The sequence below is a fragment of the Rathayibacter sp. AY1E3 genome (genome assembly GCF_002932235.1).
Taxonomy (GTDB): Bacteria; Actinomycetota; Actinomycetes; order Actinomycetales; family Microbacteriaceae; genus Rathayibacter.
This window is the reverse complement of record NZ_PSVN01000004.1, coordinates 115,344-227,963: the sequence shown is the minus strand read 5'-3', so window position 1 is coordinate 227,963 and position 112,620 is coordinate 115,344. Positions and strand designations below refer to the sequence as shown.

Here is a 112,620-nt window from a genome sequence, read left to right as displayed (position 1 = left end):
GGAGTCCACCGCGCGGCGACTGCCGAGCGGGGCTCGCCTCCGACGGACGCGCCGCCGCCGGCCTCTCGACACCGAGCGATCAGGCGGGCGACGGAGCGCTGAGACTTCCTCTCACGGGCCTTCAGCGGATTCCCAGGCGCACATCCGCGAGATCGGCTCTGGGAATCCGTTCACCGCGCGACGCATCGATGGACTCGCCCGGTGAAGAGACTCCCGGGGCCGCTGCCGAGGCGCCGTCGGCGGGCGCCCCACGGTCAGCCGGCGTCGACGCGCGAGCGGGAGCCGGAGAACCAGGCGGGCGCCTGGAAGCCGTACTTCAGCACGGGCAGGTCGCGGGTGAGGCGCCAGTAGCCCAGTGCCGCCGCGACGCCGATCCCGCAGACCAGGAGCGGCACGACCGGCCCGATGACGTCGAGCCAGCGCTCTCCGTCGAAGAGCAGCAGGGCGCTCGTGGCGAGCGAGACGAAGAGGACGTGCACCACGTACACCGGGAGCGTGTTGCGGCCGATGAAGGTGATCCAGCCCGCGCCGCGCCGGTTCGAGAGGAAGCGGGCGACCACGAGCCCGGCGAGGACCGCCAGCACGCTCACCAGGACCAGCCCGATCGTCAGCAGCGGGAAGCGGGCGCGGACGGCGAGGATCACGCCGGCGAGCACGAGGAACAGCACGCCGAAGCCGACTCCGCTGAGGATCCCGCGGCGCTCCACGAACGCGATCACCGCGTTCCGCAGGTAGAGGCCGAGCAGGAAGAACATCAGGTAGCGGGCCATGCCGTCCCAGGCGATGTTCCCGGTGCCCTCGGAGGTGCTGGAGCGGACGGCGTACCAGACCACGGCGATCGCGGTCGCGATGCCGATCTGCACCCGCCAGTCGATCCGGCCCTGCGCGAGCTTGGCGGCCACGAAGAAGATCGTGAGCGCGTAGAGGAACCAGAGCCCGTTGTGCGGCATCACCGGCTGGAGGAGCAGCGCGAGCGGGTCGGACTCGTCGGTGCCGCCCGGGTTGGGCACCACCAGGAAGAAGAGGAACCGCACCACGGACCAGAGCAGGAAGGCCCAGACCAGCAGGCTCAGCCGCGAACGCCAGAGCTCCGGCCACGACCGGGTGAGCACGGAGCCGGCGAACAGCCCCGAGGCGAGGAAGAACAGCGGCATCCGGAAGGTGATGAGGAGGAGGTTGATCTCGTTCCACGAGTCGGGGGCGATCCCGGCCGTCGTGGTCCACTGCACGGAGTGGGCCAGGGCGACCAGGATGATCGCGATGCCCTTCGCCGTGTCCACCCAGGTGATGCGTGCGCGTGCCATGAGTCCTCGTCGTGATTGTCCATCGGAAGTCGGCCGGCGGCGACGATGGCGATGGCGATGTGCAAGTGTTGCACGGCTGTGCATCCTCTGTGATGTTCTGCGCGGATCCGATCACGGCGATCCGGTGACGGAGAGACGGCCACCGGGTGCGCGGGTCCTCGGACGGCCTCCTCGTGGACGACGCGCCCCCGCCGATGCCCGAGGATCGAGCCATGACTCGAGCGACGCCCTCCGGCTCCGCCCCCGGCCCCCGCCGCATCCGCCTCCGCCTCCTGGTCGCGCTGCTGGTGCTCGCGCTGGTCCTCGCCGGCGCGGGCATCGCCCTCTCGCTCGCCTCGCGGAGCGGAGGCGCGGGCGCTCCGGCCGCGAGCTCCCCCGACCCCGGCCCGACCTCCTCCGTCGACATGGCCGAGCGCGTCGCCGGTCTCGAGAAGCGCTTCGCCGCCGGGTTCCCGCAGCACAGCATCGTCCTCACGGGCAGCTCCACGATCGGCCGCTGGACGACCTCCAAGGAGGACCTGCGTCCGCTCGAGACCTACAACATCGGGATCGGCGGCACGACCGTCGCCGATCACCTCGCGTGGCTGGACCGCATGGTCGCCCCCTTCGATCCCCGCGCCGTGATCGTGTACGTGGGAGCGAATGACATCAGCGGCGAGGAGGGCTCGCGCACCGGCGCCCAGACCGCCGGCGCCGTCGTCGAGTACCTCCAGCGCGTGGAGGAGGTCGCCCCCGACGCCGAGCTGTTCTACGTCGAGATCGCGGAGACGCCTGCCCGCGCCTCCGTCGGCGCCGAGGTCCGCGCCGCCAACACCGCGGTCAGCGCCTACGCCGAGACGGACGACCGCGTCACCTTCGTCCCCACCGCCGACGCGCTCGTCACCTCCGACGGCTCTGTCGACCCCTCCCTCTTCGTCGACGACGGCCTGCACTTCGACGAGGCCGGCTACGCCCGGTTCTCGGAGGCGGTCCGCGCGGTGGTCCTGCCCGCTCTGGAGTGAACCGGCGGGCCGACGCACTGCAGCCCCGCTCGACGTGAGCGGCCCGGGGACACCGCGCCCGGAGCCCCCAGTGTTGACCCTGAAGGGGGACACGGCCCCTCCGCCGCGCGCGCCTATCCTGGCCCCGCGTCATCGCCGACAGCGCCCTCTGCACCGCCGCAGACCGCCGCTCGCTCAGCAGCGCCGACCGTCTCGGAGTCACCGATGCCCCGCTCGAGGATCCGCCCCCGCGGTCTTGCCCTGCTCACCGTCCTGGCGATCACGGCCGCCGCGCTCGTCGCCGGGCCCGCGGGTCCGGCGTCCGCCGCTCCCGTCGTGCCCGCCGGCTTCACCGACTCCCGGGTGGCGGCCGTCCCCGCGCCGACCGCCCTCGCCTTCACGACCGACGGGCGCACCCTCGTCTCCTCGCAGACCGGAGCGATCCGGGTGATCCGCGGAGGCAGCCTTGTCGCCACTCCGGCCCTCGACCTGCGCTCGAAGGTCTGCGCCAACGGCGAGCGCGGCGTGCTCGGCCTCGCGGTCGACCCGGCACCGGGCTCGCGCACCGTCGTCGTCTACTACACCGCGAAGGGCTCCGACTCCTCCTGCCCGACCAACGCCGGCGGCACGGTGAACCCCGCGGGAGCCCCGCGCAACCGCGTCTCCTCGTTCCAGCTCGGCACCGACGACCGCATCGACCCGGCCTCCGAGCGCGTCCTCCTCGACGGCATCTACTCCCCCGCGAGCAACCACAACGGCGGCGACCTCGCCATCGGCAAGGACGGCCTGCTCTACGTCAGCGTCGGCGACGGCGGCTGCGACTACCGCGGCGGAGTCGGCTCGCCGGGCGGCAGCGGCTGCGGCGGCCGGAACGACGCCGCCCGCGACCCGAACATCCTGAACGGCAAGATCCTCCGGATCACCCTCACCGGGGGCGTCCCGGCCGGCAACCCCTACCTGGGCACCGGGACCGCCTCCTGCCGGCTCGCCCCGGCCGCCGCGGGCGTGCGCTGCCGCGAGACGTTCGCGAGCGGCCTGCGCAATCCGTTCCGGATGGCCTTCGACCCGAACGCGACCGGCACCGTCTTCCGCATCAACGACGTGGGCCAGGACGCCTGGGAGGAGATCGACCAGGGCGTCGCCGGCGCCGACTACGGCTGGAACACCCGTGAGGGCCACTGCGCGAAGACCGGCTCGGCCTCGAACTGCGGAGCCGCGGCGCCCGCCGGGCTCACCGACCCGGTCCACGACTACGCGCACAGCAGCGGCTGCGCCTCGATCACGGGCGGCGCCTACGTCCCCCGCGGCGTCTGGCCGGCCGCCTACGACGGCGCGTACCTCTTCGGCGACTACGTGTGCGGGAAGATCCGGACCCTCGGCCGCACCGGCGCGGCCGGCGACCTCGTGACCGGCCTCGGCGGCAGCAGCGCCGTCGCCATGGCCTTCGGCCCCTCGCGCGGGACCCAGGACCTCTTCTACACCAGCTACGCGAACGGCGGCGAGGTCCGGCGCCTCGCCTACACCGCCGCGGCGAACCGCGCCCCGACCGCGGCCCTCACCGCCGCCCCCTCCTCCGGCGCGGCTCCTCTCGCCGCGCGGCTGAACGGCTCGGGCAGCAGCGACCCGGAGGGCAGTGCCCTGACCTACCTGTGGTCGTTCGGCGACGGCACCCCCGACCGCATCACGACCGGCCCGACCTTCACCCACAGCTACGCCGCCGGCAGCTGGACCGCGTCCCTCCGCGTCCGCGATCCGAAGGGAGCCGTCTCCGCCCCCGCGACGACGAGGATCACCTCGGGCGACAGTGCCCCGACGGTGAGCATCACCGCACCCGCCGACGGAGGGGTGTTCGTCACGGGCCGGAGCTACGGCCTCCGCGCCACGGCGACCGACGCCGAGGACGGCGTCCTTCCCGCCTCGGCGCTCACCTGGACCGTCCAGCGTCGCCACGCTCAGCACACCCATCCCTTCCTCGGGCCGCTGGCGGGGAACGACCTCTCCTTCGTCGCCCCCGGCCCGGAGGACCTCGCCGCCGCCGCGGACAGCGACCTCCTGATCAGCGTCACGGCGACGGACTCGAGCGGAGTGTCGACGACGGCGACGCGGACGTTCTCCCCACAGAAGGTCTCCGTCACCCTGGCCACCGCTCCCGCCGGCCGGACGGTCGTCGTCAACGGCACCGAGGTCGCCGGAGGCACGACCGTCGTCTCGTGGGCGGGCTCGGCCCTCCAGCTGGAGGTCCCGGACCAGACCGACGCGTCGGGCACGGCCTACCGGTTCTCGTCCTGGTCGGACGGCGGCGCCGCCTCGCACAGCGTCGTCACTCCCGGGAGCAGCACCACGCTGACGGCGACCCTCGTCGCCGCCGGGCTCCCCGGCGCGCCGACCGCGGTCACCGCCACGGCGGGCTCGGACGGCACGGCGACGCTCGCGTGGTCGCCCCCCGCGGGGACCGGTGGCTCGGCGGTCACCGGCTACCGGGTGTCGCGCGACGGGTCCGACACGAGCGGAGCCGGAGCCTGGAGCGCCGTGGTCGCCGCGACCAAGCGCTCGCAGACCTTCACGAAGCTGGTCCCGGGCCGCAGCTACACCCTCTCGGTGCAGGCGGTCACGGCGAACGGCACCGGCCCGGCGGCCTCCGCGCTCGTCGCCGTCCCCTGACCGCTCGGCGTCCACCGGCCTCCCGGGCGCAGCCCTGCCGCCGCCCAGCCGTGCGCCCCTACGATCGAGCCATGCCGAGCATCCGGAGCCGCCGTCGGCCCCAGCCCTTGATCGAATCCGCGGCGGGCGGGGGCGCCCGGTGAACGACACCCTCACCGGGATCCTGGACTTCGTCGTCAGCGTCCCCCCGGTCTGGCGGACGCTCCTCGCCGGACTCGCGATCTTCTTCGAGACCACGATCCTGGCGGGCCTCGTCGTCCCCGGCGACACGATCGTGATCGTCAGCGCGACCGGCGTGACCAGCCCGCTGCAGTTCGCGGCGCTGGCCGTCACGGTCGTCATCGGCGCCCTCTGCGGCGAGTCCGTCGGCTTCTACCTCGGCCGCTGGTTCGGGCCGCGGATCCGCGCGTCGCGCCTGGGACGCCGGCTCGGCGAGAAGAACTGGCTGAAGGCCGAGCGCTACCTCGCGCGGCGCGGCGGGTTCGCCGTGTTCCTCTCGCGATTCCTGCCGGTGCTGCACTCGCTGATCCCGCTGACGGTGGGGATGAGCGGGATGCGCTATCGGACCTTCATGGCCTGGACGATCCCGGCGTGCGTGCTCTGGTCGTCCGCCTACGTCGGCGTCGGCGCGGCCGCGGCGGGCAGCTACCGGGAGCTCTCGGAGAGCCTGCACGGCGCCGGCTACGTCTTCGTGGGCGTCATCGTCGTCTTCGCCCTGCTCGTGCTCCTCGGGAAGAAGCTCCTGAACAGAGCGGAGGCGCGTCACCTCGACGAGTGACGCGCCTCCGGGCGTGGATCCGGGGAGGATCAGTCGACGAGACCCGCCGACTTCAGCCACTCGCCCGCGATCGCGGACGCGGACTTCTGCTCGTTGACGCTCTCGGAGTTGAGGGCGACGAGGTCGTCCGCCGTGAGCTTCGCGCTGACCGCGTTCAGCACCTCGGCCGCGTCGTCCGTGATCTTGCTCGAGACGATCGGCACGACGTTGTCGGCCACGAACAGTCCGTCCGGGTCCTCGAGAGCGACGAGGTCGTTCTTCTGGATGTTCGGGTCGGCCGTGTAGACGTTCGCCAGCTGGATCTGGTCGCTGGTGAGCGCGTCGACGGTGGTCGATCCGCCGCTGTCCTCGATCGCCTGGAAGGTGGTCGTGATGCCGTACTTCGACTGCAGGGTGTCGGGCCCGTAGGGGCGCGTCTGCAGCTCGGAGTTGCCGCCGACCACGATCGGGTCGGTGACGTTCTTGAGCGACGCGATGTCGGTCAGGTCCCACTTGTCGGCGAAGGCCTGGGTGACGGTGTACGAGTTCTGGTCGCTGGCCTCGGCGGCGTCGAGGGCGCGGAGGCCGTCGGGCAGCGCGTCGCCGAGCGCGGAGTACACGTCGTCGGCGGTGGTGGCCGTCGCGTCGGGCTCGAGCGCCTGCAGGAGGCTGCCGTCGTACTCCGGGAAGACGTCGATGGATCCGCTCTCGATCTCGGGCAGGTAGATCTCGCGCTGGCCGATGCGCAGCTGGCGGTCGACGGTGAAGCCGTCGTTCTCCAGGGCCTGCGCGTAGATCTCGGCGAGGATCTCGTTCGAGTAGTAGTCCTGCGAGCCGACCACGATGGTCTCGCTGCCCGCAGTCGCACCCGATCCCTCATCGAGCGGATCGCTCGAGGAACACCCTGCCAGTGCCACGACGGCACCGACCGCGAGTGCGCTGAGCGCGACACGGCCCTTCGTGAAATGTGCTGTGAACATTGCTATTTCCCTTCTTCGATGGGGATTCCCATCACCGCGCGTCGTCGGGGCGACGAGGCGCGGGAACCTGTGCGGCCGGCGGTGCCGGCCAGGCCGAGCACGACTCCGCGCGGCACGGCGAGCCGCTGGAGGAGGGCGAACAGGACCTCGCTGAGGAGCGTCAGCACGATCACCAGGATCGAGCCGGCGAGCATCTGCGGGTAGTCCCCCGACTTCACTCCGCGGAAGATGTACTGCCCGAGGCCGCCGGCGCCGATGTAGTCGGCGAGCGTGGCGGTCGCGATGATCTGCAGCGCCGCCGAGCGGAGCCCGCCGATCAGCAGCGGCAGCCCCAGCGGGATCTCGACCTTCGTCAGGATCTGCCACTCGGTCATGCCCATCGAGCGCGCCGCGTCGACCGTGCGGCGGTCGACCGCCTCGAGCCCGGAGTACGCGCCGGCGAGCACCGACGGGATCGCGAGCACGACGAGGGCGATCACCGGAGCGCCGAGGCCGAGCCCCAGGCTCATCGCCGCGAGGACGAGCACGCCCAGCGTCGGCAGGGCGCGCAGACCGCCTGCGACCGGCACGGCGATGCCCTTGCCGCGCCCGGTGTGCCCGATCAGGTAGCCGATCGGGATCGCGATCGCGGCCGCGATCACGAGCACCAGCAGGCTGATGCCGACGTGCTGGGCGACACGGGTCGGGATCGCGTAGACCCCGGTCCAGTGCGCGGGGTCGGCGATCCAGGCGAAGGCCTCGGCGATAAGGTTCACGACGTCACCGCCCTCTCGACCGCGACCGGTCTGCGCGAGCGGCGCGTGCGGTCCAGAGCCGTCCAGGGCATGAGGAGACGGCCGATCAGCACCAGCAGTCCGTCGAGCACCAGCGCGAGGACGATCGTGAGGACGATGCCCGTGACGATCTCACCGGTGATGCCGCGCTGGAAGCCGTCGGTGAAGAGCAGGCCGAGGCTCTGGATCCCGAGCACCGCGCCGACCGTCACCAGGCTGACCGTGCTGACCGTGACCACGCGCAGGCCCGAGAGCAGGACCGGGCCGGCCAGCGGGAACTCGACCCGCCAGAAGCGCGCCCAGCCGGAGTAGCCCATCGCGGTCGCCGACTGGCGGACGTCGTCCGACACCGCGCCCAGTGCGTCCGAGGTGGTGCGGACCATCAGCGCGACGCCGTAGAGGGTGAGACCCGTGATCACGTTGGCGGTCGAGCGGAGCGGGATGCCCAGCAGGACCGGCAGCAGGATGAACATGGCCAGCGAGGGGATGGCGTAGAGCACGCCGAGCCCTGTCAGCAGGGTGCCGCGGCTCCAGCGGTAGCGGTTCGCGAACCAGCCGAACGGCAGCGAGACGAGGAAGCTGAGCAGGATCGGCGGGACCGACAGGGCCAGGTGCGCCAGCAGGTTCGCGACGATCGCGTCCGTGTTGTTGACGACCCAGTTCACGCGGCGGGGCCGTCCTGCGCGCGCAGCACTCCGGTCGGGCGCCCGTCGCCGTCGACCACGATGCGGGCGCCGTCGCGCTCCTCGATCCGGAGCGAGCGCTTGCCGCGGTCGGCACCGACGAAGCCGGCGACGAACTCGCTCGCGGGGTTCGCCAGGATCTCGGCGGGCGAGCCCTTCTGCGCGATCCGGCCGCCCTTCTCGAGGATGACGACCTGGTCGCCGAGGAGGAACGCCTCGTCGATGTCGTGGGTGACGAAGACCACGGTCTTGTCGAGCTCGTCCTGGAGCCGCAGGGTCTCGCGCTGCAGGTCGGCGCGCACGAGAGGGTCGACCGCCCCGAACGGCTCGTCCATCAGCAGGATGTTCGGGTCGACCGCCAGGCCGCGCGCCACACCGACGCGCTGCTGCTGGCCGCCTGAGAGCTGGCTGGGGTACCGGGCGGCGAGCGCACGGTCCAGTCCGACCGTGTCCATCAGCTCGAGCGCGCGGGCGTGCGCCTGCTTCTTGGCGACCCCGTTCAGCCTCGGCACGGTCGCGATGTTGTCGATGACCTTGCGGTGCGGCAGGAGGCCGGAGTTCTGCATCACGTAGCCGATGCGGCGGCGGAGCGCGACGGCGGGCAGGGACGAGATGTCCTCGCCGTCGATCTCGATGGTGCCGGAGGTCGGCTCGATCATCCGGTTGATCATGCGGAGGATCGTGGTCTTCCCGCAGCCCGAGGAGCCGACGAAGACGGTCGTCTGCCGGGAGGGCAGCACGAGCGAGAAGTCGTCGACCGCCCGCGTGCCGTCCGGGTACTGCTTGCTGACGTTGCGGAACTCGATCACGAGGCCGCCCGCCGTCCGGCGGTGTGCGCGCCGATCTGTCCCTGGTCCACGACTGTGCCCGCTCTCGCTCCGCGCGTCCGGCCGTTGCACGGCCCGCGGCCCCGAACGGGGCCAGGCGGCAAGGAAAACACCAATAGCAGCCGCCTGCCAACCCGGACCGCGAAGTGTTGCGGGATGTTCCGGGAGCGACTAGGGCCTTGACAGTCCTAGCCGGTCAGGACTCCTCGACGGCTCCGTAGTGCGAGGTCATGTAGTGGCGCAGCAGCGAGCGGCTCTCGTCGATGAAGCGCTGGTCGCCGTTGGGGTCGATGAGGAACGCCCGCGTGAGCAGCGCGTCCGCGACCTCGATGGTCACCTCGAGGCGGAAGGACAGCTGCGCGCCGCCCGGGAGGCCGTACTCGGACGCGAGGATCTCGGCGAAGCGGCGGGCGAAGAAGCCGGCCTCGAACGCCTCGCCCGCGACCTCGGGGGCGTGGATCGTGTCGACGAAGCGGATGGAGCGGAAGCCCGGCTCGTTGCGGTGCATCTCGCAGAAGGCGTCGATGGCGCAGTCGACCGCGCCCCACCAGTTGCCCGGGTGGGTGTCGCGGATCTCGGTGATGACGCGGCGGCGGAAGCGCTCGAGGGCCCGCTCGCGCAGCGCCTGGAGGACGGCGATGCGGTCCGGGAAGTAGCGGTAGACCGTGCCGATCGCGGCTCCCGCGCGCTCGGCGACCATCGCCGTGGTCAGGCGGTCGAAGCCGACCTCGTCGACGACGGCGGCCGCCGCGTCGAGCAGCGAGGCGAGACGGGCGGCGCTGCGCACCTGCACCGGCTCGTTGCGGACCTGGGACGATTCACCGAACGGTCGATCGACGAGGTTTCCAAGAGGCACGGCGGGCTCCTTCGGTCGTGGTTCCTACAATCGTACGCACGGCGACCGCCGGTCGGGGTCGTCTCATCGAAAGTCCCTCGTGTTTCGCGCCCCCGGAAGGGCGACGGCTCCGCGGGTCCGATCCACCCGGGAGAAACCATGTGCGGACGCTTCGTCCTCTCGCAGACCACCGCCGACCTGGTGGCGCTCTTCGACATCGACGAGCCGGGCGCCGACCTTCCGGAGCCGTCCTGGAACATCGCGCCGACCCAGCGGATCGCCGTCGTCGCGGAGTCGATGAAGGGGGTCGAGGAGGGCAGCCCGCCGCGGCGTCGGCTCGCCGGAGCCCGCTGGGGCCTGGTGCCCCGCTCCGCCGCCGACCCGTCCGCGGGGCCGCCGCTGTTCAACGCGCGGATCGAGTCCGTCGCCGAGAAGCCCTCGTTCCGCGAGTCCTACGCCTCCCGGCGCGCGATCGTGCCCGCCTCGGGCTGGTACGAGTGGCGGGTCGGCGCGGACGGGGCGAAGGCACCCGTCTACGTCTCGCCGGGCGAGGGCTCGCTCCTCCTGTTCGCCGGTCTCTACGAGTGGTGGCGCTCGGCCCAGCCGGGCTCTCCGTGGCTGCTCTCGGCGACGGTCCTCACCCGCCCCTCCGCCGGGCCGCTCACCGAGGTGCACGAGCGGATGCCCGTGCTGCTGCAGCCGGAGCTGATCGAGGACTGGCTGGACCCGGCGTCCCCCGGGGACGGCGAGCTGCTGCGCGCGGCCGCCGAGGGCGCGGCCGAGCTGTCCGAGGAGCTCGAGGTGCACGGCGTCGGTGCAGCCGTGGGCTCCGTCTCGGCGAAAGGCCCCGAGCTGATCGAGCCCACCGGAGCCTGACGATCGCGTGAGAGCGCGATCCGCGGTCCGGCATCCGTTCTGACAGACTGGGCGGATGCCGCTGACGCCCGAGAGCAAGCCCCTGAGCGCAGGCAAGGCGGAGGTCATGCACCGCGCCGCCCGCCTCGAGGACCGACTCCACTCCTTCCGGATGAGGCGCGTGAAGCGCAAGGGCTACGTCCCGAGGGTCATCCCCTACACCGGCTACGGCTCGACGACGCAGCTGCGCGTCCTGGCCCGCGTCCTCTACACGCGGCCGACCCCTCCCGGGGTCGAGGAGGTCCGCCCCGTCGAGGGCGTGCGCGGCTGGCGGAGCTTCACCAGCGTCTTCGTGAGCGGGGCCGTCGTGACCGTCGAGGCCGACGGGCAGACCCACCGGGTGACGGCCGACCGCGGCGGAGTCGTCGACGCGGACCTCCCGATCACGCTCGAGCCCGGCTGGCACACCATCACCTTCTCGACCGCGGGCTCGAAGCCCGTCGAGGCGCCCGTCTTCATCGTGCGTCCGGAGTCGCGGCTGGGCGTCGTGTCGGACGTGGACGACACGGTGATGGTCACCGCGCTCCCCCGCCCCTTCGTCGCCGCCTGGAACACCTTCGTGCTCGACGAGCACGCCCGGATGCCCACGCCCGGCATGGCGGTCTTCCTCGACCGCTTCGCCCGGCAGTACGAGGGCTCCCCGGTCATCTACCTCTCCACCGGCGCGTGGAACGTCGCCCCGGCGCTCACCCGCTTCCTCTCGCGGCACCTGTACCCGGCCGGAGCGCTCCTCCTGACCGACTGGGGCCCGACGCACGACCGCTGGTTCCGCAGCGGCAAGCAGCACAAGGAGATGAACCTCCGCCGACTCGCGGCCGAGTTCCCGGACGTGCGCTGGCTGCTGGTCGGCGACGACGGGCAGCACGACGAGGAGATCTACTCCGACTTCGCGGACGAGCACCCCGACAAGGTCGCGGCGATCGCGATCCGCCAGCTCTCGACCGGCGAGGCGGTGCTCGCGGGAGGCCGCTCCAAGGCCGAGGACCGCTCCCTGACCAGCGGCACGACCTGGGTCTTCGCGCCCGACGGCGCGGGCATCTCCGAGCAGCTGACGGAGCTCGGCATCCTCTGATCCCGCACCGGCTCCGGGAACGACGGAGCCGTCCGCTCCCCGGGGGGAGGGACGGCTCCGGTCGATCGGCTCGGACTACGCCTGGTGGGCGGCCTGCAGGTCGAGGGTGATGGTGACCTTCTCGCCGATGAGCACGCCACCGGTCTCGAGGGCCGCGTTGTAGGTCAGACCGAAGTCGGTGCGGTCGATGGTGGCCTTGGCGGTGAGGCCGGCCTTGTAGTTGCCGTAGGGGTCGGTGCCGAAGCCGCCGAACTCCACCTCGAAGGTGACGGGCTTGGTGGTGCCCTTGATGGTGAGCTCGCCGTCGACGAGGAAGTCGTCGCCGTTCGGGCGGACGGCGGTCGAGACGAAGTGGATCTCCGGGTACTTCTCGGCCTCGAAGAAGTCGCCGGTGCGGAGGTGGCCGTCGCGGTTGGGCTCGTTGGTGTTGACGGAGGCGACCTCGGCGGTGGCCTCGACCTTGGAGTCGAGCGGGTTCTCGCCGGTGGTGAACGTGGCGGTGAAGCGCTCGAACTTGCCCTTGACCTTGCTGATCATCAGGTGGCGGACGCTGAACGCGACCTCGCTGTGGGTGGGGTCGATGACCCAGGTGCCGGCCTTGTAGCCGGGGATGGTGACGGTGTCGGTCATGGTTTCTCCTCGAGTGTGACGGTCGTCGCGGGGAGAGCGTCCCCGTCCGATGTATGCAAGCGCATCGACGTCGATCAGTATTCCATGTAGCGACAACTATTTCATCCACGTTCCGTCGAAGGATCGGCGGACACCGCGTGAACACGGAGCGCCGCACCCCGGACGGGGGTCGGAGACGCTCCCCGAGCAGTCGTCAGCGGTCGGCGGGAGCCGGGTTGCGGATGCCGAGGAGGGAGACGACGCCGCCGGCGACCAGGAGGGCGGAGGTCGCGACGGCGGCACGGGAGAAGCCCTCGACGTCGAGCGAGTCGCCGACCACGAGCGAGGTCGCGGCGATGGCGACCAGCCCCGCGATGCGCGAGACGGCGTTGTTCACGGCGGAGCCGACTCCGCTGTGCCCGTCCTCCACCGCGCCGAGGATCGTCGAGGTCAGCGGAGCGACCGTCACCGCGAGGCCGAAGCCGAACAGGAGGATGCCCGGCAGCAGCTGCGTGGCGTAGTCGGCGCCCTCGTCGACGAAGGAGAGCAGGAGGAACCCGGCCGCGGCGATCAGCGGTCCGACGCCCATGAAGAGCCGCGGGCCGAACCGCGCCGACAGCGACCCGGAGACCTGCGAGAGCAGGAGCAGCAGGATCGTCGGCGGGAGCGTCGCGAGCCCGGCCAGGGTCGCCGAGAAGCCCAGGGTCTGCTGCAGGAACAGGCCCAGCGCGAAGAAGCCGAAGGAGAGCGCGCCGTAGACGAACGCCGTCGAGACGTTGCCGACGGTGAAGTTCCGCGACGCGAAGAGCGACAGCGGCAGCATCGGATGCGCCGCTCGCCGCTCCCACACGACGAACGCGACGAGGGCGGCGACTCCCCCGATCAGGGCGGTCAGCACGAGCGGATGCTGGATCCCGAGCCGCTCCTGCTCGATCAGCGCGAACACCGGCCCTCCCAGGCCGATCACCCCGAGCACCGCGCCGAAGCCGTCGATCGGCACCCGGGTCCCCGAGTCGACCGCGCCGAGCCTGCGCAGCAGGACCAGCGTCACCGCGATCGGCAGCAGGTTGAGCGCGAAGACGTACCGCCACGAGCCCGCGTCCACCAGCAGGCCGCCGAGCACGGGCCCGGCGATCGTCGCCGTGCCGGTCCAGGCCGTCCACGCACCGATGGTCCGAGCCTGCGCGGCGCCGTGGACGGTCGCGATGATGAGGGCGAGCGAGCTGGGCACGAGGATCGCGCCGGCGGCACCCTGGAGCATCCGCGCCACGATGAGGACCTCGGCGGTGGGGGCCAGCGCGCACAGCAGCGAGGTGACGCCGAAGCCGATCAGGCCGATGGTCATGCTGCGGGCCCGGCCGATGCGGTCGGCGAGCGAGCCGGCCACGAGGATCAGCGCGCCGAGCGTGATCAGGTACCCGTCGACCACCCACTGCTGCACCGCGAGCCCGCCGCCGAGCTCGCGGGTGATGGCGGGCAGGGCGACGTTGACGACGGTGCCGTCGAGGAAGGCGACGAAGGAGGCGAGGACGGCCACCACGAGCACCGCGCGGCGGCGCGTCTCGGCGGGGTCGGCGGAGGCGGTCATGCTCGGGCTCTGGTCACCCGCTCACCGTACCGGCGGCCGCCGCTCCCGGAGCCGGGAGGGCGGGCATCAGGGCCCCCGAGCGCGGCCGCACGACGGATCCAGACTCGTCGCCTACTCTCGTAGCCATGTCTGCGCAAGGAACCGCCCGCGGCGGCGTGCTCGCCCGGGTCCTCGGGATCGTCGGAGCCAGCCTCGCCGGGGGCCTGCTGATCACGGTCGGGGTCACTCCCGCCCTCGCCGTCACCGGTCTCGCCGAGAACAACCCGATCGGGCTGTTCGAGACGGTGCCCGAGTACCTCGAGCTCGGCCAGCTGGCCCAGAAGACCGAGATCTACGCGAAGCGCACCGACGGCTCGGACGAGCTGCTCGCCTCCTTCTACGCGCAAAACCGCGAGGAGGTGGCCTTCGACCAGGTCAGCCAGTCCGTGAAGGACGCGGCGGTCTCGACCGAGGACCCGCGCTTCTACGACCACGGCGGCGTCGACCTGCAGGGCACGATCCGCGCGGTGCTCAGCAACATCGTCGGCGGGGACCTCCAGGGCGGATCCTCCATCACTCAGCAGTACGTCAAGAACGTCCTCGTGCAGAAGGCGGAGTCGCTGAGCGCGACCGACGAGGCGGCCTCCGAGGCCGCCTACGAGGAGGCGACCGCGACCACTCCGAGCCGCAAGCTCAAGGAGATGAAGCTCGCCGTCGACCTCGAGAAGAAGTACAGCAAGGACGACATCCTCCTCGGCTACCTCAACATCGCCGGCTTCGGCGGCCAGGTCTACGGCATCCAGGCGGCGGCCGAGTACTACTTCTCGACCAGCGCGGCCGACCTGAGCCTCGCGCAGGCCGCGAGCCTGATCGCCACGGTCAACAACCCCAACGGCCTCAGGATCGACCAGCCCGAGAACATCCCGGACAACAAGATCCGCCGCGACTACGTCCTCGACCAGATGCTCCAGGAGGGGAAGATCTCGCAGGCCGACCACGACGCCGCCGTCGCCGAGGAGGTCGTCCCCGCGATCACGCAGACGCCCACGGGCTGCCAGACCGCCGGCAACGCGGCCTTCTTCTGCGACTACATCACCCGCGTCGTCCAGAACGACCCGGCGTTCGGCGACGACGCGGACACCCGCCTCGCGAACTTCCAGCGCGGCGGCTACAAGATCTACACGACGCTCGACCGCGACCTGCAGGACACCGCGGCGAACGCGACGAACAACGCCGTCCCCAAGGTCCCCACCCTCGACACCAACATCGGCAGCGCGACCGTCTCGATGGAGGTCGGCACCGGCCGGATCCTGGCGATGGTGCAGAACAAGGACTACGACGCGGCCGGCGCCGTGAACGGCGCGAACTTCTCCGCCGTCAACTTCAACACCGACACGGCCTTCGGCGGCTCCGCCGGGTTCCAGGTCGGATCGACCTACAAGGTGTTCACGCTCGCGCAGTGGCTCGCGAGCGGACGCACCCTGAACGAGACGATCAACGGCCGAGAGCGCACCTTCTCGGGCTTCCCCGCCAGCTGCGCGCCGGACGGCGAGCTCGACACCTCCTACGAGGTCAACAACGACGACAGCGAGAACGGCAGCTACAGCGTGCTGACCGGCACGTTGCAGTCGATCAACACCGTCTACGTCTCGATGGCGCAGCAGCTCGACCTCTGCGCGATCCGCGACCGCGCGGTCGGCTTCGGCGTGAAGGCGGCCGACGGCGGCGAGGTCGACTACAAGCCGTCCGCCGTCCTCGGCTCGGACACGCTCATCTCCCCCCTCTCGATGGTCACCGCCTTCGCCGGCTTCGCCAACAACGGCACCGCCTGCTCCGCGATCGCCATCGACTCGATCACCGACGCGACCGGCGCCGCCGTCCAGCCGCCGACCTCCACCTGCAACCAGGCCCTCAGCCCCGAGCTGACGGCGGTCGCGAACTACGCCCTGCAGCGCGTCGTCACCGGCGGCACGGCCGCCCAGTCCGACCCGGACGACGGCATCGAGCACATCGGCAAGACGGGCACCACCGACAACGCGGAGTCGACCTGGATGGACGGCGCGAGCTCGCGCGTCGCGACCGTGGTCTGGGTGGGCAACATCGACGGCCACACCTCGATGCGCGAGGTCCGCTTCCCGAACTCGGAGCTCGAGAGCCGCCCGTACGCCTCCAACATCCGCCACTACATCTGGAACTCGGTGATGACCCGCGCCGACCAGAAGTACGGCGGAGACGACTTCGAGGAGCCCAGCAGCGCCCTGCTGAACGGCCGCCAGATCGCCGTGCCGACCGTCTCCGGCCGCTCGGTCGACGACGCCACGGAGGCGCTGGAGGACCTCGGCTTCGACGTCGAGGAGGGGGCGACCATCGACTCGTCGCTCCCGGCCGGCGTGGTGGCGGGCACCGACCCGGCCGCGGGCACGACCGTCGCGCGCTACTCCGACATCGGCCTGCTGATCAGCAACGGCTCGCAGGTCCCGGCTCCCGCCACCCAGGCACCGGCTCCGGCTCCGACCGGCACGGGAGTCCCCGCGACCGAGGCTCCCCCGGCGACGCCCACGGCGACCCCGACAGCGACAGCCACGGCGACTCCGACGGCGGAGGTCGAGGAGTGAGCTTCGACGCGGACTTCCTCGGCGTCCCCGCGGGTGCGCCGCGCCTGAGGGTCGAGCGCCCGGTGCGGCTCCTGCCGTACACGCACTTCGAGGTGCTGCTGGATCCGGAGCGGCGCCTGGCCGTCTCGACGGCCGTGAACATCGACGGCGCGCGCCTGGTCGAGCTCGGCCGCGGCGACGACTGGCACCTCGACGACCGCATCCCCGCCTCCGAGCAGACCGGGCCGGAGGTGTACGCCCGCAACGACCTCGACCGGGGCCACCTCGTCCGCCGCCGCGACCCCGTCTGGGGCGACCGGGACGAGGCCGCCGCGGCCAACCGCGACAGCTTCTGCTACACGAACGCCGCGCCCCAGGCGAGCGGCTTCAACCAGTCGCAGGAGCTGTGGCTCGGGCTCGAGACCCTGGTGCTCGAGTACGCGCAGACCTGGCGCACGCGCCTGAGCGTCTTCACCGGGCCCGTGCTCGCGGACGACGACCCGGTCTACCGCGGTACGGGCATCCCCCGCCGCTTCTGGAAGATCGCAGCGTGGAGCCCGGACGGATCGACGCTCGCGACGAGCGCGTACCTGCTCGACCAGAGCGAGCTCGTGGAGCGCGTGCGCGAGGGCCTGGTGCCGCTCGGCGGCTTCAGGACGTTCCAGCTGCCGGTCGCCGCGATCGGCGAGCTGACAGGTCTCGACGTGGACCTCCTCGCCGGGGCCGACGTGCTCGGCTCGGCAGGACTCCGGCCGGAGCCGTGGCGCGAGATCGTCGAGCCGTCCGACGTGGCGAGCGGCCTCCTCCCCCGCTGAGGCTCCGCCGGGGGCAGGATGGGCGGATGAGCACCCCCGTCCTGGTCGAGATCACCTCCGGCGCCGTCGTCCTCCGCGACCCGGAGGGTCCGCTCGTCCGCGTCGACGAGGCGGGCTACCTCCGCGGCGACGGGGTCTTCGAGACCGTCGCGGTCCTCGACGGACGTCCCCGCGCGCTCGGCGAGCACCTCGAGAGGCTGGCCGGATCGGCCCGGGCCGTCGGGCTGACGATCCCGGAGGCGCCCCTCTGGTCCCGAGCGGTCGACCTCGCCGTGGCGGAGCACGATCGGGTCGACGACCTGACGGTCCGCTTCATCGCCGCCCACGGCTCGGGCGACTCCGCCCGGTGCACCGTGCGCGCGGCTCCGACTCCCGACTCGAGCGCGCTCCGGGAGAAGGGCGCGGCCGTCGTCGTGCTGGACCGCGGGTACGCGAGCGGTCCGCTCGCGCCGTGGCTGCTCCCGGGCGTCAAGACCACCTCGGGCGCCGTCACCCGGGCGGCGCTGCGCGAGGCGGCGTCCCGGGGCGCGGACGACGTGGTCTGGCGCACGAGCGACGGGCTTCTCCTCGAGGGGGCGACGTCGAGCCTGGTGCTCCTCGGCGACGGGGTGCTCGCGACGCCGCTCTCGGACAGCGTGCTCGCCGGCACGACGGTCGAGCGGGTCCTCGCGCTGGGCGAGCGCCGCGGGCTCGCGTCGTCGCGCCGCGAGCTGCCGGTCTCGGCGCTCACCGGTGCCGATGCGGCGTGGCTGGTGTCGAGCACCCGGCGGGCGATCCCCGTCCGCTCGGTCGACGGCGCACCGCTCTCGATCGACGCGGGCCTGACGGCGGCTTTCGAGGCGGGGCTGCTCGCCGGCTGATCGCGTCCGCGGCTCGGACTCCCTGCGCGTCAGGCCGCTGCGGCCAGCGCGCGGGAGGTGTGCGGGCCGACGCCGGCCTCCTCCGCGTCTCCGAGATCGGCGAGCGTGTCGACGTCCAGCCTCAGCGTCGACGAGCCTGGCAGCACGACGACGGCGCAGCCCGCGTCGCGGTGCCGGGCCAGAGAGCCCGGGCCGAACGCCGGAGCGACGAGGGCTCCGGCCGCCAGCAGGAGCGCCGTGGTGCCGCTCCCCTCGCGGTCCGGGACGACGGCCGGGAGCGACCGCGTCGCGAGCGCCTCGGAGAGGTCCGACGGCAGCAGGGCGGGCAGGTCCCCGGTCAGCACGATCACCGGGGCGCCCGGCCGGCGGTGGAGGGCGGCCTCGGCTCCCCCGGACACGGCGGCGTCGAGGGTCCCCGGGTCGGGCACCACCACCAGCTGCGGGTGCTCCGCCCGTGCGCGGTCGGCCGCACCGGCGTCGGAGGTGACCAGGAGAAGGCTCGCCACCGGCTCCGCGGCGGCCACGGCGGCGAGCGTGTCCAGGAGGAACGCCTCGGCCAGCGCCGCGCGGCCCGGCACGTCGAGGCGCGTCTTCGAGCCGCCGCGGCCCTTGAACACGACGACCGCGCTCCAGCCGGTCACGCGCGCTCCTCGCGCGAGGCTGCTCCGGCCGCGAAGCCCTCGGCGAAGGCCTCGTCGGCGCCGAGGCGGAACATGTCGTCGGGGCCCGTGCGGGTCAGCGTGCGGGCACCCGGGCTCTCGACCCTCGTCACCAGGCGGGCGAGCCCGCGGACGACGGCGACGGGGCGTCCGCTCGCCTTGCCCTTCACCAGGTCGCCGAGCGCGGCGATCTCGTCCGCGACGGCCGGCATGGTCACTCCTAGCGTGCGCCCCAGGGCGTCGACCCCGCCGCGGAGGTCGTCGATCACGAGGACGCCCGCGGCTCCGATGGCCGCGTCGGTCTGCCCGACCCGCCAGGCGCGGCCCAGGGTGTCGCTGACGAGCACGCCCACCTCCACGCCGAGCCGCTCCCGGAGGCCCGCGCAGAGGGCCCGCGCCGAGGCGTCCGGGTCGAGGGGGAGGAGGAGGACCGTCCCCTCCGCGACGTTGCTGGCGTCGACTCCGGCCGCCGCCTGGACGATCCCGAGGCGGTTCTCGACGATGCGGGTGACGCCGGAGCCGTGCGCCCGGCTGGCGACGACGCGGACGGTCTCGGCCGTGATCGCGTCCTCGCGGTCGGTCGCGGCGACGACGCGCCCCTCCGCCTTCGAGACGATCTTGCTCGTGACGACGAGGATGTCGCCGTCCGCGGGCCGGTCCTCCTCGGCGGCGGCGGCGACGGCCGCGAGGATCAGCTCGAGCAGGTCGTCACCGGGAGTCACCTCCGGGATGCCGTCGAGGGCCCAGGCCTGCACGCGCGTCTCGCTCACCGGTCCATTCTCCCGGCTGCCGCGGGCGCCCGGGTCCACGGCCCGGGATCGCCCGGGTGGACGATCGGCGGCGCCTCAGCCGGCGGCGAGGTACGCGGCGACCGCGGGCGGCACGTAGGGGGCGACGTCGCCGCCGAGGGAGGAGACCTGCCGCACCAGCGAGCTCGACACATGGGCGTGCGCGGGATCGGGCAGGAGGAACACCGTCTCGACGTGCGCGAGGTTGCGGTTCACGATCGCCATGGGGGTCTCGTACGCCACATCGACCTGCGAGCGGATGCCCTTCACTAGGATGCTCGCGCCGACGTCGGTGCAGTAGTCGACGAGCAGGCCCATGCTCCACGAGGCGACGACGATCCGCCCCTCGACCCCCGCCTCCGCGATCGACTGCTCGATGAGCGAGACGCGCTGGGCGATCGGCAGCAGCGCGGTCTTGGCGGGGTTGTGCACCACCACGACGTGGAGCTCGTCGACCAGGCGCGCAGCCCGCTCGATCACGTCGAGATGACCGAGGGTCACGGGGTCGAAGGAGCCGGGGACGACGGCGATGCGGGCCATGCCGACAGAGTAGCGGGCGGGCACCGCCTAGCTCTTGGCGAGGAACTCCCGGTCGCGGTCCTGCACGCGGCGCTCGAGCGCGGCACGGAGCCGGTCGTGCGCGGCGAGCGACGGATCCTCCGCGAGGAGCCGTTCGGCCAGCGCCCGCGCCTCCACGATCACGTCGGCGTCCTGCACCACCCGCAGCAGGCGGAGCGACGAGCGCCCGCCTGACTGCGAGTCGCCCAGCACGTCGCCCTCGCGGCGCAGCTCGAGGTCGACCTCGGCGAGCGCGAAGCCGTCGAGCGTCGCGGCGACCGCCTCCACCCGCTCGCGCGCGACCGTCCCCGCCTCCGCCGCCGTCACGAACAGGCACACCCCCGCGACGCCGCCGCGCCCGATGCGCCCGCGGAGCTGGTGCAGCTGCGAGACCCCGAACCGCTCCGCGTCGAGCACGACCATCATCGAGGCGTTCGGCACGTCCACGCCGACCTCGATGACCGTCGTCGACACCAGGACGTCGATCTCCCCCGCGGCGAAGGAGCGCATCACGGCGTCCTTCTCCTCCGTCGTCATCCGCCCGTGCAGCGCGGCCGACCGGCGCTTCCCGAGCAGCGGATGCGCGCGCACGCCCTCCAGTGTCGCCGCGACGGTCGTGAGCGGCGCGGCGGCGTCCTCCTCGGGCGGCTGCGCGCCCTCGGCGGGCTCCCCCGGCTCGATCGCCGGGCAGACGAGGTAGACCTGGTGGCCCGAGCGGATCTCCTCCTCGGCGCGCTCCCACGCCCGCGCGATCCACGCGGGATGGTCGGCGAGCGGGACCACGTGGCTCGTGATGCCGGGGCGCCCGGCGGGCAGCTCGCGGATGGTCGAGGTGTCGAGATCGCCGAAGACCGTCATGGCGACGGTCCGCGGGATGGGCGTGGCCGTCAGCACCAGCACGTGCGGTGGGGTGGCGCCCTTCCGGCGCAGGGCGTCCCGCTGGTCGACGCCGAAGCGGTGCTGCTCGTCGATCACGACGAGGCCCAGGTCGTAGAAGGAGACCGCGTCGCCGAGGAGGGCGTGCGTGCCGACGACGATCTTCGCCGTGCCCGAGACGATCCGGAGGAGGGCCGCGCGGCGCTGCGCCGCCCCCAGCCCGCCGGTGAGGAGGGTCGGCACCAGCTCGGCCGCGAGCTCCGGGCCGAGGGTCCTCGCGATCGAGCGGAGGTGCTGCCCAGCGAGCACCTCGGTGGGAGCGAGCAGCGCCGCCTGCCCGCCGCTCTCGGCCGTGGCGAGCATCGCCCGGAGCGCGACGAGGGTCTTGCCGGAGCCGACCTCGCCCTGCACCAGCCGGGTCATCGGGCTCTCGGCGGCCAGATCGGCGGCGATCTCGTGCCCCACCTCGGTCTGGTCGCCGGTGAGGGCGAAGGGCAGCGCGGCGTCGAAGCGCTCGAGCAGCCCGCCGGGGCCGGGCACGCGGGCGGTCGCGGGGCTGCTGCGCGCCGAGGCCCGGCGCTCGAGCAGGGCGAGCTGCAGGAGGAACGCCTCGTGGAAGCGCAGCGTCTCGCGCGCCTGCGCCTCCTCGCCATCCCGCTGCGGGCGGTGGATCAGCTCCAGCGCCTCGCCGAGGCCCAGCAGCGAGCGACCGGCGCGCACCTGCTCGGGCATCGGGTCGGGCACGTCGCGCAGGCCGTCCAGCAGCACGCCGATCGCGGCCTGGAGCTGCCAGCTCGAGATCGCGCTGGTCGCCGGGTAGATCGGGATCGGCCGCTCGGCCCAGTCCTTCGCGAGCTCACCGCCTCCCGTCTCCGTCGCGGCGGCCTCCTCGTCGTCGAACAGGCGGTAGTCGGGATGCGTGAGCTGCGGGGTGTCGCGGAACATCGAGACCGTGCCCGCGAAGATCCCGCGCACGCCGCGGTGGAGCTTCGCCGCGCGCCAGGGCTGTCCGAAGAACGTCAGCGAGAGCGTGCCCGAGCCGTCCGAGATGACGACCTCGAGCAGAGTGCCGCGCCGGTTGCGCATCGGCCGCTCGCGCACCTCGCGCACCTCCGCCACGATCGTCACGCTCTCTCCCACGGGGAGACGCGAGAGCGCCGTCAGCTCGCCCCGCTTCGCGTAGCGGCGCGGGTAGTGGCCCAGGAGCTCGCCGACCGTGCGGTACCCGAAGGCCTTCTCGACCGCACTCGCCGTGCGCGGCCCGATCAGCGGCGCGAGCGAGGCGTCGAGGGGGTCCGGGATCACCTAGCGATCATAGGTCGGACCTCGGACGCGCGAGCCGGGCGACCGGGTCCAGCGCCGAGCGCGGCACGACCGACGCGAGCACCCGACGACCGGCACCCGCGGAGCCGCGGAGCGCGGCGGCCACGGCGGTCGCGTCGTCCCACGCCTCCGACTCGCTCGCGGACGGCGAGTAGCGCCGGCGCTCGACGCGCTCCCGGAGCCCCTGCAGACGTGCCGCCGCTCCGGGGTCGAGGGCGGGAGCCATGCGGGCCTCCTGCGCGCGCGGAGACTCCGTGTCCTCCACGGGGACGCCCAGGTCGCGGGCGGTCGCCAGCAGCTCGGCCCACGCGGCCTCGACGGAGCCGGAGCGCGCGGACCGGCGCCGCAGCGCGCGCTGGACGGCGCGCATCAGCCAGGGGACGAGCACGAGCAGCAGGAGCAGCACCCAGAGCGTGGCCGCGGGAGCCGCCGTGGTGCTCGAGGCGCCGACGGCACCGGGGGTCGGCGTCGCCGACGCGGCCGTCGGAGTGGGTGTCGCGGCGGGAGCGCTGGTCGCACCGGGCGCGGTGGTCGCGGTCGAGCCCGGGGCGGTGGGGCCCGAGGACGCCGTCGCGCTCGGCAGGGTGTAGGAGGCCGGAGCGCCGCGGCTGGGCGTCGGCTCGAAGGGCAGCCAGCCGACTCCCTCGAAGTACAGCTCGGGCCAGGCGTGCAGGTCGGAGGAGAGGACGCGGTAGGTGGTCAGGTCGCTGCCGCCGGAGGGCACGACGGAGCCGGGCTGGTAGCCGATGGCGAGCCGCGACGGGATCCCGAGCTCGCGCGCCATCACCGCCATCGCCGAGGCGAAGTGGACGCAGTAGCCCTCCTTCGTCGTCAGGAACGCCGAGAGCACGCCGACTCCGTCGCCGTCGTAGCCCTCCTCCGCGGGGGTGTCCTCGGAGTAGCGGAACTCGGACGAGCGGAAGTACGTCTGCAGCGCGCGCGCCCGGTCGTAGGCGGTCGGAGCCTCCGCCGTGACCTCCTCCGCGGTGGTGCGGACGATCTCGGGCACGTCGTCGGGGAGCGAGAGGTACCGGTCGACGCCGGACGGCGCGGGCGCGGCGAGCAGCTGCTGCGGGTCGGGCTCGAGCCGCAGCGCCTGCACCTGGTAGTCGTCTCCGGAGCGGGTCGTCGCGTCGCCGCGGATCGAGCCGTCCTGCACGTCCTGGAGCCAGCCGTCGCCGACGCCCGTCAGCGACGAGACCGGATACGGCACGGGGAGCCACTGGCTCCGCAGCGTCTCCACCGAGACGTCGACCTCCTCCGCCTCGCGCGGCACGCTCTCGGAGAGCCCCTCGGGCGTGATCGGCGCCTCGATCGGAGCGGTCTGCTCCGTCTCGCTCGGCGCCCAGTCGTCACCGTCGAAGTCCGAGACGGTCAGCACGCGGAGGTAGACGGGCAGGTCGGAGTCGGTGGCGTAGCGCAGCACGGTCACGGGGTTCGGGCGGCGCAGGTCCGCGCCGAGGGCGACCACCGGGTCGATCGCGCCGTTGAAGAGGCTGCCGGAGACGCCCGAGGGGGCGGTGGTGCGCGCGTAGCCGGCCGCCGAGCCGGCGACGACTCCCGCGCCGAGGACGACCACGGTCACGGCCGCGAAGGCGGGCAGCACGGCCGAGGCCGCGCTCGGGCCGCTCGGGCGGCGGGGGGCGGCCGTGGCGGCGAGCACGCCCGCGTAGGCGAGCGCAGTGACGACGAGGCTCGCCCAGGACACCTCGGAGGGGTCCACGATCGCCGGCACCGCGAGCAGCGCCGCAGGGAACAGACCGGCCAGGGCGGGGAGGCGGACGGAGAAGGCGAACAGGTCGGCCGCCCAGGCGAGCACGACCACCCCGCCGATCAGGAGGAACGAGATGCCGTCGTCGGCGATGGCCGGGAGCCCCTGCTGGGCGATGGACTGGAAGCCGCCCTGCGCGAGCGCCTCCGCCTGCGCGACGGCGCCGGGCGTGGGGATCACGAACAGCAGGGCCCGACCGGGCACGAACATCGCGGTCAGCACGCCGACCATCGTCAGCGTGCCGAGGATCGGCGGGACGACGGGGTGCACGCGCAGAGCCCGGGCGGCGGCCGGGACGCCGAGCACCACGGCGACCGCGCTCGCGAGGAGCACCAGCCAGTCGACGCCGACGAGGAGCCGCCCGATCCCGGCGGCGGCGGCCGTGATCGCGAGGAAGAGCAGACCGCTCAGAGGAGCCGACCCGGCGCGCGGATCGCTCTCGACGCGGCGGCTCACGCCACCACCCGCAGAGCGAGGGCCTGCGCCCACGCCTCCTCGACGGAGGCGCTCGGGTCGACGGACACCGCGTACCAGCCGAGCGAGGCGAGAGCCGCCTCCTCCTCAGCGGTGCCGGCGACGACGAAGGCGATCGCGGGGCGCGACTGCGCGGCCAGGGAGCCGAGGGCGTCGAGGTCCGACTCGAGGAGTCGGGTGAGCACGGCGAAGACCGGGCGTACTCCCCCCGTGTCGCGCATGTCGGCCGAGATCCGGGTCACCGCGTCGACCGACTCGCGCGAGGGCGCCAGCTCGGCCAGGCGCAGCAGCACGTCGTGCGCCACCTCGCGCTCGTCCTCCGAGTGCTCCGGCTCGCCGTCCGCACCCGTCTCGACGAGGTGGGTCTCGAAGCCGCGGTCGAGCAGGTGCACGGCGAGGGAGGCCGTCATCGACACCGCCCACTCGAGCCGGTCGTCGCCGCGCCGCTCGAGCACGCGCTCGGCCCGGGTCTCGAGGAGGATCCACGCGTGCGGATCGGTGTTCTGCTCGTCCTGGCGGACCATGAGCTCACCGGAGCGGGCGCTCGCCCGCCAGTGCACCCGGCGCATGGCGTCCCCCGGGCGGTAGTCGCGCGGGATCACGTCGTCCGTGCCGGCGCCGGCTGTCGCGTGCGCGACCGGGCTCGATCCGCCTGCTCCGTGCGCGTCCAGGACGTCGCTCTGGAGCGGCACGACCCGCGGAGTCACGACGAACGGCTGCGCAGCCCCCACGACGCTCTCGCGGAGCGCGAGCCCGAGGCCGTCGCCGCGCACCAGGCGCAGCGGGCCGATGCGGTGGATCCCGCGCCGCTCGGCGGGCAGACGGTAGCGGGCGCGCACGCGGCCGCCCGACGGGACGCCCGGCAGCCCGAAGACGCCCTCGGCGACCGGCCGGCCGACGACGACCCCGCGCTCCACGCGCTCGAGCCGGTCGTGGGCGCGGGCCCCGCTGCGGACGGCGCGGCCGCGGTTCTCGAGCAGCACGTCGACCTCCACCACGTCGCCGGCCGCGACGGTCTGGGGAGCGAAGCGGCGCTGCACCCGGAACGACGCCGGCGCCAGGAGCAGGGAGACGAGCGCGCCCAGGGGCAGGCCCAGCAGCACCAGGCCGACGAACAGCAGCTCGCGGAACTCCGACAGCGGCGCGATCACCACTCCCGCGACGCCCAGCAGAACGAGCGCCCAGCCGCGCAGCGTCAGCGCGACCCCGCGGAGCGCGGGCAGACCGCCGAGACGGGACGACGGCGTCTCGGCGGCGCGGGCCTCAGTCGCCACGGTTGCCGAAGGGGACGGGGGTGGCCGCGACGATGCGCTGCACGATCTCGGTGACCGAATGCGAGGATCCGGCGCCGGAGCGGCCGGGGAGGCGCGTGGCGGGCAGGAGGCGGTGGCCGAGCACGGGGACGGCGAGCGCGTCCACGTCGTCCGGCACCACGAAGTCGCGGTCGCTGAGGGCGGCGAGCGCCTTCGCGGCGGCGATCAGCTGGAGCGTGGCGCGCGGGCTCCCCCCGAGCCGCAGCTCGGGGTCCACCCGCGTGGCCTGCATGATCGCCACCACGTACTCCTGCACAGGCGGTGCGACGTACACGGAGCGCACGTAGGCCATCATCCGCTCGAGCTCGGCGAGGCCCACGACGGGCCGCAGCTCCTCGAGCGGGCTGGCCGAGTCGCGGGTGCGGATCATCTCGAGCTCGGCGCGCTCATCGGGGTAGCCGAGCGAGAGGCGGGCCATGAAGCGGTCGCGCTGGGCCTCCGGCAGCGAGTAGGTGCCCTCCATCTCGACCGGGTTCTGCGTCGCGATCACGGCGAAGGGGCGCGGGAGGAGGTGGGTGGTGCCGTCGACCGAGACCTGGCGCTCCTCCATGCACTCCAGCAGCGCCGACTGCGTCTTGGGCGAGGCCCGGTTGATCTCGTCGCCGATCAGGATGTTCGCGAAGACCGGGCCCGGCTTGAACTCGAAGTCGCGGGTCGCCTGGTTGTAGACCGAGACCCCCGTGACGTCGGAGGGGAGCAGGTCGGGCGTGAACTGGATGCGCGCGACGCTGCCGCCGACCGAGGCCGCCAGCGACTTCGCCAGGACCGTCTTGCCGGTGCCGGGGACGTCCTCCATCAGGAGGTGCCCACCGGCGAGGAACACCGTCAGCGCCATCGAGACCTCGGCCGACTTGCCGTCGATCACGCTGGTGAGGTTCCCGAGGACGGCGCCGCAGTGCGCCGTGAACTCCTCGCGGGTCAGGGGCGTCTCGGGAGCCGCTCGGCGGCCGACAGCGGAGCGGGTGTCTTCGAGCGACGTCATAGCTAGGGATTCTCGCAGTCCTGACGGGAAAAGGGTCCAGGTTCCGAGAGTTCGCAGTGTGCCGCCAGGCGGGAGCGCGCGGCGGCCGCCGGACGCCGTGGGCAGGGGTGCCGCCCTATGCTCGATCCGGTGACCAGGATCATCGCCGGATTCGCCGGCTCGCTCACCCTCCGGGTCCCGCGCGCGGGCACCCGCCCCACCAGCGACCGCGTGCGCGAAGCCGTCTTCTCGGCCCTCGAGGCCCGGGACGCCCTCGACGGCGCGACGGTGGTCGACCTCTACGCGGGCTCCGGCGCCCTCGGGCTCGAGTCGGCCAGCCGCGGAGCGAGCGCGGTCGTCCTGGTCGAGCGCGACCCGAAGGCCGCGAGGACCGCGGGCGAGAACGCACGGGCGATCGCGACCGCGGCGGCCAAGAACAAGCGGCCCGCCCCGAGGATCGAGGTGGTGACCGGCTCGGTCCGCTCCTTCCTCGACGGCTCCCCGGCCCTCAATACGGACACGGTGTTCCTCGACCCGCCCTACGACCTCGGCGAGGACGACCTGGCCGCCGATCTCGCCGGTGTGCTGCCGCTGCTGCGCGAGGACGCGGTGGTCGTCGTGGAGCGGAGCTCCCGCAGCCCGGAGCCGCGCTGGCCCGCGGGTCTGGAGCGGGAGCGGAGGAAGGACTACGGCGAGACCACGATCTGGTGGGCTTCACCGGCGTCGCCCGTCTCGCCCGCTTCCTCCCCGGCCGGCTGACCGGCCTCAGCCCGCCGCGCCGTCCCAGCCGAGGTACGGGTCCCAGCCCCCGCGCCCCTCGAGCGCGACCCCGCCCAGTCGCACCTCCGGGTCCCCCTCGCGGACGACCCCGAGCGGGACGAAGCCCTCCGGCAGCGCCGCGGCGGGCGGGAAGCACGCGAGCATCGCGTGGTCCTCGCCGCCTCCCAGCACCAACGCCCTCGCCAGGTCGAGGTCCACGCCCTCCACGCCCGTGAGCCCGCGCGCGTGCACGTCGACCGCCGCGGCATCGAGGTCGATCGCCACTCCGCTCGCACGCGCCATCCGACGGGCGTCGAGCACCACGCCGTCCGAGACGTCCATCATCGCGGTGGCGGTCCCGCCCGCGGCCTCGCCCGCGGAGATCGGCGCGGTCGGGCGCAGCTGCGCCTCGAGGAGGGACGGATGCCGCTCGCGGAGCCGGGCGGCGAGGTCGGCCGACGGCTCCCCGTCCCGCCGCGCCTGCTCGAACAGCAGGCGCAGCCCGAGCCCCGCTCGTCCCAGCGGACCGGCCACGGCGAGCACGTCCCCCGGCCTCGCACCGCTGCGGAGCACCGGCGGTCGTCCGTCGAGCGAGCCGAACGCCGTGATCGAGAGCGTCAGCGTCGCGGAGGCGGACAGGTCTCCCCCGACGACACCGCATCCCGGCGCCATCGCGGCGCAGCCGGCGGCGAGTCCGCCCGCGATCCTCTCCAGCACGTCGACGCCCAGCGACTGGGGCGCCGCGAGCGCGACGACGAGCCCGGTGGGACGGGCCCCCATCGCCGCGACGTCGGCGAGGTTCGAGGCCGCCGCCTTCCAGCCCAGGTCCGCCGGGCTCGACCAGGCCAGCCGGAAGTCGGGGCCGTGCACCATCATGTCCGTGGTCACCACGAAGCGGCCGTCGGGAGCCCGCAGCACCGCGCAGTCGTCGCCGGGCCCGACCAGGGTCTCCGCGCCCGGGCCGCCGAGCCGGGCCAGCACCCTCGCGAGCACCTCGCCCTCGCTGAGCTCGGCCAGGGTGGGACTCCGATCCTCTGCCATGGTTCACACGCTAGCGTTGACGGCGATGTCCCCCCGCCGACTCCGCTCCCCCCTTCTCGCCGCCGCCGCCGTCCTGCTGCTCTCGGGCTGCTCGGCCAGCGTCGCGCTCGAGCCCGCCCCCGATGCGACGAGCACCGGCTGCGCGGAGGTCTCGGTGCGCCTGCCCGACGTGGTCGCGGAGCAGCCCGAGCGCGAGACGAACGCTCAGGGCACCGCCGCCTGGGGCACCCCGGCCGCCGTCATCCTCCACTGCGGAGTCGAGGTGCCCGGCCCGACGACGGACCTCTGCGTGAACGTCAGCGGAGTCGACTGGATCATCGACGAGACGCAGAAGGACGAGGACATCTACACGCTGACCACCTACGGGCGCGATCCCGCGGTGGAGATCACCGTCGACCAGAGCCGCGCGTCCGGATCCTCCGCGGCGCTCGACCTGGCGAACGCCGTCTCCTACGTCCCGCAGACGCGCGAGTGCACCGACGTCTCGGACGCCGACACCCTCGATCCGACGGACACGCCCACCGGCTGAGCTTCAGCGTCAGACGCCGAGGGCTCGACTCGCTGCGGTGAGCGCACCATCGGCGGTCGCCCCCAGCTCACGCGCGCGCGACGCGAACACGGCGGCCGCAGCCTGCAGCTCACGCTCCAGCGCATCCACGCCTCCCGCGACGACCGTGCCCGCCCGGCCGCGCGTCTCGACCAGGCCCGCCGACTCCAGCTCCCGGTAGGAGCGGGCGACCGTCCCCGCGGCGACGCCCAGCGTCTCGGCCAGCGCGCGCACCGGCGGCAGCCGCGTGCCGACCGGCAGCTCGCCCGCGGCGATCAGAGCGGTGATCTGCTCACGGATCTGCTCGAAGGGCGCCGCGGCCGCGCCCGCCTCGACGCGGAGCGCGAGCGCCGACGTCATCGGGCGGCGACCGGGACGCGGTCGAGCGCCGAGTCGAGCAGCTCGCTGATCAGGTCCGGGTAGTCCACGCCGCTCGCGCCCCACATGCGCGGGAACATCGAGACCGGCGTGAAGCCGGGCATGGTGTTGATCTCGTTGACGACGAAGCCGTCGGCGGTGAGGAAGAAGTCGACCCGGGCGAGGCCCTCGGCTCCGATCGCGTCGAAGGCGCGGATCGCGAGTGACCGCATCTCGGAGAGCTCGCCGTCGGTGAGATCGGCCGGGCAGACCAGCTCGATGCCGGACGCCCCGAGGTACTTCGCCTCGAAGTCGTAGAAGCCGCGGCCGGTGACGACCACCTCGCCGGCGACGGAGGCGCGGGCCGGAGCACCGCGGCGGCCGCCGAGCACGCCGATCTCTACCTCGCGGCCGACGATGCCCGACTCGATCAGCACCCGCGAGTCGTGCGCGAACGCCTCCTCCAGCGCGGCCTCGAGCTGCTCGCGCTCGTCGATCCGGCTGACGCCCACGCTCGAGCCGGCCCTCGCCGGCTTCACGAACGCGGGCAGGCCCAGCTCGTCGAGGGCCGAGGAGGCGTCGCCCGGGTCGGCGCGCCACTCCGCCTCGGTCACGAGGTACCAGGGCGCCACCGCGAGGCCCGCGGCCCGCAGCACCGTCTTGGTGAAGTGCTTGTCCATGCCGAGAGCCGACGCGAGCACGCCCGAGCCGACGTAGGGCAGCCCGACGAGCTCGAGCATCCCCTGGACGGTGCCGTCCTCGCCCCACGGGCCGTGCAGGATCGGCAGCACCACGTCGACCTCGCCGAGCGAGCGCGTCGCGCCGTCCTCGGTCGTCACGGTGAGCTCACGCGAGAGGGCCGACTCCGGCCAGCGCACACGGGAGCCGTCGTCCTCGACCCGGGGCAGCGACGCGGCGTCGAGAGCGAACTTCTCGGGACGGTCCTCCTCGAGCACGAAGGCGCCGTCGGAGGTGATCCCGACGGGGATCACCTCGAAGCGGTCACGGTCGATCGCCCGCAGCACCCCGGCCGCCGTTGCGCAGCTGATCGAGTGCTCGCTGGAGCGCCCCCCGAACAGAACGGCCACGCGGAGCTTGCTGGTCATCGAGGTTCCTCTCACCCTGTGGCTCGTCCGAATCCGTGGTCAGGTGCGGCGCGATGTCCTTCGGATCGAGCGTACCGGCGAGCACCTGCGACACCTGCTCGACGATGGGCATGTCGACTCCCCTGGCGCGCGCCAGCTCGAGGACCGGCGCGACGGAGGCGAGCCCCTCCGCCGTCTGCTGCATCGACTTCACCACGTCGGTGAAGCTGTAGCCCTGGCCGAGCAGGCGCCCGGCCGTGTTGTTGCGCGAGAGGGACGAGCTCGACGTCGCGATGAGGTCGCCGAGCCCAGCGAGTCCGGCCATCGTCTCGGCCCGTCCGCCGTACGCGACCGCGAAGTCGGTCATCTCGGCGAGACCGCGCGTGATGATCGATGCCTTCGTGTTCTCGCCGTAGCCGACGCCGTCGACGATGCCGATCGCCACGGCGATGAGGTTCTTCAGCACGCCGCCGAACTCGGTGCCGATCACGTCTGTGTTGACGTAGGAGCGGAAGTAGCGGTTGGTCGCCGCGAGGGCCACCTCCTGCGCGGTGACGAGGCTCTCGGAGGCGATGACCGCCGCGGTCGGCTGCTCCTTGGCGATCTCGAGGGCGAGGTTGGGTCCGGAGGCGACGGCGATCCGGTCAGGAGAGACCGGCAGCATCTGCGCGATCACCTCGCTCATCCGCTGGCCGGTGCCCTTCTCGACGCCCTTCATCAGGCTCACCAGCACCGTGCGCTCGGTGAGGAACGGCGTGATCGCCTCGAGGTTGCTCCGCAGCGACTGCGACGGGATGGAGAGGTAGACGTGGTCCGCGCCCTCCAGCGCCTCCTCGATGCGCGGCGTGGCCCGGATGTTGCGCGGGAGGTTGATGCCGGGGAGGTAGTCGCTGTTGCGCTTGGCCTCGGTGATCTCGCGGGCCAGCTCGGCGCGGCGCGCCCACATCACGACGTCGGAGCCGCCGTCGGCGAGGATCTTCGCGAAGGTGGTGCCCCAGCTGCCGGCGCCGAGGACGGCGACGCGGCGGGGCACGGGGACGGGCGCCTTCCTACTGCTCGGACTCAAAGCGACCCGTGTCCTTCTGGTTGTGCTCGGAGGGGTTCCAGCGCTTCTCGGGCGCCGCCTCGCCGCGCAGCTCCTCGAGCAGGGCGGTGATCGCCGCCATCACGACCGCGGAGGCCTCGTTGAGTGTGGCGGAGTCGAGGCTGCGTCCGCGGAAGGCGGACAGGTCGACGGGGTCGCCGACGATCACGTCGACGCGCTTGCGGCGGAAGAGGGTGATCCGCTTGGAGTAGCGGCCCATCAGCTGCTGCGCACCCCAGTGCGCGACCGGGACGACGGGCAGCCCGTACTGCAGCGCCATCCGCACCGCTCCCGTCTTGCCGCGCATCGGCCAGAGCTCGGGGTCGCGGGTGAGGGTGCCCTCGGGGTAGATGATGACCGAGCGGCCCTCGTCCACGAGAGCCTTGGCGGTCTTCAGCGGCTCGCTGCCGCGGACCGAGCCCGAGCGCTCGACGGGGATCTGACCGGAGCCGCGCAGGATCGAGCCGAGCACGGGCACCGAGAACAGCGAGGCCTTGGCGAGGAAGCGCGGTGCGCGGCCGGCGCGCCACAGGGTCCAGCCCGTGATGATCGGGTCGATCTCGCTGTAGTGGTTCGGCGCGAACACGAAGGCCCCGGTGCTCGGGATCTTGTCGCCGTTCCGGATCCGCAGGTCGACCGAGGCGGTCATCACGGGGATCACCGCCGCCGCGAGGAACCAGAAGATGGACGGACGGCTTCGCTCAGACACCCGCCCATCCTCGCATCCCGCATCGGAGGGGCCGCGTCCCCACGCCCGGTAGCAGCGGGGCCCCGCGGTGGGAGGAGCGGCCCGGCCGCCGGGTACGGTACCGGCATGCCCCGTCCGCGTCGCCGCCCGTCGCCATGGGACGCCGTCGGCCGAGCGCTCGGCCGACTCGCCGACTCGCCGATCGCGCTGTCCGGCCTGGTGCTGCTGATCGTGTGGGGAGTCGTGCTGGTCGCCACGCAGGCCGAACGCGATGCGGCTGCGCTCGGCGACGGCCTCCTGCTGACGCTCGCGGTCCTCGTCGGCGGCTCGGCGGCCGTCGCCCTCGCGATCGGCGGGGTCGACGCCCTCTGGCGCGTGGCGGTTGCACCGCTCGCCCACGTCGAGGCGGAGGCGACCGGCGGCGTCGCGGTCCTCGGACGCGGCCGGCTCGGGGCGGGCCTCCGTCGCATCGAGCCGCGGTTCCCGCTGCCGACGCTGCGGCCCTACGCGGTGGTCGTGCCGCGCCGCCGGGGACTGACCGTCTCCTTCGGCGACTGGGGCGTCGTCGTGCCCTGGGCGCGGATCGCGCGGCTGGAGCGGCGGTGGGTGCTGGTGGGCCTGCGTCCGCGCGAGGCCCTCGAGGTCGTCCTGGCCGGGACGCGACGCGGACGCCTGACGCTGGTCCTGGTCGAGTCGCCCGGACCGCTGGGCCTCCGGCCCGCGCCGGAGACGACGCTCGCGCTCCTCGAGAAGCGGATCCGGGGACGCCTGGATGAGGCCGCGGAACCGCCCGCGTGGGGCGCGCCCGGACGCGACAGGACCCCGGGCCGCTGAGGACGGTCGTCCTCCTCGGCACCGGGGTCCCGGTGGGCGGCTACGCGTCGAGCGAGAAGTCGGCGCCCAGCAGCTCGAGCTTGGTGAGGAAGTTCTCGTAGCCGCGGCTGATGATGCCGACGTTCGAGACCGTCGAGGTGCCCTCGGCCGAGAGCGCCGCGATCAGGTGCGAGAAGCCGCCGCGCAGATCCGGCACGACGATGTCGGCGCCGTGGAGCTTCGAGGGTCCCGAGATCACGGCCGAGTGCATGAAGTTGCGCTGCCCGAAGCGGCAGGCCTGCCCGCCGAGGCACTCGCGGTGGATCTGGATGGTCGCGCCCATCTCGACGAGCGCGTCGACGAAGCCGAAACGCTGCTCGTAGACGGTCTCGTGCACGATCGAGACGCCCTTGGCCTTCGTGAGCGCCACGACCAGCGGCTGCTGCCAGTCCGTCATGAAGCCGGGGTGCACGTCGGTCTCGATGATGACCGGCTTGAGCTCGCCGCCCGGGTGGTAGAAGCGGATGCCGTCCTCGGCGATCTCGAACGCGCCGCCGACCTTGCGGAAGACGTTGAGGAAGGTGGTCATCTCCTGCTGGCGGGCGCCGCCGACGAAGATGTCGCCGTCGGTCGCGAGGGCCGCGGCCGCCCAGGAGGCCGCCTCGTTGCGGTCGAAGAGCGCGCGGTGGGAGTAGCCGGTGAGCCGGTCCACGCCCTCGATGCGGATCACGCGGTCGGTGTCGACCGAGATGATGGCGCCCATCTTCTGCAGGATGTTGATCAGGTCCATGATCTCGGGCTCGATCGCCGCGCCCGAGAGCTCGGTGATGCCGGAGGCGCGCACCGCGGTCAGGAGGACCTGCTCGGTCGCTCCGACGCTCGGGTAGGGCAGCGACACCTTGGCGCCGTGCAGGCCCTCGGGGGCCGACATCCGGATGCCGGAGGGCAGCTTCTCGATCACCGCGCCGAAGTTGCGGAGGACCTCGAGGTGGTAGTCGATCGGGCGGTCGCCGATGCGGCAGCCGCCGAGGTCGGGGATGAACGCCTCGCCCAGGCGGTGCAGCAGCGGGCCGCAGAAGAGGATCGGGATGCGGCTGGAGCCGGCGTGCGCGTCGATGTCGGCGAAGTGCGCGGACTCGACGTTCGAGGGGTCGAGGATCAGCTCGCCGACCTCGGCGCCCTGCTTCACCTTGACGCCGTGCACCTCGAGGAGGCCCTTCACGACGCGGACGTCGCTGATGTCGGGCACGTCGCGGAGGGTGGACGCGGTCTCGCCGAGGAGCGCCGCGACCATCGCCTTGGTGACGAGGTTCTTCGCTCCCTTGAGCTCGATGCGCCCCACCAGCGGCCGACCGCCCTTGATGGTGATCCGCTCCGTCGTCATCCCCACCCGTGCTCCCGACGCCTTGGCGTCCTGCAGGGCCTTGGCGTCCTGAAGAAGTGTGTTCACGCTATTTCACCGGCAATGTCTTGGGCCGCCAGCTCTCGCGGCGGGTCTCGAATTCGGAAATGAGCGCTTCGTCGCGCAGGGTCAGGCCGATGTCGTCCAGGCCCTCGATCAGGCGCCATCGAGTGTAGTCGTCGATCTCGAAGTCGAAGGTCTCGCCACCGGCGGTGACCGTACGCGCAACCAGATCCACCGTCGGTTCTATTCCCGGGGTGCCCTCGATGATCTCCCACAGCCGCTCGACGTCGGGCTCCGAGACGACGGCCGCGAGCAGTCCCTGCTTGCCGGCGTTGCCCCGGAAGATGTCGCCGAAGCGGGGGGAGATGACGACCCGGAAGCCGAAGTCGCGCAGCGCCCAGACGGCGTGCTCGCGGCTGGAGCCGATGGCGAAGTCGGGGCCGGCGACGAGGATGCCGGCGCCGCGGTAGCGCTCCTGGTTGAGGACGAAGTCCGCGTCCTGCCGCCAACCGTGGAAGAGCGCGTCCTCGAAGCCGGTCTTCGTGATGCGGCGGAGGTAGATGCCGGGGAGGATCTGGTCGGTGTCGACGTTGGCGCGCTTCAGGGGCGCGGCGATCGCGGTGACGGTCTCGAACTTCTGCACGGTCAGACTCCTGCTCTCTCGCGGACCGGCTCCAGATCGGAGGGACTGGAGAGGGTGCCGCGCACGGCCGTGGCCGCGGCGACGAGGGGCGAGACGAGGTGGGTCTTCGCCCCCTTGCCCTGACGACCCTCGAAGTTGCGGTTGGACGTGGAGGCCACGCGCTCCCCCAGGACGAGCTGGTCGGTGTTCATCCCGAGGCACATCGAGCAGCCGGCGAAGCGCCACTCCGCGCCGAACGCGGTGACGATCCGGTCGATCCCCTCGGCCTCGGCCTCGAGCCGCACCCGGGCGGAGCCGGGGACGACCATCACGCGGACGCCGGGGGCCTTGGTGCGCCCCTCGACGACGGCAGCGAAGGCCCGCAGGTCCTCGATCCGCGAGTTGGTGCAGGAGCCCATGAAGACCACGTCGACCGGGATCTCCTTCATCGGCGTGCCGGGCTCCAGCGCCATGTACTCCAGCGCTCGCAGAGCGCTGGCGCGCTCGTTCGGATCGTCGAGGACGTCAGGGTCCGGTACCGCCTGCGAGAGCGAGACGCCCTGGCCGGGGTTCGTGCCCCAGGTGACGAACGGCTCGAGCGCGTCGGCGTCGATCACGACCTCGGCGTCGAACACGGCGCCCTCGTCGCTCGGCAGCGTCCGCCAGTAGGCGACCGCGGCGTCCCAGTCCTCGCCCGCCGGAGCGTGCGGGCGGCCGTGCAGGTAGGCGAAGGTCGTCTCGTCCGGCGCGACCATGCCGGCCCGCGCACCCGCCTCGATCGACATGTTGCAGATCGTCATCCGGCCCTCCATCGAGAGCGCGCGGATCGCGGAGCCGCGGTACTCGAGGATGTAGCCCTGGCCGCCGCCGGTGCCGATGCGGGCGATGACCGCGAGGATGATGTCCTTGGCCGTCACCCCCTCCTTCAGCGTGCCCTCGACCGTGATCGCCATCGTCTTGAAGGGTTGCAGCGGCAGCGTCTGCGTCGCCATCACGTGCTCGACCTCGCTCGTGCCGATGCCGAAGGCGATCGCGCCGAACGCGCCGTGCGTGGAGGTGTGCGAGTCGCCGCAGACCACCGTGACGCCGGGCATCGTCAGGCCCAACTGGGGGCCGACGACATGCACGATGCCCTGCTCGACGTCGCCCAGGGAGTGCAGGCGGACGCCGAACTCGCCGGCGTTGCGGCGCAGCGCGTCGATCTGGGTGCGGCTGATCGGATCCTCGATGGGGCGTCCGATCTCGAGGGTCGGCGTGTTGTGGTCCTCGGTGGCGATGGTGAGGTCCGGCCGGCGCAGCGGGCGCCCCGCGGCACGCAGGCCGTCGAACGGCTGCGGGCTGGTCACCTCGTGCAGCAGGTGCAGGTCGATGTAGAGCAGGTCGGGAGCGCCGTTCTCGCCCGCGACGACGACGTGGTCGTCCCAGACCTTCTCGGCGAGGGTGCGCGGCTTCTCGGCTCTCCTGCCGGTCCCTGCTCCACTCGACGCGGGCGCGGCTGTGCCGGGTGTGGTCTCGATCATGACGGTTCCTTCTCCTCCTGGAGTCGCTGCTCGGCCGGGCGAGGCACCGCGACGAGGGAGGCCGTCAGTTCGAGGTCTCGTCGCGGCACGGAAGGAGGTGCGGGCCACTCAGCATGGACCGAGAATAGCACCGCGCTCCCCCGCCTCCCGGGCGGGCGCGGCACGGAGTCGCCCGGCTCAGGCGCGGGCGTCGAGCACGGCGTCGACGACGACGACGGTGACGTTGTCCCGTCCGCCGGCCTCGACCGCCGCACGCACGAGCGCCTGAGCGAGGTCGGCAGGGTCGCCGGAGTCGCGGCGGGCGAACAGGGCGGCGATCCGCTGGTCGGAGAGCTCCTTCGTCAGCCCGTCGGAGCAGAGCAGGTAGCTGGCGCGCGGCACGACGGGCAGCGTCCAGACGTCCGTCTCGACCTCCTCGTCGGCGCCGAGGGCGCGGGTGACGATGTTGCGGTCGGGATGCGACTCCGCCGACTCGGGGGTGAGCAGGCCGGCCGAGACGAGCTCCTGCACGGCGGAGTGGTCCACCGTCAGCTGCTGGAGTTCGGCACCGTCCCAGCGGTAGACGCGGGAGTCCCCGACGTTGAACAGCGCCCAGCGGGCCGGGCCCGCGGGCTCGGGGAGCACGAGCATCAGCCCGGTCAGCGTCGTGCCGCAGAGCGCACCGCCCACGTCGAGCGCGCGCACGGCCGTGTTGGCGCCCTCCACCAGGTCGAACACCGCGTCCACCGGACCCAGGCTCGTCGGCCGGTTCTCGCGCAGCGCCTCGACGGCGGCTGCGCTCGCGAGGTCCCCTCGTGCGTGCCCGCCCATCCCGTCCGCGACTGCCAGGAGCAGCTCGTCGGCGAGGAGGGCGTCCTCGTTGACGCGGCGGACGGCGCCGACGTCGGTGCTGCTGCTGACGGCGAGCCGCAGCGCCCCCTGGGGCAGGTCGACCGTGGTCGTCGTCATCGCGGGATCACTTCTCCTCGGCGGAGGACCGGGCGTCGTCCGCGACGACCTCGGGGTGCCCGTCGTGTAGCTGGATGTGGCGGTGCTCGCGGCGCATCTTCGCCAGGCTCGCCAGCGTCGCCACGGTCATGCTCAGCACGATGACCACGAGCGAGGTGATCGTGTCGATGTCCCACACCGGCACCGGCTCGCCCCCGTTGAGGAAGGGCAGGTCGTTCTCGTGCAGGGCGTGCAGGACGAGCTTCACGCCGATGAAGGCGAGGATGAACGCGATCCCGTACTTGAGGTACTCGAGCTTGTCGATCAGCCCGCCGAGCAGGAAGTAGAGCTGGCGGAGCCCCATCAGCGCGAAGACGTTCGCGGTGAACACGATGAAGGGGCTCTCGGTGATGCCGAAGATCGCCGGGATCGAGTCGAGCGCGAAGAGCAGGTCGGTCGAGCCGATCGCCAGGAAGACGATCAGCATCGGGGTGAAGAACGTCGTGCCGTTCTTGACCGTGCGGATCTTCGAGCCGTCGAACTCGTCCGAGATCCTCACGCGCTTGCGCAGGAGGCGGATGAGCAGGTTGTCCGTGCCCTCGTCCTCGTCCTCCTTGCCGAACGCCTGGTTCCACGCCGTGTAGACCAGGAACGCGCCGAAGAGGTAGAAGATCCAGCTGAAGCTCTCGATGAGCTGCGCGCCGAGCAGGATGAAGACGCCGCGGAAGACCAGCGCGATGATGATGCCCACCATCAGCACCTCCTGCTGGAGCTTCGCCGGCACCGCGAAGCGGCCCATGATGATGACGAAGACGAACAGGTTGTCGACCGAGAGGCTGTACTCGGTCAGCCAGCCTGCGACGAACTGGCCGGCCAGCTCGCCGCCGCCGAGGATCAGCATCAGCAGCGCGAACACGAGCGCCAGCGACACGTAGAAGCCGACCCACAGCCCCGACTCCTTCAGGCTCGGCACGTGCGGGCGCTTGTAGACCAGCAGCAGGTCGGCGGCGAGGATCAGGCTCAGGACGACGAACGAGCCGATCACGAACCAGACGGGCAGATCGAGCATGAGGGCCTTCCGAGTGGGTGGGGGCCGAAAGTCTCTCCCCGGGGAGCGGACGGCCGTGCCGGTCCGCGTCACCCGTCCCGCCCCCGGCGCCGCGCAGGGGCGGTGCGTACTGACGGGAGCGGAAAGGCGGGATACTCCCCTTCGCGGATGCGATCCTAGCGCCGATCCGGCAGGATGCGGCCCCGGGGAGGCGGAGCGGGAACGAGGCGATCGGCGCGATGCGTCGAGCGGGTGCCGCGTGGCGAGCACCCGGGTGTTAAACGAGAAGAACCCCCGGTCAGACCGGGGGTTCTTCTCGTGTTGCCGTGGTGACCCCAGCGGGATTTGAACCCGCGTTACCGCCGTGAGAGGGCGACGTCCTAGGCCGCTAAACGATGGGGCCGCATTTTTGCAACTCGAAGAGTGTTGCACACGGATCCGCATCGACGCAAATCGAGCGCCCGGCCCATCCGGTCTCCGCTCGGCCCCGGCCTTGCCCGCCGCCCGCCGAGGCGGTTGGCTCGGGGCATGAGACTGACGAAACTCGAGCACGCCGCCGTCCTGATCGAGGAGGACGGCGCCCGGCTGGTGATCGATCCGGGGTCCTTCACCCGGCCCGTCGAGGGGACGACCGACACCGTCGCCGTGGTGCTCACCCACGAGCACGCCGACCACTGGACCCCGGAGCAGCTGCAGCGCCTGCGCGACGCGGCCCCGTCGCTGCGGATCCTCGGCCCGGCCGGGGTCGCCGCCGCCGCCGAGGGCTTCGACGTCGAGACGGTCGCCGACGGCGATGTCGTGACGGTGGGCCCGTTCGAGCTGCGCTTCTTCGGCTCCCGTCACGCGGTGATCCACCGCAGCATCCCCGTGATCGACAACGTGGGCGTCCTGGTGAACGGCCGGGTCTACTACGCCGGCGACTCGTTCACAGTGCCGGAGGGCGTCGATGTCGAGATTCTCGCTGCTCCCTCGGGAGCACCGTGGATGAAGATCGCCGAGGCGATGGACTACGTGCTCGAGCTCGCCCCGCGGCACGCCTTCGCGACCCACGAGCAGGTGCTCTCGGAGGCGGGGCGCTCGCTCGGCCACGACCGGCTCGGCTGGGCGGTGCGCGAGGGCGGCGGCGAGTACCACGCCCTCGAGCCGGGCGACGTGCTGGAGCTCTGACGCCGGGGACGACGACGGCCGGGTCGGGGGTGAGCCCCGGCCCGGCCGTCGTCGCGATCCGCTAGCGGATCAGTAGTACTCGCCCTGGCGGTAGTCCCAGGAGTTGAACTGCTCGGCGAGGTTCAGCATGATGCGCTCGTAGTCGAGGCCGCGGCGGATCAGCACGGGGCCCGGGGTGATCGAGCGCTCGCCGCCCTGCACGGGGATGAGGGCGCCCGAGGCGTCCACCATCGAGACCATGACGCCCTGCTCGTGGCGGGAGTCCTCGTCCTTGTCCGGCTGGATCGAGGAGACGTAGGAGTCGGCCGAGACGATGACGTCGGCCTCGTTCTCGATCCGCTCGCCGATGTTCGCGACGCGGCCGCGGTTGCCCACGCCCGAGGGGTTGGCCGAGCTGGCGAAGGTGAGGGTGCGGTCGCCCTCCCACATGGTGGCGACCAGCTGCTCGGCCGGGCGGCCGAAGCGGATGACGAAGCAGCTGGTGCCCCGTCCGTCGCGGACCAGCTCGCGGGCGTCCTCGTCGATCAGGTCGACGGCCTCGGCCTTCCACGGGAGGATGCAGCCGAGCAGGACGTCCTGGTCCCAGTGCTTCTGGTAGAAGGCGAGGACCTCCTCGTTGAGCTCGGCGAGCTCGGTGAGCTGCTCGATGCTGGAGCAGAGCACGACGCCCGGCTTGTTGCGGTTGCGCTGCTTGGCCGAGAACTTGCGCTCGAGGCCCGCTCCGTCGGTCGTCATCAGGATGTAGCCGACCTTGGTCGCGCAGACGACCAGTCCACCGGGGGCGTAGAGCGCGTCCACCGCTTCCGCAGGAGCCTGCTCACGCCATTCGATCACCGTCGTGCTGGTCATTCTTTCCCTTTCGTGGTGTCCAGAGACGCCATGGGCGGGGCCCCGGCCGAGCGGAAGCCTAGCGGATCGCCTCCCGTCGTCCGCGGCGGTGATGCCGCGAACGGACGCGCACCGGGCTCCGGATCGACTCCGGTGCCCGGTGCGCGCCCGTCCGCGCCGCGCGCGCCGACGAGACGGCTCAGGCGAGGGCCGTGAGCGAGCCTCGCGCGAGCGTGTTGACGGTCAGATGGAAGCCGACCAGCGAGGCCGGAGTCGACTCGTCGACCGGCAGCGTCGGCACTCCGAGCGCGTGCACCGTGAAGAGGTAGCGGTGCGGGCGGTCACCGGGCGGCGGGGCCGCACCGGCGTAGGCGAGCGACCCGAGGTCGTTGAGCGCCGGGCGCCCCACTTCCGTCGAGCCGGCGGCCAGCTCGGTGACCTCCTTCGGGATGTCGACCAGGACCCAGTGGTGGATGCCGCCGAGGGTCGGCGCATCGGGGTCGAACACGGTCACGGCGTACGACTGCGTGCCCTCGGGGCCGGCGCTCCAGCGCAGGGACGGGCTGGTGTCGCCGCTCCCCTGGGCCTCGGCGAGCCGCTCGCCGTCGGTCACGTCGTCGCTGGACACCTCCAGGGGCGCCGTCGCGGGCAGGAAGTCGAGCGGGTGCGGGGGCGTGCTCCTGGTCAGATCGGTCATGTCGTTCTCCTTCTCTCTCAGTCGGTGACTCGGCCGCGGACGCCGTCGAGCCAGTAGTCGGAGTGGCGGTCCGCGGTCGCCGCGTCGCGGAACGAGTACGTCTTCAGCAGCCAGCGGAAGCGGGTCTTGTCGCGGTCCTGGACGTCGACGAGCTGACGGCTGTGCAGGCCGTCCTGGTTCGCGATGATCAGCAGGTCCGCGTCGCGGATCCGGTGGTACTGCTCGCTGACCTTCGAGAGCGCATCGCGGAACTGCCAGAGCGCCCACAGGTGCGGCAGGTCGTCCGGGTCGGCCGGCACCGTCCGGGTGTCGTAGTAGCGGAAGCTGTGCTCGTTCTCGAGCAGAGCGTGCTGGTCCGACACGATCTGGTTCTTGTTCTGGGCGCGCGAGAGCTCGTCGAACGGGGTGATGTAGACCGCCTCGCGCAGGAGCGCCTGGTTCTCGGATGAGATGAAGCGCAGGATCTCGCGGCCGTCGACGTACTTCGTGTAGACGAGGTCGGTCTCGGGCGTGCGCAGTCCCAGGAGCGAGATGAAGTCGGCGCGCACCGGGTGCGCGGTCCGCTCGTTGTGCCAGTACAGCTCGCCGTCGGTCTTCTGCGTCTGGGTGTTCGAGAAGCGGTTGTCGGCGTAGACGTCCTGGAAGAAGTCGCCGTTGTTGCGGGTGGCGTATGCGAGCAGCGGCGAGCCGAGGTACTGCGACTGCAGCTCGAGCAGGCCCTCGCCGACGAACGTCAGCTTCTTGCGGTACTTGTCCTCGAGCGCGTCGTCCTGGTCGAGCCAGGGGATCTCGTCGTCGACCGGGTTGTTCGAGATCAGGTGCGCGTAGGTGATCTTCTCGTCGCGCTCGCGCCGGATGCGGGCGAGCGCGTCGACGAAGCCCTGCGGGACGTCGCCGCTGTCGATCAGCGCGGCGATCGCGTCGCGGAAGCGGTCGTAGTCCTTGTAGGGGTCGATGGCGACCGCCAGCAGCGACTGCTGGAGGGTCGATCTGTCGGAATCGGAGAACGTGTAGATGGGCTGCACTGCTTCACTCCTTGCACGTGGATGAGGGACGCCGCCGGCGGGCTCGTCCCGGACTTCCTCTGTCACTCCGCTTCCGCGGTGTCGGCCCTCCTCTCCTGTCGTCGCATCGAGACGGCCCCGATCGTCTGCGCGAGGACCGCGAGGACGACGAGGACGATGAGGGTCGGCGCGGTCCCTCCCGTGAGGGGGACGAGTATCCCGGCGCCGACGAGCAGGACGGCCTGGAGGATCCCCTGGTTGCGCTCCAGTCCGCGCATCACCGCGACCCGGGCGCCGTCCTCGAGCCCGTTCATCGCCGGCGCCAGGGCGATCATCGTCGCGGGCCGCACGAAGCCGCCCGCGATCCCGAGCAGGGCCAGGCCGGCGATCGCGGCGCCGAGCACCCCGAGGGTGGTCAGGGCGAGGCCCAGCACCTGGGTGAGCGCCGTCAGCCGGAAGACCAGGGGCGTGCCGGCGATGAGCGGCGAGAGCCGGGCGGCGGCCAGGCCGGCGAGCGTGTAGAGGCCGAGCACCAGGCCGAACGCGGGCAGCGTCAGACGCAGCTCCTGGAACAGCAGCAGCGGGATCACGAAGGTGTAAGCGGCGAGCAGGACGGCGCGGTTCACGGAGTAGTAGAGGGACCAGAAGCGCACCGCGGCGGGCAGGACGGCCGGCCGCACGGCGCGCGCCGCCACTCCCGAGGCGGCGCTCGCGCCGAGCGGCAGGCGGGCAAGGAGCACCACGGCCAGCGCGGCGCACGACACGAGCGCGCTGAGGAGGAACGGCAGCCGGTCCCAGAGCGCGAGCGAGGCGGCCCCGAGCACTCCCGCGCCGAAGGAGGCGAGGAACATTCCGCTCTGCACCCGCGTCTCCTGGCGGCGAGCATCGGCTCCGGCGCGCAGCGAGGAGGCCAGCGCGGCGTCCCGCCCGGCCGTCAGCGAGAAGCCGCAGCCGGCGAGCAGCTGGCTGATCACGACGGCGACCGGATCCGCGTCCAGCACGATCACGACGAGGCCCAGTGCCTTCACGCCCTCGCCGACGACGAGCGCGCCCGCCGAGGACAGGCGGCGTGTGAGCGGCGAGAGCGGGCCGTCGGCGAGCGCCGCCACCACTCCGTAGAGCGCCAGCAGCAGCGCCACGGCCAGGATCGGGTAGCCCCGCGCCAGCAGGAACACCGCGACCACGGGCAGGTGGAAGTAGGCGCGCGAGACGATCCGGTAGACCGTGATCAGCCCGGCGGCGCTGCGGCCGCGCGGGGCGTCCCCGCGCCCGAGGTCAGACAAGGGAGGGCACGACGACGCGCAGTGCGTCGGCGCCCACGTCGCCCTGACGGACGATCGACGCTCCGCCCACGAGGGAGACGATCGTGCTGCTCATCGTGGAGTCGGGGGCGGTGGTGCTGCGGATCAGGTAGTCGCTGTCGCCGCCGAGGTGCTCCGCGGCGAGGTCGAAGTCGACGAGTCCGGTCGACACCGTGCCGCTGATGTTGGCGGAGGTGGCCGCGAGCGGCAGGCCCGCGAATATCGAGAGCAGGTTGATCGGGGCGCTGAGGTTGTGCACGACCGACACCGTGTCCTGGCCCGAGGTGACCCAGTCCGGGACGACGGGCTTGCGGCGCAGGATGACGTTCAGCGGCCCCGGCCAGAACGCTGCGACGAGCGCGTCCATGTCGGCCGTCTCCGGGGCGAAGGCCCAGGTCGCCCAGTCGCGGGGCGCGGAGACGAAGAGGGTGAGCGGCTTCGCGCCGTCCCGCTTCTTCATGTCGTAGAGGCGGAAGCAGGCGCTGCGCGAGAAGGGGCTGGCGAACACGCCGTAGTTCGTGTCGGTCTGCGCGATGACGGTCGCGCCCTCGCGGAGCTCCTGCCCGACGCGCCGGAGCTCGTCGAGATCGGTCGCGTCGATGATCTGTGCCGTCATGGGTAGTGCTCCTGCTGCGCTCGGGCGCGTCCGGGCGGGGCCGGATCGCGTCGCTGTCGTGTGGTCCGCTGACGGCGGCGCCCCACGGAGGGCGCCTGGCGGGTCGGACGGCGGAGGCCGTCCGGATGCGGGTGACCACGGAGGAGAGATGCGGCTGCGTCCTCCCCCCGAGGACGTCTGCCCGGTGAAAGTAGCAGGGTGCGCATCCGGCCCGCGTGTTCGCGACGCTGCATGACGAAGGAAGTCGTCGACGTCGGGGAGCAGGGTCGGGGATCGGTATGTTCCGCTGACGCGCCGCATCTCCGCGGCGTTCTCCCGGCTCCGCGGATCCGCGCGATCGTCCGTCTGGCGGCGCACCACGGCCGGGGCTGGACGGCTCGCGGCGACCCGGTCTCCGGGCCCTCCCGCTCCTCGACAGAAGGACCGCCCATGACCGACTACTGGCCCGTGCTCCTCATCCTGCTCACGATCGTGGCCGTCGTGGTCCTGATCGTCGTGCTGAAGGTCGAGCCGGTGATCGCCCTCCTCGTCTCGGCCCTCGGGCTCGGCCTCGTCTCGGGGCAGGGCGGCGAGGGGACGGTGACCGCGATGACGTCCGGATTCGGCGCGGTCCTCGGCGACATCGGCCTGCTGATCGCGCTCGGCCTGCTGCTCGGATCGCTCCTGGAGGCGCTGGGCGTGGCCCCGCTGCTCGCCCGCTGGCTCGTGAAGCGCTTCGGTCGGCGCGCGCTCCCGGTCGCCTACGCGCTGACCCTGGGCGTCGCCTTCCCCTCGATCTACTCCGACGTGCTGGTCGTGATGAGCGCACCGCTGACTCGTCTGGCCTCGCGGGGGCTCGGTGCCGGTGGCTACGGGCTGCTGGCCGGCTCCTCCATCGTCGGGATGATCGTGGGCGTGGTCTTCGTCGTCCCCGGAGCCGCCGCGCTGGCCACGGCAGGCATCGCGGGCGCTCCCCTGCCGTCGATGGTCGCCATCGGCGCCCCGCTGGGCATCGTCACCATCGTGCTGACCGTGCTGGTGTACAGCGCCCTGGTGAAGCGCGGCGGCTGGCGGGACGAGCGCGACCTCGAGGGCGGGGCGGTCCCGGGGCCCGCTCTCGAGCCCGAGGCGGGCGCGGCCACGGGAGGCACGGCGCTCGCGACGCGGCGGGTGCCGCTCGCGCTGGCCGTCGCTCCGATCGCCCTCACCATCGTGCTGATCGCCGCGAACTCGCTCACCCAGCTGGCCGAGCTCGACGTCCCCCTCCTGCGGTTCCTCGGCGACGCGCACATCGCGCTGCTGGCCGGCTTGGTGCTGGCCTACGCGACGGCACTGCGGACGCTCCCGAAGGGCGCCGTGGCCACGGCACTGGGCGGAGCACTGACCCGCAGCGGCCCGATCGTCGTCCTGACCGGGGTCAGCGGCAGCCTCGCCGCCGTGGTCGGAGGAACCGGGGTCGGCGACGCGCTCGCCGGCGCCTTCGACGGGCGGGCCCTCTCGCCGATCCTGCTCACCTGGGTCGTCGCGGCCGTGCTGCACGCGGCGATCGGCTCGGTCTCGACGGCCGCGATCACCGCGGTCGGCATCGTCGCCCCGCTGATCCCCGTGCTCGACGTGAACCCGGCGCTGATCGCCCTGGCCGCCGGCTCCGGCGCGCTCTTCCTCGGGATGGTCAACGCCAACGCGTTCTGGCTCTTCAAGTCCGTGCTCGGCCTCACCGTGCGGGGCACGTTCACCGCCTACTCGCTGACGCTCTCGATCGCCTCGGTGATCTCGCTGCTGGCGCTGCTGGTGGCGGGAACGTTCGTCTGAGCGTCGGCCGGCCCCCACGAGGCCACGCTCGCGAGGTCGGCGCCGAACTCGACCCGGAGGCGCACGGGCGCGCCCCCGCGCAGCACGCCCGGCAGCCAGAGGCGGGCGTCATCCCACATCCGCTCGAACGGCACCTCCTCGACCGGGACGAAGGCGGCGGCGAGCTCGCTCGACTCGGTGACCTCGCCGGTGACGCGGCGGCAGAGGAAGACGTGCGAGCGCTGGCTCCAGGCCGGCCGGTGCGGGAAGGAGTAGTCGAGCACGCCGCGCGGCTCCAGATCGGCCGCTCGGGCGACGAGCCCGGCCTCCTCCTGCAGTTCGCGGACGGCGGCGGCGACGGGCGACTCGCCGGGCTCGAGCTTGCCGCCGGGAGCGACCACGCGCCCCTCGCCGAGGCCGCGGCGCTTCCGGCCGAGCAGCACCTCCGCGCCCCGCGGGCCCTCGCGGAGGACGTAGACGACGCACTCCTCGGGCAGTCCCACCGCGCACCTCCGCTCGCCGGGGCCGGGAGCCCGGCACCGCCGTCGTAGGCTAGCCCGGTGACGACGACCGCGCTCGAGCGCTTCCAAGCCCTGCTGCGCGTCGAGACGGTGTCCCACTCGGACGAGACGGCCACCGATTGGAGCCGCTTCGAGGCGTTCCGCACGCTCGTCGCCGAGCTCTACCCGGCACTGCACGCGGCCCTGGACTTCGAGACAGTCGCCGGCCACTCCCTCCTCTGGCGCTGGCGCGGTGAGGAGCCGGGCGAGTCGGCCGTGCTGATGGCCCACTACGACGTGGTCAGCGTGACGGCGGCGGAGTGGTCGCACGACCCGTTCGCGGCCGAGACGGTCGTCGCCGCGGACGGCCGCACCTCCGTCGTGGCGCGCGGCGCCCTCGACGACAAGGGCTCCCTCGTCGCCCTCCTCGAGGCGGTCGAGGCGGCCGTCCTGCGGGGCGAGCGGCCCCGGCACGACGTGTACCTCCTCTCGACGCACAACGAGGAGACGGCGGGCGACGGCGCCCCCTCGGTCGTCGCCCTGCTCGGCGCGCGCGGGGTCCGCCCGCGCCTCGTGCTCGACGAGGGCGGGAACGTGCGGCGCGGCATCCTGCCCGGCGTCACCACCCCGATCGCCGTGATCGGCGTCACCGAGCGCGGGATCATGAACCTCGAGCTGACCTGCCGCGACGTCGGCGGCCACGCCTCCGCTCCGCCGCCCCCGCCCGGGCTGCTCGCCACCCAGCGGCTCGCGAGGGCGATCCACCGCCTGACCGAGAACCCGTTCCCCTCGACGCTCCCTGAGCCGATCGCCCAGCTGGTGCGCGCGGCGGCCGACCACGCGGACGCGGCCCACGCCGTCTGGTACGCCCGCCCGCACGAGCACCCGGACGCCGTCGTCGGCGCGCTCGCCGCCCACTCCAACCGCTCGGCGGCGATGCTGCGGACGACGGTCGCGATCACCGAGCTGCGCGGCAGCACCGGAGCGAACGTCCTCGCCTCCAGCGCCAGCGCCACCGCGAACGTGCGGATCAACCCGGGCGGCACCGTGGCGGGCGTGGTCGAGCGCATCCGCGCCGTCATCGACGACCCGGAGGTCGAGGTCGAGGTGAAGGTCGCCCACGAGCCCTCCCCCGTCTCCCCCACCGGCGAGCCCGGCGACGGCGGGCCGTACGACCTGCTCCGCGCGGTCGTGCAGGAGTCGTTCCCGGACGCGGTCGTCGCCCCCTACGTGCAGACCGGCGGCAGCGACGCGCGGCACTTCCACGCGATCAGCGACCACGTCTACCGCTTCATCCCGTTCGAGATCAGCCCGCGGCAGCAGCTCGGGATCCACGGGGTCGACGAGTCGGTCGAGGCCGACCAGTTCGAGCGAGCGATCGAGTTCTACGCGCGGCTGCTCGCCCGGCTCTGATCGCGGCGGTCCTCCGGGGTCGGGGAGGACCGCGCAGCGACCGGCAACCTGGGAGAACCGTTCGATGACGCGCCGACCGGTGTTGGCCCGGAGTTCACCCCGCGATGATGAACTGGTCTCAGCGGGGTCGCCTCCGCTGGAGCAGTGCGCAAGTGCCGACGCCGGGTCGCGTGATCCGGCTCCCGCCGATCGTGGAACCCGAGGATCATGTCCCTCCGCCAGGCCGAGTACCCCCGGCCCAACCACTTCATCCTTCACCTGAGCGACACCCACTTCATCGCCGGAGACGGCGGCCTGTACGGCTCCGACGTCGACAGCGAGGCCCAGCTGCGGCTCCTGTTCGACGAGCTGGAGGCGTCCGGCGGACGTCCGGAGGCCATCGTCATCACGGGTGATCTCGCCGACAAGGGCGAGCCGGAGGCGTACGCGAAGCTGCGCGCCGTCGTCGAGCCCGCGGCCGCACGCCTCGGCGCCGAGGTGATCTGGGTGATGGGCAACCACGACGACCGCGGCGCGTTCCGCTCGGGGCTGCTCGACCAGCTCCCGACCACGCAGCCGGTCGACCGCGTGCACGACGTGAACGGGCTGCGGATCATCGCGCTGGACTCCACCGTGCCCGGCGCCCACTACGGGGAGATCTCGGACGCGCAGCTCGACTGGCTGGCGGAGGAGCTCTCCAGCCCGGCCCCGCACGGCACTATCCTCGCGCTGCACCACCCGCCGGTGCCGAGCGTGCTCGACCTCTCGGTCCTCGTGGAGCTGCGCGACCAGCCCGCCCTCGCGGAGGTGCTCGAGGGCTCCGACGTCCGCAGCATCATCGCGGGCCACCTGCACTACTCGTCGACGGCGATGTTCGCCGGCATCCCGGTCTCGGTCGCGTCGGCCACCTGCTACACCCAGGACCTCAACGTGCCGGTGGGAGCGACCCGCGCCCGAAACGGCGCCCAGGCGTTCAACCTGATCCACGTCTACGACGGCACGGTGCTGCACTCGGTGGTGCCGATCGGCGCCTCGACCGAGGTGTCCTACGTCTCGGCGAACGAGACGCAGCGGATCCTCGCGGACCACGGCGTCGAGATCGCCGCGGCGACGGCGGCCCCCGTCGCCCGGGACGAGGAGCTCTACCCGCCGCTCGTGGAGCGGGTGGGCGTCAGCGCGTAGCGACGCGACGGGGCGTCGGGGTCGCCCCGACGCCTCCGGGCGCCGCGTCGACCGCGTCCTCGGACACGGCCGGCGGTGTCAGCGCCCGCCGGCGCGGTCCCGCGCGAACAGCCATCCGGCGAACGCCAGCGCCGCGGCCAGCGCGACGCCCACGCCGACGCCCGCTCCCACTGCGATGCCCGGGAACACGAGCGAGCTCGCCAGGCCGAGAAGCAGCCCGGCAACCGCTCCCCCGACGGCCCAGCCCACGGTCAGTCCTCGCGCTCCCACGGAGCCGGGATCGGGTAGTACTCCTCGAGGAACCCGATGACGGCCTTGGTGCGCGCCTCCGCCGAGATCTCGGGGAAGCTGCCGTCGTTGAGGCAGAAGAAGTCGACTCCGCGGTTCTTGAGGAGCTTGCGCATGTCCTTCAGCCCCTGGTGCATCGTCGTGTCGACGTACTTCACCGAGGCGTTCTCCTGCACGACCGCGCGGCCGGTCATCAGCGCGTAGTAGTGGTAGAGCGAGTTGGTGACGGAGACGTCGCTCGCGGAGCGGAAGCGGCTCGCGGCGGTCGCGGTGAACTCCGGCTCGAACTCGGCCTCGAGCTCGGCCATCACGGTCTTGCGGAGCGGCGTGGCGGCGTGCTCGAGGTGACGGGTCGTCATCGCGCCGAAGCGCTCGCGGAGCAGGCGCCGGTTGACGCGGGCCGCGTTCTCGAAGCCGCTGCGGGAGGCGTTGGAGTCGCCCATGCCGATGCGCGTCGTCGCCTCGATGAACTTCGTGATGCCCCCGGGCGAGAAGAAGATCGACGGGTCGACCGGGCGCCCGAAGAACATGTCGTCGTTGGAGTAGAGGAAGTGCTCCGCCAGCCCCGGGATGCGGTGCAGCTGGCTCTCGACCGCGTGGGAGTTGTGCGTCGGCAGCACCGAGAGGTCGCGGAAGTGGTCCTCGCTGCGCACGAGGGTGACGTCCGGGTGCTCGTCCAGCCAGCGCGGGCGCGGGGAGTCGGTGACGATGTAGATGTGCCGGATCCACGGCGCGTACATGTAGACGCTGCGCAGGGCGTACTTGAGCTCGTCGATCTGGCGGAAGCGCGCCGGAGCGTCGTCGCCCTCGCCCACCACGTAGCTCGCCATGCGGGCCGCACGGGCGCGCTGGAACTCCAGGTCGGTGCCGTCGACCCACGAGAAGACGATGTCCACCTCGAAGCGGATGTCGCTGACGAGCGGCTCGAACATGCCCTCGAACGTCGGCCAGGTGCGGCCGTAGGCCTCGACGTGGGCGTCGATGGCTTCGGCGACGGGGAGGCTGTTGCGCATGAGCGCGTTCTCGGCGGGAGTGATGATCTCCTCCTCGCCCACCTTCCACAGCTCGAGGCGGACGCCGCTGCGGGCGCCGTAGCGCAGCGATCCCGTCGAGGAGACGCGCGGGCGGAAGAGCTTGAAGACGGAGGCGCGCGGGTACGGCGCGAGCACGCCCTCGGCCAGGAGCTGCGGCGGGGTGCCCCGCTTGTCGACCGTCTTGGCGTAGAAGGGCTCGGTCGCGAAGGCGCGCGCCAGCAGCGTCGCCAGCTCGGCGCCGAGCACGCGGTCCACCGCGAGGAAGGGCGAGCCGTCGGTGCCGCGGATGAGGCGGTAGGGGAATTCGGCGGCGTCGAGGACCTCGCCGATGGCGATCAGGTCCTCGGTCCAGGCCGCGCGGGGCGTCGTACTCGAGTTCACCAGCGAGAACAGGCCGGCATGGACCACGACGTCGTCGCGGTCGAAGTGGCGCGGGCGCAGGAGCGGTGACGGAAGAGCACGGACGGAAGGCATGATTCACATTATCCGCCGTGGATTTCGTCCGTGTGACCGGGCCGTCGGCTTGACAGCGACCGCGGGGCCGCACGGTCAGCGCGAGAGCGACCCCAGACGGTCCCCCGCCTTCTCCGCGGCCTTCGCGGCCCGCCTGGCGCGGTGCCGCTCCTCGGCGGCGACGACCCCCAGCGCGAAGGCTCCCTCCCCGCTGCGATCGGCCTCCTCCAGGATCAGCGCACGGGCGGCGAGCGCGTCGCGCTCCTCCCCCAGGGCGTCGGCGAGGTCCTCGCCCGCCTCGGCGAGCGAGCGGCGCCGGGCGCCGACGGCCTCGGGGACGACCGCCCGCCACGCCTCCACGGTGTAGCGGAGCCGCTTCGCCGCCTTCCGCAGGTCGTGACGAGCCTCGAGCGAGCCGCCGGCCGCCGCGGAGCCCGCCGCGGAGATGCGCGCGAGGTCCTTCGCGACGGAGCGGCGCACCAGCGCCGTCGCGCTCGAGCCCGCCCGCGCGGTGCGGGGCGGATCCGCGAGCAGGGCGTCGAGCGAGGCGAGGAGCGCGAGGTAGCGGCCGCCGCGCAGAGTGCGGTCGACGCGGCGCAGCGCCGAGGCGTGCCGGTGCTCGATCTCCTCCAGCAGGGCGGTGGGGGTGCTCGGGGCGCCCTCGACGGCCGCCAGGGAGGTGCGGAACCGCTCGGCGAGCACCTCCTGGTCGCGGGCCGCGCCGAGGACCCCTCCCAGCCAGCGCAGCTCGTCCCGCACGGGGTCGGTCGCCGCACGGTCGAGCACGGAGCGGGAGGCGGCGAGGACGGACCGGAGCCGGCGCGCGAGCACGCGCATCCGGTGCAGGGCGTCGTCGGCCTCGAGGCGCACCCGCGGGTCGACGGCGCGCAGCTCTCGCAGGAGCGAGCGGACCGCGGCGAGCGCCGCCTCCCCGCCGTTCCGCGGATCCGGGACCGTCTCCTCGATCGGGCCGCCGGTGGCCCGGGCGAGCTTGGAGGCGCTGGCGGCCGGGCGGGCGCCCGCGGCGAGGAGCTGCTGCTCGATCGCGTCGAGGATCCGCTCGCCCTCGTCGCCCGGGACGTCGACGAGCTCGACCTCCCACTCCCTCCAGCGCCGCTCGCGGCCGGTGCGCTGGTCGCGCGCGGTCACCAGGTCGTCGGCGATCTCGGCGAGCTCCCGCCCGTGGGAGTCGAGGGCGCGGGTGATCGAGCGGACCGTCTCGAGCAGCGCCAGCGGCTCGAGCGGCGCGCGCCCCACCTGCGCGAGCACCGGCTCGCGGACGGCGGACGGGACCGTGCGCGAGGCCGTGAGCTCCGCGTGGATCTCGGTGCGGCCGGAGGAGCCGGGCAGCTTGACGTGCCAGCCCTGGTCGGATCCGCCCTCGCGGCGGCGCAGCGTGATCCGCCCCCGGGACAGAGCGCGCTCGGCGGTGTCGAAGTACTCGGCGCGGAGGGTCACCGGCTCCTCCGTGCGGACGCTCGCGACGCTCGCGGTGCCGGTCAGGTCGGGCAGCCGGGTGCCCGCGTCGACGTCGTACTTCCGCTCGACCTCGGTCTGCACTCTCCGCGCACCGCCCGCCCGGGACGTCGCCGACTCGTTCTCCGCACCGCTGGCCATGCTCCATTGTGATCACGCCCGGCGCCGCTGCGGCACCCCGGGCGGCCAGGGGCGCCCTCGCCCTAGGCTGGAGCGATGACCGCGCCCGTTCCGCCCGTCGCCCGCCGCGTCCCCCTCGAGCGCCGCCACCACGGCGACGTGGTGGTCGACCACTACGAGTGGCTGCGCGAGAAGGAGAGCCCCGAGGTGATCGCGCACCTCGAGGCCGAGAACGCGTACACCGAGGCGGTGCTGGCTCCTCTCGCCCCGCTGCGCGAGCGCCTGTTCGAGGAGATCCGCTCGCGGACGAAGGAGACCGACCTCTCGGTCCCCGTCCGGGAGGGCTCCTGGTGGTACTTCTCGCGCTCCTACGAGGGCCGCCAGTACGCCGTGCACTGCCGGGCGCCGATCAGCGGGCCGGACGACTGGACGCCGCCGTCGATCGCCGAGGGCGGTCCGCTCGAGGGCGAGCAGGTCGTCCTGGACGGCAACGCGGAGGCGGAGGGGCACGACTTCTTCTCGCTCGGCAGCTTCGACGTCTCGGCCGACGGCCGACGGCTGCTCTTCGGCACCGACGTCGAGGGCGACGAGCGCTACACCCTCCGCATCCGCGACCTCGAGACCGGCGAGGACCTGCCGGACGTCATCGAGGGCACCGGCGGCGGAGCGACCTTCGGCGCCGACGCGCGCTTCGTCTTCTACCCGACCGTCGACGAGTCCTGGCGCCCCGACACGATCTGGCGGCACGAGGTCGGCGCCGGGACCCCGGACGAGGTCGTCTTCGCCGAGCCCGACGAGCGCTACTGGATCGGCGTGGGCCTCACCCGCAGCCGCCGCTTCCTCGTCATCGAGATCGGCAGCAAGATCACGAGCGAGTGCCTGCTGCTGGACGCGTCCGACCCGACCGGCTCCTTCCGCTCGGTGTGGCCGCGCCGAGAGGGCGTGGAGTACGAGGTCGAGCACGCCGTCGTCGACGGGCACGACCGCCTGCTGATCGTGCACAACGACGGCGCCCTCGACTTCGAGATCGTCGAGGAGCCGGCCGACCTGTCGCTCGACGCCGACGCCCGGGCCCGCGAGCGCCGCGTGGTGGTGCCGCACCGCGAGGGTCGCCGGATCGAGGGCGTCGACGCCTTCGCCGGGCACGTCGTCGTCTCGTACCGCGCCGACGGAGCCACCCGGCTCGGGCTGCTCCGCGAGGACGGCGCCGGAGCGCGGCTCGAGGAGATCGTCTTCGACGAGCCGCTCTACGACGCGGGCCTGGCGGGGAACCCGGAGTGGGAGCAGCCCTCCCTCCGCCTCGCCTACACCTCGTTCGTCACCCCCTCGACCGTGCTCGCGCTCGACGTCGCGACGGGCGAGCGCACGGTGCTCAAGCAGCAGCCGGTGCTCGGCGACTACGACCCCGCGCTGTACGTGCAGAGGAGGGAGTGGGCCGTGGCGGAGGACGGCACGCGGGTGCCGCTCTCGCTCGTCTGGCGCCGCGACGCCGCCGATCCGGACTCGGCCCCCGCGCCGCTCCTCCTCTACGGCTACGGCTCGTACGAGGCGAGCATCGACCCGGGCTTCTCGATCGCGCGCCTCTCGCTGCTCGACCGCGGCGTCGTCTTCGCCGTCGCGCACGTCCGCGGCGGCGGGGAGATGGGCCGCTCCTGGTACGAGAACGGGAAGACGCTGGCGAAGCGGACGACCTTCACCGACTTCGTCTCCGCGGCGCGGCACCTGGTCGACGCGGGCTTCACCACTCCGGACCGCCTGGTCGCGCAGGGAGGGTCGGCCGGCGGCCTGCTGATGGGCGCGGTCGCGAACCTCGCCCCGGAGGCGTTCGCCGGCGTCCTCGCGCAGGTCCCGTTCGTCGACGCGCTCACCTCGATCCTCGACCCGTCGCTGCCGCTCACGGTGATCGAGTGGGACGAGTGGGGCGACCCGCTGCACGACGCCGAGGTCTACGCCTACATGAAGTCGTACTCGCCCTACGAGAACGTCCGCGAGGACGTGCAGTACCCCCGGATCCTCGCGACGACGAGCCTCAACGACACCCGGGTGCTGTACGTGGAGCCGGCGAAGTGGGTGGCCAGGCTCCGCGAGGTCGGCGCTCCCGCGCTGCTGCGCACCGAGATGACAGCGGGACACGGCGGAGTGAGCGGACGCTACGAGCGCTGGCGCGAGATCGCGTTCGAGTACGCCTGGACGCTGGACGTGCTCGAGCTGGCCTGAGCGCCCCGCCGCAAGCCCCTCCGCCCGTCGTCCGCGGCCAGTAGGGTTCGGGGTGCCGACGGAGGGAAGAGCATGAGCGCAGGCCTGTCGATCGACCGCATCGCCGCATGGGTGGCGGACCAGAGGTGGTACGCGAGCAAGGGGCGGCGCCCCGAGCTGGAGGTCCGCGGCGCCTGGTCGCTGCACCCCGGCGAGGCGGAGGTGGTGGACCACCTCTTCATCGACCGGGCAGGCACGAGCCCGGTGCTGTACCAGGTGCCGGTGACCGTCCACGCGGCTCCGGTGCCCGGGCTCGAGGACGCCCTCGTCTACTCCGACGACGTGCACTTCGTGTACGACGCTCCACGGGACCCGGTGTTCGCCCGCGCCCTGCTCGGCATGATCGCCGACGGCGGCCGCTCCGACGAGGACGGCGCCCAGGGCGGCGCCCGCGCCGAGGGCCACCGGCAGCCGGGTGCCGCGATCGGGGCGTTCGCGTCCTCGAAGGTGCTCAGTGGCGAGCAGTCGAACACCTCGGTGATCGTCCGCACCACCGCCGACGACGGATCCGACGCGACCCCGGTGATCGTCAAGGTCTTCCGCGCCCTCCACCACGGCGACAACCCGGACGTGACGGTGCAGTCGGCGCTCAACGCCGCCGGGAGCGCCCTCGTCCCGCCCGTGCTCGGCAACGTGACCGGCGAGTGGGACGACGAGGGCGAGGAGACGGGCCGCGCCTTCGGGCACCTCGCCTTCGCGCAGGAGTTCCTCCCCGGGGTCCAGGACGCGTGGCGCGTCGCCCTCGAGGCGGTCGCCGCCGACTCCGACTTCACCGGACCCGCCCGCGAGCTGGGCCGCGCCACCGCCGAGGTGCACGCGACGCTGGCGGAGGTCATGCCGACCGAGGACACCACGTCCGAGGTCGTCGAGCGGATGGTCGCGACCATGCGCCGTCGCCTGCGCATCGCCTCGGCCGAGGTCCCCGTGATCGCGGAGGACTCGGAGGCGATCGAGGCCGTGTTCCGCGCCGCCGAGACCGCGCCGTGGCCGAGGCTCCAGCGCATCCACGGCGACTACCACCTCGGGCAGGTCCTGTCCGTGCCCGACCGCGGCTGGGTGCTCCTCGACTTCGAGGGCGAGCCGCTGCGGCCCATGCACGAGCGCCGCCTTCCCGACGTGGCCCTGCGCGACGTGGCGGGGATGCTGCGGTCCTTCGACTACGCGGCGGGCGCGCACGAGCAGGCCGAGCCGGGCGCCTCGAGGGCGGCCTGGGCGGCGGCGAGCCGGGCCGCGTTCCTCGAGGGCTACACCGAGCGGGCGGGCGACGCGGTCACCGCGCACCGGGCGGTGCTCGACGCGTTCGAACTCGACAAGGCCGTCTACGAGGCGATCTACGAGGCGCGCAACCGGCCGGAGTGGCTGTCGATCCCGGTCGCCGCGGTGCAGCGCCTCGCCGGGCGCTCGTAGGGTGGCAGGCATGAGCGACGACACCGACGACAAGAAGCCCCTGGACCCGCTGAGCGACTTCAGCATCCCGGGCGACACCGATCTGCACACGACCGGCGACGCCTCGGGCGCGGACGGCGACGAGGTCGCGGAGCCCGGAGCGGACGAGGACTGAGCCGCCTGCTCCGCGGGGCCTGCCTCGGCCGTCGGCTCCGCTGAGCCGGCGGCCGTCCTAGCCCAGCGGGGCGAGCGGCTCGACCGCCGGCCCCTCCAGCACCGTCCCGTCGGCTGCGAAGCGGGAACCGTGCAGCGGACAGTCCCAGCTGCGCTCCGAGTCGTTCCAGGTGACGATCCCGCCCAGGTGCGGGCACACCGCCGACACCGCGCAGCGCCTCCCCTCCACGGTGGAGACCGCGACGGGCTGCAGGCCGTCGCGGGCGAGCGAGCCCTGGCCCTCCGCCGGCACCACCCCGGCCGAGCGGGGCGCGCGGAGCGCTGCCGACCAGCCGCGGGCGTACCAGACGCCCACCGCCAGCCCGGCGCCAAGCCCCTCCGCCATCACCCGCGGCAGCGTGGGCCGGCGGTGCAGCGTCCTCGCCCAGGCCGGCGTCCCGCCCTCGAGGTCGGCGACGAGCGTCATCGCGGCCTGCACCGCGTTGGTCATCCCCCACTTGTCGTAGCCGGTCGCCAGGAAGATCCGTCCGCGGCCCCGCGGCAGCCAGCCCACGAACGGCACACGGTGGAACGGCTCGTAGTCCTGCGCGCTCCACTGCGCGACCGGCTCCGCCCCCGGGAAGGACCGCCGCGTCCAGGCGACCAGGTCGTCCACCGCCTCCGAGGTGACGGGCCGGCGCCCCACCGGGTGGCCGTTGCCGCCGATCAGGAGGAGCCGCTCGCCGTCGCGCTCGGCGTCGCGCACCGAGCGGGACGGCTCGTCGACCGAGAGGTACATGCCGTCGGGGATCGGCGCGTCGGTGCGGAACGCGACCGCGTACGAGCGCAGCGCTGCGATCTTGGCGAAGTAGAGGCCGCGGTCGAGGATCGGCGCCCCCGTGAGCAGGTAGGCCCGGTCCCCGGTCACCGGGCCCGCGCTGGTGCGGACCCGGACGGGAGCGGTCGCTCGCATCCCGAGGGACCGGACGCCCTGCACCAGCGTGCCCCCGGCGGCGCGGAAGTCGGCGGCGAGCGCCGTGAGGACGTCCATCGGGTCGAACTGGGCCTGGTCGTCGAGGGCGACGGCCGCCGTGCTGGGGAACGGCACGTCGAGCTCGCCGACGAGGCGGGTCGCGAGGCCGAAGCGGCGCGCGGTCGCGTGCTCCTTCAGGACGGCGTCCACGCCCTCGGGCGTCTGCGCGTAGCTGTAGGCGGTGCGCCTCTGCACCGGCACGCCCGCGCCCTCGCAGTAGTCGAGCAGCCAGCGGAAGCCCGCGAGGTTCGCCGCGACGTAGGCCTCGGTCACCGCGGGGATGTTGCGCTCCGCGATCCGGGAGAGGTGCGCTCCCTGCAGGAGGCTGAGCTTCGCCGTCGTGTTCCCGGTCGTGACCGCGCCGACCTCCCGCGCCTCCAGCACCAGCACGCGCCGGCCGGTCCGCTGCAGGAGGAGCGCGGTGACCAGCCCGGTGAGTCCGGCGCCGACCACGACGTCGTCGTAGTGCGCGCCCGGGACGAACTCGTCGGAGGGGATCGGAGCCGCGCCCGCCCGCCAGAGGGAGCGGGGCCGCGGGGCCGTCGTGGTCGTGTCCTCCGGAGTCATCGGGAGTCCCTCCGTTCAGGGGCCGGACGGCCCGCGAGCGACGCTACGCGGAGCCTCCGGGACCGTCACGGTGTTGACACGTCGCGGGACGCGGGCTCAGAGCCAGCCCCACCGCTTGAAGAGCCGGTGCAGCACCACGCTCGAGGCGAGCATCGCCGCGAGCGCCGCCGGGTACCCCCACGCCACGTGCAGCTCGGGCATCACGTCGAAGTTCATGCCGTAGATGCTCGAGATCATGGTCGGCGCGAAGAAGATGGCCGCCCAGGCGGAGATCCGCTTGACCTCGTCGTTCTGCTGGTTGCCCACCTCCGCGAGCTTCTTCATGTCCTCGTTCTGGCGCTGGGCGACGAGGGTCGCGTTCACCGCCAGGATCTCCCGCAGCGTGGTGCGGAAGCCGTCGACCCGCTCGGTGACGAGCGCGACGTGGTCGGCGACGTCGCGGATGTAGCGGCGCAGCTCCACATCCGACTGGAACACCTCGAAGTCGGTGACGAGCCGCCCGAGCATGCCGGTCAGCGGAGCGACCGCACGCTGGAAGTCCAGCACCTCCTGGCTGAGCTCGTAGATGCGTCGGGACACCGCCGGGTCGCCCTCGAAGACCTGCGCCTCGATCTCGTCGATGTCGTTCTCGAGACCGGCGACGACGGGCGAGTACTGATCCACGACGGCGTCGAGGATCGCGTACAGCACGGCGACCGGGCCGACGCGCAGCAGCTCCGGATCGGCCTCCATCCGCCGCCGCACCAGCGAGAGGTCGGGCTTCTCGGAGTGGCGGACCGTGACGACGAAGTTCGACCCCACGAACAGGTGGAGCTCGCCGAAGTCGACCTCCTCGCGCTGGTCGGAGTAGCTGGCGGCGCGCAGCACCACGAACATGTCGCTGCCGTACCGCTCGAGCTTGGGCCTCTGGTGCGCGCTGATCGCGTCCTCGAGGGCGAGCGGGTGCATCGAGAACTCGTCCTCGAGCGCGGCGAGCTCGGCCGCGTTCGGCCGGTACAGCCCGATCCACGCCATCGCGTCGGGCAGCTTCTGCAGGGCGGCGAGCGCCTCCGGGATGCTGCCGGGAGAGACGACCCGGCGGCCGTCCTGGTAGATCGCGTTGTCGACCGTGCTGGTGCGGGCCGGCTCGTCGTCCGGGCGCAGACGCTGGATGGGAGCGGTGTCCTCGGCGGCGGCGCGGGTGCGCGAGCCCAGACCCAGGATCGTCGCGGGGACGCGGGGCAGCTTCACGACCATCTCCTCTGCTCGACCGACGCCCTATTGTGCACCTCCCGGTGAACGGGAGGTGTCCGCTGCGCCGCCGGTGTCGGAGGGCCTCACTAGCCTGGAGGCGCTCCCCCGGACGACGCAGAGGAAGGACGACCGTGAAGCTGCTGCACACCTCGGACTGGCACATCGGCCGCACCTTCCACGGGCACTCCACGACGGCGGCGCTCGCGACCGTGCTCGAGGCCCTGGTCGAGACGGTGCGGGCCGAGCGCGTGGACGCGGTGCTGATCGCCGGCGACGTCTTCGACTCCGCCGTGCCCGCCGCAGAGCACTACACCCTCCTCACCCGCACGCTCGAGGCGATCCGCGCGGCCGGCGCCGAGGTCGTCCTCACCAGCGGCAACCACGACTCCCCCGCCCGGCTCGGCTTCCAGGCCGGGCTCCTGCGCGGAGCGGGCGTCCACGTCCTCACCGACCCCGAGGCGTACGCCGAGCCGGTCGTGCTGCGCGACGCGTCCGGCCTCGAGGTCGGCGTCCACGGCATTCCCTTCCTCGAGCCCGCCCTCTACCGCCACCGGCACCCGGAGGAGCAGCTGCGCCGCCACGAGGACGTGCTCGCCTTCGCGATGGCGCGGGTGCGCGCCGCCGCCGAGGCGGCGGGCCGTCCCTGGGTCGTGCTCGCGCACTGCTTCGCGGTCGGAGCCCCGGCCGCGGTCCTCGAGCGCGACATCACGGCGGGCGGGCTCGACTACGTCTCGGTCGAGCACTTCGCCGCGGCCGACTACGCGGCGCTCGGGCACATCCACGGACGCGCCGAGCTGCTGCCGGGAGTGCGCTACTCCGGAGCGCCGCTGCACTACTCGTTCGGCGAGGCGTCGAAGCCGCGCGGCGCCTGGCTGGTGACGATCGGGCCCGAGGGGCTCGAGGGCGTCGAGTGGTCGCCGCTCCCCGTGCCGAGGAGGCTCAGCGTGATCGAGGGCGAGCTCCAGCAGCTGCTGCGCGATCCCTCCCTGGCCGAGGTGGAGGGCGACTGGGTCTCGGCGGTGCTCACCGATCCCGTGCGCCCGCTCGACGCGATGGCGCGCCTGCAGTCGCGCTTCCCCGGCTGCGCCACGCTCGAGCACCGGCCCCCGCACGCCGCGGCCGAGCCGCGCGCGTACGCCGAGCGGATCCGCGGGCGGAGCGACGTGGAGGTCGTCGACGACTTCCTCGCCCACGTCCGCGGCGGCCACGGCGCCACGGACACCGAGCGCGCCCTCACCCTCGACGCGCTCGCGGCCGTCGAGGCCGAGGCTCTGCGGTGAGGATCCGCCGACTCGCCTTCGCCGGGCTCGGACCGTTCCGCGCCGAGCAGTGCGTCGACTTCGACCGGCTCGAGGACGTGGGCGTGTACCTCATCGCCGGGCGCACCGGAGCGGGCAAGTCGACGATCCTCGACGCGATCGCGTTCGCACTCTACGGCTCGGTCCCCCGCTTCGACGGCACCGCCTCGCGCCTCCGGAGCGACCACAGCGGCCCCGAGGACGAGACCTTCGCCGAGCTCGAGTTCGAGGCGGCGGGGCGCGTCTACCGCGTCCGGCGCTCGCCCGAGTACGAGCGGCCGAAGCGGCGCGGCACCGGCACCACGACCCAGCCGGCGAAGGTCGAGCTGCTGGAGCAGGTCGACGGCGCCTGGGTAGGGCTCTCGTCGAGCGCGAAGGAGGTGGGCGCCGACATCGGCCGGATCGTCGGCCTGACGAAGGACCAGTTCCTCCAGGTGATCCTGCTGGCGCAGAACCGCTTCCACGAGTTCCTGCTCGCGAAGAACGACGACCGGCAGCGGCTCCTGCGCACGCTCTTCGCGACCGAGCGCTTCGATCTGCTCCGCCGCCGCCTGCTCGAGCATCGCGACGCGAGCGCCGTCGGGCTCGAGGAGGAGCGCGCGGCCGTGACGGCGCTCGCGGACGAGGCCGTCCGGCTCCTCGATGACGGAGCCGAGCCGCCTCTGCCGGACGCCGCCTGGTTCGCCGGGCTGCCGGCGCGGCTCGCCGCTCCGCTCGAGGCGGCCCGGGCCGGCTCCGCCGCGGCCGACGCGGCGCACGAGGCCGCGGGCACCGCTCTCGACGAGGCACGGCGCATCGCCCGGGGCCAGGAGCGGCGCCGGCGCGCCCTCATCGAGGCGGAGGAGCTCGTGGTCGCCGAGGCGCACGTCGAGCAGCAGCGGGCCGCGATCGAGCGCGCGCGCCGGGCCGACGGCGTGCTGCCGCTGCTCCGCTCCGCCCGGGCAGCCGCCGAGAAGGAGCGGGCCGCCCGGCAGCAGCGCGACCTCGCCGCCGACGCCTACGGGGACGCGTCCGGGGGCCCGGCCGCCGAGACGGCCGAACGGCTCGCCGCTGTCCTCGGCGCCCTCGCCGAGGCGCTGGCAGAGGAGCGCCGGCTCCCCGACGCGGAGCGCGTCACCGAGCGGTCCGCACGCGCCGAGCAGGCGGCGGCGACCGCGCTCGCGGGGATCGAGGCGGAGCTGCGCGAGCTGCCCGCCCGCGTCGACGCGCTCGCCGCCGAGGAGGAGTCCCTGGCCGGGGAGGCCGCCGCCGTCCCCGCGCGCGTCGACGAGCTCGCCGCGCTCGAGCGGAGGATCGCCGCGGCCCTCGAGCGCGATCTCACTGCGGCGGGTCTGCAGCGGCTCGGCACGGCCTACGCCGACGCGGCGCGCGTCCACGGCGAGCGCGCCGCGGAGCAGGCCGCCCTGATCGCGCGCCGGTTCGCCGGGTTCGCCGGGGAGCTCGCCGAGCGGCTGGAGCCGGGCGAGCCCTGCCCCGTCTGCGGCTCGTGCGAGCACCCCCGCCCGGCCGAGCACGACGGCCCGACGACGGTCGGCACCGACGACCTCGACCGGGCCCGCGTCGCGGTGGAGCGCGCCGCCGCCGCCCTCGACGGCGCCCGCGAGCGCGAGGGAGCCGCGGCTCGGGCTCTCGCGGCGCTCGAGGAGCGTGTGGGCGAGGACGCGGATCCGGAGTCGCTCCGCCCGGCGCACGAGGAACGGCTCGCCTCGGCGCGCCGCGCCGCCGCCCGCATGGAGGAGCTGCGGCGCGAGCGCACCCGGCTGCGCACCCGGATCGACGCTCTCACGACCGGACGGGACGCCGCTCGCGAGGAGCACCGCGCCCGCGCCGACGAGTCCGCCCTCGCCGCTGAAGCGCTGCGGCTGCTGCGGGAGCGCGTCGAGGCCTTCCGCGACGGCGCGACGAGCGTCGCCTCGCGGGTCGAGCAGCTGAGTGCCCAGCGCCGCCGTGCCGTCGCCCTGGTCGAGGCCGAGGAGGCGGCCGTCTCGCGGTCCGAGGCCGCCGCCGCCGCCCGGGAGGAGCTCGCCGAGGTCCTCGCCGAGCGCGGCTTCACGACCGCCGAGGAGGCCGAGTCGGCCGCGCTGGCCAGCGGGGACCGGGCACGGGCCGAGGCCGTCGTCGCCGAGCACGAGCGACGGCGGAGCGCGACGGAGGCGGTGCTGTCCGACCCGGAGCTCCGCGGACTGCCGGGCACGGCCGTCGACCTCGCCGCCGCCGAGGAGCGCTCGCGCGAGGCCTCCGCCCGTCGCGACGAGGCGCGAGCCGGCCTCTCCGTGCTCGAGCACCGCTCGGAGCGCCTGGCCGAGCTCGCCGCGACGGCCGCGGGCCGCCTCGCCGTGCTGGGTGAGCGTCTCCACCGCCACGAGGAGCTGCGCGCGCTGGCCGAGACCGTCTCCGGCCGGGGGCAGAACACGCGCCGGATGGACCTCGAGGCCTTCGCCCTCGCCGGACGCCTGGAGGAGATCGTGACCGCGGCGAACCTCCGCCTCGACGCGATGACCAGCGGCCGCTACGCCCTCGCCCACGACGACTCGCTCGCCTACCGCGGTGCCGCCTCCGGCCTCGGGATCGACGTGCTCGACGCCTTCACCGGCGTCCGCCGGCAGCCGGCCTCGCTCTCCGGCGGCGAGACGTTCCTCGCCTCGCTCGCCCTCGCCCTCGGCCTCGCCGACGTGGTGACGGCGCAGTCCGGCGGCATCTCGCTCGAGACCATGTTCATCGACGAGGGCTTCGGCTCGCTCGACGCCGAGACGCTCGAGACGGCGCTCAGCACGCTCGACGAGCTGCGGTCGGGCGGTCGGACGATCGGCCTGATCAGCCACGTCGACGCGATGCGCGAGCGGCTGCCGATCGGCCTCCGCGTCGCAGTGGGGCCGCGCGGCGACTCGACGATCCTCACCGGCTGAGCGGCCGCTCCCGAGCGAAGGGGCGACGACGGCCCGCTCCCTCCTCTCGCACTGCAGCAGCGAGCGCGCCCGCGCCCGCTGCTAGGGTCGTGCGCAGTGACACGGGGTGCCCGCCAGGGCTGAGAGAAGACCCGTTGAACCTGATCTAGTTCGTACTAGCGAAGGGATGTCGCGAATGAGCATTCGCACGCCTGTCCACCCGACCCTCCCCGCCGACACGGCGCCCGACCCGGCGTCCGTGGGTCGCGATCTCGCCGAGCTCCGCGCCGCCGGGCCCCTGGTGCAGTGCATCACGAACGCGGTCGTCACCGGCTTCACCGCCAACAGCCTTCTGGCCCTCGGGGCCAGCCCGGCGATGTGCGACCTGCCCGGCGAGGCGGGCGTCTTCGCGGGCCTCGCCTCCGCGGTGCTCGTCAACCTCGGCACGCCCGGAGCGGAGCAGCGCGAGGGTGCTCGCGAGGCGGTCGCCGCGGCCGGACGCGCCGGCACCCCGTGGGTGCTCGATCCGGTCGCCGTGGGCCCGCTGCCCGTCCGCACCGCTCTGGCGGTGGAGCTGCTCGAGGCGCGGCCCGCGATCATCCGCGGCAACGCCTCCGAGATCCTCGCCCTCGCGGGAGCCGGTGCGGGCGGCCGCGGCGTGGACGCCGTCGACACCGCCGAGCAGGCGCTCGACTCCGCCCGCGTCCTCGCCCGCCGCACCGGCGGCGTGGTCGCCGTCTCGGGAGCGGTCGACCTCGTCACCGACGGCGAGCGGATCGTCCGGGTCACGGGCGGCCACCCGCTGCTGACCCGCGTGACCGGCGGCGGCTGCGCGCTCGGCGCCGTGATGGCGGCGTTCCTCGGCGCGGGCGCCCGCCCGCTCGACGCGGCCGTCAGCGCCTCCGCGGTCTGGGGCCTCGCCGCCGAGCGGGCCGCCGCCGCGAGCAGCGGTCCCGGATCCTTCGCCGTCGGCCTCCTCGACGCCCTCGCTGCCCTCCAGCCGGCCGACGCCGAGGCCGGGGCGCGGATCGCATGAGCCTCGACCTCTCGCTCTACCTCGTCACGGACACCGCCCAGTGCGGCCCGCGCGGCGTGCCCGCGGTGGTCGCCGCCGCCGTCCGGGGCGGAGTCACGACCGTGCAGATCCGCGATCACGACGCCCCCGCCGCCGAGCTCGTCGCCCTGACCCGGGCCGTCGCCGCCGTCCTCGACGAGCGCACGACCCTGCTGGTCGACGACCGCGTCGACGTCGCCCTCGCCGCCCGCCTCGCGGGCGCCCGCGTCCACGGCGTCCACCTCGGGCAGTCCGACCTCCCCGTCACCGCCGCCCGCTCGCTGCTCGGACCCGACGCGGTGATCGGGCTCACCGCGAACACCCCCGAGCACCTCGCCGCCGTCCGCGCCCTGCCCGCGGGGACGGTCGACTACCTCGGCGTCGGCGTCATCCGGCCCACCGCGACCAAACCCGACCACCCCGCTCCCCTCGGTGTCGACGGGTTCGCCGCCCTCGCCGCGGCCACGGCGCTGCCCTGCGTCGCCATCGGCGGAGTCGGAGCCGCGGACGCGGGGCCACTCCGCCTCGCCGGTGCGGCCGGCCTCGCGGTCGTGTCGGCGCTCTGCACGGCCGCCGACCCCGCGGCGGCCGCCCGCCTGATCCGAGCGGAGTGGGACCGGTGACCGCCGGCGCCCGCGTCCCCCGTGTCCTCAGCATCGCCGGCACCGATCCGACCGGCGGTGCCGGCATCCAGGCCGACCTCAAGTCGATCGGCGCGCTCGGCGGCTACGGCATGGCGGTCGTCACCGCGCTCGTCGCGCAGAACACGCACGGGGTCCGCTCCGTGCACCTGCCGCCCGCCGCGTTCCTCCGCGAGCAGCTCGACGCGGTGAGCGACGACGTCACGATCGACGCGGTGAAGATCGGGATGCTCGCCACGGCCGAGTACGCCGGAGTCGTCGCCGAGTGGCTCGACGAGGTCCGCCCGCCCGTCGTGGTCGTGGATCCGGTGATGGTCGCGACCAGCGGTCACCGGCTGCTCGCTCCCGAGGCGGAGGACGCCGTGCGCGACCTTCTCCGCCGCGCCGACCTGGTGACGCCGAACCTCCCCGAGCTGGGCGTGCTGGCCGGAGAGCCGACCGCCTCCGACTGGCCGGCCGCGCTCGCGCAGGGGGCGATGCTCGCCCGCGCCCTCGACGCCGCCGTGCTGGTGAAGGGCGGCCACCTCGACGGCCCCGCCACCCCGGACGCGATCGTCACCCCCGACGGCCTCGTGCGCGAGGTCCCCGGCGAGCGCGTCGCCACCTCGAACACGCACGGCACCGGGTGCTCGCTCTCGTCCGCGATGGCGACGCTCCTGGCCGGGCGCGACGCCTCCTCCGACGCCCTGGTCGAGGCGCTGACGGAGGCGAAGGAGTGGCTGACCGGCGCCCTGCGCGCCGCCGACGCTCTCGAGGTCGGCTCCGGCAACGGCCCGATCGACCACTTCCACCGGCAACGTCCTCCGGCGTTCTGCGCGGACGTCTGGGAGCGGACGCGGACCCTCCGCGACGAGATCGACGCGCTCCCGTTCGTGCGGGCCCTCGGCGACGGCTCCCTCGGGCGGGAGGACTTCGAGTGGTACCTCGAGCAGGACGCTCTCTACCTCACCGAGTACGCCCGCGTCCTGGCCGTGGCGGCGCAGCGCGCGCCGACCACCGCCGAGCAGGTCTTCTGGGCCGAGGGCTCGGCGTCCGCCCTCGCGGCGGAGGCGCAGCTGCACCGCGACCGGCTCGGGACCAGGGACGCGGCTCCCGCGCCCGTGACCCGCGGCTACACCGACCACCTGCTCGCGGTCGCCGCGGGCGGCGGCTACGGCGAGATCGTCGCCGCCCTGCTCCCCTGCTTCTGGCTCTACGCCGACGTCGGGTCGCGCCTCGCCGCCTCCGGGCACCCCGAGCACCCCTACGCGGACTGGCTGCTCACCTACGGCGACCCGGTCTTCGCGGCGGCCACCGAGCGGGCGATCGAGTTCACGGAGCAGGCCGCCCGCGACGCCTCACCGAGGGAGCGCGCCGCGATGAGGGACGCGTTCCTGCGGTCGAGTTCGTTCGAGAAGGACTTCTTCGCCGCACCGCTCGCCCGGACCGGCTGAGCTCTCAGCCGGCCCGGCCGGGTGCGCTCAGCCGGCCCGGCCGGGTGCGCTCAGCCGGCCCGGCCGGGTGCGCTCAGCCGGCCCGGCCGGGTGCGCTCAGCCGGCCCGGTCGGGTGCGCTCAGCCGATCGCCTCGCGCAGGACGTGCATGAGGGCGTCCAGCTGCACCGTGTCGGCCGAGGCGGTCTCGGCGTCCGCGCCGTCGAGCGCCCGGGCGGCGAGACCGGCCTTGGCGTCGATGAGCTCCGCGATCTTCGCGTCGATCGTGTGCGCCGCGATGATCCTCCACGCCGTCACCGGCTCCTCCTGGCCGATGCGGTGCACGCGGTCGATCGCCTGCGTCTGCTCGGCCGAGGTCCACGACAGCTCGGCGAGCACCACGTTGGACGACGCCTGCAGGTTCACGCCGACTCCCGCCGCGGTGAGCGAGCAGACGGCGACAGAGACGTCCGGGTCCTCGTTGAAGGCGTCGATCTGCTTCTGGCGGAACGCCGCGGTCTGGTCGCCGCGGATGGAGACGGACGTCAGCTCGCGCTTCTCGAAGGTGTCCTCCGCCTGGTCCATCACGTCGATGTGCTTCGCGAAGAAGACGACCTTGCCCACCGAGCGGGCCAGCTGCGAGGCGTAGTCGGCGGCCAGCGCCGCCTTGGCCTGGCCGATCCGGCGCACCATGGTGAAGACGTTCTCGCCGGTCTTGGCCGACTTCGACTCCTCGAGCTCGCTCTGCGCCACGATGCGGATGAACCGCTCGCGCTCGTCGTCGTCGAGCTCGTGCGTGATCGAGGAGGTGACCGCCCTGAAGCGCTGCAGCATGCGGGCGCCGAGCTCGCGCTCGGCCTTCTGGATGGAGCGGCCGAGGTCGTCGTCCAGCTCGACGGGCAGATCGACGATCCGCTTCGACGGCAGGTCGGCGGCGACGTCGATCTTCTTGCGCCGGACGATGCCGAGGTCGATCACGGCCTCGCGCGCCTCCGGGTAGAAGCCCGTGTCGGCGGGGGTGAGGCCCGTCTCCTCGAGGCGGCCCATCAGCTCCGGTCCCGGCTTGGTCTCGTCGATCCAGCCGAGGAAGCGCCAGATGGCGCGGAAGTCGTCGACGTCGTTGATCAGCGGGGTGCCGGTCAGCGCGATCATCAGCGGATCGTGCCCCGGAGTGGTCTCGCGGATCCTCGACGCCAGCGCGAGCACGCTCTGCGAGCGCTGCGAGCGGAGGTTCTTGATGAAGTGCGCCTCGTCGACGACCATGCCGCGGAAGCCCAGGCTCCCGAGCCAGCCGATGTGCCGGTCGAGGATGTCGTAGTTGACGATGACCACGTCGGCGAACGCGTCGAGCGTGCCGCCGTCTCCGTGGATGACCGTGGCGCGCCGCTGCGGCGTCCAGTGCTCGACCTCGCGCGCCCAGTTCATCTTGACCACGTTCGGCACCACCGCGAGGAGCGGGTACGCCCCGACCACCGAGGCGGCGAGGAGGCTCTGCGCGGTCTTGCCCAGACCCGGCTCGTCGGCGAGCAGGAAGCTGCGGTGCCCCTCGCGGGCGCTCTCGATGAAGCGGGCCTGGTGCGGCATCAGCTCGCGGCCGCGCGGCGAGACCCGGTCGAGCTTCGGCGGCTCCGGGAGCTCCATGCTCGCGGCCCGTCCGCCCGCTCCGTACTCGAACGCCTTGAAGAGCGGCCCGAGCAGCTCCCAGTCGTCGAGCCGGCGGCGCGGCGCCGGAGCCGAGGCCTCGGCGATCGAGAAGTCCGGCGGGAGGAAGGGGTTCGCCAGCTGGCGGGCGCGCACCGACTGCGGCACGACCTGGTTGACCGGCACCTCGGGCTTGGGCTCCGGCTCGGTCACGATCAGCAGCTCGTCGGGGCTGAGCTCCGCGCCCGCCTCGAGCAGCCAGTCGCGGCGGAGCTTCTGCGCGGCCGCCGTGACGCCGGCCTCCGATTCGAGCAGCGCGATCAGGCTGGTGTCGCGGGCGGCCGTCTTGGCCAGGATCGTGGCGATGCCGTCGAGGCGCTTCATCTCCTCGGCGCGCTGCGCGTCGCTGAGCGAGGGATCGACCTTGACCCGCTTGCGCTCCTCGCGCATCAGGAGGGCGATCACCAGGAACTTCGTCCGGTTGGTCGGCCCGACCTTGCCGGTCTGGGCCTTCGCCTCCACCTCGCGGACGCGACGGGCGAGGATCGGGATGATCCCCGCGTTGTCCACGCCGCGCGAGCGCGATCGGGGTCGGCTCCCGGCGGCGTTCGACGCTCGTCGCGTCTGACCGGACTGACGCTGGCCGCTGCGAGCCATGCTCCTCCTCGATGTGTGACGGGGGCGGAGGAGGGGTTCCCGCGCGCTGCCGTCGCCGTGCATCCGCCGGATCGCCTCCGGGGAGGCGTCGGGCGTCGGTGCATCCGGTGGCCGTCGGGAGCTCCGAGCAACGGGTCTGGGACCCGGTCGCAGCATCCCCGGCGTGCGGGTGCGGCGCCAGTCTACTCCTCGGGGCGGTCCGGTCGGCGCTCCGCCGCGCGGACGGTCGCGCTCGTCGTCATTCCGGGGTCGGGACGCGGATGACGAGGCCCGCCGCCACGAAGACGCCGACCGCGGCGAGGCTCAGCGAGAACCAGATCGCGTCCGGGAACGCGAACGGCAGCACCGGGTTCCACAGCACGAGCACCGGGACGAGCCCGATCAGCCAGAGGAGTGCGCGCGCCTGGATCGCGAACCAGCCGATGACCGCCGCGAGGATCGCGACCGGGTAGCGGATGAAGTCGTAGGCGTCGGAGCCGACGAGGGCGAGCCCGGCCAGCAGCACGATAGCGCCGAGGATCCCGGGCGCGAGCGCCATGCGGGCGCGGTCGCGCGAGGGGTAGCGGGCGGCGGTCGCGCGGGACGGCTTGCGGGTGCTCACCCCTCGATCGTAGGCGCGCATACCCCGCCCGGGTACCGCCTGCGGCGCGTAGGCTGGAGGAGTGATCGAGGACCTCAAGAAGCGCTCGCTGCACCGTGCCCGGATCCTGGGCGGCCAGATGCGCGGCCTCGAGCGGATGATCGAGAACGAGGACTACTGCGTGGACATCGTCACGCAGTCCCTCGCGATCCAGAAGTCGCTCGGCTCGCTCAACAAGCTCATCGTCGAGAACCACCTCCGCACGCACATCACCGCGATGTTCGAGGAGGGCGGAGACGCCCGCGAGGCGGCCATCGCCGAGCTCGTGAAGATCTTCGAGCTCTCCAACAACCGCTCGTGACCGCCGGCCTCGTCGCCGCGGCGCGGGTGCGCCCGCTGCTGCTCGACGGGGGCCTGGGCACGGAGCTGGAGGCGCAGGGCGCCGCGGTGGACTCCTCGCTCTGGAGCGCCCGGGTCCTGCTGGAGGAGCCCGGCCGGGTCGTCGCCGCGCACCGCGCCTTCGCCGAGGCGGGCGCCCGGGTCGCGGTGACCGCGAGCTACCAGGTGTCCGCGAGCGGATTCGCAGCCGCGGGGCTGGCCCCGGGCCTCGTCGAGCGCGCCCTCCGGGAGAGCGTCGACCTGGCCCGGCGCGCGCAGAGCGGCTGGGTCGCCGCCTCCGTCGGCCCTTTCGGTGCGAGCCTCGGCGACGGCTCCGAGTACCGCGGCGACGACGGCCTCACCGTCGGCGAGCTCGCCGCCTGGCACCGCCCGCGCCTGGAGACCCTGGCCGCGGCCGGGCCCGACCTGCTCGCCGTCGAGACCATCCCGTCGGTGCGGGAGGTGCGGGCCGTCGTGAAGGCCCTCGCGGGCTCCTCGGTCCCCGCCTGGATCTGCGTGAGCGGCCGTTCGGGCCGCACCGCGTCCGGCGAGCCCCTGGCCGAGGCGCTCGCCGTCGCCGCCGCCTCCGAGGAGGTCGTCGGCGTGGGAGTGAACTGCTGCCCGCCCGGCGACGTCGCCGAGGCGGTCCGCATCGCCCGCTCCGTCACCGGCAAGCTGGTCGTCGTGTACCCGAACAGCGGCGAGGAGTGGGACGCCGTCGAGCGTCGCTGGGCAGGCGACGCGGCCTTCGACCCCGCGCTGGTCGCCTCCTGGCGCGCGGCGGGAGCGGATCTGATCGGCGGCTGCTGCCGCGTGGGACCTGCGGCGATCGCTGCCCTCGGACGAAGCCTGGAGGAGGAGTCGTGACCACCCTGAGAGCCGTGCGCGGCGACCTCACCCGCGAGCACGTCGACGCGATCGTGAACGCGGCGAACTCGTCGCTCCTCGGCGGCGGCGGCGTCGACGGCGCGATCCACCGCGCGGGCGGACCGGAGATCCTCGCCGAGTGCCGCCGGCTCCGCGGGACCGAGCTGCCGGACGGTCTGCCCGCCGGCTCCGCGGTCGCCACGACCGCCGGCCGCCTCCCCGCCCGCTGGGTCGTGCACACCGTCGGTCCCGTCCACTCGCGGTCGGAGGACCGCAGCGCCGTCCTCGCCTCGGCCTACCGCGAGTCGGTGCGCACCGCCGTCGGTCTCGGTGCGCGGACGCTCGCCTTCCCGGCCGTCTCGGCGGGCGTCTACGGCTGGCCGATGGACGACGCGGCGCGCATCGCGGTGGAGACGGTCCGCGAGGCGACCGCGGACGGCGCACTCGACGAGGTCCGGTTCGTCCTCTTCTCCGCGGACGCCCTCGCGGCCTTCGAGGCCGCCCTGGCCGCGGAATGACGGAAGGGGAGCCGACCCTGCGGTCGACTCCCCCTCCACGGTGCTGCGCTAGGCCGTCTTCGGCCGCGCGAACTCGTCATAGGGCAGCGTGATCGGGCGGGTCCGCGGAGGCATCCGCACGACCGCCTCGAGCGCCGGGCCCAGTGCCTCGCGCCACGCGCGGTAGCCGTCCTCGTTGAGGTGCAGGCCGTCCGGCGAGTACTGCTCGAGCAGCCCGCCGTCCTCCCCCGCGAGCACCGGCCACAGGTCGAGGTAGCCCGCGTGCGCCGTGGGCGCGAACTGCCACAGGTGGCGGTTGATCTCGCGGATCTGCGGCGCGAACTCGTGTCCGCGCGGCAGGACCGAGGTCACCAGGATGCGCACGTCCGGGAGGTCGCGCCGGAACGTCGCGACGATCGTCTCGATGTTGCGCACGACGTGCTCCGTCGTGCGGTGCCAGGCGAGGTCGTTGGTGCCGATCAGCAGCACCACCGTGTCCGGCTCCTGCGCGACCAGCTCGGCGAGCCGCGCGACGACGTCCGCCGTGGTGGCCCCTCCGACTCCCTCGTCGACGACCGTCGACTCCGTCAGCCACTCGCCCCAGGCTCCCGCCTGGATGATGCTGTCCCCGATGAAGAGGACCTTCCCCAGCTGGAGTCCGCGCCCCGCGTCCGTACTCGACCGTTCGCTCATCGTGCTCCTCTCGTCGGCGTCCCGGGCGGCCTCGCCGCCGCCGGACCCCTCCATTGTCACCGCTGCACCCGGCGCCCGCCAGGGGAGCGCTCGTCGCCGGAGTCCGGCAGGTCGGCCGCGGTGGCCGTGATGCGGTTGGCCATGCCGTTGAAGATGATGCCGTGGAAGGGCAGGATCGCGAACCAGTAGAGCCTGCCCGCGAGGCCCTGCGGGAAGAACACCGCGCGCTGCGTGTAGACCGAGCCGCCGTCTCCGGAGGGCTCGGCGCGCATCTCGAGCCAGGCCCCGCCGGGCACCTTCATCTCGGCGCGCAGGCGCAGGAGCTTCGGCCGCTCGATCTCCTCGACGCGCCAGAAGTCGAGGGCGTCGCCGGCGTGCAGGCGCGCGGAGTCGCGGCGCCCGCGCTGCAGGCCCACTCCCCCGACGAGGCGGTCCATCCATCCGCGGATCACCCACGCGAGCGGGAAGGAGTACCAGCCGTTGGTGCCGCCGATGCCCTCGATGACGCGCCAGAGCTTGGCCGGGTCGGCCTGGGTGCGGCGCTCCTTGAGGTCCACGTAGACCGTGTGGCCGGCCCACTCCGGGTCGCTCGGCAGCGGATCGCTGGGAGCGCCGACGACCTCCGCGTTCTGCCAGCTCGTCTCGATCTCGCCCGCCTCCATCTTACCCAGCGCGAGCCGGACGGCGCGGCGGTAGGAGGTCAGCCCGCCCTCGGGGTCGGGGATGAGCGCGCGGATGTCCTGCTCGTGCACGACGCAGTCGTACTGCAGCGAGGCGATGATGGGCACCGCGAGCGAGCGCGGGATCGGCGTGACCAGGTTGACCCACTGCGAGGCCAGCCACGGGGTGAACACCGGCAGGGACGCGATCGGCCGCTGCGGGAGCCCGGCCTCGACCGCATAGCCGTTCATCATCTGGCCGTAGCGGAGCACGTCGGGCCCGCCGATGTCGAAGGTGCGGTTGAGCGTGGCGTCCTCGAGCGACGCGGAGCCGATCAGGTAGTGCAGCACGTCGCGCACGGCGATCGGCTGGATGAAGTTGCGCACCCACTGCGGCGCGGGCATGTACGGCAGCACGTCGGTGAGGTGGCGCACCATCTCGAACGAGGTCGACCCGGAGCCGATGATCACGCCCGCCTGCAGGGCGATCGTCGGCACTCCCGACTCCATCAGGATCCGGCCCACCTCCGCGCGCGAGCGGAGGTGCTTCGAGAGCTCCTGGCCCTCGGGGTGCAGGCCGCCGAGGTAGACGATGCGGCCGACGCCGGCCGACTCCGCGGCCGTGGCGACGTTGTGCGCGGCGCGGCTCTCGACCTCCTCGAAGTGGGCGTGGTCGTTGCCCGAGCCCATCGAGTGGACGAGGTAGTAGAGGACGTCGACGCCCTCGACCGCGGCCTCCAGCGACTCCGGATCGCCGAGATCGCCCTGGGCGACCTCGACCTCCTCCGCCCACGGCACGTCGACCAGCTTGCGCGGGTCGCGCACCAGGACGCGCACCCGGAAGCCCGCCTCGAGGAGGCGCGGCGTCAGCCGGCCGCCGATGTAGCCGGTCGCGCCGGTGACGAGCGCGAGGGGGCGCGCCGAGTCGGAGGGGGTTTCGCTCATGCGGCCACGGTACGCCGATGGCCCCGGGACCTCTCCCGCTGGTGCGGGCCCGCGGCCCCTGCTAGGCGGCGGCCGGCATCCCGCTCAGTCGATGCCGAGGACCTCGCGGACCTGCACCACGTCGTGGTTCATCTGGCGGATGAGGGGCTCGACGCCCTCGTAGGCGACCTGGCCGCGGATCCGGCCGACGAACGCCACGTCGACCACGCGGTCGTAGAGGTCGAGGGTGTCGAGCGTCTGGTCGAGCACGTACGCCTCGACCTGCTTGGGCGGCACTCCGACGAAGGTCGGGTTGCTGCCGACCGAGATCGCGGCGGGATGCGTGACGCCGTCGGTGGTGAGCCGGCCCGCGTAGACGCCGTCGGCCGGGATCAGGCCCTGCGACTGCGGCGAGAGGTTCGCGGTCGGGAAGCCCAGCTCGCGGCCGCGCTTCGCTCCGTGCACGACCACGCCGCGGACGACGGGCTCGTGCCCGAGCAGGCGCGTCGCGTGCTCCACGTCGCCCTCGGCCAGCAGCTCGCGGATCCAGGTGGAGGAGACGCGGCGGCCGTCCTCGGGCCGCACGTCGTCGATCAGCACCACCTCGAATCCGTGCTGCCCGCCGAGCACGCGCAGCAGGTCGACGTCGCCCGCTCCCCGGGCGCCGAAGCGGAAGTCGGAGCCGACGAGGACCACACGGGCCTCGAGCGCCTCCACCAGCACCTGCTCGACGAACTGCTCGGGTGAGAGCGCCCGGAACGCCTCGTCGAAGGTGAGCAGCAGCGTCGCGTCCACGCCGGTCCCGGCGAGGAGCTCGAGCTTCTGCTCGTTGCCGACCAGGACGGGCGGGCACTTCTCCGGCGCGATCACGCTGAGCGGATTGCGGTCGAAGGTGACGACGACGGCGGCGAGCCCCTGCTCGCGGGCCCGCTCGTGCAGCCGGCCGATGACGGCCCGATGCCCGGAGTGGACGCCGTCGAACTTGCCGATCGTGACGGCGGAGGGTCCGATCCCGGCCAGGTCGCCGGGGCGGGTCTCGACGCGCATCAGGCGGCCGCCCGGGCCGTGCGCCGCCCCTGCGCGCGGAGCCACCAGAGGCCGAGCACGGGCAGGACGAGCGGGATCAGCAGGTAGCCGGCGCCGAAGGCCGCCCACACCGTCGACTGGCGCCCGAACGGGTCGGCGCTCGCGAGCCCGAGGAGCTGCGGAGCGAGGAGGCTGAGCGCGCCGACCACGAGCACGCCCACCAGCTCGAAGGTGATCGTCACCCACGCGACCCGCTGCCAAGCGCGGCCCGGGACGATCAGGGCGACCGTCGCGACGATGTACACGACGGCCGAGAGCGCCGAGAGCGAGAACGCCAGCGGCGCCTCGTCGAACCGGTCGATGATCTGGAAGACGGAGCGCCCCGTCGCGGCGAGCGCGAGGATCCCGTAGACCACGACCAGGAGGCTGCCGATCCCGCGCGAGCGGGCGGAACGGATCGGCTCTCCGCTCCCGGGGGCCGAGGGGACTGAGGGGTCGTGAGCGGCCCGTCCGGACGCATCGCTGGCTGGTTTCGACATCGCACGTCCATGCTAGGCGCTCGCCGGGCCGGGCCCGGTGGCGGGCCCGATCAGGCGCTCTGGAAGAACCAGATCTGGTGCATCCGGTAGACCATGACCGCGATCGAGAGGCAGGCGACGCCCAGGATCACGGTGCTCCAGCGGCTCCGCTCGATGAGCGCCCAGAACCCGGCAGCGAGCGGCAGGAGCAGCGCCGAGATCAGGTAGATGTAGTACTCCGGCAGGCTCCCCGACGGGCGGTTGCCGACCAGCGGCGACACGATCGCGACCGCCAGCTGGACGATCAGCAGCAGCTCGACGATCGCCGTCGCGCCGACCGAGACGTCCGAGGGACGGCGGGCGAGCAGCCCGAGCACGAGGCAGAGCAGGCCGGCCGCGACGGCGATCCCCACCTGGAGGATCGTGAACCACTCGATCACGAGGCGGCCGTCCGCAGGTCCTCGGTCGGGAAGTTGACGACGCTCTTGAGCTGGGTGCCGCGCCGCTCGGCGAGGCCGATCAGCCGCTCCCCCGGGCCGACCGCGGCGAGGAGGCCCTTCGCGCCCGCCACCGCCTCCGGGGCCGGGATGCGCTTGCCGTTCGCGAGATCGCCCGCCTCCTGGGCGTCGAGGCGCAGCAGGGGGAACAGCTCGCCCGCCACGAGCGTCGGCGGCAGGAGCGCGGCGGGGACGTCGAGCTCGTCGATCTCGCCGGCCTGGGCCACGGAGAAGGGGCCGACCGCGGTGCGCCGCAGCGCGGTCAGGTGGCCGCCGACTCCGAGGGACGCGCCCAGGTCGCGGGCGAGCGCGCGGATGTAGGTGCCGGAGGAGCAGGTGACGCGCACGTCCAGGTCGAGGAACCCCTCGACCTGGCGGCTCGCCAGGACGGCGAACTCCGAGACGGTCACGGGGCGGGAGGCGAGCACGACCTCCTCGCCGTCGCGGGCGCGGGCGTAGGCGCGGCGGCCGTCCACCTTGATCGCGCTGACCGTGCTCGGGACCTGCTCGATCGCTCCGGTGAGGGCCGCGATCGCGTCGGACACCGACTCCGGGGCGAGGGCCGCGACGAGGGCGGGCTCCGCCGAGGCGAGCACCTCGCCCTCCTGGTCGTCGGTGGTGGTGGAGGAGCCCAGCCGGATCGTCGCCTCGTACTGCTTGTCGAGGCCGACGAGGTAGGTGAGCAGGCGCGTCGAGGGGCCGAGACCGAGGATCATCAGCCCGGTCGCCATCGGATCGAGCGTCCCCGCGTGGCCGACCTTGCGGGTCCCCGCGCGGCGGCGGGTCCGCGAGACGAGGTCGTGGCTGGTGATGCCGCCGGGCTTGTCCAGCAGGAGGATCCCGTTCGGAGCCGGGGCGGGGGTCTCGAGCACGGGTGCGAGGATACACGGACGGATCGGGAGTACCCCCGGGGTGGAGCCGGAGCCCTCGCCCGCCCGTCCTAGGCTGTCCGGATGAGGATCGCAGTACTCGGAGCAGGCGCCGTCGGCGGCACCATCGCCGCCCTTCTCGACCGCGCCGGGCACGACGTCGAGGTCACCGCCCGAGGCGACCACCTCACCGCGATCCGCCGGTCGGGGATCCGGCTCGACGGGGCGTGGGGCGAGCACACCGCCTGGGTCCGCTGCGGCGAGTCCCTCGACCTCGTGCCCGATCTCGCCTTCGTCTGCACGAAAGCGCAGGACGCCGAGGACGCGCTGCGCACCAACCGCCGCACGGTCGACGGCACCCTCGTCGTCGTCGTCCAGAACGGACTGGACGGACTCACCGCGGCGGCCCGGCAGGTGCGCGACGCCCGGCTCGTGGGTGCTCTCGCCCTCTTCGCCGCGAGCCACCTCGAACCCGGCCGCGTCACCGTCACGGCTCCTGCCACGACCACGCTCGGCGTCCCCGGCCGCCCGGCCGACGACGACGTGCGCCGAGCCGCCGCCGTGCTCGGCGAGGCGGTCCCCACCGCCGTCACCGACGACTTCACCGGAGCGCAGTGGACGAAGCTGCTGATCAACGAGGTCAACGCCCTGCCCGCGATCACCGGGCTCTCGGTCCAGGAGACGATCGACGATCCGGGGCTGCGGCGCGTCCTCGCCCGGTCGATGCGCGAGGCCGCCCGGACGGGCCTCGCGTCGGGCGTCCGCTTCGGCTCGCTGCAGGGACTCTCGAACACGTCCGTCCGCGCCCTGGCCGCCGCTCCCCTGCCCCTGGTCGAGCTGCTCCCCCGCCGGATGGCCGCGCGGATGGGCGAGGTGCCGAACCCCGGGTCGACGCTGCAGAGCGTCCGCCGCGGAGTGCCGAGCGAGATCGACCACCTGGCCGGGGCCGTGGTCCGCACCGCTCACCGCGGCGGGCGCGAGGCACCGGTCAACCAGCTGCTGGTCGACCTGGTGCACGAGGTCGAGCGGGCGGGCGCCTTCGTGCCGCCGGCGGAGGTCGTGCGCCGCGCCGCCCTGGTCTGAGCCCGCGGCCCTGTCGGACGGACGCCGCCCGCGGCGGCGGCCTCCGTCCCGAGGCTCAGCAGGAGTCGGCGAAGAGGCGCCGGGGCTGCTCCGGATCGCGGACGTCGACGAGGATCCCCGCCAGCCGGCGCGGGTCCGTCGTGGCGCGGTACGCCGCGTCCACCGGCGGCTCCTGCGTGTCGAGGCGGATGCTGGCGCTCCACGCTCCGCGCAGCTCCGGCCGGAGGGCGAACTCGCCGTCGACGAGCAGCACCGCGTCGCGGCCGGCGGTCCGCCAGCGCGCCTGCCGCGCCTCGTCGCGCACCGCGTCGAAGCCCGCGAGCACGAACCCGGTGCTGCCGCCGAGGGTGAACGGATCGAGCAGCACGCGGCGCAGGAGCTCGTAGTCGTACCCGGCCGCGTAGGAGCGCTGCTCCTCGGGCACGGCGGGGTCGTCCCGATCGGCGCGGGGACGTCGGAAGTCGGCGAGGTGCGCGACGATCGCGTCCTTGCCGGCCCGGCGGAGCGCCTCCGCGAGGTCGACCGCGAACGCCGCGCTCACCGCGGGGTCGTCGCCGTCGATCCCGACCTTGACCCGTCCGCGCCCGTAGTTGTGCAGCACCTCCGCCGCGAGAGCGTCGAGCACATCGGCCTTCTGCGGAGCCCACCTGGTCATCCGCCCACGATACGCGCCGCCGCCTAGTGTGGGCTGATGCCCTCCGACCCTCTCGCCGACGCGATCACCGCCTGGTTCCGCACGAGCGCCCGCGACCTGCCGTGGCGCCGCGAGGGCTTCCCCGCCTGGGGCACGCTCGTCAGCGAGTTCATGCTGCAGCAGACCCCGGTGGTCCGCGTCGTCCCGCGTCTGGCGGAGTGGCTGGAGCGCTGGCCGACACCCTCCGCACTCGCCGCCGTCCCGCCCGGCGAGGCGGTGCGCGCCTGGCAGTCCCTGGGGTACCCGCGGCGGGCCCTGCGCCTGCACGCCTGCGCCGTGGCGATCGCCGAGGAGCACGGCGACGTGGTCCCCGACGACGTCGAGACCCTCCTCGCGCTGCCCGGCATCGGCGACTACACCGCCCGCGCCATCGCCGTGTTCGCCTACGGGAGGCGGCACCCCGTGGTCGACACCAACGTCCGCCGGGTCCTCGCGCGCGCGGTCGACGGAGCGGCGGAGCCCGGTCCGCCCCGCACGAGGGCCGACCTCGCTGCGATGTCGGCGCTGCTGCCCGAGTCGCTCTCCGAGGCGGCGGCCTTCAACGCGGGCGCGATGGAGCTGGGGGCGGTCGTCTGCACCGCCCGCGCTCCGCGCTGCGACGAGTGCCCGATCCGCGACCTCTGCCGCTGGCGGGCGGAGGGGTACCCCGAGCACACCGGGCCCGTGAAGGCGAAGCAGAAGCGGTTCGAGGGCTCGGACCGCCAGGTCCGCGGCCTCATCCTCGCCGAGCTGCGCGCCGCGCACGGCCCGGTCACCGCGGCCGAGGTGGAGTCTCTCTGGCCGGACGCCGACCAGCGCGGTCGCGCCCTGGCCGGGCTCCTCGCCGACGGCCTGGCGACGGGGGGCCCGGAGGACGGCTACCTCCTCCCCGGCTCCTGAGGGCCCGTCGACCGCCGTCCGCGTCGGAGGAGGCGGGTAGGGTCGGCGCCGTGACCGGTCGCCGCCTCCGCCTCCCCCGCCCCGACGCCGCCGTCGAGCGCGCCCTCGACGTCGACCTCGCCCTGGACGTCCAGCGCGCCCTCGCCGCGGTCCGCGTCGAGAACGACCTGCCCGGCCCGTTCCCGCCGGCCGCGCTGGCCGAGGCCGAGCACGCGGACGCCGGAGCGGACGACGAGGACCGCATCGACCGGACGGACCTCCCCTTCGTGACGATCGACCCGCCCGGCTCGCTCGACCTGGACCAGGCCCTCCACCTGGAGCGCACGTCGGAGGGCGTCGTCCTCCGCTACGCCATCGCGGACGTGCCCGCGGTCGTCCGCACCGGCGGAGCGCTCGACGCCGAGACGCGCCGCCGCGGCCAGACCTACTACCTCCCGGACGGCCGCGTCCCGCTGCACCCCGCGGTCCTCTCCGAGGGGACCGCGTCGCTCCTGCCGGACGAGACGCGCCGAGCGCTGGTCTGGACGCTGACCCTCGACGAGCGGGCGGAGCCGCGCTCGGTGCACCTCGAGCGGGCGCTCGTGCGCAGCGTGGCCCGGCTCGACTACGAGGGCGTGCAGCGCAGCGTCGACGCGGGCGATCCGCACCCCTCCCTCGCCCTCCTCCCCTGGTTCGGACGCGAGCGCCTGGCGCGGGAGGCCGAGCGCGGAGGAGCGAGCCTGACGCTGCCCGAGGAGGAGATCGTCGCCGCCGACGGCGGCTACCGGGTCGAGCGCCGCGCTCCCCTGGCCGTCGAGGGCTGGAACGCCCAGGTCTCGCTGCTGACCGGTATGGCGGCGGCGACGATGATGCTCGACGCGGGGGTGGGCATCCTCCGGACCATGCCCGAGGCCGACCCCGCCACCGTCGCGGCCTTCCGCTCCCGAGCCGCGGCGCTCGGCGTCCCGTGGCCCGAGGAGGAGGCCTACGGCGCCTACCTGCGCCGCCTCGACACCGCCGACCCCGCCCAGCTCGCCATCATGTACGCCGCGGCGAGCCTGTTCCGCGGCGCCGGCTACACCGCCTTCGACGGCGCCCCGCCGGAGCATCCCGAGCAGGCGGCTCTCGCCGCGCCGTACGCGCACGTCACCGCGCCGCTGCGGCGCCTGGTCGACCGGTTCGGCCTCGCCGTCTGCCTCGCGGTGTCCCGCGGCGGAACGATCCCGTCGCAGCTGCGCGAGGCGCTGCCCCTGCTCCCGCCGCTCCTCGCCGCGAGCGACCGTCGGGCCGGAGCCGCCTCCCGTGCGGCGACCGCGATCGTCGAGGCCGCCGTCCTCCGAGGCCGCGAAGGAGCCTCCTTCAGCGGGATCGTCGTCTCCTCGGCGCGCACCCGCTCCTCGGTCCAGCTGCTCGACCCGGAGATCACCGTCGACGTCCCGGCCCCGCTCACGCCGGGAGCCCGTGTCGTCGTCGTCCTGAAATCGGTCGACGTCGCCACGGGCTCCGCGGTGTTCGGGCTCGGCGCCTAGTCCTCGTCGTCCTCGCGGGGCTTCACATAGGGGTCGGCCTCGCCGGCGTAGTCCGCCTGAGCGGCGAGCGACTGCACCTGCGAGTCCTGGCTGCGCGCGGCGGCGAGCAGATCCTCGATGTGCTTCGCGTTCTCGGGCACCGCGTCGAGGATGAACTCGAGCGACGGCGTGAGCCGGGACGTGATGTTCCTGCCCACCTCGGTGCGGAGCATTCCGGTGGCGGCCTTCAGGGCCGCGGCCGAATCGGCGCGCTCCTCGTCGGTGCCGTAGACCGTGTAGAACACCGAGGCGTGCTGCAGGTCGCCGGTCACCTGGACATCGGTGATGGTGACGAAGCCGAGGCGCGGGTCGCGGAGACCGCGCTCGAGCCGCTTCGCGACGATCACCTGGATACGTTCGGCGAGCTTCCTCGCCCGGGCCGGATCTGCCATGGCTGGTCCTCACATCTCTCTCGGCGAACCGTTCAGCTCGCCATTCAACCACTCTCCGCCCGGACGACCGGTCGCGTCCGAGGGGGCCTTGCTTCTGGGGCGTGATGCCCCTCGACCGCGCGTCTGCGACGGCGCGGGTGGGGTGACTTCTCGCGGCTCCCTGATCCTCGGGGACCGGGGTGGGAAGGCTCAGGTGCTGGATCGGGAGCCGGACGTCGCCCGCAGGCGCGCTGCTCGCGAGCTGCTCGTTCAGCGGGCGCACCCGCCGAGACAGGAGCGCCTGATCGGGGTCGGTCTCCCGCACCCGGGGGTGCGGAAGCGCCCGCTGGAGGGTGCGCACCTCCGGGACACGGGCGGCCCCCGATTCCTCCCGCAGGGCGCGAGAGGACGAGAGTCCCCTCCCGATCCCGCACGAACAACGCCGTGAGACGCCGGAAGGCCCGGGCGGACCCGGGCCTTCCAGTGGAGCGGATCAGCCTCGCGGCTTCTCCTTCATCTCGATCGTCTCGATCTCGTCGCCGATCTGGATGTCGTTGTACTTTCCGAGTCCGATACCGGCCTCGTAGTCCGTACGGACCTCCGTGACGTCGTCCTTGAAGCGACGCAGCGACTCGATGGCCAGGTTGTCCCCGACCACGACGCCGTCACGGATGACGCGCGCCTTCGAGTTGCGGGTGATCGTGCCGGAGCGGACGATGACACCCGCGATGTTGCCGAACTTGGAGGAGCGGAACACCTCGCGGATCTCGGCGACACCGGACTGGACCTCCTCGAACTCGGGCTTGAGCATGCCCGTGAGCGAGTTCTCGACCTCTTCGATCGCGTTGTAGATGACCGAGTAGAAGCGGATGTCCACTCCTTCTCGAGCAGCGCGCTCGCGGGCCTTCGGGTCGGGGCGGACGTTGAAGCCCACGATGATCGCGTTGTCGATCGTCGCGAGGTTGACGTCCGACTCCGTGATCGCACCGACACCGCGGTGGATGATGCGCAGCTGCACCGAGTCGTCGACCTCGATCTTGACGAGCGACTCCTCCAGCGCCTCGACGGCACCGGACACGTCGCCCTTGATGATGAGGTTGAGCGACTCGACCTTGCCCTCCTCGAGAGCACGGGTGAAGTCCTCGAGCGAGATGCGCTTGCGGGCCTTGGCCAGCAGGGCGTTGCGCTGAGCGGCTTCGCGCTTCTCGGCGATCTGACGGGCCGTGCGGTCCTCCTCGGTGACGAGGAAGGTGTCGCCGGCGCGGGGCACGGACGAGAGTCCCTGCACCTGCACCGGACGCGACGGCACGGCTTCGAGGACGGCGTTGCCGTTCTCGTCCGCCATCGCACGGACGCGGCCGTAGGCCGTTCCGGCGACGATCGCGTCTCCGACGCGCAGCGTTCCCGACTGGATGAGCACGGTCGCGACCGCACCGCGTCCCTTGTCGAGCTTCGCCTCGATCGCGACTCCGCGCGCCTCCTTGTTGGGGTTGGCGCGCAGGTCGAGACCGGCGTCCGCGGTGAGCAGCACGGCGTCCAGGAGGTCCTGGATGCCGGTGCCCGCGCGAGCCGACACGTCGACGAACATGACGTCTCCGCCGTACTCCTCGGCGACGAGCCCGAACTCGGTGAGCTGCTGGCGCACCTTGGCCGGGTTGGCGTCGGGCTTGTCCACCTTGTTCACCGCGACCACGATCGGCACGTTGGCCGCCTGGGCGTGATTCAGCGCCTCGATGGTCTGCGGCATGATGCCGTCGTCCGCCGCGACCACGAGGATCGCGATGTCCGTGACCTGGGCACCGCGGGCTCGCATGGCGGTGAACGCCTCGTGACCCGGGGTGTCGATGAAGGTGATCGGGCGCTCGATGCCCTCGTGCTCCGCGACGACCTGGTACGCACCGATGTGCTGCGTGATGCCGCCCGCCTCGCCGGCGACGACGTTGGCGTTGCGGATCGCGTCGAGCAGGCGCGTCTTTCCGTGGTCGACGTGACCCATGACGGTGACGACCGGCGGACGGATCTCGAGGTCCTCGTCCGTCTCGTCGTCGAGCTCCTGCTCGAGGTCGAGACCGAAGCCCTCGAGGAGCTCCTTGTCCTCGTCCTCGGGCGAGACGACCTGGATCTTGAAGCCGAGCTCGGAGCCGAGCACCTCGAAGGTGGCCTCGTCGAGCGACTCGGTCGCCGTCGCCATCTCGCCGAGGGCGAAGAGGACGGTGACCAGGTTGCCGGGGGGCACCGGCACGCCGGTCATGGCCTCGATCTTGTCGGCGAAGTCCGAGATCGACGCGCCGCGGCGCAGACGGATGACCGTCCTGCCGTCGCCGCGGGGGACGCTGACGCCGCCGAGCGACGGGGCCTCCCTGAGCTCGAACTCCTGACGCTTCGTGCGCTTGGACTTCCGGGCCTTGCTCTTGCCGCCGCCGCGACCGAAGGCTCCTGCGGTTCCACCGCCGGGGCCGCGACCGCGACCGCCACCGCCACCGGGACGCGGGGCGAAGCCGCCACCGGCACCGGGAGCGCCGCCGGGGCGCTGGAAGCCGCCGCCGGCCGGACGACCGGCACCGCCGGGACGTCCTGCTCCGCCGCCGGGTCCGCCGGGACGCTGGCCGAAGCCGGCGGGGCGCTGGCCCATGCCGGGTCCGCCGGGTCGGGGCGCGCCGGGGCGCGGAGCAGCCGGGCGGGGGATGTTGCCCGGGGTCGGACGCGATCCCATGCCCTGCGAGCTGGCGAAGGGGTTGTTGCCGGGGCGCGGGGCGGCGGGACGCTGTCCCATGCCCTGGTTGCTGGCGAACGGGTTGTTGCCCGGACGCGGGGTGCCGCCGGGGCGGTTGGAGCCGCCCGAGGCGCCGCCGGGGCGCGGGGTGTTCGCGGCGGGAGCCGGACGCGGGGTCACGGGCTTGGGTCCGCCGGGGGTCGCGCCGGACGCCGGCTTCTCGGCGGCGGCCGGAGCCGCGGGGGCCTCGGTCGGAGCCGGAGCGACGGCCTCGGCGGGCGCGTCCTTGGCTGCCTGGGCGCGCTGAGCGGCCGCGGCCTCCTGGGCGGCCTGAGCCTGGGCCTGGCGCTCGGCGACCGACATCGGCGGTGCCGGCGCCGGAGCGGGCGGCTTGGCCGGTCCGGGCGTGGGCGCGGACGGACGCGCGCCGGAGGGGCGCGGGGCCCCGGGACGGGCGCCGGCGGCGGGGGCGGCCGGGGTCGCCGACGCTCCCGCGGAGGAACCGCCCTGGCCCTGGAGGGCCTGGCGGAGCTTGCGCGCCACCGGGGGTTCGATGCTCGAGGACGGGCCCTTGACGAACTCGCCGAGCTCCTTCAACTTCGCAAGTGCGACCTTGCTATCGACACCCAGTTCGGATGCGATCTCGTGTACGCGTGGTTTTGCCACTTCTCTCCTGTCTTGGGCCTGCACCCAAGACGGGGGCAGGCGTCACGAACGGACGGGTCTCATTTCGAGCCGCTCATCAGTCTTCGCTCATGATCAGTTCACGGGCCGTTCTGCCTGTTCTCTATGGTGTGATCGTGCGCTGCTCCGGCCCCTCCGGTCGAGGGGCCGAGCCGGTCGGATCGTGCGATGTACTGCTCCAGCTCGCTCGCGTCCACGCTCTCGCGCGTCCGGAACGCTCTTCCGAACGCGCGGCGCTTGACCGCGAGCTCGTAGCAGTCGGCTGTGTCGTGGAGCCACGCTCCCCGACCAGGACGGACGGCACGCGGGTCTACCGCGAGGACGTTCGAGTGGAGGACCAGCCTCAGAAGAGAGGCCCGGGGGGCGCGCAGACGGCAGCCGACGCACGTTCTGACGGCTTCCACTCTACTCCCTCCCCTCCGGGACCGCTCCCCCGCACGGCCGATGCTCGGGGATCACTCCCCGTCCATCACCGAATCGGGCTGGATGTCGATCTTCGCGCCGGTCAGCTTGGCGGCGAGGCGGGCGTTCTGGCCCTCCTTGCCGATGGCGAGCGAGAGCTGGTAGTCGGGGACGAGCGCCCGGACGGCCTTGAGGCTCTGGTCGATCACGAACGCGCTGGTCACCTTGGCGGGCGAGAGCGCGCTGGCGACGAAGGTCGGCAGGTCGGAGGAGTAGTCGACGATGTCGATCTTCTCGTTGTTGAGCTCGGCGGTCACCGCGCGCACGCGCTGGCCGAGCTCGCCGATGCAGGCGCCCTTGGCGTTCACGCCGGGCTCGGTCGCGCGCACCGCGATCTTGGTGCGGTGGCCCGCCTCGCGGGCGAGGGAGACGATCTCCACCACGCCGGACGCGATCTCGGGGACCTCGAGTGCGAACAGCTTGCGCACCAGCGACGGGTGGGTGCGGGACACCTGGACCGACGGGCCCTTGGGTCCGCGGCCGACGCTCGTGACGTAGACGCGGATGCGGCGTCCGTGGCTGTAGTCCTCGCCGGGCACCTGCTCCTCGGGCGAGAGGATCGCCTCGATGGAGCCGAGGTCGACGTGGATCATCCGCGGGTTGGGGCCCTGCTGGATGACGCCGGCGACGATGTCGCCCTCGCGGCCCTTGAACTCGCCGAGCACGTGCTCGTCGGCGATGTCGCGCAGGCGCTGGTTGATGACCTGCTTCGCGGCGAAGGCGGCGATGCGGCCGAAGTCGCGCGGGGAGTCCTCGGCCTCGCCCACGACGGCGCCCTCCTCGTCGAGCTCGGGCACGAAGACCGAGACGTGACCGGTCTTGCGGTCGAGGTGCACTCGCGCGTCGACGGCGGTGGCCTTGTCGGCGTCGTCGGCCTGGCCGATGTGCTTGAGGTAGGCGGTCAGGATCGCCTGCTCGATGATCTGCACGAGTTCCTCGAAGGGGATCTCGCGCTCGCGCTCCATGAGTCGCAGAACGCTCAGGTCGATGTCCACGGGCGGGCCTTTCTCTCTATTCACTTGGATGCCGCGGTGGTGACCGCGGTCGTTCGCCTGCCGGGCTCTCACCCGGATCAGCCCTCAAGGGTACCCGACGCGGCCCGGGGTTCCACCCGCGGATCCTGCCGACGCACGGAGGGCCCCGCCTGCCACGGGAAGCGGTGGCGGGGCCCTCGGCGTGTCGGGTCTAGGCGCCCAGCCGGGCGAGCGCCTCGGCGACCGGGATCTGCTCGCGCTCGCCGGACCGGCGGTCCCACAGCTCGACGATCCCGTCGGCCGCTCCTCGGCCCGCGATGACGATCACGGGCACCCCGATCAGCTCGGCGTCGCCGAACTTGACGCCGGGCGAGACCTTCGGGCGGTCGTCGATCAGCACGTCGCGGCCGGCGGCCTCGAGGGAGGCGCCGACCGACTCGGCGAGCTCGAGAGCGGCCGCGTCCTTGCCGGTCGCGATGACGTGCACGTCGAACGGCGCGACGTTCGCGGGCCAGAGCAGTCCTCGGTCGTCGTGGGTGGCCTCGGCGATGATGGCGAGGATGCGGGTCACGCCGATGCCGTAGGAGCCCATCGTGACGGTGACGAGCTTCCCGTTCTCGTCGAGCACCTTCAGCCCGAGGACGTCGGCGTACTTGCGGCCGAGCTGGAAGACGTGGCCGATCTCCATGCCGCGGGCGGTCTCGATCGGGCCCGAGCCGTCGGGCGCCTCGTCGCCGGTGCGGACGTCCGCGACCTCGACGGTGGCGTCGCCGTGGAAGTCGCGGCCGGCGACCAGGTCGAGGACGTGCTGCCCGGAGACGTTGGCCCCGGTGATCCAGGCGGTGCCGTCGACCACGCGCGGGTCGAGCAGGTAGCGGACGCCGGTCGCCGACTCCTCGCCCAGGACGGCTCCCTCGGCCGACCAGGGTCCGATGTAGCCCTTGACCAGTCCGGGGTGCTTCGCGAAGTCCTCCGCCGTGGCGGCCTCGACCTCGGCCGGGGCGAAGGCCACCTCGGCGCGCTTGAGGTCGACGTCGCGGTCACCGGGCAGGCCGACGATCACGAGCTCGCGGGTGCCGTCGAGCGCGGTGAGCGCGAGGACGACGTTCTTCAGGGTGTCGGCGGCGGTCCAGGCGCGGCCGTCGGGGCGGGGCTGCGTCGCGTTCGCCAGGTCGACCAGGGTCTGGATGGTCGGGGTGTCGGGCGAGTCGAAGACGCGCGCCTCGGGCAGGCCCTCGACGGGCAGCGCCGCGGGGACGGGCGTGCGGTACGCCTCGACGTTCGCCGCGTACCCTCCCGCCGACCGGACGAAGGTGTCCTCGCCGACGGGGGTGGGGTGCAGGAACTCCTCGCTCCGGGAGCCGCCCATCGCTCCGGCGTCGGCCTGCACGATCACGTACTCCAGGCCCAGGCGGGCGAAGATCCGCTCGTAGGCGTCGCGCTGGCGCTGGTAGCTCGCGTCGAGGCCGGCGTCGGTGTAGTCGAAGGAGTACGCGTCCTTCATCGTGAACTCGCGGCCGCGCAGGAGGCCCGCGCGGGGCCGCGCCTCGTCCCGGTACTTGTCCTGGATCTGGTAGATCGACAGGGGCAGGTCCTTGTAGGAGGAGTAGAGGTCCTTCACGAGCAGCGTGAAGAACTCCTCGTGCGTGGGAGCCAGCATGTAGTCGGCGTCCTTGCGGTCCTTCAGGCGGAACACGCCGTCGCCGTACTCGGTCCAGCGGCCCGAGAGCTCGTAGGGCTCGCGGGGCAGGAGCGCGGGGAAGTGCACCTCCTGGGCGCCGGCCGCCTTCATCTCCTCGTGGATGATCCGCTCGATGCGGCGCTTGACGCGCAGGCCCAGCGGCAGCCAGGCGAAGACGCCGGGCGCCTGACGGCGGATGTAGCCCGCGCGGACGAGGAGGCGGTGGCCCGCGACCTCGGCGTCGGCGGGATCCTCCCGGAGCGTGCGGACGAACAGATGCGAGAGACGGGTGACCACGAGGGACGATCCTATCCGCTGCGCTCTCCCGGCTCGCGAGGGCGCCGGGAGCCTCAGTCGGGGATCCGCGAGAAGACGACCGCTCCGCCCGTGCCGTCCAGCAGCACGTCGTCGGGGGTGCCGCCGATCGTCATCGGGCCGGAGAGGAGCGCCCGGAGCCGGATGGCCTCGGGGCTCGGCGTGTCGGAGCAGGTGTCGGATCCGGTCACCTCGTCGCCGGGGACCAGCACGCCGTCGTCGATCCGGTAGGCGGCGCTGACCACGAGGCAGCCCGTGCCGACGACCAGGGTCGGCGCACCCCCGACGCTCTCCGAGCGAAGGCGGACGCGGGCGTCCTCGACCCAGGCCGTGTACGGGGTCTCCCCCTCGGCCGCGGTCAGCACCCAGCGGTCGCAGCCGAAGGGGTCCTGCGGGGTGCGGCTGTCGATGCACTCGCCGGCCTCGGAGGACGGGCCGCTGCGGAGCGCGGCGACACCGGAGGCGAGGAGCGCGGCGGCGACGACCACGAGCGCGAGGCGCAGTGCGGGGCGGACCACGCCGATCCGCCCCGCGCCGTCAGTTCGCGCCGACGGTGACGACCGGGGCTCCGGTCGAGGTGTCGTCGGCCGGCATCTCGGCGGCCAGGCGGTTGGCCTCCTCGATGAGGGTCTGGACGATCTCGGCCTCGGGGACGGTCTTGATGACCTCGCCCTTGACGAAGATCTGGCCCTTGCCGTTGCCGGAGGCGACGCCCAGGTCGGCCTCGCGGGCCTCGCCGGGTCCGTTGACGACGCAGCCCATGACGGCGACGCGCAGCGGGACGCTCATGCCCTCGAGGCCGGCGGTGACGTCGTTGGCGAGCGTGTAGACGTCGACCTGCGCGCGGCCGCAGCTGGGGCAGGAGACGATCTCGAGCTTGCGCTCGCGGAGGTTCAGCGACTGGAGGATCTGCAGGCCGACCTTGACCTCCTGCGCGGGCGGGGCCGAGAGGGACACGCGGATGGTGTCGCCGATGCCCTCGCCGAGGAGGATGCCGAAGGCGGTGGCGGACTTGATGGTCCCCTGGAATTCGGGGCCGGCCTCGGTGACGCCGAGGTGGAGGGGCCAGTCGCCGCGCTCGGCGAGCTGGCGGTAGGCCTTCACCATGACGACGGGGTCGTTGTGCTTGACCGAGATCTTGAAGTCGTGGAAGTCGTGCTCCTCGAAGAGACTGGCCTCCCAGACGGCGCTCTCGACGAGGGCCTCGGGGGTGGGCTTGCCGTACTTCTGCAGGATGCTCGGCTCGAGCGAGCCGGCGTTGACGCCGATGCGGATCGAGACGCCGGCGGCCTTCGCGGCGGCGGCGATCTTGCCGACCTGGTCGTCGAACTTGCGGATGTTGCCGGGGTTCACGCGGACCGCGGCGCAGCCGGCGTCGATCGCGGCGTAGACGTAGTTGGGCTGGAAGTGGATGTCGGCGATGACCGGGATCTGGCTCTTCTTGGCGATGATCGGCAGCGCCTCCGCGTCGTCGCGGCTCGGCACCGCGACGCGGACGATGTCGCAGCCGGACGCGGTGAGCTCGGCGATCTGCTGGAGGGTCGCGTTGATGTTCGTCGTCGGTGTGGTGCACATCGACTGGACGCTGACCTGCGCGTCACCGCCCACGAGCACCTTGCCCACCTTGATCTGGCGGGACTTGCGGCGGGGGGCGAGGGTCATGGGGACCTTGGGAAGACCCAGATTCACTGCTGGCACGCGCCCCATCGTACGCGCGCCGCGGGACCCCTCGTCCGCTCGCCGCACCTTCCCAGCCGCCGCCCCTCCTGCGCGCCTCGGAACCCGTCCACCGCACCTGCTCTCAGCCCGAGACCGCACGACGATCCGCGGTCGCCTCGCTCCCGAGCCGAACCGCCGATCCCGTCCGAGCGATTCACCGCAGACGCTGCCAGCCCGCTCCCTTCACAGAGCGGACCGCGCCACGCCGGTCAGCGACCGCCCTGCCACCCGCGAGGCGAACGGGTGAATCGCGTCCCAGCGATTCGCCCTAGCCGCCTGCGGCCCGCTCCACCCACGCCCCACCCCGAGAAGCCGACCGCGCCACGCCGGGCGAGGCCCGGCGTGGAATCCAACTCAGAACAGCGTGATCGGCTTGACGATGTCGGCGTAGATGAGGAGGGCGCTCATGCCGCCGAGGACGAGGACGACGACGTAGGTGAGCGGGAGCAGGCGGGCGATGTCGACGGGGCCGGGGTCGCGGCGTCCGAAGAGCTTGGCGATCCGGCGGCGCAGGCCCTCCCAGAGGGCGCCGGCGATGTGGCCGCCGTCCATGGGGAGCAGCGGCACCAGGTTGAAGACGAGGAGGGCGACGTTGAGCGAGGCGAGGACGCCGACCATCGTCTGCACCTTGGACACGACGGGGAGCTGGTCGGAGGCGGCGATCTCGCCCGCGATCCGGCCCACTCCGACGACGCTGATCGGGCCGTTGGCGTCGCGCGCCTCCGAGCCGAACGCCGCCTGGGCGACGTCGATGAGGCGCTGCGGCAGGTTGAGGATGACGTGGGCGACGCTGGTGATGTTCGACCAGACCGTCTCGGGCACCGCGGTGATCGGCTGCTGCGCGAGGGCCGACGTGGGCGAGATGCCGATGAAGCCGACCGTCTGCGTCTCGATCGCACCGGAGGCGTCGGTGACGGGGGCGCCGTTCGCGTCGGTCACCGCGACCTCGTTCTCGGCGGGGGTGATCGTGAGGGTCAGCGGCGCGCCGTCGCGCTGGACGGACACGCTGAGCGGGACGCCCGCGGAGCGCTGGATGATCGGGGTCAGGTCGTTCCAGGTGCTCACCGGAGTGCCGTCGATCGCCGTGATCGTGTCGCCCGGCAGCAGGCCGGCCGCGGCTCCGGGTGCCAGCGGGTCGTCGGCGGTGCAGGTCGCGGTCGCGCGCTGCGACTCCGGGACCACGCACTGCGAGACCGCGGCGAGGGTGCTGGTGCTCTGCGGGATCCCGATGCCGCAGAGGAGGACGGTGAAGAGGACCGTGGCGATCACGAGGTTCATGAAGGGGCCGCCGGCCATGACGATCACGCGCTTCCACACGGGGAGCCGGTAGAACGCGCGATGGTCCTCGCCGTCGCCGATCGTCTCGGCGCTGGCGGCACGGGCCTCGTCGATCATCGTGGCGTAGGCGCCGCGCCGGGGCTCCTCGAGCTGGGCCTCGGAGGACGCCAGGCCGTTGAAGAAGCCTGTGCTCGACTCCGTGGGCCGGTCCCCCGGGTGCTTCGGCGGGTACATGCCGATCATGGCGATGTAGCCGCCGAGCGGGATCGCCTTGACGCCGTACTCCGTCTCGCCTCGGCGCCGGGAGAAGAGGGTCGGCCCGAACCCGATCATGTACTGCGTGACCTTGACCCCGAACAGCTTGGCGGGGAGGAGGTGCCCGACCTCGTGCAGGGCGATGGAGAGGGCGACGCCGACGGCGATGATGACGACGCCGAGGACGAAGAGCAGCACGGATTCCACCGACACACTGTAGGCCGGGCCCGCCCGTCCACGCTGGGGTGCGCCTGCACGGATCCGATGAACTCCGCGGCCGAGCGGATCAGCGGCGCGACGTCCGCCGACACGGATCCGCGGAGACGGAGCCCGTCCGGATGACCCCTGGTCAGACTCCGGCGATCCGCTCGTCCGCCGCGCGGCGCGCCCACTCCTCCGCCGCGGCCAGCGACTCGCGGGTCAGCACGCCGTCGACGCTGTGCGCGTCGACCACCGCCTCCACCGTCTCGAGGATGGCGAGGTAGCCGATCCGCCCGGCGTGGAACGCCTGCACGGCCTGCTCGTTCGCCGCGTTGAACACGGCCGGGTAGGAGGCGCCCGCCTCCCCGACGCGCTTCGCGAGACGGACCGAGGGGAACGCCTCCTCGTCCAGCGGCTCGAACGTCCAGGAGTGGGAGCGGGTCCAGTCGAGCGGGACGCCGACCCCGGCGACACGGTGCGGCCAGTCGAGGCCGAGCGAGATCGGGAGCCGCATGTCCGGCGGCGAGGCCTGGGCGATCGTCGAGCCGTCGACGTACTCGACCATCGAGTGGATCACCGACTGCGGGTGCACGGTGACGTCGATCCGGTCGTAGGGGACGTCGAAGAGCAGGTGCGCCTCGATCACCTCGAGCCCCTTGTTGACCAGGGTGGAGGAGTTGGTCGTGACGACCAGGCCCATGTCCCAGGTCGGGTGCGCGAGCGCCTGCGCCGGGGTGACGTCGCGGAGGGAGGCGCGGTCGCGTCCCCGGAACGGCCCGCCGGACGCGGTCAGCACGAGGCGGCGGACCTCGCGGTGCTCGCCCGCGAGGAGGGCCTGGGCGATCGCGGAGTGCTCGGAGTCGACCGGCACGATCTGGCCGGGACCGGCGAGCGAGGTGACGAGCTCGCCGCCGACGATCAGCGACTCCTTGTTGGCGAGGGCGAGCGTCCTGCCCTCCTCGAGCGCCGCGAGCGTCGGGCCGAGCCCCACCGAGCCGGTGATCCCGTTCAGCACGACGTCCGCGTCGACCGAGCGGATCAGCTGCTCGGCCTCCTCCGCGCCGAACGCCGTGTGCTCGACGCCGAACGCGGACGCCTGCTCGGCGACCGCCGCCCGGTTCGAGCCGGCGGCGAGGCCGACGACCTCGAACCGCTCGCGGTTCGCGCCGATGACGTCGAGAGCCTGCGTGCCGATGGACCCGGTCGAGCCGAGGATCATGACCCTGCGCATCCGCCCATCCTGGCACGGAGCACCCAGCGCCTCCCGGTCAGCTGATGGCGAGGATGTCGACCACGAAGACGAGGGTGTCGGTCCCGCTGATCCCCGCGTTCTGGTTGCCCTGGTCGCCGTAGCCCTTCGACGGCGGGATGGTGACCAGCACCTGCGAGCCGACGGTCTGGCCGACGACGGCCTCCTTGAAGCCCTCGATCACGTCGCCGGTGCCGAAGGCGGCGGGAGCGGGCTTCCCCCAGCTCTGGTCGAACACCTCGCCGGTGCCCCAGACCAAGCCCTGGTACTGCACGATCAGCTGGTCGCCGTCGGCCACGGTCGCGCCGCTCCCCTTCTTGAGGACGGCGAGCTGCAGGTCGGCGGGCGGGTCGGTCGCGGGGATGGTGACGGTGGGCGCCCCGTCCTCGGCGAGCGCCACCGTCGGCAGGCCGTCGACCGGGGGCTGCGGCTCGCCGTCGGCGGCGGTCGGCACGATCTGCTCGACGTCGATCACCATGACGATCGAGTCGGTCGCGGCGATGCCGAACTGGCTCTGCCCGGCGTCGCCGAACGCGTCGGCCGGGGGAACGACGGCGACGACGCGCGAGCCGACGGTCGCGCAGTTGACGGCCTTCACGAGGCCGGCGAGGTACTGGTCGGTGTCGACCTCGAAGGCCGCGCGGCCACCGGACGCGTAGCTGCTCGCCGAGAACTCGGCACCGCTCGTCCCGTTGTAGAGCGTGTAGTCGACCAGCACGGTGTCGCCCTCGGCGACCTCCTCGCCGGTGCCCTCGATCGCGACGGAGCGCTCGGTGGCGTCCACGCTGACCGGGCTGGGGAACACGGTGACCGGCTTGGTGGCGAAGTCGCCGCTGGTCTGCACCGCGGCGGTCGCCTCGCCCTCGGTCGCGCAGCCGAGCGGGGTGGCGGAGGCGGACGGCGCTGCATCCGGCTCCCCGGGGGTGCAGGCCGCCAGGCTCAGGGAGGCGCCGAGGACGGCGAGGATCGCGAGGGTTCTGCGCACAGGGGCACCTTTCGTGACCGGCGGCGGCCGGTGGACGTTCGGGGATCGCCTCCATCCTGCACGGCGCGCCTCGCAACGCGCTGGGTGCGGGTCCTCGAACGGTCCCAGGCCTACCATCGGGGCATGCGTGAATTCTCGGTCCCCCAGTCCCGAGAGCTCGTCACCGAGCTCCCCGGCCCGCGCTCCGTCGCCCTCCAGGAGCGCCGCGTCGCCAGCGTCTCCCGCGGCGCCGGGACGCTCGCGAACATCTACATGGACCACGCGTCGGGCGCGGTCCTGGTCGACGTCGACGGCAACCGCCTGATCGACCTCGGCTGCGGCATCGGAGTGACCACCATCGGTCACGCGCACCCCGCGGTCGCCGCGGCGGCCGCCGCGCAGGCCGAGAAGCTGACGCACACCCTCTTCACCGTCACTCCGTACGAGAACTACGTCCGGGTCGCCGAGAAGCTCGCCGAGATCACCCCCGGGGACTTCGAGAAGCACTCGATCCTGGTCAACTCCGGCGCGGAGGCGGTCGAGAACGCCGTCAAGATCGCGCGGAAGTTCACCGGCCGCCGCGCCATCGCGACGCTCGACCACGCCTTCCACGGCCGCACCAACCTCACGATGGCGATGACCTACCGCCCCTGGCCGGAGCGCGCGGGCATGGGCCCCTTCCCGGGAGAGATCTACAGCCTCCCGATCAGCTACCCGTTCCGCGACCCCGAGGGCATGACGGGCGAGGAGGCGGCCGAGCGCACCATCGACTACATCACCACCCACATCGGCGCGCAGGAGCTGGCCGCGCTCTTCGTCGAGCCGATCCAGGGCGACGGCGGCATCATCATCCCGGCGCCGAGCTACTTCCGCCGCCTGTCCGAGTTCTGCACCGAGAACGGCATCGTCTTCGTCGCGGACGAGATCCAGGCCGGCATCGCCCGCACCGGCACCTGGTACTCCATCGAGCACCACGGCGTGGTCCCGGACCTCATCACGACGGCCAAGGGCATCGCCGGCGGCTTCCCGCTCGCCGCCGTCACCGGCCGCGCCGAGATCATGGACGCCGTGCAGCCCGGCGGCATCGGCGGCACGTTCGGCGGCAACCCCGTCTCCACCGCCGCGGCGCTCGCGACGTTCGAGGCGATCGAGTCCGAAGGCCTGCTGGAGGAGGCGCAGCGGGTCGAGCGCCTGCTGCAGGCGCGGATCGGCGACTGGGCCGAGCGCTTCGCGGTCGTGGGCGAGGTCCGCGGCAAGGGCGCGATGTGGGGCGTCGAGCTCGTCCACCCGGGCACGAAGAAGCAGTACCCGGAGGCGCTCACCGCGATCCTGAAGCACGCCACCACGAACGGCGTGATCGTCCTCGACGCGGGCAGCTGGGACAGCGTGCTGCGGATCATGCCGAGCGTGGTCATCAGCGAGGAGCTCATCGACGACGCCGCGACGGTCATCGAGGAGGCGCTCGCCCAGTTCGGCTGATCCGCCGCATGACCGGAGCGGCATGGACGCCCCGGTAGCTTCGTCGGAATGCGGATCGACGACGACCACGAGAGGCCGACTCCCCCGGGGATCGGCCTCTCCGCGCGTCTGGCGCGCCTGTCCATCGGCGGCGTCGGCCGGCTGGTCTACCGGCCGATCGTGGAGGGGCGCGACAACGTCCCGGCCGAGGGACGCGTGATCCTGGCGGCCAACCACCTCTCGTTCATCGACTCCCCGGTGCTGACGCTGCTCGCCCCGCGGCCGGTGCAGTTCCTGGCCAAGTCGGACTACTTCACGGGGACCGGCGTGCGGGGCGCCCTCTCGCGCGCGTTCTTCACGAGCGTCGGAGCCGTCGCGGTCGAGCGCGGCGCCGGCCAGGCCGCTCAGGAGGCGCTGGACCTCGGACGGGCGATCCTCGAGCGGGACGAGGCGTTCGCCGTCTACCCCGAGGGCACCCGCTCCCGCGACGGGCGCCTCTACAAGGGCCGCACCGGAGTGGCATGGCTCGCCCTCACCACGGGCGCGCCGGTGGTCCCCGTCGGCATGATCGGCACGCAGGAGCTCCAGCCGGTGGGCACGAGGGTGCCGCGCCTGCACCGGATCACGGTCCGCTTCGGGGCTCCGCTGGACCTCTCGCGGCACGGCTCCGCCGACTCCGGCCGCGCCCGACGCCACGCCACCGACGAGGTGATGGCGGCCGTCCACGCGCTCTCCGGGCAGGAGCTCGCCGGTGCGTACAACGAGTCGCCGCCGACGACCACGGTCGAGCGCATCCGCCGGGCGCTCCCGCACGAGCGCCGCTGAGCCTCAGCGCGCGGACGCCTCCGGCTCGTGGGCGACGGGGAAGTTCACGGAGTTGGCGATGAAGCAGAGCCGGGAGGCCTCGGCGTGCAGCGTCTGGGCGATCGCCACCATCGACTCCTCGGCGACAGTGACGCGGGGCCGGAGGGTCACCGAGGTGAAGCGGCCGCTCTCCCCCTCCTGCAGCATCGAGCCCACCGCGTCGTCCGTGTAGCCGGTGACGACGACTCCGTTCTTGACCGCCACGTGCAGGTAGGAGAGGAGGTGGCACTGCGCGAGCGCCGCGAGGAGCAGCTGCTCCGGGTTCCAGCGGTCGGCGTCGCCCCGGAAGGGCGTGTCGGCCGAGGCGAGGATGGGCGCCGGGCCCTCCGCCGTGACGGTCAGCTGGCGCCCGTACTCGCGGTAGCCGCTCGTGCCGGTGCCCCGGTCGCCCTCCCAGACGACGGACACCGCGTACTCGTGCTCGGACTTCATCGGGCTCCTCCTCGACGGCGGTGGATCAGGCCGGTCGCGCCGGTCTGGACCCCTGGACGCGGAACCCCCGCGGGTAGACTCCGAGGACCATGACAGACACGCTCGCCCCCCAGGTTCCCACGTCCGCAGTCCCCCAGGAGCGGCGCGTCGCGACCGAGATCCCCGGGCCGCGATCCCGGGCCCTGCACGAGCGCCGCCTCGCCGTCGTGCCCACCGGCGTCGGCACAGCGCTCCCCGTCTACATCGACCGCGCGCACGGCGCGATCCTGGTCGACGTCGACGGCAACAGCTTCATCGACCTCGGCGCCGGCATCGGCGTGACGACGATCGGGCACACCGACGACTCCGTCGTCGCGGCCGCCGCGGAGCAGCTCGCGCGCCTCACGCACACCCTCTTCACCGTCACTCCGTACGAGCCCTACATCCGCGTCGCGGAGCTGCTGGCCCAGCACACCCCCGGCGACTTCGCCAAGAAGACCGTCCTGGTCAACTCCGGTGCCGAGGCGGTCGAGAACGCCGTCAAGATCGCGCGCAAGCACACCGGCCGCCCCGGCGTCGCGGTGCTCGACCACGCGTACCACGGACGCACGAACCTCACGATGGCCATGAACTTCAAGGCGCTGCCCTACGGCCTGGGCTTCGGACCCTTCGCCAGCGACGTCCACCGTGCGCCGAGCTCGTACCCGTACCACGACGGCCTGTCGGGAGCCGAGGCCGCCCAGCGCGCGATCTCGTACCTCGAGAAGACCGTCGGCGCGTCCGCCCTGGCCTGCCTCGTCGCCGAGCCCATCCAGGGCGAGGGCGGCTTCATGGTCCCCGCCGACGGCTTCCTCCCGGCACTGCAGGAGTGGTGCACGGCCAACGGCATCGTCTTCGTCGCCGACGAGATCCAGTCGGGCATGGCCCGCACCGGCGCCTGGTTCGCCAGCGAGCACCTCGGCCTCGTCCCCGACCTCGTCCTCTCGGCCAAGGGCATCGCCGGCGGCCTGCCGCTCGCGGGCGTGACGGGCCGCGCCGAGATCATGGACTCGGCGCAGGCCGGCGGACTGGGCGGCACCTTCGGCGGGAACCCCGTCGCCGCCGCCGCCGCCGTCGCGGTCTTCGAGCGCATCGAGCGCGAGGGCCTCCTCGCCGAGGCCGATCGGATCGGCGCACGCCTGGGCGCGGCGCTTCGAGGCCTGCAGGAGCGCTACGACATCATCGGCGACGTCCGCGGCATCGGCGCGATGATGGCGATGGAGCTCGTGCAGCCCGGCACCGCCGGCACCACGAAGGAGCCGAACGCCGTCGCGGTCCAGGCGATCATCGACTACGCCGCCCAGCACGGGGTCCTCGTGCTGAGCGCCGGCACCTACGGCAACGTGGTCCGCTTCCTGCCGAGCCTCGCCCTCACCGACGAGCTGCTCGACGACGCCGTGTCGGTCATCGCCGACGCGTTCGCCACCCTCTAGGCGCGATCCTCCGAAGGCCACCGCGGGCGCCGAGGCGCTCCCCGGTGGCCTTCGGCGTCTCCGGGAACGCGGGACCGGTCCACGCATCGGGCAGGATGGGGGGATGCCAGCAGGAACCTTCACCGTCGCCGAGTCCGTCGAGCTGGCCGTCGTCGAGCGATCCGGGTTCGTCGAGTCGCGCCACGCCGGCTCCGCCGTCCTCCTCGACTCCGAGGGCCGCGTCGCCCGCAGCCTCGGCACCCCGACGGCTCCCGTCTTCCCCCGCTCCTGCCTCAAGCCGTTCCAGGCCCTCGCGGTGATGACCGCCGGAGTCGAGCTGAACGGCGCGGAGGCGGTCATCGCCACCGCGAGCCACGCCGGCATCCCCCAGCACGTGGCGCTGGTGCAGAACCTGCTCTTCCGCGCCGGCCTGGACCACACCGCCCTGCAGTGCCCGGCCGACTGGCCCGGCGACTCCGGGACCCGCGCTCAGCTGCTGCGGGCGGGCGCGACTCCGGACCCGCTCTACATGAACTGCTCGGGCAAGCACGCGGCGATGCTGCTGGCCTGCGTGCAGAACGGCTGGAGCACCGAGGACTACCTCGAGCGGACGCACCCGCTGCAGCAGCACATCGTCGACACGATCGAGCGCCTCACCGGCGAGCGCGTCGTGGCCTCGGGGATCGACGGCTGCGGAGCTCCCGTGCACGCCCTTCCTCTGACCGCGCTGGCGAAGGGCGTCTCACGGATCGTGTCCTCCTCCCCCGCCTCACCGTTCGGCCTCTACCGCCAGGCCGGCGTCCTCACGGCCGCGATCCTCGAGAACGCGTGGGCGATCGACGGCCCGGGCCGGGACAACACCGTCGTGATCGAGCGCCTGGGCCTGGTCGCCAAGCTCGGCGCCGAGGGCGTGCTCGTGATGGCCTCGCCCGACGGCACCACCGTCGCCCTGAAGATCCTCGACGGGAGCCTGCGCGCCGCGACCGTGGTCGCGCTGAAGCTCCTGGTCGAGGCGGACGCGGTGGACCGGACCGCGGCGAACGACGTGCTGGTGCGGCTGAACCCGGTCGTGTCGGGCGGCGGGCGCCCGGTCGGCGCGATCCGCGCCTCCTACGTCTGACCGCACGTCCCGGCACGCCCTGAGCTACTGCTCGCGCGCGAGGCGCTTCGCCCGGGCCGCCGCGGAGACCTGCGTGATCACCACCACGAGGATCGCCAGGACGAACACCGCCGATGCGATGACGTTCGCCTCCGCCGGGATGCCGCGCGCCGCCGCGATGTAGATGTACTTCGGGAACGTGGTGACCGATCCGGAGTTGAAGTTCGTGATGATGAAGTCGTCGAAGCTCAGCGCGAACGAGAGCAGCGCCGCGGCGAGGATGCCGGGCAGCAGCAGCGGGAAGGTGATCCGCCAGAAGACCTGGTTCGGCGACGCGTAGAGGTCGCGTCCCGCCTCCTCCAGCTTCGGGTCCAGGCTCGCCACCCGCGCCTTCACGGTGACCACGACGAAGCTGATGCAGAACATCGTGTGCGCCAGCACGATCGTGACCAGCCCCTTCTCGGCGCCCACGCTGAGGAACTGCGCGGCGAGGCCGGCTCCGAGCACCACCTCCGGAGTCGCCATGGGGAGGAACAGCAGCAGGCTGATCGCCGACCGGAACCGGAAGCGGAACCGCACGAGCGCGATGGCGATCATGGTGCCGAGCGCAGTGGCCAGCACGGTGGCGATCACACCGACCAGCAGGCTGTTCCCGAAGGCGGTCATCACCTCCTCGCTGGTCCAGGCCGACACCCACTTGTCGAGGGTGAACCCGCGCCAGGCGAGGTTGCTCTTCCCCGAGTCGTTGAAGGAGAAGACGAAGGTGTACCCGATAGGGATGAGCAGGAAGAGCAGCGCCAGCGCCGTGTAGACGCCGAGCCCGAGGCCGCGGAAGCGGCGGCGGCCCCGGACCGGGGCGGGGGGCGGCGCGCCGAGCGCCTCCTGGGCGCTCGCGAGCGGACGGTCGGCCGTCGCGGTCACAGGAGGTCCTCCGTTCCACTGCGCTTCACGTAGAAGCCGACGATGACCAGGATCACGGCCATCAGCACGATCGAGAGCGCGGCTGCCGCCGGGTAGTTCTCGAGCGTGAGGAAGTTCGCCTCGATCGCGTTGCCCACCATCGAGGTCTGCGACGAGCCGAGGAAGTCCCGGCTCGCGTTGATGTAGTCGCCCGCCGCCGGGATGAACGTCAGCAGCGTGCCGGAGACGATGCCCGGCATCGACAGGGGGACGGTCACGCTCCAGAACACGGAGGCGGGGTGCGCGTAGAGATCCGACCCTGCCTCCAGGAAGCGCACGTCGAGGCGCTCGAGCGTCGTGTACAGCGGCAGCGTCATGAACGGGATGAAGTTGTAGGTGATGCCGAAGATCACGGCGATCGGCGTCCCCGTGAGGTGGCCGGCGCTCGGCAGGACCGCCACGGCCTTGAGCGCCTGCACGAGCGGGCTCTCGTCCGCGAGGATCTGCTTCCACGCCAGCGTCCGGAGCAGGAAGCTGATGAAGAAGGGCGCGATCACCAGCGTCAGGAGCAGGTTCTGCAGCAGCGGCCAGGGCCGCGCCTTCACTCCGATGAAGTAGGCCAGCGGGTAGCTGATCACCAGCGCGAGCACCGTCGCGATCAGCGCGTAGCCGAAGGAGCGGAGCACGTGCGGCCAGTAGTCGCCCATCACCACGAGGTAGTTCTGCCAGGCGAAGCCGGGGGCGTACTCGCCGATGTCCCCGTCCGGCACCTCGGCCTGGAAGGACGTGAGCACGAGCGAGATGAGCGGCGCCAGGAAGAACAGCAGCATGTAGGCGATGCCCGGCAGCAGCAGGACCAGCGCGATCGTCGACCGCCGGCGGACCGGAGCGTCCTGAGGATCCGCCTGCCCCGTGGCGAAGGCGGCGAAGGCCATGCCTACGCTCCCCCGCTGCGACCGGCCAGGAGCCCCCGGCGCTGCACGGCGATGGCGCTGGTGGAGTCGTCCGCCTCGAAGCGCGGGACCGAGCCCGGTTCGTCCGCGAGTCCGAAGCCGTGCTCGGTGCTGAAGCCGACCCACACCTCCGCTCCCTCGCCGACGACCGGCCCGAAGACCATGTTCTGCGCGAAGACGACCACCGGGCCCAGGCCCGGCATCCGGATCGTGTACTGGGTGCTGACCCCGCTGAAGGAGACGTCGACCACGCGACCGGGCCCGAGCACGTTCCGGCCGGAGTCCGCCGGCGGCTCCTGCGTCAGCAGCAGGAGCTTCTCGGGGCGGACGCCGACCGTGATCTCCCCGCTCGTGCGGGCGCAGCGGGCGACGGGCACGACGATCCGGTGCCCGCCCGCGTCGACGGTGAGTGCGCGGTCGGTGCTGCCGACCACCTCGCCCGTGAAGAGGTTGGACTGGCCGAGGAAGTTCGCGACGAACGCGGTGCGCGGGAGCTCGTAGAGCTCCTCCGGCGCGCCCATCTGCTCGATCCTGCCCTTGTTCATCACCGCGACGGTGTCGGCCATCGTCATGGCCTCCTCCTGGTCGTGCGTGACGTGGAGGAAGGTGAGGCCCACCTCCTCCTGGATCGACTTGAGCTCCAGCTGCATCTGTCGGCGGAGCTTGAGGTCGAGGGCGCCGAGCGGCTCGTCGAGGAGGAGCAGGGCGGGCCGGTTGACGAGGGCGCGCGCGAGGGCGACCCGCTGCTGCTGACCACCGGAGAGCTGCGCGGGGCGGCGCTGGGCGAGGTGGTCGAGCTCGACCAGGCGGAGCGCCTCGTGCGCCTTGCCGACGGGGTCGGCGATCCTCCGCCGCTTCAGGCCGAAGGCGACGTTCTCGAGGATCGACATGTGCGGGAACAGCGCGTACGACTGGAACACGGTGTTGACGGGCCGCTGGTACGTCTTCGTCTCGGTGACGTCCCGCCCGCCGATGAGGATCCGGCCGGCGGAGGGCTCCTCGAGCCCGGCGACCAGGCGCAGCGTCGTCGTCTTGCCGCAGCCCGAGGGGCCCAGCAGGGCGAAGAAGGAGCCCGCCGGGATGGTGAGGTCCAGGGAGTCGATGGCCGTGAAGCCCGGGTACTGCTTGCTGATCCCGACCAGCTGGAGGTCGGCGCCGCTCTCGGCGAAGGTCCCGATCGCCATCAGATGCCCAGGAGCACCTTCTGGAACTCGGCCTGGTACTCCTTCTCCTCTGCGGCGGTCAGGGTCCGGAACACGTGCGCCTGCGCGAGCGTGTCCTCGTCGGGGAAGATCAGCTGGTTCTCGGCCAGCTCCGGATCGATGCTCTCCATGACGTCCTTCGCTCCATCCACGGGGGTGATGTAGTTGACCCAGGCGGCCACCTCGGCGGCGACCTCGGGCTCGTAGTAGTAGTTCATCAGGGCCTCGGCGTTGGCCTTGCGCTCGGAGCCCATCGGGACCACGAAGGTGTCGTTCCAGAGCGCGCCGCCCGAGTCGGGGAAGGCGAACTCCCACTTGTCGCCGGCCTCGGCGTTGATCAGGGTGATGTCGCCGGACCAGCAGATCGCCGCGAGGGTGTCCTCGTTCTGCAGGTCGTTGAGGTACGCGTTCCCCTTGATGTTGCGGATCTGTCCGGCGTCGACCTGCTCGCGGAAGACGTCGATCGCGTTCATGTACTCGTCGTCGCCCCAGGAGCCGGCGATGTCCGTCCCCTGAGCGAGCATGATGAGCCCGATCGTGTCGCGCATCTCGCTCAGCACGCCGACGCGGCCGCGGAGCGACGGATCCCACAGCTCCTCGATGCTCGAGAGGCCCTTCGGCAGCTTCTCCTTGTTCCAGCAGATGCCCGAGAACCCCGCCTGGTACGGGAGGGAGAGCCGGCGGCCCGGATCGAAGTCGGGGTTCGCCAGCGAGGGGGTGAGGTTGGCGATGTTCGGGATGTTCGCGTGGTCGAGCTCCTGCACGTAGCCGCGGCGGACCAGGCGCGAGACCATCCACTCCGTCAGGCAGACCGTGTCGGCGCCGATGTACTGCCCGAGCGCGAGCTGGTCCTTCACCTTGCCGTAGTAGGAGTTGTTGTCGTCGACGGCGACGTTGTAGGTCACCGCGATGCCCGTCTGCTCCTCGAAGCCCTGGAGCGTGGGGTAGTTCCCGTCGTCGTCCTCGTCCATGTAGGCGGGCCAGTTGTCCCACACCAGGCGCGGGTCGCCGGCCGATCCGTCGGCGGCGGCGGTCGGAGCGGCACGGGTCTGCGGGGCGCAGGCGGCCAGGGCGAGGGCACCCGCTCCGAGGCCGATCCCGCCGAGGACCGCCCGACGCGAGAGGACCGCCCGGCGCTCGCGCTCGTGCGAGCGTGCCGCGGCGACGGCCCGGCGGAGGACGGGATCCCTCGGGAGGGGACGGGTCATGGCGGGGGCTCCTGACTGCGTCGGGGCTCGTGCCTCGGGGGCCGAACGTGGGGAAATACTGGCACAGCGCTCATCCGCCTGTCACGGCGAACGGAGGAGAACGCTCATCCGGAAACATGATCGTCACGAATTCCGCACCCGGAGGCCGTGTCGACCGCCGATTCGGTCCCCGGAGGCCGTGCCGTCAGCGGGTGAGGGGCGGGCGTCCCGAGCCGCCGGCGGACCCGTCGACGCGCTCGACCGCCATCTCGACGGAGGAGAGCAGGATCCGGCTGCCGAGCTTCGCGCGGTAGCGGCGGCCGGCCTCGAGCGGGAGTGGCGCCTGGGTCGGCGCGACCAGCACGGACCCGTTGGCCGACCAGCGGTCCCTGACCCAGAGCCCGCCCTCGTCGAAGCCGAACTCGAGGTGGGTCTTGGAGAGGGATCGCGACGGATCCGGGATCGCGAGGATGTGCCGGAACGTCTCGTTGGGGTCCGGGAGCGGCTGGCGTCCGATCAGGCCGTTGCCGGTCACGATCGCGTGCTGCCCGGTCGCGAAGCTGAGGCGCACGAGCCCCTGCGAGGGCGGCGCCATCGGAGCGCCGGGGGCGGGACGCCGGTGCCGGCCGGGGGCCAGGCCCGGCAGCCAGGCACGGCGGGACGGATCGAGGACCGTCGTGTCGCCGGAGGACGAGGGGCGGGACGCACCCGTCGTGGCATGCGCCGCCACCGACGAACCGCACTCGCCGCAGAGGATCGCCCCGGGAGCGAGGTTGGAGCCACACGTGCTGCAGATCACCGAGAACGCCCTTCCGCTCACCATCGTACCCAGCGCCGGCGCGGGGAGCCCCGAGCCGGCCGAACCCGACGCGAACCGGCAGGCGCAGGACCGTCGTACGGCCGTTCGGCGCGTGCGGGCGGTCCGGCGGCACCGCCACCGCGGCCGTCCCGTGCCGGAGCGCTGCTCGTCAGACCGGTGCGCCGGCCTCCTCGTCGCCGGTGACCGCGAGGACGTCGACGACGATCACGGTGACGTTGTCGCGCCCGCCGTTGTCCAGCGCGGCGTCGACCAGGGCGTCGGCCGCCTCCTGAGCGGAGCCGGTGCCGCTGAGCAGGTGGCCGACGCCGGCATCGGTCAGCTCCTTCGTGAGTCCGTCCGAGCAGATCAGCAGACGCGATCCGGCGAGGACGGGCACGAGCCGGTAGTCGGGGACGGGCGCCTCGTGGAAGCCGACCGCGCGGGTGATCACGTTGCTGTGCGGATGCACGTCGGCCTCGTCGCGGGAGATCAGGCCCGCGTCGACCAGCTCCTGGACGATGGAGTGGTCCACGGTGAGCTGCACGAGGGTCCCGGCGACGCTCAGGTACACGCGCGAGTCGCCGATGTTGAAGACGGACCAGTAGGGCTCTCCCCCGACCACCGTGAGCGCGATCCCGGTGACCGTGGTCCCGGTGCCGACGTCGGCCGTGTGCGACTGCCGGGCGATGTCCCCGACCGCCTCCCGAAGCGCCCGGTCGATCTCCTCCGCTCCGACGGTCGCGCCGAGCGCCGCGGTGGACAGGCGCGACACGACCGCGTCGCTGGCGACCTCTCCTGCCGCGTGCCCGCCCATCCCGTCGGCGACAGCGAAGAGCGGGCTCTTGGCGAGGTAGCTGTCCTCGTTCGCGCTGCGCACGTGGCCGGTCTCGGTGCGCGCGGCCCAGCCGAGGGTCACTTCGGCCGAGGGCGCGTCGGAGCTCCAGGCGGAGACGGGGACGGTGACGGACGCGCGGCTGCGGCCGATCTGCGTCATCGCTGCTCCTCGCATCCCCGTGGCCCGCGCCCGTCCGGTCCGACGGCCCGTGACCGCCGGCTCCAGGGGTGCCCTGCCGCCCCCCGATGGTAGTCGCTGACAGCCCTCCGCCGAGCCGGCCGCCATCGCCGTCGCCCGACGTCCGTCGCGCAGACGGGACCACGCTCCGACCACCGGATCCGATGCCGGAGCGAGCTCCGACGTGCGGATCCACTTGCCCGGGCCCCCGTGGACTGCCAGAATCGCCACATGGCCCCGTCTCGCCCACCCTCTCAGCGTCCTGTCCAGCTCGACGAGGTGTCGAAGGCGATCATCGAGCAGCTGCAGGCCGACGGTCGGCGCTCGTACGCCGAGATCGGCAAGGCCGTGGGCCTGAGCGAGGCGGCCGTCCGGCAGCGGGTGCAGAAGCTCACCGAGTCGGGCGTCATGCAGATCGTCGCGGTGACGGATCCGATGCAGCTCGGCTTCTACCGCCAGGCGATGATCGGTGTGCGCGTCACCGGCGACACCCGCGACGTCGCGGACCGGCTCGCCTCCATCCCCGCCGTCGACTACGTCGTGCTGACGGCCGGCTCCTTCGACATCCTCGCCGAGGTCGTGTGCGAGAACGACGACGATCTGATCGCCCTGCTCAACCAGGAGATCCGGTCGCTTCCCGGCGTGCTCTCGACCGAGACCTTCGTCTATCTGAAGCTCCACAAGCAGTTCTACAACTGGGGAACGCGGTAAAAGATGACCACCGAGACAGCCTTCTCGACCTCCGGCCTCGAGTCGGGCGATCCCGTCCGCGGGACCGACGCGCCAGGGGGGATGGACGACGCCTCCCTGCAGAAGAAGGCGAAGGACCACCTCTGGATGCACTTCACCCGTCAGTCGACGATGGACTCGGGCGCGGGCGTGCCGATCATCACGCGCGGCGAGGGACACCACATCTGGGACAGCACCGGGCGCAAGTACTTCGACGGCCTGTCCGGCCTCTTCGTCGTCAATGCGGGACACGGGCGGCGCCGACTGGCGGAGGCCGCGGCGAAGCAGGCGTCCGAGCTCTCCTTCTTCCCGCTCTGGTCCTACGCGACCCCCTCGGCGATCGAGCTGGCCGACCGGCTCGCCGACCACGCGCCGGGCGACCTCAACCGGGTCTTCTTCTCGACCGGCGGCGGCGAGGCTGTGGAGACGGCCTTCAAGCTCGCCAAGCACTACTGGAAGCTGCAGGGCAAGCCGGGCAAGCACAAGGTCGTCTCGCGCTCGGTCGCGTATCACGGCACTCCCCAGGGAGCGCTCGCGATCACGGGCATCCCCGGGATGAAGTCGATGTTCGAGCCGCTGGTGCCGGGCGGCTTCCGCGTCCCCAACACCAACTTCTACCGGGCTCCCGAGCACGGCGACGACCTGGAGGCGTTCGGCCTGTGGGCGGCGAACCGCATCGAGGAGATGATCGAGTTCGAGGGGCCGGACACGGTGGCCGCCGTGTTCCTGGAGCCCGTGCAGAACTCGGGCGGCTGCTTCCCGCCCCCTCCCGGGTACTTCCAGAGGGTCCGCGAGATCTGCGACAAGCACGACGTGCTGCTGGTGTCCGATGAGGTGATCTGCGCGTTCGGCCGCATCGGGCACATGTTCGCCTGCGACGAGTACGGCTACGTGCCGGACATGATCACCTGCGCGAAGGGGATGACCAGCGGCTACTCCCCCATCGGCGCGACGATCGTCAGCGATCGGATCTACGAGCCCTTCCGCCACGGTCAGGTCGTCTTCCCGCACGGCTACACCTTCGGCGGCCACCCCGTCTCGGCCGCGGTCGCGCTCGAGAACCTCGACATCTTCGAGGAGGAGGGCCTGAACGAGCGCGTGCGCGAGAACTCGCCCGTCTTCCGGTCCACGCTCGAGAAGCTGCTCGACCTGCCGATCGTCGGCGACGTCCGGGGCGACGGCTACTTCTTCGGCATCGAGCTGGTGAAGGACAAGGCGACGAAGGAGACGTTCGACGAGGACGAGTCGGAGCGGCTGCTGCGCGGATTCCTCTCGAAGGGGCTCTTCGACGCGGGGCTGTACTGCCGGGCGGACGACCGCGGCGATCCCGTCGTCCAGCTCGCGCCGCCGCTCACCATCGGCCCGCGCGAGTTCGACGAGATCGAGCAGATCCTCCGGAGCGTTCTCACCGAGGCCTGGTCGCGGCTCTAGCGACCTCACGCGGCGCGCTCCCGCCGATCGGCGGCGAGTGCGGCCGCGACCCGGCGCGCACCTGCGTGGTGCGGATCGAGAGCGACGGCCTCGTCGGCGAGCCGTCCGGCCTCGTCGGCACGGCCCTCACCGGCCAGGATCCGCGCGAGGAGGACGAGCACTCCGGCTCGCTCGCTCGCGGGTGCGACGACGGCGGCACGGCGGAGCAGCGGGGCGAGCGCTCCCGCCGCGCCGGGGTCACCGCTCCGCGCCGACCGCAGCACGCGGTCCGCACCGCGGCTGCGCTGCACGGCCACGACGAGCGCAGCCAGGCCCGCAGGCCGGACCTCGGGATCGGGACCGGTGAGAGCTCGCCGGACGAGGTCGTCGACGCCGTGCAACAGCACGTCGGGCAGTTCGGCCCGCGGGTGGCGGTCGAGGAGACGGTCGACCGCGGCGGCCACCGCTCGCGGGTCGTCCCGGTCGCCGGCCTCGAGCCCGTCGTCGCGGCCGGACGACGGGAGCACGGCGACGCGGAGGGCGAGGCCGGGGAGCCGGCGCGCACGCTCCTCGAGGGCGGCGACGAGTCCCTCGCACGACTCCGGACCCGCCTCGCCGGGATGCACCAGCGCGAGTGCTCGCTGCACCCGCCCGAACCGGCCGAGCGCACCGAGGCTGGCCCGCGCGATCAGGGACGGATCCGCCCCCGACAGCTCGAAGCGGAGCGAGCCGCTCGGCGCTCCGGCCCGGAACGGGACGAGCACGAGGCTCGCCTCGGCCGCACCCCGCTGGGATCCGTGAGCGGCGTGGAACAGGGCGGCGTCGTCGGGTGAGGCCGGGACACGCGAGGCGGGAGCGGGGTGGAGGAAGATCGCTGAGGAGGTCATGCTGCGATCCTGCCGACCCTCGCACCCGCCGGGAGCGACGGCCCTCGGGATCATCGGAAGGATCTCGAGATCGCCGCCTGTGGAGGGAGAGGTCCCATCGACACCGAATCGCCGGCGCACGGATGGCGCCCTCCGGCCCCCAGGAATCCCTCCACAGGGACCGATCGGCCGAGTTCTGCACCGGTGTCCGATTCCCGCCGGTCGGTGGGGAGTCCCGCGGATACTCTCGACGCATGAGAACGACTCCCCTTCACGTCCGACGGACGACGAGCCCCCTCGGCCGCATCGAGGTGGGCAGCGACGGCGATGCGATCGTCTCGCTCGCCATCGAGCAGGCCGGTCTGCTCCCGCACGAGCACCTCCCGGAGTCGGACCTCCCGGTGCTCCTGCGGGCCGTCGAGCAGCTGGACGAGTACTTCGACGGGACCCGCCGCTCTTTCGATCTGCCGGTCGCTCTGCGCGGCACGCCCTTCCAGCTCGAGATCTGGCAGCGGCTCCTGGCTCTGGGCTTCGGGGAGATCACCTCCTACGGCGCACTGGGCACGGCCGCCGGTCGCCCCCGAGCGGGCCGGCCCATCGGCGGAGCGGTCGGTGCGAACCCGGTGCCGATCATCGTGGGCTGCCACCGCGTCCTCGCGAGCGACGGACGGATCACCGGCTTCAGCGCGGGCGAGGGCGTCGCCACGAAAGCCTGGCTTCTCGATCACGAGGGGATCCCCCACCGATGAGCACGGCCGACGGACTCGTCGAGGGAGAGGACGGCCTGGTCCGCTGCGCCTGGAGCGGCGCGGATCCGGAGTACCGCCGCTACCACGACGAGGAATGGGGCACCCCGCTGCACGGAGATCGCCTGCTGTTCGAGAAGATCTCCCTCGAGGCGTTCCAGTCCGGCCTCTCCTGGATCACGATCCTCCGCAAGCGGCCGAGGTTCCGCGAGGCCTTCGACGGCTTCGATCCGGCCCGGGTCGCCCGGTACGACGACACCGATGTCGAGCGGCTGATGGAGGACAGCGGCATCATCCGGAACCGCGCGAAGATCATCGCCACCCGGGACAACGCCCGGGCCGTGCTCGCGCTCCTCGAGCAGAGAGGCGAGGGCGCGCTCGACGAGCTCGTGTGGTCCTTCCACGATCCGGACGTCGAGGACCGGGAGGTCCGAGCCGCCGACGTCCCTGCGACGACGCCCGGGTCGACGGCGCTCGCGCGAGCGCTGAAGGCCGCTGGGCTCCGCTTCGTCGGACCGACCACCGCGTACGCGCTGATGCAGTCGGCCGGAGTCGTCGACGACCACCTCACCGGCTGCTGGCGCCGACGCTGACGCCTACGACTCCGGCACGACGAGGTCGAGCTCTCCCGTGTGCCGGTTCTCGGCGAGCAGGAACCCGCGCCCGGCCGCCCACGCCGAGAGCTCGCCGAGCGACTCCGTCGCCACCCGGTCCTCCGCCAGCGCCCTGACGAAGCGTCCCTTGCCCTGCTTGTTGAAGTGGTTCAGCGACCGGAGGACGCCGTCGGCCCCGCGCGAGCGGACGCGGACGAAGAACCGCCCCTCGCCCGCAGGGACCGGTCCGAGCGCCGCGTACGCCTCGCTCCGCAGATCGAGGACGAGCCCGTCGAGCGCGCTCAGCACCCGCCCGGCCTCCGCCGCCCACCACCGCTTGAGCGGTCTGCCCGGCACACGGGAGTCGTGGGACAGACGGTATGCAGGGATCAGGTCGAGGGCGCGGATCGGCCCCCAGAGCGCGGACTGCACGATCGCCGTCCGACCGAGCACCTCCCGTGCACCGGAATCGAGGCTGCGCGCGTCGAGCGCATCGAAGAGCACCCCGTCGAAGCGGTCGACCGCGGGGAGGCCTGCCGCGGTCGCGAGCCCCGCGTTGCGATCGATCTCGCCGAGCTGACGCGGACCGAGCTTCAGCGCCCGGGCAGAGAGCTCGGGGTCCCCGGCCAGCGCGATCAGCGCCTCCGCCAGCTCGCGCCGCTTCGCGTGGAGCTCGGGGAAGGCGAGCGACTCGAGCACGAACGGCTCGTCGCCGCCGTCGCGCTTCGTCTCGGACGGTGGCAGCAGGACGTGCACAGGACTCCTTCGGAGAAGAGGGACGGGCGGCACGACGAAGGGGCCGGACGATCGCGATGATCGTCCGGCCCCTCCGTGCCGCGGTGAGCGGCGGTGTACTAGACCAGCGATGCCTGACGGGCGACCACGGTCACCACGTCGTTCTCGACGGACAGGAAGCCGTCGTCGGCCTGCGCGGTGAGACGCGTGCCGTCCAGGGCCGTGACGCGCACCTCGCCGGTGGCGAGGATCGCGAGCATCGGCTCGTGGCCGGCGAGGATGCCGATCTCGCCCTCGACCGTGCGAGCCGTGAGCTGCTTCGCCTCTCCGGACCACACCTCGGCGTTCGCGGACACGACGCTGACCTTCAGGGTCCCGGCCATGATCAGCCGTTCTCCTTCTGGATCTGGGTCCACTTCTCCTCGACGTCCGAGATCGAGCCGACGTTGAAGAACGCCTGCTCGGCCACGTGGTCGAACTCGCCCTTGGTGATCGCGTCGAACGACTCGATCGTGTCCTTCAGCGGGACGGTCGATCCCTCGACACCGGTGAACTTCTTCGCCATGTAGGTGTTCTGCGAGAGGAACTGCTGGATCCGGCGCGCACGCGACACCGTGATCTTGTCCTCCTCCGACAGCTCGTCGACACCGAGGATCGCGATGATCTCCTGCAGCTCCTTGTTCTTCTGCAGGATCTGCTTCACGTTCGTCGCCACGCGGTAGTGGTCGGCGCCCAGGTAGCGGGGGTCGAGGATTCGCGAGGTGGACGTGAGCGGGTCGACGGCCGGGTAGAGGCCCTTCGACGCGATCTCACGGGAGAGCTCGGTGGTCGCGTCGAGGTGGGCGAAGGTGGTCGCCGGCGCCGGGTCGGTGTAGTCGTCGGCGGGGACGTAGATCGCCTGCAGCGAGGTGATCGAGTGTCCGCGCGTCGAGGTGATGCGCTCCTGGAGCACACCCATCTCGTCGGCGAGGTTCGGCTGGTAGCCCACCGCGGAGGGCATGCGGCCCAGCAGGGTCGACACCTCCGAGCCGGCCTGCGTGAAGCGGAAGATGTTGTCGATGAAGAGCAGCACGTCCTGCTTCTGCACATCGCGGAAGTACTCCGCCATGGTCAGGGCCGACAGGGCGACGCGCAGACGCGTTCCCGGGGGCTCGTCCATCTGGCCGAAGACGAGAGCGGTCTTGTCGAAGACGCCCGCCTCCTCCATCTCGGCGATGAGGTCGTTGCCCTCACGGGTACGCTCGCCGACGCCGGCGAACACGGACACTCCACCGTGGTCCTGCGCGACGCGCTGGATCATCTCCTGGATGAGGACGGTCTTGCCGACGCCCGCGCCGCCGAACAGGCCGATCTTGCCGCCCTGCACGTACGGAGTGAGCAGGTCGATGACCTTGATGCCGGTCTCGAACAGCTCGGTCTTGGACTCGAGCTGGTCGAACTGCGGGGGCTTGCGGTGGATGGGCCAGCGCTCGGTGATCTCGAACGACTCGCCGTTGATCTTCCCGTCGGCGTCGGCGTTGAGCACCTCGCCGATCACGTTGAAGACCTTGCCCTTGGTCACGTCGCCGACCGGGACCGAGATCGGCAGGCCGGTGTCGTGGACCTCCTGGCCGCGGACGAGTCCGTCGGTGGGGTTCAGGGAGATGGCCCGGACGAGGTCGTCGCCCAGGTGCTGCGCGACCTCGAAGGTCAGCTTGCTCGAGACGCCCTCGACCTCGACGTGCGTGTAGAGCGCGTTGTAGACCTCGGGGATCGCGTCGTGGGGGAACTCGATGTCAACGACGGGGCCGGTGACGCGGGCGATGCGGCCGATGGCCCCGCCCGACGTCCCGGTCGCCGCCTCAGGTGCGGTCAGTGTCATTGCTACTTCCTTCTGTGGTCTCACCGCTCCCGGAGGGCGGAGTCGAAACTGTGTGGAGCGGAGCCCTCTTACTTGGAGGAGGACAGGGCGTCGGCGCCGCCGACGATCTCGGCGATCTGCTGCGTGATCTCGGTCTGGCGGGCGTTGTTGGCGAGACGGGTGTAGGTCTTGATCAGCGTGTCCGCGTTGTCGCTCGCCGACTTCATGGCCTTCTGGCGTGCCGCGTGCTCCGAGGCCGCCGACTGCAGCATCGCGTTGAAGATGCGGCTCTCGACGTACACGGGCAGGAGGCGGTCGAGGACCGTCTCGGGGTCGGGCTCGAACTCGTAGAGCGGGTACAGCTCGCTGTTCTGCTCCTCGGCGCCCTCGACGACCTCGAGCGGCAGCAGCCGGACGACGGTCGGCTGCTGGGTGACCATGCTGACGAAGCGGTTGTAGACGAGGTGGATCTCGTCCACGCCGCCCTCCTCGTCATCGAGGTTGTACGACTCGACGACCGCGTCCGCGATCTCCTTCGCCGTCTCGAACACGGGCTGGTCGGTGCCGCCCGTCCAGACGCGGACGCTGGCCCGCTTCCGGAACGAGAAGTACGCGTTCGCCTTGCGGCCGACCAGGTAGAAGACGACCTCCTTGCCCTCGCTGCGCAGCAGCGCGGCCAGCTCCTCGGCCTCCTTGAGCACGCTCGAGGAGAACGCGCCGGCGAGGCCGCGGTCGGAGGTGAAGATCACGATCGCGGCCGTGTCCAGCTTCTCGCGCTCGGTCGTGAGCGGGTGCTCCACGTTCGAGTAGGTCGCGACAGCGGACACGGCGCGCGTGATCGCGTTCGAGTACGGCGCCGCGGCAGCGACGCGGTTCTGCGCCTTCTGGATGCGC

The 112,620-nt window shown here is 72.9% G+C and carries 104 protein-coding genes, 1 tRNA gene and 1 riboswitch (1 of these 106 cut by a window edge); of the genes, 37 read left to right on the top strand and 68 right to left on the bottom strand.

Going from position 1 to position 112,620, the window contains the following annotated elements; all coding sequences use genetic code 11:
- Positions 1-254: 254 nt before the first annotated feature.
- Complete coding sequence (locus tag C5C53_RS05350) at positions 255-1,304, bottom strand: acyltransferase family protein (protein ID WP_104348320.1); 1,050 nt, start codon at positions 1,302-1,304, stop codon at positions 255-257.
- Between the two features lie 212 nt (positions 1,305-1,516).
- Here C5C53_RS05350 and C5C53_RS05345 point away from each other — a divergent pair, with 212 nt between their 5' ends.
- From C5C53_RS05345 to C5C53_RS05335, 3 genes are all read left to right on the top strand, one after another.
- The gene (locus tag C5C53_RS05345) at positions 1,517-2,305 is read left to right on the top strand and encodes a GDSL-type esterase/lipase family protein (RefSeq protein ID WP_146083679.1); all 789 of its coding nucleotides are present in this window, start codon (positions 1,517-1,519) and stop codon (positions 2,303-2,305) included.
- 204 nt (positions 2,306-2,509) lie between these two features.
- Positions 2,510-4,945: a PQQ-dependent sugar dehydrogenase gene (locus C5C53_RS05340; RefSeq protein ID WP_104267008.1), complete on the top strand. Its 2,436-nt coding sequence runs from the start codon at positions 2,510-2,512 to the stop codon at positions 4,943-4,945.
- A 139-nt stretch (positions 4,946-5,084) separates the two neighbouring features.
- The gene (locus C5C53_RS05335; RefSeq protein ID WP_104223112.1) at positions 5,085-5,723 is read left to right on the top strand and encodes a DedA family protein; all 639 of its coding nucleotides are present in this window, start codon (positions 5,085-5,087) and stop codon (positions 5,721-5,723) included.
- Between the two features lie 29 nt (positions 5,724-5,752).
- Here C5C53_RS05335 and C5C53_RS05330 read toward each other — a convergent pair whose 3' ends face one another.
- The 5 genes from C5C53_RS05330 to C5C53_RS05310 all read right to left on the bottom strand — a co-directional run bounded on the left by C5C53_RS05330 (position 5,753) and on the right by C5C53_RS05310 (position 9,821).
- A complete protein-coding gene (locus C5C53_RS05330; protein ID WP_104223111.1) occupies positions 5,753-6,682 on the bottom strand; it encodes an ABC transporter substrate-binding protein in 930 nt (309 codons plus the stop codon).
- A gap of 2 nt (positions 6,683-6,684) precedes the next feature.
- Positions 6,685-7,437, bottom strand: coding sequence for an ABC transporter permease (locus C5C53_RS05325; RefSeq protein WP_104225632.1), 753 nt, complete (start codon positions 7,435-7,437; stop codon positions 6,685-6,687).
- Positions 7,434-8,120: an ABC transporter permease gene (locus C5C53_RS05320; protein ID WP_104223109.1), complete on the bottom strand. Its 687-nt coding sequence runs from the start codon at positions 8,118-8,120 to the stop codon at positions 7,434-7,436. The genes C5C53_RS05325 and C5C53_RS05320 overlap by 4 nt, the downstream gene beginning before the upstream one ends.
- Positions 8,117-8,947: an ABC transporter ATP-binding protein gene (locus C5C53_RS05315; RefSeq protein WP_104225631.1), complete on the bottom strand. Its 831-nt coding sequence runs from the start codon at positions 8,945-8,947 to the stop codon at positions 8,117-8,119. The genes C5C53_RS05320 and C5C53_RS05315 overlap by 4 nt, the downstream gene beginning before the upstream one ends.
- Positions 8,948-9,161: 214 nt before the next feature.
- Positions 9,162-9,821, bottom strand: coding sequence for a TetR/AcrR family transcriptional regulator (locus C5C53_RS05310; RefSeq protein WP_104223107.1), 660 nt, complete (start codon positions 9,819-9,821; stop codon positions 9,162-9,164).
- A 138-nt stretch (positions 9,822-9,959) separates the two neighbouring features.
- Here C5C53_RS05310 and C5C53_RS05305 point away from each other — a divergent pair, with 138 nt between their 5' ends.
- Positions 9,960-10,676, top strand: coding sequence for an SOS response-associated peptidase (locus tag C5C53_RS05305; protein ID WP_104267007.1), 717 nt, complete (start codon positions 9,960-9,962; stop codon positions 10,674-10,676).
- 55 nt (positions 10,677-10,731) lie between these two features.
- Positions 10,732-11,787, top strand: a complete 1,056-nt coding sequence (locus C5C53_RS05300) for an App1 family protein (RefSeq protein ID WP_244230626.1) — start codon at positions 10,732-10,734, stop codon at positions 11,785-11,787.
- A 75-nt stretch (positions 11,788-11,862) separates the two neighbouring features.
- On the opposite strand, the gene C5C53_RS05295 is transcribed toward C5C53_RS05300, so the two are convergent.
- Together C5C53_RS05295 and C5C53_RS05290 are read right to left on the bottom strand one after the other, a co-directional pair.
- Entirely contained in the window at positions 11,863-12,417 is a 555-nt protein-coding gene (locus C5C53_RS05295) for a YceI family protein (RefSeq protein ID WP_104223105.1), read from the bottom strand.
- 193 nt (positions 12,418-12,610) lie between these two features.
- Positions 12,611-13,984, bottom strand: a complete 1,374-nt coding sequence (locus C5C53_RS05290) for a DHA2 family efflux MFS transporter permease subunit (RefSeq protein WP_104267006.1) — start codon at positions 13,982-13,984, stop codon at positions 12,611-12,613.
- Between the two features lie 125 nt (positions 13,985-14,109).
- On the opposite strand from C5C53_RS05290, the gene C5C53_RS05285 reads away from it, so the two are divergent.
- From C5C53_RS05285 to C5C53_RS05275, 3 genes are read left to right on the top strand one after another with little or no spacing between them, the layout of a single operon-like run.
- Positions 14,110-16,578 (top strand): transglycosylase domain-containing protein, encoded by a 2,469-nt coding sequence (locus tag C5C53_RS05285; RefSeq protein WP_104267005.1) that lies wholly within the window; start codon positions 14,110-14,112, stop codon positions 16,576-16,578.
- A complete protein-coding gene (locus C5C53_RS05280; RefSeq protein ID WP_244230625.1) occupies positions 16,575-17,372 on the top strand; it encodes a DNA/RNA non-specific endonuclease in 798 nt (265 codons plus the stop codon). The genes C5C53_RS05285 and C5C53_RS05280 overlap by 4 nt, the downstream gene beginning before the upstream one ends.
- Before the next feature lie 26 nt (positions 17,373-17,398).
- The gene (locus C5C53_RS05275) at positions 17,399-18,232 is read left to right on the top strand and encodes an aminotransferase class IV (protein ID WP_104267004.1); all 834 of its coding nucleotides are present in this window, start codon (positions 17,399-17,401) and stop codon (positions 18,230-18,232) included.
- 29 nt (positions 18,233-18,261) lie between these two features.
- On the opposite strand, the gene cofC is transcribed toward C5C53_RS05275, so the two are convergent.
- The 7 genes from cofC to C5C53_RS05240 form a co-directional block, all read right to left on the bottom strand.
- On the bottom strand, positions 18,262-18,873 hold the full coding sequence (gene cofC / locus C5C53_RS05270; RefSeq protein ID WP_104225626.1) for a 2-phospho-L-lactate guanylyltransferase: 612 nt from the start codon (positions 18,871-18,873) through the stop codon (positions 18,262-18,264).
- The gene (locus C5C53_RS05265) at positions 18,870-19,661 is read right to left on the bottom strand and encodes a coenzyme F420-0:L-glutamate ligase (RefSeq protein WP_258075375.1); all 792 of its coding nucleotides are present in this window, start codon (positions 19,659-19,661) and stop codon (positions 18,870-18,872) included. Before C5C53_RS05265 ends, cofC begins: the two co-directional genes overlap by 4 nt.
- A 75-nt stretch (positions 19,662-19,736) precedes the next feature.
- Complete coding sequence (gene coaD, locus C5C53_RS05260; RefSeq protein ID WP_104223138.1) at positions 19,737-20,219, bottom strand: pantetheine-phosphate adenylyltransferase; 483 nt, start codon at positions 20,217-20,219, stop codon at positions 19,737-19,739.
- A 27-nt stretch (positions 20,220-20,246) separates the two neighbouring features.
- On the bottom strand, positions 20,247-22,418 hold the full coding sequence (locus C5C53_RS05255) for an ATP-dependent DNA helicase RecG (protein ID WP_374954333.1): 2,172 nt from the start codon (positions 22,416-22,418) through the stop codon (positions 20,247-20,249).
- 7 nt (positions 22,419-22,425) lie between these two features.
- The gene (locus C5C53_RS05250; protein ID WP_104267003.1) at positions 22,426-24,663 is read right to left on the bottom strand and encodes a DUF3488 and transglutaminase-like domain-containing protein; all 2,238 of its coding nucleotides are present in this window, start codon (positions 24,661-24,663) and stop codon (positions 22,426-22,428) included.
- On the bottom strand, positions 24,660-25,955 hold the full coding sequence (locus tag C5C53_RS05245; RefSeq protein ID WP_104267002.1) for a DUF58 domain-containing protein: 1,296 nt from the start codon (positions 25,953-25,955) through the stop codon (positions 24,660-24,662). Before C5C53_RS05245 ends, C5C53_RS05250 begins: the two co-directional genes overlap by 4 nt.
- Positions 25,945-26,976, bottom strand: a complete 1,032-nt coding sequence (locus C5C53_RS05240) for a MoxR family ATPase (protein WP_104237904.1) — start codon at positions 26,974-26,976, stop codon at positions 25,945-25,947. The genes C5C53_RS05245 and C5C53_RS05240 overlap by 11 nt, the downstream gene beginning before the upstream one ends.
- 129 nt (positions 26,977-27,105) lie before the next feature.
- Between C5C53_RS05240 and C5C53_RS05235 the strand changes: the two genes are divergently transcribed.
- A complete protein-coding gene (locus C5C53_RS05235; RefSeq protein ID WP_104233802.1) occupies positions 27,106-27,714 on the top strand; it encodes an RsmD family RNA methyltransferase in 609 nt (202 codons plus the stop codon).
- Positions 27,715-27,720: 6 nt separating this feature from the next.
- Here C5C53_RS05235 and thiL read toward each other — a convergent pair whose 3' ends face one another.
- A complete protein-coding gene (thiL, locus tag C5C53_RS05230; protein WP_104267001.1) occupies positions 27,721-28,755 on the bottom strand; it encodes a thiamine-phosphate kinase in 1,035 nt (344 codons plus the stop codon).
- A gap of 25 nt (positions 28,756-28,780) precedes the next feature.
- On the opposite strand from thiL, the gene C5C53_RS05225 reads away from it, so the two are divergent.
- Positions 28,781-29,284, top strand: a complete 504-nt coding sequence (locus tag C5C53_RS05225) for a DUF3515 domain-containing protein (RefSeq protein WP_104267000.1) — start codon at positions 28,781-28,783, stop codon at positions 29,282-29,284.
- Positions 29,285-29,293: 9 nt separating this feature from the next.
- Here C5C53_RS05225 and C5C53_RS05220 read toward each other — a convergent pair whose 3' ends face one another.
- From C5C53_RS05220 to C5C53_RS05205, 4 genes are read right to left on the bottom strand one after another with little or no spacing between them, the layout of a single operon-like run.
- The gene (locus C5C53_RS05220) at positions 29,294-29,662 is read right to left on the bottom strand and encodes a GntR family transcriptional regulator (RefSeq protein WP_104266999.1); all 369 of its coding nucleotides are present in this window, start codon (positions 29,660-29,662) and stop codon (positions 29,294-29,296) included.
- The gene (locus C5C53_RS05215; protein WP_104223094.1) at positions 29,659-30,765 is read right to left on the bottom strand and encodes a D-alanine--D-alanine ligase family protein; all 1,107 of its coding nucleotides are present in this window, start codon (positions 30,763-30,765) and stop codon (positions 29,659-29,661) included. The genes C5C53_RS05220 and C5C53_RS05215 overlap by 4 nt, the downstream gene beginning before the upstream one ends.
- Positions 30,662-31,777 carry an NAD(P)H-dependent glycerol-3-phosphate dehydrogenase gene (locus C5C53_RS05210; RefSeq protein WP_181067828.1) on the bottom strand — a complete coding sequence of 372 codons (1,116 nt, stop codon included), beginning with the start codon at positions 31,775-31,777 and terminating at the stop codon, positions 30,662-30,664. Before C5C53_RS05210 ends, C5C53_RS05215 begins: the two co-directional genes overlap by 104 nt.
- Positions 31,778-31,793: 16 nt before the next feature.
- Positions 31,794-32,537 (bottom strand): 1-acyl-sn-glycerol-3-phosphate acyltransferase, encoded by a 744-nt coding sequence (locus C5C53_RS05205; protein WP_258068090.1) that lies wholly within the window; start codon positions 32,535-32,537, stop codon positions 31,794-31,796.
- Between the two features lie 105 nt (positions 32,538-32,642).
- Between C5C53_RS05205 and C5C53_RS05200 the strand changes: the two genes are divergently transcribed.
- Entirely contained in the window at positions 32,643-33,350 is a 708-nt protein-coding gene (locus C5C53_RS05200; protein WP_104266997.1) for a hypothetical protein, read from the top strand.
- Between the two features lie 40 nt (positions 33,351-33,390).
- Here C5C53_RS05200 and murA read toward each other — a convergent pair whose 3' ends face one another.
- The 6 genes from murA to C5C53_RS05170 all read right to left on the bottom strand — a co-directional run bounded on the left by murA (position 33,391) and on the right by C5C53_RS05170 (position 39,254).
- Positions 33,391-34,713 carry a UDP-N-acetylglucosamine 1-carboxyvinyltransferase gene (murA, locus tag C5C53_RS05195; RefSeq protein ID WP_167299052.1) on the bottom strand — a complete coding sequence of 441 codons (1,323 nt, stop codon included), beginning with the start codon at positions 34,711-34,713 and terminating at the stop codon, positions 33,391-33,393.
- A 67-nt stretch (positions 34,714-34,780) separates the two neighbouring features.
- Positions 34,781-35,377, bottom strand: a complete 597-nt coding sequence (gene leuD / locus C5C53_RS05190; protein ID WP_104223089.1) for a 3-isopropylmalate dehydratase small subunit — start codon at positions 35,375-35,377, stop codon at positions 34,781-34,783.
- A 2-nt stretch (positions 35,378-35,379) separates the two neighbouring features.
- A complete protein-coding gene (leuC, locus tag C5C53_RS05185; RefSeq protein WP_104223088.1) occupies positions 35,380-36,876 on the bottom strand; it encodes a 3-isopropylmalate dehydratase large subunit in 1,497 nt (498 codons plus the stop codon).
- 177 nt (positions 36,877-37,053) lie between these two features.
- Positions 37,054-37,824, bottom strand: a complete 771-nt coding sequence (locus C5C53_RS05180; protein ID WP_104223087.1) for a PP2C family serine/threonine-protein phosphatase — start codon at positions 37,822-37,824, stop codon at positions 37,054-37,056.
- A gap of 7 nt (positions 37,825-37,831) precedes the next feature.
- Positions 37,832-38,872: a TerC family protein gene (locus C5C53_RS05175; protein WP_104266996.1), complete on the bottom strand. Its 1,041-nt coding sequence runs from the start codon at positions 38,870-38,872 to the stop codon at positions 37,832-37,834.
- Between the two features lie 306 nt (positions 38,873-39,178).
- Positions 39,179-39,254, bottom strand: a tRNA-Glu gene (locus C5C53_RS05170).
- Between the two features lie 125 nt (positions 39,255-39,379).
- Between C5C53_RS05170 and C5C53_RS05165 the strand changes: the two genes are divergently transcribed.
- A complete protein-coding gene (locus C5C53_RS05165) occupies positions 39,380-40,018 on the top strand; it encodes an MBL fold metallo-hydrolase (RefSeq protein WP_104225619.1) in 639 nt (212 codons plus the stop codon).
- Positions 40,019-40,087: 69 nt separating this feature from the next.
- Here C5C53_RS05165 and C5C53_RS05160 read toward each other — a convergent pair whose 3' ends face one another.
- The 5 genes from C5C53_RS05160 to C5C53_RS05140 all read right to left on the bottom strand — a co-directional run bounded on the left by C5C53_RS05160 (position 40,088) and on the right by C5C53_RS05140 (position 44,464).
- Entirely contained in the window at positions 40,088-40,867 is a 780-nt protein-coding gene (locus C5C53_RS05160; RefSeq protein WP_104266995.1) for an L-threonylcarbamoyladenylate synthase, read from the bottom strand.
- A gap of 178 nt (positions 40,868-41,045) precedes the next feature.
- A complete protein-coding gene (locus C5C53_RS05155) occupies positions 41,046-41,543 on the bottom strand; it encodes a YbhB/YbcL family Raf kinase inhibitor-like protein (RefSeq protein WP_104223083.1) in 498 nt (165 codons plus the stop codon).
- A 17-nt stretch (positions 41,544-41,560) separates the two neighbouring features.
- Positions 41,561-42,568 (bottom strand): taurine catabolism dioxygenase TauD, encoded by a 1,008-nt coding sequence (locus tag C5C53_RS05150; RefSeq protein WP_104266994.1) that lies wholly within the window; start codon positions 42,566-42,568, stop codon positions 41,561-41,563.
- A gap of 62 nt (positions 42,569-42,630) precedes the next feature.
- A complete protein-coding gene (locus C5C53_RS05145; protein ID WP_104266993.1) occupies positions 42,631-43,830 on the bottom strand; it encodes a hypothetical protein in 1,200 nt (399 codons plus the stop codon).
- Positions 43,823-44,464: an L-threonylcarbamoyladenylate synthase gene (locus tag C5C53_RS05140; protein ID WP_104225616.1), complete on the bottom strand. Its 642-nt coding sequence runs from the start codon at positions 44,462-44,464 to the stop codon at positions 43,823-43,825. The genes C5C53_RS05145 and C5C53_RS05140 overlap by 8 nt, the downstream gene beginning before the upstream one ends.
- A gap of 429 nt (positions 44,465-44,893) precedes the next feature.
- On the opposite strand from C5C53_RS05140, the gene C5C53_RS05135 reads away from it, so the two are divergent.
- Complete coding sequence (locus tag C5C53_RS05135) at positions 44,894-46,255, top strand: GntP family permease (protein ID WP_181028702.1); 1,362 nt, start codon at positions 44,894-44,896, stop codon at positions 46,253-46,255.
- Here C5C53_RS05135 and C5C53_RS05130 read toward each other — a convergent pair.
- Positions 46,183-46,737, bottom strand: coding sequence for an 8-oxo-dGTP diphosphatase (locus C5C53_RS05130; RefSeq protein WP_181127717.1), 555 nt, complete (start codon positions 46,735-46,737; stop codon positions 46,183-46,185). The two genes, C5C53_RS05135 and C5C53_RS05130, sit on opposite strands and share 73 nt — an antisense overlap.
- Positions 46,738-46,794: 57 nt before the next feature.
- Between C5C53_RS05130 and C5C53_RS05125 the strand changes: the two genes are divergently transcribed.
- Both C5C53_RS05125 and C5C53_RS05120 read left to right on the top strand, forming a co-directional pair.
- A complete protein-coding gene (locus C5C53_RS05125) occupies positions 46,795-48,147 on the top strand; it encodes a M20/M25/M40 family metallo-hydrolase (RefSeq protein ID WP_104266990.1) in 1,353 nt (450 codons plus the stop codon).
- A gap of 207 nt (positions 48,148-48,354) precedes the next feature.
- Complete coding sequence (locus C5C53_RS05120; protein ID WP_104249612.1) at positions 48,355-49,308, top strand: phosphodiesterase; 954 nt, start codon at positions 48,355-48,357, stop codon at positions 49,306-49,308.
- Between the two features lie 78 nt (positions 49,309-49,386).
- On the opposite strand, the gene C5C53_RS17045 is transcribed toward C5C53_RS05120, so the two are convergent.
- The 3 genes from C5C53_RS17045 to C5C53_RS05110 all read right to left on the bottom strand — a co-directional run bounded on the left by C5C53_RS17045 (position 49,387) and on the right by C5C53_RS05110 (position 52,700).
- Positions 49,387-49,557 carry a hypothetical protein gene (locus C5C53_RS17045; RefSeq protein WP_181127716.1) on the bottom strand — a complete coding sequence of 57 codons (171 nt, stop codon included), beginning with the start codon at positions 49,555-49,557 and terminating at the stop codon, positions 49,387-49,389.
- Between the two features lie 2 nt (positions 49,558-49,559).
- The gene (locus C5C53_RS05115; protein ID WP_104233778.1) at positions 49,560-51,104 is read right to left on the bottom strand and encodes a stealth family protein; all 1,545 of its coding nucleotides are present in this window, start codon (positions 51,102-51,104) and stop codon (positions 49,560-49,562) included.
- A 75-nt stretch (positions 51,105-51,179) separates the two neighbouring features.
- Positions 51,180-52,700, bottom strand: a complete 1,521-nt coding sequence (locus tag C5C53_RS05110) for a CYTH and CHAD domain-containing protein (protein ID WP_104266989.1) — start codon at positions 52,698-52,700, stop codon at positions 51,180-51,182.
- 75 nt (positions 52,701-52,775) lie between these two features.
- Here C5C53_RS05110 and C5C53_RS05105 point away from each other — a divergent pair, with 75 nt between their 5' ends.
- The 3 genes from C5C53_RS05105 to C5C53_RS17040 all read left to right on the top strand — a co-directional run bounded on the left by C5C53_RS05105 (position 52,776) and on the right by C5C53_RS17040 (position 56,496).
- Positions 52,776-54,896, top strand: coding sequence for a S9 family peptidase (locus C5C53_RS05105; protein ID WP_104266988.1), 2,121 nt, complete (start codon positions 52,776-52,778; stop codon positions 54,894-54,896).
- 72 nt (positions 54,897-54,968) lie between these two features.
- Positions 54,969-56,342, top strand: coding sequence for a phosphotransferase (locus tag C5C53_RS05100; RefSeq protein WP_104266987.1), 1,374 nt, complete (start codon positions 54,969-54,971; stop codon positions 56,340-56,342).
- A 10-nt stretch (positions 56,343-56,352) separates the two neighbouring features.
- Positions 56,353-56,496, top strand: a complete 144-nt coding sequence (locus C5C53_RS17040) for a hypothetical protein (protein WP_159914626.1) — start codon at positions 56,353-56,355, stop codon at positions 56,494-56,496.
- Between the two features lie 57 nt (positions 56,497-56,553).
- Here C5C53_RS17040 and C5C53_RS05095 read toward each other — a convergent pair whose 3' ends face one another.
- Both C5C53_RS05095 and C5C53_RS05090 read right to left on the bottom strand, forming a co-directional pair.
- Positions 56,554-58,074 (bottom strand): FAD-dependent oxidoreductase, encoded by a 1,521-nt coding sequence (locus tag C5C53_RS05095; RefSeq protein WP_104266986.1) that lies wholly within the window; start codon positions 58,072-58,074, stop codon positions 56,554-56,556.
- 96 nt (positions 58,075-58,170) lie between these two features.
- A complete protein-coding gene (locus C5C53_RS05090; RefSeq protein WP_104223070.1) occupies positions 58,171-59,310 on the bottom strand; it encodes a magnesium and cobalt transport protein CorA in 1,140 nt (379 codons plus the stop codon).
- 128 nt (positions 59,311-59,438) lie between these two features.
- Here C5C53_RS05090 and C5C53_RS05085 point away from each other — a divergent pair, with 128 nt between their 5' ends.
- From C5C53_RS05085 to thiD, 5 genes are all read left to right on the top strand, one after another.
- Complete coding sequence (locus C5C53_RS05085) at positions 59,439-60,587, top strand: exonuclease SbcCD subunit D (RefSeq protein ID WP_104266985.1); 1,149 nt, start codon at positions 59,439-59,441, stop codon at positions 60,585-60,587.
- Entirely contained in the window at positions 60,584-63,511 is a 2,928-nt protein-coding gene (locus tag C5C53_RS05080; RefSeq protein WP_104266984.1) for an AAA family ATPase, read from the top strand. Before C5C53_RS05085 ends, C5C53_RS05080 begins: the two co-directional genes overlap by 4 nt.
- Before the next feature lie 92 nt (positions 63,512-63,603).
- Positions 63,604-63,695: riboswitch (TPP riboswitch) on the top strand.
- A complete protein-coding gene (thiM, locus tag C5C53_RS05075; protein ID WP_104246561.1) occupies positions 63,687-64,526 on the top strand; it encodes a hydroxyethylthiazole kinase in 840 nt (279 codons plus the stop codon). It overlaps the preceding riboswitch by 9 nt.
- Positions 64,523-65,167, top strand: a complete 645-nt coding sequence (gene thiE / locus C5C53_RS05070; protein WP_104255108.1) for a thiamine phosphate synthase — start codon at positions 64,523-64,525, stop codon at positions 65,165-65,167. Before thiM ends, thiE begins: the two co-directional genes overlap by 4 nt.
- Positions 65,164-66,618 (top strand): bifunctional hydroxymethylpyrimidine kinase/phosphomethylpyrimidine kinase, encoded by a 1,455-nt coding sequence (gene thiD, locus C5C53_RS05065; RefSeq protein WP_104267022.1) that lies wholly within the window; start codon positions 65,164-65,166, stop codon positions 66,616-66,618. Before thiE ends, thiD begins: the two co-directional genes overlap by 4 nt.
- A gap of 119 nt (positions 66,619-66,737) precedes the next feature.
- Here thiD and C5C53_RS05060 read toward each other — a convergent pair whose 3' ends face one another.
- Together C5C53_RS05060 and C5C53_RS05055 are read right to left on the bottom strand one after the other, a co-directional pair.
- Positions 66,738-68,894 carry a DEAD/DEAH box helicase gene (locus C5C53_RS05060; protein WP_104266983.1) on the bottom strand — a complete coding sequence of 719 codons (2,157 nt, stop codon included), beginning with the start codon at positions 68,892-68,894 and terminating at the stop codon, positions 66,738-66,740.
- 238 nt (positions 68,895-69,132) lie between these two features.
- Positions 69,133-69,495, bottom strand: a complete 363-nt coding sequence (locus C5C53_RS05055) for a DUF6804 family protein (protein ID WP_258059290.1) — start codon at positions 69,493-69,495, stop codon at positions 69,133-69,135.
- A gap of 61 nt (positions 69,496-69,556) precedes the next feature.
- Here C5C53_RS05055 and C5C53_RS05050 point away from each other — a divergent pair, with 61 nt between their 5' ends.
- From C5C53_RS05050 to C5C53_RS05040, 3 genes are read left to right on the top strand one after another with little or no spacing between them, the layout of a single operon-like run.
- Complete coding sequence (locus C5C53_RS05050; protein WP_104223062.1) at positions 69,557-69,835, top strand: metal-sensitive transcriptional regulator; 279 nt, start codon at positions 69,557-69,559, stop codon at positions 69,833-69,835.
- Positions 69,832-70,719 (top strand): homocysteine S-methyltransferase, encoded by an 888-nt coding sequence (mmuM, locus tag C5C53_RS05045; RefSeq protein WP_104266982.1) that lies wholly within the window; start codon positions 69,832-69,834, stop codon positions 70,717-70,719. Before C5C53_RS05050 ends, mmuM begins: the two co-directional genes overlap by 4 nt.
- Positions 70,716-71,237 carry an O-acetyl-ADP-ribose deacetylase gene (locus C5C53_RS05040; RefSeq protein ID WP_104225600.1) on the top strand — a complete coding sequence of 174 codons (522 nt, stop codon included), beginning with the start codon at positions 70,716-70,718 and terminating at the stop codon, positions 71,235-71,237. Before mmuM ends, C5C53_RS05040 begins: the two co-directional genes overlap by 4 nt.
- 48 nt (positions 71,238-71,285) lie before the next feature.
- Here the strand turns inward: C5C53_RS05040 and C5C53_RS05035 are convergent, their stop codons facing one another.
- The 6 genes from C5C53_RS05035 to truB all read right to left on the bottom strand — a co-directional run bounded on the left by C5C53_RS05035 (position 71,286) and on the right by truB (position 76,405).
- Positions 71,286-71,909, bottom strand: coding sequence for a GDSL-type esterase/lipase family protein (locus C5C53_RS05035; protein ID WP_104225671.1), 624 nt, complete (start codon positions 71,907-71,909; stop codon positions 71,286-71,288).
- 56 nt (positions 71,910-71,965) lie between these two features.
- Positions 71,966-73,513 carry an SDR family oxidoreductase gene (locus C5C53_RS05030; RefSeq protein ID WP_104266981.1) on the bottom strand — a complete coding sequence of 516 codons (1,548 nt, stop codon included), beginning with the start codon at positions 73,511-73,513 and terminating at the stop codon, positions 71,966-71,968.
- 84 nt (positions 73,514-73,597) lie between these two features.
- Complete coding sequence (locus C5C53_RS05025; RefSeq protein ID WP_104267021.1) at positions 73,598-74,539, bottom strand: bifunctional riboflavin kinase/FAD synthetase; 942 nt, start codon at positions 74,537-74,539, stop codon at positions 73,598-73,600.
- Complete coding sequence (locus C5C53_RS05020; protein ID WP_258075374.1) at positions 74,539-75,057, bottom strand: hypothetical protein; 519 nt, start codon at positions 75,055-75,057, stop codon at positions 74,539-74,541. The genes C5C53_RS05025 and C5C53_RS05020 overlap by 1 nt, the downstream gene beginning before the upstream one ends.
- A gap of 50 nt (positions 75,058-75,107) precedes the next feature.
- Positions 75,108-75,476, bottom strand: a complete 369-nt coding sequence (locus C5C53_RS05015; RefSeq protein ID WP_104223058.1) for a hypothetical protein — start codon at positions 75,474-75,476, stop codon at positions 75,108-75,110.
- Positions 75,473-76,405, bottom strand: coding sequence for a tRNA pseudouridine(55) synthase TruB (truB, locus tag C5C53_RS05010; RefSeq protein ID WP_104262544.1), 933 nt, complete (start codon positions 76,403-76,405; stop codon positions 75,473-75,475). Before truB ends, C5C53_RS05015 begins: the two co-directional genes overlap by 4 nt.
- A gap of 81 nt (positions 76,406-76,486) precedes the next feature.
- On the opposite strand from truB, the gene C5C53_RS05005 reads away from it, so the two are divergent.
- Complete coding sequence (locus C5C53_RS05005; RefSeq protein WP_104249600.1) at positions 76,487-77,485, top strand: ketopantoate reductase family protein; 999 nt, start codon at positions 76,487-76,489, stop codon at positions 77,483-77,485.
- Positions 77,486-77,540: 55 nt separating this feature from the next.
- Here C5C53_RS05005 and C5C53_RS05000 read toward each other — a convergent pair whose 3' ends face one another.
- Positions 77,541-78,140 carry a hypothetical protein gene (locus C5C53_RS05000; RefSeq protein ID WP_146084642.1) on the bottom strand — a complete coding sequence of 200 codons (600 nt, stop codon included), beginning with the start codon at positions 78,138-78,140 and terminating at the stop codon, positions 77,541-77,543.
- 36 nt (positions 78,141-78,176) lie between these two features.
- Between C5C53_RS05000 and C5C53_RS04995 the strand changes: the two genes are divergently transcribed.
- Positions 78,177-79,058, top strand: a complete 882-nt coding sequence (locus C5C53_RS04995; protein WP_104266979.1) for an A/G-specific adenine glycosylase — start codon at positions 78,177-78,179, stop codon at positions 79,056-79,058.
- Positions 79,059-79,108: 50 nt separating this feature from the next.
- A complete protein-coding gene (locus tag C5C53_RS04990) occupies positions 79,109-80,566 on the top strand; it encodes an RNB domain-containing ribonuclease (protein ID WP_258075373.1) in 1,458 nt (485 codons plus the stop codon).
- Here C5C53_RS04990 and rbfA read toward each other — a convergent pair.
- The 10 genes from rbfA to C5C53_RS04940 form a co-directional block, all read right to left on the bottom strand.
- Positions 80,563-80,997, bottom strand: coding sequence for a 30S ribosome-binding factor RbfA (gene rbfA, locus C5C53_RS04985; RefSeq protein ID WP_104223052.1), 435 nt, complete (start codon positions 80,995-80,997; stop codon positions 80,563-80,565). The two genes, C5C53_RS04990 and rbfA, sit on opposite strands and share 4 nt — an antisense overlap.
- Positions 80,998-81,469: 472 nt before the next feature.
- Positions 81,470-84,355, bottom strand: coding sequence for a translation initiation factor IF-2 (infB, locus tag C5C53_RS04980; protein WP_104266978.1), 2,886 nt, complete (start codon positions 84,353-84,355; stop codon positions 81,470-81,472).
- A 98-nt stretch (positions 84,356-84,453) separates the two neighbouring features.
- Positions 84,454-84,777, bottom strand: a complete 324-nt coding sequence (locus tag C5C53_RS04975; RefSeq protein WP_104225593.1) for a YlxR family protein — start codon at positions 84,775-84,777, stop codon at positions 84,454-84,456.
- Positions 84,778-84,828: 51 nt separating this feature from the next.
- Positions 84,829-85,830 (bottom strand): transcription termination factor NusA, encoded by a 1,002-nt coding sequence (gene nusA / locus C5C53_RS04970; protein WP_104225180.1) that lies wholly within the window; start codon positions 85,828-85,830, stop codon positions 84,829-84,831.
- A 190-nt stretch (positions 85,831-86,020) separates the two neighbouring features.
- Positions 86,021-87,787, bottom strand: coding sequence for a proline--tRNA ligase (locus C5C53_RS04965; RefSeq protein ID WP_104266977.1), 1,767 nt, complete (start codon positions 87,785-87,787; stop codon positions 86,021-86,023).
- Positions 87,788-87,840: 53 nt separating this feature from the next.
- Entirely contained in the window at positions 87,841-88,323 is a 483-nt protein-coding gene (locus C5C53_RS04960; protein ID WP_104266976.1) for a hypothetical protein, read from the bottom strand.
- Between the two features lie 19 nt (positions 88,324-88,342).
- The gene (gene ispG / locus C5C53_RS04955) at positions 88,343-89,503 is read right to left on the bottom strand and encodes a flavodoxin-dependent (E)-4-hydroxy-3-methylbut-2-enyl-diphosphate synthase (RefSeq protein ID WP_173244694.1); all 1,161 of its coding nucleotides are present in this window, start codon (positions 89,501-89,503) and stop codon (positions 88,343-88,345) included.
- A 375-nt stretch (positions 89,504-89,878) separates the two neighbouring features.
- Positions 89,879-91,264: an RIP metalloprotease gene (locus C5C53_RS04950; protein WP_258061194.1), complete on the bottom strand. Its 1,386-nt coding sequence runs from the start codon at positions 91,262-91,264 to the stop codon at positions 89,879-89,881.
- A gap of 142 nt (positions 91,265-91,406) precedes the next feature.
- A complete protein-coding gene (locus C5C53_RS04945; RefSeq protein WP_104266975.1) occupies positions 91,407-92,489 on the bottom strand; it encodes a 1-deoxy-D-xylulose-5-phosphate reductoisomerase in 1,083 nt (360 codons plus the stop codon).
- 37 nt (positions 92,490-92,526) lie between these two features.
- Positions 92,527-93,492 (bottom strand): FKBP-type peptidyl-prolyl cis-trans isomerase, encoded by a 966-nt coding sequence (locus C5C53_RS04940; protein WP_181127715.1) that lies wholly within the window; start codon positions 93,490-93,492, stop codon positions 92,527-92,529.
- A 123-nt stretch (positions 93,493-93,615) separates the two neighbouring features.
- On the opposite strand from C5C53_RS04940, the gene C5C53_RS04935 reads away from it, so the two are divergent.
- Complete coding sequence (locus tag C5C53_RS04935; RefSeq protein ID WP_104266973.1) at positions 93,616-94,950, top strand: aminotransferase class III-fold pyridoxal phosphate-dependent enzyme; 1,335 nt, start codon at positions 93,616-93,618, stop codon at positions 94,948-94,950.
- 48 nt (positions 94,951-94,998) lie between these two features.
- Positions 94,999-95,754, top strand: coding sequence for a 1-acyl-sn-glycerol-3-phosphate acyltransferase (locus C5C53_RS04930; RefSeq protein ID WP_104223042.1), 756 nt, complete (start codon positions 94,999-95,001; stop codon positions 95,752-95,754).
- Positions 95,755-95,757: 3 nt separating this feature from the next.
- Here C5C53_RS04930 and C5C53_RS04925 read toward each other — a convergent pair whose 3' ends face one another.
- Positions 95,758-96,225 (bottom strand): OsmC family protein, encoded by a 468-nt coding sequence (locus C5C53_RS04925; RefSeq protein ID WP_104223041.1) that lies wholly within the window; start codon positions 96,223-96,225, stop codon positions 95,758-95,760.
- Positions 96,226-96,314: 89 nt separating this feature from the next.
- On the opposite strand from C5C53_RS04925, the gene gabT reads away from it, so the two are divergent.
- Together gabT and C5C53_RS04915 are read left to right on the top strand one after the other, a co-directional pair.
- Entirely contained in the window at positions 96,315-97,676 is a 1,362-nt protein-coding gene (gene gabT / locus C5C53_RS04920; RefSeq protein ID WP_104223040.1) for a 4-aminobutyrate--2-oxoglutarate transaminase, read from the top strand.
- A 103-nt stretch (positions 97,677-97,779) separates the two neighbouring features.
- Positions 97,780-98,775 carry an asparaginase gene (locus C5C53_RS04915; RefSeq protein WP_104223039.1) on the top strand — a complete coding sequence of 332 codons (996 nt, stop codon included), beginning with the start codon at positions 97,780-97,782 and terminating at the stop codon, positions 98,773-98,775.
- Between the two features lie 24 nt (positions 98,776-98,799).
- Here C5C53_RS04915 and C5C53_RS04910 read toward each other — a convergent pair whose 3' ends face one another.
- The 6 genes from C5C53_RS04910 to C5C53_RS04885 all read right to left on the bottom strand — a co-directional run bounded on the left by C5C53_RS04910 (position 98,800) and on the right by C5C53_RS04885 (position 104,789).
- Complete coding sequence (locus tag C5C53_RS04910; RefSeq protein WP_258060352.1) at positions 98,800-99,555, bottom strand: ABC transporter permease; 756 nt, start codon at positions 99,553-99,555, stop codon at positions 98,800-98,802.
- A gap of 116 nt (positions 99,556-99,671) precedes the next feature.
- Positions 99,672-100,589, bottom strand: a complete 918-nt coding sequence (locus C5C53_RS04905; protein ID WP_104266971.1) for an ABC transporter permease — start codon at positions 100,587-100,589, stop codon at positions 99,672-99,674.
- Positions 100,590-100,591: 2 nt separating this feature from the next.
- Positions 100,592-101,791, bottom strand: a complete 1,200-nt coding sequence (locus C5C53_RS04900; RefSeq protein WP_104223036.1) for an ABC transporter ATP-binding protein — start codon at positions 101,789-101,791, stop codon at positions 100,592-100,594.
- Positions 101,791-103,017, bottom strand: a complete 1,227-nt coding sequence (locus C5C53_RS04895; RefSeq protein WP_104266970.1) for a PotD/PotF family extracellular solute-binding protein — start codon at positions 103,015-103,017, stop codon at positions 101,791-101,793. The genes C5C53_RS04900 and C5C53_RS04895 overlap by 1 nt, the downstream gene beginning before the upstream one ends.
- A 184-nt stretch (positions 103,018-103,201) precedes the next feature.
- Complete coding sequence (locus C5C53_RS04890) at positions 103,202-103,726, bottom strand: hypothetical protein (protein ID WP_104223034.1); 525 nt, start codon at positions 103,724-103,726, stop codon at positions 103,202-103,204.
- 238 nt (positions 103,727-103,964) lie between these two features.
- Entirely contained in the window at positions 103,965-104,789 is an 825-nt protein-coding gene (locus C5C53_RS04885; protein WP_104225583.1) for a PP2C family serine/threonine-protein phosphatase, read from the bottom strand.
- Positions 104,790-105,038: 249 nt separating this feature from the next.
- On the opposite strand from C5C53_RS04885, the gene C5C53_RS04880 reads away from it, so the two are divergent.
- Complete coding sequence (locus C5C53_RS04880) at positions 105,039-105,518, top strand: Lrp/AsnC family transcriptional regulator (RefSeq protein WP_104223032.1); 480 nt, start codon at positions 105,039-105,041, stop codon at positions 105,516-105,518.
- Between the two features lie 81 nt (positions 105,519-105,599).
- Complete coding sequence (locus C5C53_RS04875) at positions 105,600-106,967, top strand: aspartate aminotransferase family protein (RefSeq protein WP_104267018.1); 1,368 nt, start codon at positions 105,600-105,602, stop codon at positions 106,965-106,967.
- Positions 106,968-106,972: 5 nt separating this feature from the next.
- Here the strand turns inward: C5C53_RS04875 and C5C53_RS04870 are convergent, their stop codons facing one another.
- Complete coding sequence (locus C5C53_RS04870; protein ID WP_104266969.1) at positions 106,973-107,833, bottom strand: hypothetical protein; 861 nt, start codon at positions 107,831-107,833, stop codon at positions 106,973-106,975.
- 233 nt (positions 107,834-108,066) lie between these two features.
- Between C5C53_RS04870 and C5C53_RS04865 the strand changes: the two genes are divergently transcribed.
- The gene (locus C5C53_RS04865) at positions 108,067-108,561 is read left to right on the top strand and encodes a methylated-DNA--[protein]-cysteine S-methyltransferase (RefSeq protein WP_104266968.1); all 495 of its coding nucleotides are present in this window, start codon (positions 108,067-108,069) and stop codon (positions 108,559-108,561) included.
- Positions 108,558-109,151 carry a DNA-3-methyladenine glycosylase I gene (locus C5C53_RS04860; protein WP_104266967.1) on the top strand — a complete coding sequence of 198 codons (594 nt, stop codon included), beginning with the start codon at positions 108,558-108,560 and terminating at the stop codon, positions 109,149-109,151. Before C5C53_RS04865 ends, C5C53_RS04860 begins: the two co-directional genes overlap by 4 nt.
- A gap of 3 nt (positions 109,152-109,154) precedes the next feature.
- On the opposite strand, the gene C5C53_RS04855 is transcribed toward C5C53_RS04860, so the two are convergent.
- The 4 genes from C5C53_RS04855 to C5C53_RS04840 all read right to left on the bottom strand — a co-directional run.
- Positions 109,155-109,907, bottom strand: a complete 753-nt coding sequence (locus C5C53_RS04855; RefSeq protein WP_104266966.1) for a YaaA family protein — start codon at positions 109,905-109,907, stop codon at positions 109,155-109,157.
- Between the two features lie 98 nt (positions 109,908-110,005).
- Positions 110,006-110,269 carry a F0F1 ATP synthase subunit epsilon gene (locus C5C53_RS04850; RefSeq protein ID WP_104223026.1) on the bottom strand — a complete coding sequence of 88 codons (264 nt, stop codon included), beginning with the start codon at positions 110,267-110,269 and terminating at the stop codon, positions 110,006-110,008.
- Positions 110,270-110,271: 2 nt separating this feature from the next.
- Entirely contained in the window at positions 110,272-111,747 is a 1,476-nt protein-coding gene (atpD, locus tag C5C53_RS04845) for a F0F1 ATP synthase subunit beta (RefSeq protein ID WP_104223025.1), read from the bottom strand.
- A gap of 68 nt (positions 111,748-111,815) precedes the next feature.
- Positions 111,816-112,620, bottom strand: the 3' portion of a protein-coding gene (locus C5C53_RS04840; RefSeq protein ID WP_104223024.1) for a F0F1 ATP synthase subunit gamma. The gene runs 92 nt beyond the window's last position; 805 of the gene's 897 nt are visible here — the last part of the coding sequence; the start codon falls outside the window, past its right edge — the gene reads right to left on this strand; it ends in the stop codon at positions 111,816-111,818.

What these genes read in the sequence shown, in the direction of transcription:
- C5C53_RS05350 (WP_104348320.1), bottom strand. Translation starts at nt 1,304, where the DNA reads ATGGCACGCGCACGCATCACCTGGGTGGACACGGCGAAGGGCATCGCG.
- C5C53_RS05345 (WP_146083679.1), top strand. Translation starts at nt 1,517, where the DNA reads ATGACTCGAGCGACGCCCTCCGGCTCCGCCCCCGGCCCCCGCCGCATC.
- C5C53_RS05340 (WP_104267008.1), top strand. Translation starts at nt 2,510, where the DNA reads ATGCCCCGCTCGAGGATCCGCCCCCGCGGTCTTGCCCTGCTCACCGTC.
- C5C53_RS05330 (WP_104223111.1), bottom strand. Translation starts at nt 6,682, where the DNA reads ATGTTCACAGCACATTTCACGAAGGGCCGTGTCGCGCTCAGCGCACTC.
- C5C53_RS05305 (WP_104267007.1), top strand. Translation starts at nt 9,960, where the DNA reads ATGTGCGGACGCTTCGTCCTCTCGCAGACCACCGCCGACCTGGTGGCG.
- C5C53_RS05300 (WP_244230626.1), top strand. Translation starts at nt 10,732, where the DNA reads ATGCCGCTGACGCCCGAGAGCAAGCCCCTGAGCGCAGGCAAGGCGGAG.
- C5C53_RS05295 (WP_104223105.1), bottom strand. Translation starts at nt 12,417, where the DNA reads ATGACCGACACCGTCACCATCCCCGGCTACAAGGCCGGCACCTGGGTC.
- C5C53_RS05290 (WP_104267006.1), bottom strand. Translation starts at nt 13,984, where the DNA reads ATGACCGCCTCCGCCGACCCCGCCGAGACGCGCCGCCGCGCGGTGCTC.
- C5C53_RS05285 (WP_104267005.1), top strand. Translation starts at nt 14,110, where the DNA reads ATGTCTGCGCAAGGAACCGCCCGCGGCGGCGTGCTCGCCCGGGTCCTC.
- C5C53_RS05275 (WP_104267004.1), top strand. Translation starts at nt 17,399, where the DNA reads ATGAGCACCCCCGTCCTGGTCGAGATCACCTCCGGCGCCGTCGTCCTC.
- coaD (WP_104223138.1), bottom strand. Translation starts at nt 20,219, where the DNA reads ATGGCCCGCATCGCCGTCGTCCCCGGCTCCTTCGACCCCGTGACCCTC.
- C5C53_RS05240 (WP_104237904.1), bottom strand. Translation starts at nt 26,976, where the DNA reads ATGACGTCGCTCGAAGACACCCGCTCCGCTGTCGGCCGCCGAGCGGCT.
- thiL (WP_104267001.1), bottom strand. Translation starts at nt 28,755, where the DNA reads ATGGCAGAGGATCGGAGTCCCACCCTGGCCGAGCTCAGCGAGGGCGAG.
- C5C53_RS05225 (WP_104267000.1), top strand. Translation starts at nt 28,781, where the DNA reads ATGTCCCCCCGCCGACTCCGCTCCCCCCTTCTCGCCGCCGCCGCCGTC.
- C5C53_RS05220 (WP_104266999.1), bottom strand. Translation starts at nt 29,662, where the DNA reads ATGACGTCGGCGCTCGCGCTCCGCGTCGAGGCGGGCGCGGCCGCGGCG.
- C5C53_RS05215 (WP_104223094.1), bottom strand. Translation starts at nt 30,765, where the DNA reads ATGACCAGCAAGCTCCGCGTGGCCGTTCTGTTCGGGGGGCGCTCCAGC.
- C5C53_RS05200 (WP_104266997.1), top strand. Translation starts at nt 32,643, where the DNA reads ATGCCCCGTCCGCGTCGCCGCCCGTCGCCATGGGACGCCGTCGGCCGA.
- murA (WP_167299052.1), bottom strand. Translation starts at nt 34,713, where the DNA reads ATGACGACGGAGCGGATCACCATCAAGGGCGGTCGGCCGCTGGTGGGG.
- leuC (WP_104223088.1), bottom strand. Translation starts at nt 36,876, where the DNA reads ATGATCGAGACCACACCCGGCACAGCCGCGCCCGCGTCGAGTGGAGCA.
- C5C53_RS05180 (WP_104223087.1), bottom strand. Translation starts at nt 37,824, where the DNA reads ATGACGACGACCACGGTCGACCTGCCCCAGGGGGCGCTGCGGCTCGCC.
- C5C53_RS05175 (WP_104266996.1), bottom strand. Translation starts at nt 38,872, where the DNA reads ATGCTCGATCTGCCCGTCTGGTTCGTGATCGGCTCGTTCGTCGTCCTG.
- C5C53_RS05165 (WP_104225619.1), top strand. Translation starts at nt 39,380, where the DNA reads ATGAGACTGACGAAACTCGAGCACGCCGCCGTCCTGATCGAGGAGGAC.
- C5C53_RS05160 (WP_104266995.1), bottom strand. Translation starts at nt 40,867, where the DNA reads ATGACCAGCACGACGGTGATCGAATGGCGTGAGCAGGCTCCTGCGGAA.
- C5C53_RS05155 (WP_104223083.1), bottom strand. Translation starts at nt 41,543, where the DNA reads ATGACCGATCTGACCAGGAGCACGCCCCCGCACCCGCTCGACTTCCTG.
- C5C53_RS05140 (WP_104225616.1), bottom strand. Translation starts at nt 44,464, where the DNA reads ATGACGGCACAGATCATCGACGCGACCGATCTCGACGAGCTCCGGCGC.
- C5C53_RS05135 (WP_181028702.1), top strand. Translation starts at nt 44,894, where the DNA reads ATGACCGACTACTGGCCCGTGCTCCTCATCCTGCTCACGATCGTGGCC.
- C5C53_RS05120 (WP_104249612.1), top strand. Translation starts at nt 48,355, where the DNA reads ATGTCCCTCCGCCAGGCCGAGTACCCCCGGCCCAACCACTTCATCCTT.
- C5C53_RS05115 (WP_104233778.1), bottom strand. Translation starts at nt 51,104, where the DNA reads ATGCCTTCCGTCCGTGCTCTTCCGTCACCGCTCCTGCGCCCGCGCCAC.
- C5C53_RS05110 (WP_104266989.1), bottom strand. Translation starts at nt 52,700, where the DNA reads ATGGCCAGCGGTGCGGAGAACGAGTCGGCGACGTCCCGGGCGGGCGGT.
- C5C53_RS05105 (WP_104266988.1), top strand. Translation starts at nt 52,776, where the DNA reads ATGACCGCGCCCGTTCCGCCCGTCGCCCGCCGCGTCCCCCTCGAGCGC.
- C5C53_RS05100 (WP_104266987.1), top strand. Translation starts at nt 54,969, where the DNA reads ATGAGCGCAGGCCTGTCGATCGACCGCATCGCCGCATGGGTGGCGGAC.
- C5C53_RS17040 (WP_159914626.1), top strand. Translation starts at nt 56,353, where the DNA reads ATGAGCGACGACACCGACGACAAGAAGCCCCTGGACCCGCTGAGCGAC.
- C5C53_RS05095 (WP_104266986.1), bottom strand. Translation starts at nt 58,074, where the DNA reads ATGACTCCGGAGGACACGACCACGACGGCCCCGCGGCCCCGCTCCCTC.
- C5C53_RS05090 (WP_104223070.1), bottom strand. Translation starts at nt 59,310, where the DNA reads ATGGTCGTGAAGCTGCCCCGCGTCCCCGCGACGATCCTGGGTCTGGGC.
- thiM (WP_104246561.1), top strand. Translation starts at nt 63,687, where the DNA reads ATGAGCATTCGCACGCCTGTCCACCCGACCCTCCCCGCCGACACGGCG.
- thiE (WP_104255108.1), top strand. Translation starts at nt 64,523, where the DNA reads ATGAGCCTCGACCTCTCGCTCTACCTCGTCACGGACACCGCCCAGTGC.
- C5C53_RS05060 (WP_104266983.1), bottom strand. Translation starts at nt 68,894, where the DNA reads ATGGCTCGCAGCGGCCAGCGTCAGTCCGGTCAGACGCGACGAGCGTCG.
- C5C53_RS05035 (WP_104225671.1), bottom strand. Translation starts at nt 71,909, where the DNA reads ATGAGCGAACGGTCGAGTACGGACGCGGGGCGCGGACTCCAGCTGGGG.
- C5C53_RS05030 (WP_104266981.1), bottom strand. Translation starts at nt 73,513, where the DNA reads ATGAGCGAAACCCCCTCCGACTCGGCGCGCCCCCTCGCGCTCGTCACC.
- C5C53_RS05025 (WP_104267021.1), bottom strand. Translation starts at nt 74,539, where the DNA reads ATGCGCGTCGAGACCCGCCCCGGCGACCTGGCCGGGATCGGACCCTCC.
- C5C53_RS05020 (WP_258075374.1), bottom strand. Translation starts at nt 75,057, where the DNA reads ATGTCGAAACCAGCCAGCGATGCGTCCGGACGGGCCGCTCACGACCCC.
- C5C53_RS05005 (WP_104249600.1), top strand. Translation starts at nt 76,487, where the DNA reads ATGAGGATCGCAGTACTCGGAGCAGGCGCCGTCGGCGGCACCATCGCC.
- C5C53_RS05000 (WP_146084642.1), bottom strand. Translation starts at nt 78,140, where the DNA reads ATGACCAGGTGGGCTCCGCAGAAGGCCGATGTGCTCGACGCTCTCGCG.
- C5C53_RS04995 (WP_104266979.1), top strand. Translation starts at nt 78,177, where the DNA reads ATGCCCTCCGACCCTCTCGCCGACGCGATCACCGCCTGGTTCCGCACG.
- rbfA (WP_104223052.1), bottom strand. Translation starts at nt 80,997, where the DNA reads ATGGCAGATCCGGCCCGGGCGAGGAAGCTCGCCGAACGTATCCAGGTG.
- C5C53_RS04945 (WP_104266975.1), bottom strand. Translation starts at nt 92,489, where the DNA reads ATGCGCAGGGTCATGATCCTCGGCTCGACCGGGTCCATCGGCACGCAG.
- C5C53_RS04935 (WP_104266973.1), top strand. Translation starts at nt 93,616, where the DNA reads ATGCGTGAATTCTCGGTCCCCCAGTCCCGAGAGCTCGTCACCGAGCTC.
- C5C53_RS04930 (WP_104223042.1), top strand. Translation starts at nt 94,999, where the DNA reads ATGCGGATCGACGACGACCACGAGAGGCCGACTCCCCCGGGGATCGGC.
- C5C53_RS04925 (WP_104223041.1), bottom strand. Translation starts at nt 96,225, where the DNA reads ATGAAGTCCGAGCACGAGTACGCGGTGTCCGTCGTCTGGGAGGGCGAC.
- gabT (WP_104223040.1), top strand. Translation starts at nt 96,315, where the DNA reads ATGACAGACACGCTCGCCCCCCAGGTTCCCACGTCCGCAGTCCCCCAG.
- C5C53_RS04915 (WP_104223039.1), top strand. Translation starts at nt 97,780, where the DNA reads ATGCCAGCAGGAACCTTCACCGTCGCCGAGTCCGTCGAGCTGGCCGTC.
- C5C53_RS04905 (WP_104266971.1), bottom strand. Translation starts at nt 100,589, where the DNA reads ATGGCCTTCGCCGCCTTCGCCACGGGGCAGGCGGATCCTCAGGACGCT.
- C5C53_RS04900 (WP_104223036.1), bottom strand. Translation starts at nt 101,791, where the DNA reads ATGGCGATCGGGACCTTCGCCGAGAGCGGCGCCGACCTCCAGCTGGTC.
- C5C53_RS04895 (WP_104266970.1), bottom strand. Translation starts at nt 103,017, where the DNA reads ATGACCCGTCCCCTCCCGAGGGATCCCGTCCTCCGCCGGGCCGTCGCC.
- C5C53_RS04885 (WP_104225583.1), bottom strand. Translation starts at nt 104,789, where the DNA reads ATGACGCAGATCGGCCGCAGCCGCGCGTCCGTCACCGTCCCCGTCTCC.
- C5C53_RS04880 (WP_104223032.1), top strand. Translation starts at nt 105,039, where the DNA reads ATGGCCCCGTCTCGCCCACCCTCTCAGCGTCCTGTCCAGCTCGACGAG.
- C5C53_RS04875 (WP_104267018.1), top strand. Translation starts at nt 105,600, where the DNA reads ATGGACGACGCCTCCCTGCAGAAGAAGGCGAAGGACCACCTCTGGATG.
- C5C53_RS04870 (WP_104266969.1), bottom strand. Translation starts at nt 107,833, where the DNA reads ATGACCTCCTCAGCGATCTTCCTCCACCCCGCTCCCGCCTCGCGTGTC.
- C5C53_RS04865 (WP_104266968.1), top strand. Translation starts at nt 108,067, where the DNA reads ATGAGAACGACTCCCCTTCACGTCCGACGGACGACGAGCCCCCTCGGC.
- C5C53_RS04860 (WP_104266967.1), top strand. Translation starts at nt 108,558, where the DNA reads ATGAGCACGGCCGACGGACTCGTCGAGGGAGAGGACGGCCTGGTCCGC.
- C5C53_RS04850 (WP_104223026.1), bottom strand. Translation starts at nt 110,269, where the DNA reads ATGGCCGGGACCCTGAAGGTCAGCGTCGTGTCCGCGAACGCCGAGGTG.
- atpD (WP_104223025.1), bottom strand. Translation starts at nt 111,747, where the DNA reads ATGACACTGACCGCACCTGAGGCGGCGACCGGGACGTCGGGCGGGGCC.